Raw genomic sequence first — 114512 nt, 5'->3', positions numbered from 1 at the left:
TATAGGTAAGAGCCTTGATACAACATGTCCGATCGGTCCGTATCTTGTCACGAAGGATGAAGTCGTCGACCCTCAGAATCTATCAATCACGACGAGGGTAAATGATGAAACCCGTCAGTCTTCGAACACAAGTGATATGATATTCAACATTCCCACCATCATTTCTACGTTATCAAAGGGGATGACTCTTGAGCCTGGTGATATTATTGCTACCGGGACACCTGCTGGAGTTGGAAAGGGCTTCAAGCCTCCGCTTTTCCTGAAGAAGGGTGACAGAGTGGAAATCGAAATTGAATCTCTGGGAATTTTGACAAATCAGTTACAGGCCTAGATAAAATTTCTGTTGAAGTAAAGACTATGGTAATATTATGAACGTAAACTATCTACCTGTAGGAGGTTCATTATGTTTGATAATACACATGCTCATATTACAACTTGGGTGATTGCGATTATTCTTTTCTTTGTAGCAGTTGGCTTACATAATGCAGGAAAGAAAAAAGGCATGAAAGTTGTACATATGATCTTACGGTTATTCTACCTGCTCATTATTTTAACGGGTGCCCTATTATTCTGGAAGCATCAAGGAATTGATCCTGCCCTTTATGGAATTAAAGGATTGGTTGGGATTTGGGTCATCGGGATGTTCGAGATGGTCTTGGTTCGCACGAATAAAGGCAAGAGTACGAAGGTGTTCTGGATTCAATTGATCATCGCTTTAATCATTGTTCTTTATTTGGGATTACGTTTGCCTCTGGGCTTGAATTTCCTTGGATAGAGAATAATAGAAAAAAAAGCAAATGTATGTCGGATACCGGCAGGCATTTGCTTTTTTTCTATTTGGGTTTATGAATGGATTAAATATTGAAACTTTCAATCACAATTCGTCTCCCCGTACTTAAAGTGAATTCAAAGCGGTCCCGCTTCTTTTTGTAATAGGTGAAGTGATGCTGGACAGCACATACTTCTACACCGTTATCGAAGGTGATGAAGTTAACTCCTTCTTTGATCTTTTGATTACCAAGGAAAACCAGGTGGTTATGGCAAAAGATACTATCATAAATAGAATAACCCAGATTGTTTAAGGCAGTTGTAAACTGATGAAAAGCATCATCAGAAATCTCTTCCAATAAATTCTCCAACGAATACAATATATTCTTCTTTATTTGAATTCGTTCGCCATTCTCGATTCTTAATCGTTCATACGGGGTAACAATAATTCCATCTTCCAACAAAACACCTGCAAGCCAGTCTCCATCTCTATATACTTTCAATTCATGATTGAGGTAAAATTCGAGCTCAGACTCTTCCTCGGCATCAATTTCGAAAAAGTACCACGTATCATCTTCGAAAAGAGCAGTGCCTTCGGAATAGGACCTTTTTTGGGATTTTAAAATGTTTGATCGAAATGTGTTGCTCAAGTGAATATCCCTCCTTAACTACATTTCTTGTCATAATTATCATATTTCATTCATGTGAAAATTGATTGAGACAATTAACCATTTCCTGAGCGGAACATAGAATAATTTATGTGTCCGTGAGGCCAGTTTGTTTGATTAGAAAGTGAGGATGATCACCATGTGCGGAATTACAGGTTGGATCCATTATAAACGAGATTTGTCTGATCAAAAAGAAGTAGTGGGAAAAATGACAGAAACCCTTTCTAAAAGAGGGCCAGATGAAACGAATGTATGGATTGATCAACATGTTGTGTTTGGTCATAAGCGATTGATTGTAGTAGATCCTGCAGGTGGAAGGCAGCCCATGAGCATTCAGCATAACGGGCACCTTTTCACCATCTGCTACAATGGAGAACTTTACAATACAGAAGATTTGAGAAAAGTACTTATTTCTAAGGGTTATACCTTCAGAGGACATTCTGATACGGAGGTCCTGTTAACGTCTTATATAGAGTGGCGTGAGGATTGTGTCCATCATTTAAATGGAATTTTTGCCTTTGCTGTGTGGGACAGTGAAAAGGAACATGTATTTATAGGCAGAGATCGAATGGGCGTAAAGCCTTTATTTTATTTTGAAAAGGAAGAAGGAATCCTCTTTGGTTCCGAACTCAAAGCGTTACTGGCCCATCCAGATGTTTTGCCCCAGGTGGATCATCAGGGATTGGCGGAAGTATTGGGACTGGGGCCATCCCGTACGCCTGGTAATGGTGTATTTAAAGGAGTGAAGGAGCTCCGTCCTGCTCATGCTTTGCTATTCTCAAGAGATGGCTTAAAAATATGGAGATACTGGAATGTGAAGAGTGAGGAGCATAAAGACTCATTTATTGAAACAGTGTCAAAGGTGCGCTTCCTTTTGACTGATGCCATCGAGAGGCAGCTCGTTTCCGATGTGCCACTCTGTACGTTCTTATCAGGCGGACTCGATTCAAGTGCGATTACAGCAGTGGCAGCGAACAGCTATAAAAAAGAAGGCAAAGGGAAACTTCACACCTATTCTATTGATTATGAAGAAAACGAACAATACTTTAAAGCGAACGATTTTCAGCCTAATTCTGATGCACCATGGATAGAAAAAATGACTTCGGAATTCGAGACTGAGCACCATTGCTGTGTCATCCGCCAGCAGCAATTGAAGGACTATCTGACTGAAGCGGTTCATGTAAGAGACTTACCGGGAATGGCAGACGTTGATTCATCTCTATTATGGTTCTGTCGGGAAATTAAACAGGATTTCACGGTTGGATTATCAGGGGAATGTGCGGATGAAATATTCGGTGGTTACCCTTGGTTTCACCGTCCTGAAGATTTCGACCGCAGAGGATTTCCGTGGATGCGCTCCACGGCTGAGCGTCAAGGTCTTCTAAAAGAAGAATGGAGCAAGAAATTAAATCTGGAAGAATATGTGCTCGAGCAATATGATCGCACAGTAGCAGAAACCCCATTATTAGAAGGGGAAAGTGAAGTTGAAACCAAAAGAAGACAATTATTCTACCTGAATTTAATTTGGTTCATGACGACATTGTTAGATCGTAAAGATCGGATGAGTATGGGTGCAAGTTTAGAGGTCCGTGTGCCATTTGCTGATCATAGACTCGTAGAGTACGTCTGGAACATTCCATGGGAGATGAAAATGCACGAGGGAAGAGAAAAAGGAATTCTGCGAAAGGCTCTTGAAGGAGTATTGCCTCACGAAGTCCTTTATCGTAAGAAAAGTCCGTACCCAAAAACCCATCACCCTGAGTACACGAAGCTGGTCAGTGAGTGGTTGAATGAAATACTCGAAGACAAATCAAGTGTTCTCTATGAATTATTCGATGAAGAAAAACTGAAAGAAATCGTTGCAACAGGCGGATCTGCCTTCCAGGTGCCGTGGTACGGCCAACTCATGACCGGCCCACAGCTACTTGCCCACCTGGCACAGATTCATGTTTGGTTTAAGGATTATAATGTAGAGATTGTGGAATAGTAGTCGTACAAAAAAGGTGAGCTCCTTATATGAAAGAAGCTCACCTTTTTCTCTTTGTAAAATCGTCAACCCCCTAATCAAAAGATATAAAAGAAAAAATCATTTCAACGATTTCGTAAATAAGCCCGTATGGAGCTTTAGTTGCAAGGTATCCATATGAGCTTATTTTTGTTGGAGACCGAAAAAAAGAGCCGCTCTGGGCAGCTCCAAATCTGATTATATTGTGTTTCGTTGATTCATGGTTTCACTCACTTTACCTGTTCCGATCGAATTTAATCGTTCAACTAAATCAGATCCAAAAGGAGAAGAGGAAGAAACGTTTGATTCTAATACAGTATCCTTTAATTCATAGGCATTCGACCCATGCTCTGTAAAGTCCAGTCCTGAAAGCTCTTCTTCACGTGAAACGCGAATACTTGATACTCTAGTTACGATGAACAGGAACCCTCCGACAGTGACGGAGGTCCAAGCAATAACTGCTAAGACACCGAGGGCTTGAGTGGCTACTAAAGAAACACCACCGCCATATAATAAGCCGTTTGAAACATCAAACAACCCAACTGCTATTGTACCCCAGATCCCGCAAATTCCATGTACGGCAATGGCACCTACAGGATCATCGACTTTAAGTCTAGAATCGATTACGGTGACGGCTTCAACAAGGATCACTCCTGCAATAAGCCCGATTATGAGAGAGCCGACGAGTGATACATTGGCACAGCCAGCGGTGATACCGACAAGTCCTCCCAGTGCTCCATTTAAAGTGAGGGATGGGTCGATTCGTTTAAATCTCACTAACGTGTAGAAAGCGGATGAAAGAATGGCAGCAGATGCTGAGAATAAAGTTGTTGTAATGACGTGGGGTACAAGCGTCGGATCAGCGGCCAAGCTGCTGCCACCATTAAATCCAAACCAGCCGAACCAAAGGATGAATACCCCAAGGGCACCGATCGGGATATTATGACCAGGAATAACATTTACTTTACCTTTATTGTATTTGCCAATACGTGCTCCAAGGAAAAGCACCGTAATGAAGGCTCCAACAGCACCTGTTAAATGAACGACAGTAGATCCGGCGAAATCAACGAATCCAAGCTCTGAAAGCCATCCGCCACCCCAAATCCAATGTCCGACAATCGGATAAATGATTCCGGTCATGACAATGGTTAATAGAATATAACTTTTAAGCTTCATTCGTTCAGCTACAGCACCTGAAATGATCGTTGCACATGTAGCGGCAAACACGGATTGGAATAAGAAGAAGCCGATGTCTTCACGTCCTGAAAGGAAAAAGCTGTCAGTCCCAATGATGCCTCCGGATGTTCCTCCAAACATAAACCCAAATCCTACAATGAAAAACAGAACAGAAGCAATGGCTACAGTTAAGAAGTTTTTCATCAGGATATTAAGAGAGTTCTTGGCTCGGGTAAATCCGGTCTCGACCATGGCGAATCCAGCGTGCATGAAGAACACAAGGACTGCAGCAATCATGACCCATAGGGAGTCAACGGATGCTTGAACAGATTCTGCGGTAGGGGCCGCAGCGAAAGCAGTAGTGTTCACAAACAGTGACAGAAGCAACAGAACAGAAATCTTTTTAATCAATGGTATCCCTCCAAAATTGGTTTGGCCAGAGGCTTAGTGATTGAGTTAAAAATGAAGTGATCTATAAAACGGCTTTTTTTCCTCGTTCACCTGTACGGATGCGAATGACATCCTCAACTGGATATATGAAAATCTTCCCGTCTCCTACGGTGTCAGTACTGCAATGTTCTACAATGAGATCAATGATGTCTTCAACCTGACCATCGTCGACGATCATTTCCACCTTTACACGGGGGACTAACTGCAGTTCGAATTTATTCCCTCTGAAAATCCCTTGCTTTCCTTTTTGTTTTCCACAGCCAGCTGCTTCAGATACGGTTAGTCCGCTGAATCCACGAAGGCATAACGCTTCTCGCAGGGACAAGAATGCTTCTGCGCGAATAATCGCTTCTACTTTTTTCATTGGGGTTTCCTCCTTTAGTTTTTTTCCTTCACTTTTAGATAAATGGATTCTTTGATGTTAGGTTTTATGACATGAATAAGTTATATTATTTATCATATTCAGAAAATAACAAAAGTTCAAGTGTTAATTTGTAATGTAAGCGTTTTTATGTAAAAAAACTTAACATGAGTTAAATGGATGCGTTTCCATATAGGGTGAAAAAGAGTCAGCTCGATTGGAGAGCTGACTCTTTTTCAAAGGAGAGAGGTGTAATAAGGTAGCGGCGGTCATATGGACTTGCGCCAAATGGTTAACAGCCACCTACAGGAAGGTCCGTCCCTCTACACTGTAATTTTATTATTTTGAACAAATCGTTTATGGATCCATACTTTGGATCGCCAGCGTTTGAGCATGATGATGCCTCGGAGCCATTCATCGGCAATGAAGGAGATCCAGATCCCGATAAGTCCGAGCCCGAACCAGATTCCGAGTATATAGGAGAGCGTAACGCTTACTCCCCACATGGATAAGATCCCCATATAGACTGGGAAGCGTACATCACCTGTTGCTCTTAGTGCGTTAATGACAACTAAATTGAAGCTTCTGCCCGGTTCGAGAATGATGGTCAGGTAGATTAATGTTTTACCAAGAGAAATGATTTCTTCGTTGTTTGTAAATATTCGTAGCAGCGGCTCTGCTGCGATAGAGAAAATTCCGGCCATAATGAGAGAGATGAAGATAGCAATCTTTAAACTTTTCAAACAACGTTCATAGGCACTGTCAAATTGTTTCGCTCCGATCATATGACCAATGATAATTTGGGTTCCCTGACTGATTGCTACGCTGAATAAAAAGATAAACATCATCAGGTTTTGTGCATATACCTTGGTGGTCAAGGCGTTCGTCCCGATGCTTGCAATGAAATACGTAATGACCATTTGTGAACCATTATAAGATAAATGTTCTCCTGCAGAAGGAATTCCGATGCGAAGTAAATTTTGTACATGAGAAATGGGTAAACGAAAAAGTCTCTTGATTGGAAGAGCGTCAGGGATTCGTTTGGTAATCACGATGATGCTCACAATAAATCCGATAAGTCTCGAAGAAATCGTGGAAATCGCTACCCCTTCTACTCCTAAAACAGGGACACCAAATGGACCAAAGATAAATAAATAGTTCCCGATCACATTGATGATATTCATTCCGATCGTAATGTACATGGCGTCTTTCGTGTAGCCATAGCTCCTCATGATGGAACCGGCTGTCATGATCAAGGCCTGGATGAAGGCGAATCCTCCAACAATTTTTAAATAAGAAGAGGCTTCATTCATCAGGGAACCGGGAAGATCCATTGAAAGCAGAATCGGTTCACTGAAAAACACAAGGGCGATACTCAGGAAGAGACCGAATCCTAGGTTAACGGCAATGGAAACGATGGATACTTCTCCAGCCAATCGGTCCTCCCGAGCTCCCAGATGCTGAGCAACCAGAATGGCAGTACCTGTAGCGACAAATCCAAACATGACAATAATGAGAGAAAGGATTTGATTGGAAACCCCTACGGCTGCAACAGAGTCATCAGAGTACTGACTGAGCATTAACGTATCGGCATTTCCCATCAGCATATGAAGGAAAATTTCAATGAAGATCGGCCAAGTCAAGGCGAAGAGGGTCATGTTTTTTTGATTCTTGCTCATAGATTTTCTCCTTTAGCTGACCAGGGATATGCATCCGGTCATTCTTTATGATTTAAATTGATAAAGGGACTAACCGTTAAGGTGTAGTCCCGATTATCACGAACTAAGCTTTATTAAAATTTCAGGATGGCAAATCCATACCCTTCGAGTGCGACTTCGATGGACTCTGCTTCAGCTGCAAAATCTTCCCCGCTCCACAGATTCATGATTTTCTTTCCTTTTAATTCAAAAGGAAGAGAGAAGGTGGTCGACTCCTCACTGCAGTTTAATAGGACGAATATTGTTTCCTCTCCGTTTGATTTGGTGAAGGAAAGGCAATTTTCATGAAGGTTCACGGGTAAAAACGTCAGATTTCCTTCGTTGCTTAACAGTGGATACTGCTTTCGAAGGGCAATATGTTTCTGTATATGCCCAAAGAGCTCTTCATTATGTTGTTCTTTCTCCCAAGGGAAGCACTTTCGGCACCCTGGATCCTGTTCACCAGTCAGGCCGATTTCATCACCATAATAAATACAAGGTGTGCCTGTGAAAGTGAGCATGAACGTGTAGATTTGTTTTGCACGGCGGATATCTTCACCACACTCAGTCAATACACGAGGTGTATCGTGACTTCCGACAAGGTTGAAATTCACTGCGTTTACATTCTTAGGGTACATATGCACGACTGAAGTCATATTTTCTGTAAATTGAGAAGCAGAAATCGTTTGGTGAGCAAATAGATTCAATAGATTTGTCGTGAAAGGATAGTTCATGACAGCATCGAATTGATCTCCCCGTAACCAGGGCATTGAATCGTGCCAAATTTCTCCTAAGATATATAGATCCGGTTTTATAGCCTTCACTTCTTTGCGGAAATCACGCCAGAAGTGGTGATCGACTTCATTGGCAACATCCAGACGCCATCCATCGATATCAAATTCCTTTATCCAGTATCGGCCAACCTCTAATAGATAATTGCGGACCTCTTCATTTTCAGTATTTAACTTCGGCATCGAAGGTTCGAATGCAAAAGTATCATAATTAGGCGGCTTACTCTCGATATCCAAAGGAAATTCGTTTACATGAAACCACTCTTTATAAGGAGAATCCTCACCGTTTTCAAGTACATCCTGGAACTGGTCAAAATAGAAGCCGCTATGATTAAAGACGGCATCCAGCATGACTTTCATTTCATTCTCATGACAGACCTTTATTAATTCCTTCAAAGTTTCTTTCGTCCCAAACTGTGGGTCGATTTCGAAATAATCAATCGTGTCGTACTTATGATTGGAATGCGCTTTAAATATGGGAGTAAAGTAGATCCCGGAGATCCCAAGCTCTTTTAGATAAGGAATGTTCTGGATCACACCTTCTAAATCCCCTCCGAAGAAATTGGATGGAGTGGGGTCTGTGCTATTCCAAGCCAGTGTCCCTTCAGGATCATTCTCCGTTTTCCCATTTGCGAATCGCTCAGGGAAGATTTGATACCATACTGTATCCTTCACCCAAGCCGGTGCTTGAAATACATCGATGGTATTCAAGAACGGGAAGCAGAAGTAATCCCCGATATCAGTAGAAGGAGCCCCATTAAATCCTTTTTCTCCATAAAAGACTTCCTCCATTTCGTCATGTAGAAGGAAACCATAACGAAGGCGTCTGAAAGGAGGGGAGATGGGAGCAAACCAATAATCAAACAGGTGATCAGTTCCGGTTAAAACCATCTCCTTACGATCATATATCCATTTTCCGTCTTCCCATTGATAAGGATCTCCGTGCAGGAGTGTGACGTTTTCTACATCATTTTTCTTCGTACGAATCCGTATGTGTAATTCATTTTTTGTGCAAGCGTATGCATAGTTATCTTTCGGTCTATGGTATATGGCTTCCAGTAGCATCGTATATCCTCCTCTTATTCATTCCATTTAAAGAGTATTCTAAACCAACAATGTTGTCAATAAAACGTATATAAACTAGTAAAGCATTCTTCTTTCTCTCATAAACGTAGATAATTTTCAAAAAAGTATTGTCAAAGAAGATTTAGTTTGTATAATAAGAAGTAGGTTGTGCAATCGTTTTCACAAAGAATGTAAGCGATATCTTTCGGAATTAAGTCATACTATGTGCAAGCGTTTGTTCAGTCTAACGGAAAGCTCATTTTTTACCATACTTAGGAGGGGTCGAGATGAAGAAAGCGTTATCATTATTGATGGTAATCATGCTTGTACTAGGTGCGTTGGCTGCTTGTGGTCCTAATCGTGAAGAAGGATCAGGAAACAATGACAGCGGAGAGAAAAAAGCTGACGATGCAAACAAACCTGAAAAACTGGTTGTCTGGGAAGATCAAGAGAAAACTGGATGGCTGGATGAAGTAGGTGCTAAGTTCGAAGAAGAAACTGGCATCAAAGTTGAAGTGAAAGAAGTCGAAATGGCTACTAAGATGAAAGAACAATTACGTTTAGACGGTCCTGCCGGAACTGGTCCAGACGTTTTAACATTACCACATGACCAAATCGGTGAGCTTGCTCTTGCCGGTCATATCGCTGCTTTAGAAGTTGAAGGGGATCTTGAAGAGCGTTTCACTGAATCTTCGATGACAGCGGAGAGCTATGATGGAAAACTATATGGTCTTCCAAAGTCTTCTGAAACGCCGGTATTCGTTTATAACAAAGCGTTAATGGAAGAAGCTCCAAAAACAATGGATGAAGTGTACACATTCTCTAAAGACTTCACTAAAGATGGAAACTACGGTTTCTTAGCTCTTTGGGATAACTTCTACTTCGCTCATGCACCAATCGGTGGATTCGGCGGATATGTATTTGCTGAAAATGATGGAGCGTTAGATGCGAACGATCTTGGGTTAAACAATGAAGGTGCTGTAGAAGGTACGGAGTATATTCAAAAATGGTACACAGAAGGTTTATTCCCTAAAGGTATCGTTGGAGAAAATGGAGGATCTGCAATGGACGGTCTGTTTGGAGAAGGGAAAGTTGCTTCTGTCATGAATGGACCATGGTCCTTCCAAGGATATAAAGATGCTGGAATTGAAATCGGTATTTCAGCTATGCCTAAACTTCCAAACGGAGAGCCAATGAAAACGTTCATGGGTGTTAAAGGCTGGCACGTCTCAGGATATTCTGAAAATAAAGAGTGGGCTCAAAAATTCATCGAGTTCATCACTCAAGATGAATATGCTAAATTACGTTTTGAACAAACTCAAGAAGTTCCAACAAACCAAGGGTTGATCGACGATCCTGCGATCGCAGAAAACCCTGGAGCTAAAGCAGTTGCTGAGCAATCTCAATATGCGGTTCCAATGCCGAACATTCCTGAAATGGGAGAAGTTTGGGGACCAATGGCTGACTCACTTCAAACCGTGGTGACAGGCAAACAAGAACCGAAAGCGGCTCTTGATGCAGCTGTAAAGCAAATTCAAGAGAATATTGATGCAAATCACTCAAACTAATGAATAAACATAGCGGTACCTTCTCATCCTGAGAGGTACTGCTATCCTTTTAAAGACCTATTCAAGGGCTTTTTAAGGAAATAAACACTTTTTTTCTTAAAAAGCTCTTGAAGCTTATCAAAATTGTGAACGTAGAAAGGGGAATATAGGATGGAGCAACAATCCTATCAAAAAAAACATAGAAAAACAGCACTGGCCCTTTCCCTAATCCCTGGATTAGGTCAGATGTATCATAGACAGTTTCTAAAAGGCGGATTCTTCCTGATCATGACAGCCGCTTTTATCCTTGTCTTTAGAGATTTAATCGGCTACGGATTATGGGGGATTACAACGCTTGGGACAGACGTTTCATACGGAGACCATTCCATTTTCTTGATGGTATACGGAATTCTGGCAATCATCGTATCAATCTTCGGAATCGGATTCTACTTGTTTAATCTCCGCGATGCTTATAAAAACGGAGAAAAGAGAGACAGAGGAGAGAAACTGAGTACGATTCGTGAGCAGTACAAAAATCTAGTAGACAATGGCTTCCCGTATTTGATCATGTCGCCGGGATTTTTACTACTCGTATTCGTAGTCATCTTCCCGATTATCTTTGTTATCTTACTGGCGTTTACAAACTATGATTTGTATCACTCACCTCCTGCTAAATTAGTCGATTGGGTAGGGATTCAAAACTTTGTTGATATTTTCAAGATTGATATTTGGAGAGAAACATTTATTACCGTGTTAGCCTGGACACTTGTTTGGACGTTTGGTGCAACAACGCTTCAAGTTGCCCTGGGTGTATTCCTGGCAATCCTGGTCAATCAAAAGGATTTAAAGGGAAAAGCAATCATTCGTACCGTATTCATCTTACCTTGGGCCATTCCGGCTTTCGTTTCCATCCTGGTTTTCGCTGGTATGTTCAATGAATCTTTTGGAACGATTAACCGGGATATCTTAGGATTCTTCGGCATTGAAGGTTTACCATGGATGACGGAACCGATGTATACACGAATTGCCCTAATCGGAATTCAAGCCTGGTTAGGCTTCCCATTCATCTTTGCTATGACAACGGGAGTACTTCAATCGATTCCTGATGAGCTTTATGAAGCAGCAACGGTTGATGGAGCATCAGCTTTCCAGAAATTCAAGAATATTACGTTGCCGCTGGTTCTTTTTGCAACGGCACCAATCATCATTACGCAATACACATTTAACTTTAATAACTTTAACGTTATTTACTTATTCAATGGCGGAGGACCTGCCCTGACAGGACAAAATGCAGGTGGAACTGACATTTTGATTTCATGGATCTACAGTCTGACTATGACATCGGCACAGTATTCTAAAGCAGCTGCCATCACATTATTGTTATCCATCATCGTCATTACAGTAGCGATTTGGCAGTTCAAGAGAACGAAATCATTCCAAGAAGAGGATATGATGTAATATGAATATGAAGAGACAGAAACTCATACGTTTAACACTTTCGTACGCAGCCATCGGAATCATGTTTGCCATCATTCTTTACCCGGTTGCATGGATTATCGGATCTTCTTTCAACCCAGGTCAAAGTTTATCCGGTTCATCCATCATTCCCAAGAATGCAACATTGGCACATTATAAAGAACTATTCGATCTGGAACAAAGTAATTATATGCTTTGGTACTGGAACTCGTTAAAAGTCAGTTTATCAACCATGGCACTTACGGTTTTACTCGTCAGTTTAACGGCTTACTCATTCTCACGTTATCGCTTCGCAGGTCGCAAAAATGGATTGATGACATTCCTGATCTTACAAATGATCCCTAACTTTGCTGCCTTAATTGCGATATTCGTATTAGCATTACTAACAAAATTATTAGATACTCATATCGGATTGATCCTCGTATATGTGGGTGGACAAATCCCAATGAATACATGGTTAATGAAAGGGTATCTGGATACGATTCCGAAAGAACTTGATGAATCAGCTAAAATGGATGGAGCGGGACATTTGCGTATTTTCTTCCAGATCGTCATGCCCCTTGCGAAACCGATCATTGCGGTAGTAGCACTGTTTTCATTCATTGCACCATTCGCAGACTTTATCATTGCAAGTATCCTATTGCGTTCAGAAAAAATGTACACATTACCGGTTGCCCTTTATGATATGGTAGCAAAACAATTCGGAGCAGAATTTACAACATTCGCTGCAGGTTCTGTCCTGATTGCCTTACCAATTGCCCTATTATTCTTGTTCTTCCAGAAATACTTCGTTTCAGGATTGACGGCAGGGGGTACAAAAGGATAATCTTATAGGCGTTACTAACAGTTGAGGAGGAGCGGAGATGAAAAGAAGAGTATTATCTCTCATTTTAGTCCCGTTTCTTCTTTTTTACGCCCTTCCGGTAGGTGCAGTTGAAAAAGAAGAACGAAAATGGCAGGATGAGACCATTTATTTTCTGATGGTCGATCGCTTTAATAACGGGGATACGAGCAATGATAAGAATGTGGATACCAAAGACCCTAGAGCCTATCAGGGCGGAGACTTTCAAGGTGTGATTGATAAGCTGGATTATATTAAGGATATGGGATTTACCGCCATCTGGCTGACCCCGGTCTTTGATAATCAACCCCTTGGATATCACGGATATTGGATTACAGATTTCTATAAGACAGAAGAACATTTCGGATCCATCGATACGTTTAAAAAGCTTGTAGATGAGGCACACAAACGTGATATGAAAGTGATGTTGGACTTCGTTGTAAATCATGTCGGACCCGAACACCCTTGGGTGAATGATCCTGAAAAATCGGACTGGTTTCATGAAAATCAGCCGATGAACTTCGATAATGAAGAAAGTCTTCAAAATGCGTGGTTATATGACCTTCCCGATTTAAATACTGAAAATCCCGAAGTGAAAAACTACTTATTTGACGCCGCCAAATGGTGGATCGAAGAAACGGATGTTGACGGCTATCGATTGGATACGGTTCGTCACGTCCCCCAAGAATTTTGGACTGAATTCAGCAATGAGGTTAAATCAGTCAAAGAAGATTTCTATCTTCTTGGTGAAGTGTTCGATCGTGATCCCGGTAAGATCGCGAAGTATAATGATGTAGGAATTGATGGATTCGTTAACTTTCCACAAGCAGAAGAAATGCGTTCTGTATTCCAAAAACCGGATACATCGATGGATCGCCTTTTTAACTTTTGGAAGTACAACGAAACGTATTATGAAGATCCGTATTTAATGGGAACCTTCATTGATAACCATGATATGGAACGTTTCACGAGATTGCTCGTTCAAGAGAAGCTCTTCCCGGGTACCAGATGGAAGCTCGCTCTAACGTATATGTATACAACTCCAGGAATACCAATCGTTTATTATGGATCAGAAATAGCTGTCGATGGTGGGAATGACCCGGATAATCGCCGTTTTATGAACTTTAGGGCAGATGAAGAACTGATTGATTACATCACTCAATTAGGAAAGCTTCGTCAAGATTACCCCGCCCTTACAAAAGGGACGATAGAACCCATCTATGAAAAAGACGGTATGGGTATATTCAAGCGTACGTATGGGGACCAAACGCTCGTGATCGCCATAAACAACACTAGTGAATCTCAAAAGATTGAATTGAGTGAGGAAGAGTTAGCAGAAAATAGTGAGTTAAAAGGGTTATTAACCGCGGACCTTGTACGCAGTGATAAGGATGGAAATTATTCGATCGTAATCGACCGTGAAGAATCAGAGGTTTATTCCCTGAAACAGAAGAGTGGATTGAATTATCCTTACCTACTGGCACTCGGTACTGTGTATGTACTCTTCTTACTCTTTATTTATCTTGTATGGAAGCGTGGAAGAAAGAAAAAACAGTCATGATTTGATCTGGGGCTCTGTCTATGAGCCCTACAATTCCGGAATTTAAGAATGATGAAATGGAAGCGTTTTAATTATTGTATAAAATAGATTGAAGCAGCCCGCTACACCTAAGAGGGTACGCTTTTTAAAAGAGGGGGGTGGAATGAATGGCGGTCACCATCAAGGATGTTGCAAAGCTTGCAAACGTAGCTCCATCTACGGTTTCACGTGTCATTGCAAACAATCCAAGAATCAGCGAGAAAACAAAGCAAAAAGTAAGAGAAGCGATGGAAGAATTAGGATATCATCCTAACTTCATTGCAAGGAGCTTGGCAAATCAATCCACTCAAGTATTGGGGCTTGTATTACCAGGTTCGGCTAGTACTTTTTCACAAAACCCATTCTTTCCAACAGTATTAAGAGGACTAAGTGAAGGGGCACAGGAAAAACAATACGCCCTTCAAATGTCCACAGGCCAATCCGAAGAAGAAATCTATGAAGGCGTCGTCCAAATGGTTCAAGGGGGAAGAGTGGACGGAATCATCCTTCTTTACTCAAAAGTGGAAGATAAGGTGATGAACTACTTAAAAGATCGTGATTTTCCATTTGTCGTCGTAGGGAAGCCTTATAAATATTGTGAAGAGATCACTCATGTGGATAATGACAACTATCGGGCAACGAAGGAAGTAACCGATTATCTCCTGGAGCTTGGTCATGAATGCATTGGTTTTATTGGTGGAGACCTCAACCTCGTTGTAACCGTTGAGCGCCTATTAGGTTATGAGAAGGCTTTGCGTGATGCCGGGATTGATATGAAGGACGAGTACATCATTCATGAAGAATTTCTTCGTGAAGGGGGGCGTGAAGCCATTAATGAGCTGATGCAATTAGACGATCCTCCAACGGCTCTTGTAGTGGCCGATGACTTAATGGCGTTAGGTGTACTGAACACACTGGATGAGATGTGCATCCGTGTTCCTGAAGACATCTCCATTGTAAGCTTCAACAATGTATTGCTGGCTGAAATGTCACGTCCGCCGCTCACGTCTGTGGATATCAACATATTCAACCTGGGAAATGAGGCAGCAAAAAGCCTGATCCAAAAGATTGAGAACCCGAAAGAGCCGATCAAGAGAATCATCGTGCCGCATCAGCTCGTTACGAGATACTCTTGCAGTGTGCGAAAAGTGAAATCATAATAAAAAGCGACTGAAACGTTGGAATCTCCACTTAGTGGAGATTCATATGCTTCAGTCGCTTTCGTTTTATCCGTTAATAACCGTTCCGCCATTAATATGAATCATCTGTCCTGAAACGTAGCTTGAATCTTCGCTTGCCAGGTATACGTATGCAGGTCCTAATTCATACGGCTGACCAGCACGTCCAAGTGGTGTATTCGCTCCAAATTGAGATACCTTTTGAGAGCTGAAGGTGGACGGAATGAGCGGCGTCCAGATCGGACCCGGTGCCACGCCGTTTACCCTGATCCCATCTGATGCAATGTTTTCTGCGAGGGAGCGGGTGAAACTGACAATTGCCCCCTTAGTAGATGAATAATCAATCAAATCTTTATTCCCTTTATAAGCTGTGATTGAAGCCGTATTAATAATGGAAGCCCCCTTTTTAAGATGAGGCAAAGCAGCTCTTGTTAAGTAGAACATAGAGAATACATTCGTTTTAAATGTACGCTCCAACTGCTCGTCACTTATATCCGTCAGGCCTTGTTGGGGATGCTGTTCAGCAGCGTTATTCACCAGGATATCAAGCTTCCCGAATTCCGAAATCGTTTTGTTCACGATGTCTTTACAGAACGTCGAGCTTCCTATATCACCTGACAGAAGGATACATCTTACACCTTCTGCTTCCACTAATTCCTTCGTTTTATTCGCATCTTCATGTTCATCTAAATAAGAAATCGCAACATGGGCCCCTTCCCTTGCAAAATACCATGCGACCGATCGTCCGATACCGCTGTCTCCTCCGGTAACAAGGGCGATCTTTCCATCCAGCTTTCCACTGCCTTTATAATTTTGATCCGTATGAATCGGCTGTGGATTCATCTCATCCACTGTGCCGGGCTGATGATCCTGGTGCTGCGGGGGAAACGTTTGCTTCTGATTTTGTTGTTGTGACAATGAAAACACTCCTTTAATGATTTAGGTTATCTTAGGATAGTGTTTACCCGGAAAATATATTTATTAACATGTTTCTCTTGGGGGATTTATCATAATAATCGGTCAATTGATTGGAAATCCAGTTAATTTGAGGGGGAATTCAACCGATTTTGAGGAAAATCCTGCCGAAACAGGAAAGAATCCAGTCGTTTAATAGATTTATCCATTTCGAAAGCGTCATACTAAAAACAGGCCCCTCCCATGAGAAGCCTGCATGCAATTATTCTTTTTCCATCAACCCGGCACCCTTATACCCGATCATATTCAACAACCCTTTCGGAGAAGAGAATGGAGGGGCATAGCAGGTTTCGATTTCCTGGAGTTCGGTAATGGACAGGCCTCCGTATATGGCTGTGGCAAGAACGTCGATTTGTTTGTCTACCCCTTCGCCGCCCACTACATTTCCTCCAAAGATCTTTCCGGTGTCAGGACAAAAATGGACTCTCACATACACATCATGAGCACCGGGATAGTAGCCGGCATGTGACTTTCCTTCATGCACGGATGTTTTATACGTATAGCCCTTTTCATTTAATTCTTTCTCGCCTAATCCGGTAGATGCAATGGAAAGGTCGAATACCTTCGCAATTGCAGTACCAAGCATCCCCTTGAAAGGTATAGGGTTTCCTGATAGGTGTCTTGCGATAATATAAGCTTGTCGATGGGCAGGCCATGCGAGAGGAACCTGCTTGGGGGTCCCGTCAATAAGATCCATGGACTCTACCACATCTCCTACTGCATAAATGGAGGGGTCGTCTGATTGCATAAACTCATTACTGACGACACCACCTGACTCTCCTGTAGATAACCCGGCTTCTTTAGCAAGAAAGTTATTAGGCTTTACACCTGCCGAAAGGAGAATGAAGTCAGACTGAAACGTCTTTCCGCTATCGAGTTTCAGGGTATTTTCTAATAGCACCTCTTTCAGTCCGTCATTCGTGTACAACTTTACACCTTGCTCGGTTATATGCTCTTGCAGTTTGATGGCGGTCTCTTCATCGATTACACTGATCACATGTTCCGATCTTTCAACCAGGTTGACTTTCATTCCTAAATGAGTGAAGTTCTCAGACATTTCGACTCCTATGAAGCCCCCGCCGATAATGGTACAGTCTTTTGGCTTTGAGGTTTCAACGAATTGCTTGATCCTGTCCATGTCTTCAACAGTTCTGAGATGGAAAGAAGGAATTTGATCAAGTCCCGGGATGTCAGGAATGAAAGGGGAAGCTCCCGTTGCGATTACAAGGTAATCATATGCTTCTTCGTAATCTCGGTTTTTGACATGATCTCTCACACGTAAAGATTTTTTATCACGGTCAATTTTCAACGCCTCATGATGCATGCGGACTTCGATGTTTTTTTTCGTATGTAATTTTTCAGGGGTGGCTGCAAATAGACTTTCACGGTCTTTAATGACATCACCTAAGTAATAAGGCATTCCGCAAGCCCCGTATGAAAGATAGGATGTCTTTTCAAGAAGAATGATCTCTATTTCACTATCCAGTTTTCTAATTTGTGATGCAGTGGTGGCACCGCCGCCCACCGCCCCAATAATGATGACTTTTTTCTTCATGTTTTTCCTCCTAAATGAAAGAAGTCTAATGAATATATTGTACCCATTAGACTTGTTTGAAAAACCGAATTAACGGAAGTTTACGTACTGCACATCGATAGAAAGATCTGCTTCACGGATTGCAGCGATGATTTTTTGAAGATCATCTTTACTTTTTCCAGTGACCCGTACTTGATCATCCTGCACCTGACTCTTCACTTTTACGGCGGAGTTTTTGATGATGGTATTGATTTTTTTCGCATTTTCTTTATCGATACCTTGAATGAGCTTCGCACGCTGACGAACGGTTCCGCCAGATGCCCCTTCAAGCTTGCTGTAGTCAAGGTTCTTAACAGGAACATTACGCTTGATGAGTTTACTTAGAAGAACGTCCTTTAACTGATTCATTTTAAATTCATCATCAGAAACGAGAACGATTTCCTCTCCATCTAATTTAATGTCACTCTTACTTCCTTTAAAGTCATAGCGTGTTTGAACTTCCTTCAACGCAATTTGAATCGCATTACTCACTTCAGACATATCCACTTTCGACACAATATCAAATGAACTCTCTTTTGCCATATGTAACCCCTCCATAGTATTATCTCTTTTCATTATAGACAAGCTTTGAAGGTGCATACAACTTCTATGAATGCAATGGGGAAGATTTTTGAAAATAGGGAATAATGGTGGATAGAAAAAAGATCAATATGGGGATTCAATTATAGAAGTGAGGAGTCGATAATATATTCGGAAAGTCGATAATATATCAGAAAAGTCGATAATAAATGCCTCCAACATGAGCCCAGTCCTAATTTTTCTCTGAAAAAATCCAATTTGAAAATAAAATCGTAAAATTGAAAATAAAAGTATGAAAGTTGAAAACAAATCACTGGAAGTTGAAAACAAATCATGATCCATGACTAACAAGGAGTAGATTTCATCCATAAAACACCTAGTGAAGACCATTTTTCCCTCTTATATACGAATTTCACGTGCGATTTTCAGCCTACTCCACACAAAAAAGCACTAGCTCAATAAAGAACTAGCACTTTCTCTTATCCAAGAGCTGGAGACTGTCCACGACAATCCCTTACAAATGATCCGTCTTCTTAGAATACTGATTCTTCCCGGCTTTACGATTCACTTCTTTGATCTTATTCTTTTCCTGGTGCAGGGCATTGTTGTCTCTGGCCTTTTTTTCGTTATCAGATGTATGTGGCATAGTGATCCTCCCTTCGAGTATAATCTTCTCTCCTAGTATGAGGAAGAGGAGGGGAGTTTATGAGTGTTCGTTTAAGAAAAATATGGCTAAGGTGCCTGTGCCTGTATGAGAACCTATGGCACATCCAATAATACTGATATATACATCTTTTGGTGAAAATTTTTCTTGAATGAGCTTTTTCATTTCAAGGGCAAGTTCTTCGTCGTCTCCGTGGCTGATGGCGATCACTTGATTGGAGAGGTCTTCACCCCGTTCTTCCATCAAGTCGAGAATTCGTTTGAGAAGCTTCTTTTTCCCACGCAATTTTTCAATCGGGACAAGCTTTCCATCTTCTACATGAAGGAGAGGCTTGATGTTTAGCAGTCCGCCAAGAAAAGCTGATGCTTTTGATACTCTTCCGCCTTTTGCCAGGTATTCAAGGTCTTCTACGGTGAATAGGTGTTCCATATGCTCTGAGTGGTAACGGGAGGCTTCGATAATTTCTTCTTTATTCGCGCCGTTCTGAAGCAGTTCAGCAGCCTTCATTACAACTAATCCGTAGCCCAGTGAAGCGCAATTTGAATCGATAATGGTCAAATCAAGAGCAGGGTGTTCCTCTTTCACTTGATCGCGAATCATCACAGCAGTTTGATACGTACCTGACAATTGTGAGGAAAAGGCAATGTAGATACCGGGTTGATTCGATTCTGCAAGCTCTGTGAACTTCTTCAGGAAAAAGTCCGGTGATACTTGAGACGTTTTTGGCATATGCCCTTCCCTTATTTTGTTGAATACGGTTTTCGGCTCGATGGTGACCAGGTCCTCGTAGTCCTGACCATCAATATGTACTTTCAGTGGCAGCAGTTCTATGTTGTGTTGGTTGAAATATGCAGCAGGAAGGTCGCTCGCACTATCAGCAAATAATTTTACTGTCATCCTAATCATCCTTTGACTATTCTATATAGATTTAGTCTAGCTATTTTTCATGAAAATGACAATCTATAGATCATGATTTCAAGGTAAAAAGTATCATTGTTTTCTTAAAGGGTGAATATCACGGGGAGTTTAGTTAAGATGAATTGTGGAACATAGAAAATATCAACTAGATGTGGGAGGTCTGTCAATGTCGAGAGATCATGTTCAGTTAGAAGCGAAGAAATTTTTCGTAGTGTTGGTAGGGGCAGTGCTGGGTGCCATTGCGATGAATTTTTTCCTGATACCGGCAAATGTTTATGCAAGTGGTTTTACAGGGTTGGCTCAGTTATTGTCCAGTGTGTTAAAAGAATTTGCACCATTCAATATTTCAACAGGTATTTTATTATTTATCTTAAATATTCCTGTGACGATACTGGGGTGGCTTAAAGTTGGTCGTTCCTTTACAGTGTATAGCTTCATTTCTGTATTTCTGACGTCCTTATTCCTTGAAGTGATTCCTGTAATTAAATTATCGCCTGATATCCTTCTAAACGCCGTGTTTGGCGGGGTCATTGCCGCTGTGGGAGTTGGAATCACGTTAAAATGGGGTGCATCTACGGGAGGCATGGACATTATTGCCATGATTCTTTCCAGAATGAAAGATAAGCCTGTCGGGTCCTATTTCTTCCTGATGAATGCGGTCATCATTACTTCTGCAGGATTTCTTTATGGGTGGGAAAAAGCATTGTATACGTTGGTAACGTTGTATGCTTCAACTCGTGTCATTGATTCCATTCATACACGCCATGAAAAACTCACAGCGATGATTGTGACAAAGAAATCTAATGAATTAAGAGAAGCCATCCATTCAAAGCTTGTCAGGGGAATCACGACTCTACCTGCAAAAGGGGCTTTTTCCGGTGAAGATAAGGAAATGTTGATCATTGTCATTTCGCGCTATGAACTTTACGAGCTTGAACATACCATAAAAGATGTAGATCCCAACGCATTTACCAATATAGTGCAAACGACAGGTATATTCGGATTTTTTAGAAAAGATTAGATTCTTGAAATTAACAAATACTATAGGTGAACTTGAATAGAAAGGGGTATCACCTTGAAGGCATTTGTTTATATACTTATTAGTTCTTTCATGCTCTTTAGTGTACCTTCTCCGATAAAAGCAGAGAAGGCACCTCTGATCTTTTCTGTAAAATCTTTTCCGGGAGAAGAAGAATCTCAGATCAAGCTCGTTCTTTATAATAATAGTGAAGGGGATAAAAAGATCACCTTCCATACGAGTCAGATGTTTGACTTTACAATCAAAAACAAAGCGGGCCAAGTGGTCTATCGGTACAGTCAGGGGAAATCATTTCTCCAGGCGTTTCAAACCCTTACGTTGAAAAAGGGTGAAACGAAGATTTGGAAAGAAACATGGGATTACAAGCAGGAAGGAAAGCGTGTTCCAAAAGGGCACTATACGATTGAAGCACAGCTGATGGGAGAGGATATGAGTGGATTTGATCATCCTTTGCGAGCTGCGCATTCATTCTCAGTTCCGGAAGAAAACCCGTCCTTTAGAGGAGTAACGGTACGTGAGGTGAAAGGACGTGTTTCCATCAAAGGGCAAGCCCGTGTATCAGATGGCGGCTTTTATTATTCTGTGGAGGACGGACATAGAGTGCTTCTAAAAGAATCCTTATTCAAGGTTAATAAAGAAGCGCCTAACTGGACTGATTTTTCCATCATACTTCCGGAGCTATCAGGGAGTGCGGAGAAGGTCTTTATAAGCCTTTATGAGCGGGATAAAGGGGATGGGAAGATCCTTCACCGATATGTCATTTCCATTCCGTAAAAAAACAGGGTTGTCCATTTTGGACAACCCTGTTTTTCTTTATGACAGGCGGTTTAACTCATCTTGAAGAGCATGAAGCTGCTTTTGTTCTTCGACAGTTGAGTTAGCGTAAGCAGAGGACAACGCGTTTTTCGCTTTATCAATGGACATTTGAGCGTTTTCTCCCGTACTGCATGCTTGTTGGGCAGTATGAACCGCGTTACGGGCCTGTTGGAATAATGGATTACTCATTACTCCATTCCCCCTAGCCCTTCGCCATGTGAAGCAAGCTTTTTAGCCTCTGCTTCAGCATACGTCAGATGGTACGGAATACGTTCATCATGTTTTGTTACAGCGATTTTACCTTGTTGTACAAATCGTTTAGATTTACTTCTACCCATCACTACCACCCCTTTTGCAAGTTGGAACGCATGATGCGCTCCTTTTTAGTATGGCTCATGTGGTGGTGGAATACAGTAAGAAGATATACCCACAGCTTCCAAAAACGATCTGGTTTAGAGATCAAAACGTTTTTGTAGGAAGCGGCCGATCCCGTCGTCTTCATTCGAAAATGTCACTTCATTGGCAATATCTTTAAGGGGATCAATGGCATTCCCCATTGCAACACCAGTGCCTGCATATTCAAGCATTTCAAGATCGTTATCTTCATCTCCGAATGCAATAATCCGTTCTTGCGGAATTTTTAAAGATGAAGCAACTCGTTCAATTCCGACAGCTTTATTCAATCCTGATTTAACAATTTCGATGATGTGCCACGGTGTAGCCCAGCGGCGATGGTCAATCAATTCTGCATGAACATCATCCAAGTGAGCCCGAATCTCTGGAACATCTTCTTCTTCAGCGTGAATGAGCATGGATGTAGGATGATCAGAAAGTACATTTCGGATGTCTCCTGTTGAAATCGCAGGATTGCCCATCATGAAAACATCTATGATCTTTTCATCATGGTAGTGCAGATACACATCATCCATCACTTCGGCAACAATGTTGCGGAAGTTAAAACCGTCACATGCATCAATGATTTGTTTCGCCACCTTTAAATCCATCGGCTCGTGATACAATCCCCATGAATCATCAATAGGGTGATGCACGAATGCACCGTTAAAATTTACTATCGGAGTGGTTAGTTTTAATTGTTGATAATACAATTCACTCGCACGATAAGGTCTGCCTGTGGCAATCATCACTTCATGCCCTTTCATGCGTGCTTTTTTTAATATATCGTGAGTTTTTGATGAGATCTTCTTCTCATCCGTTAATAGTGTTCCGTCTAAATCCAGAACAATCAGATGTTTTTCTTGTGTGTTCATGAATACTAATCCCCAATCTTATTGGTATTAAGGCAATTCTAGCGCTACACATTGAAAGTTGTCTACCGCAGCTTCATATCATTTAAAAAATGTTTACAAACGCTTACGATTTAAATATTATACATACTACCAAATCTAGGATATCATAGTAAAGTGAAATGCATTCAGGAGGGAGAGCCCACACATGATCTTAGTTGATAAATCAACCATTCAAACCATTCCGTTTCTGCACCTTGTAAAGGAAGAGAATGTAGATAAGCAAGTTCCGATATGTTTTTTTATCCACGGGTTTACAAGTGCGAAGGAGCATAATTTACATTACGCCTATTATCTTGCGGAAAAAGGATTTAGAGTGATTCTTCCCGATTGTTTAGAGCATGGAGAACGATCGACAGGCAAATCAGAGCATCAATTAGGACAAGTATTCTGGAAAATCGTCTTAAATACGATTCATGAATTATCGATTATTAAAGGTCATTTTGATGAAAAAGGATTGCTCGTTCATAATGGTGTCGGAGTTGCAGGGACCTCAATGGGTGGTATCGTCACACTTGGAGCGTTGACTCAATATGATTGGATCTCTTCTGCTGTCTCGCTGATGGGGAATCCTACATATGTGAAGTTTGCTCAAGCTCAGTTAGCCCAAGTCGAATCATTAGGACATGAACTTCCATTCAGCGAAGAAGAAATAGAAAACATGTTAAGTGAACTGGCTCATTATGACTTAAGTCTTCAGCCTGAAAAACTTAGCGGCAGACCATTGATGTTCTGGCACGGAAAACGGGACAAAGTTGTTCCATTCAACCTGACACACGAATTCTACCAAAGCATCCTGCCATACTATGAATCCCAGGAAGATCATCTGTTATTTATAGAAGATGATAATGCCGATCACAAAGTAACGAGAGAAGGCGTGTTAAAGCTTGTTGAGTGGTTCGAGAAACATCTATCGGCCTAATGTTTTGTTTTATAAACGTTCTTTTGTTAAGATGAGTAGTGAAAATAGATATGGAACAAGTATAGAGAGCAAAGGAGTGTTAACATGGATCAAGATCTTAAAGATAATTTGATGGGTGCACTGGAACAGGTGGTTGACCCTGAATTAGGAATAGACATTGTCAATTTAGGTCTGGTATATGACGTGGATCTGGATGAAGAAGGTAAAGCAACGGTCACTATGACACTTACATCAATGGGATGTCCGTTGGCTGGAACCATTGTCGATCAAGTGAAAACAGCCTTAAGTGACATCCCTGAAGTGAAGGAAACAGAAGTAGACATCGTCTGGAATCCGCCATGGAGCAAAGACAACATGTCCCGCTATGCGAAGATTGCATTGGGGATTAGGTAACACGAAAAGCGAAGGCGGCTTGGTCAGAGGCGACAAGCATAAGGCGAACCTACCGAAAAGGCGGGTTATTGCCTTTTTGGAAGGTTTGACTTATGACCTCGAGCCTCTAGCCGCCGTAGCTGGACAAATAGAAAAGCGAAGGCGGCTTGGTCAGAGGCGACAAGCATAAGGCGAACCTGCCGAAAAGGCGGGTTATTGCCTTTTTGGAAGGTTTGACTTATGACCTCGAGCCTCTAAGCCCCGTAGCTGGACAAGAAGAAAAGCGAAGGCGGCTTGATCAGACCCGACAAGCATAACATGGAATTCCCAAAAGGAGCTTTTTGCCTTATGGGATTTTTTTGTGAGAGAAGGGATTTCCAGTCGTATATGAAATTAGAAATCGATCACAAAATTTGTCGATTTTTGGAGAGCGGTCGATATATTGAAAATACGGTTGATAAATCCTAATAACGGTCGATAAATCAAACCCTTGTCCCCCGCCACAACCCAAACTCCAATCCACCCACCCACATAACCCCTCTCAAACCAAAAAAAGCCGAAAACACAGTATCCAGTACTGCATTTCCAGCTTTTCATTAATCAATCCGACAAATAGAAACCGAACAGTTCTCACAATCGATATCATCTTTGAGAAAATTCAAGTCAAGTATTGTGATATATCCTTTTTCCCACATCAGGACATTGTCTTTCTTCAATTCACTCAACAACCGATTCACGACTTCCCTTGAGGAACCACAGAAATTGGCCAGCTCCTGATTGGTTAAAGGAAAATCAATCAGTATGCCATTTTCAACGGCTTTTCCATAGCTGTTGGACATACGGATCAGTGTTGAGTACAGGGCACCTTTTTTTCCATGAAGAACAAGATCCCTAAATTTCGTTTGATTTTGTTGATTTTGAATTTGAATCCATTTTAGCCATTGGATGGTCAAGCCGTTATTAACGGATAGCTTTTCTTCAAAGACTTCTTTGGGTAGTACATAAGTCTCCGTATCCTCAAGGATTTTTGTACTGAGCATAAAGTAAGCTTCTTCCGTAAATAACGTTAACTCCCCGATCACATCATCACTTGAACAGTGGCGTAAAGACAACTCCCGGCCATCAGGAATCACTTTGCTGATCTGAACTCGTCCGCTTTTGATTAAGTATAACTCGTGAGCAGGTTTCCCCTCTTGAAACAGAAAAGTTCCTTTTTTAACGGTTTTCAACGTTTTTTTCTCGAAAAATAATTGTTTAATCCCGGAAGGAACTTCAGTTATTTCACTCATGAGATCACATCATTTCCATCGTAATGTCTTATTCATAAAGCTTACCAAAGGAAACAGACAGATAGAAGGGATTTAAGCGAAAATTAATACAGCAGCTCCGACAACGGCACAGTAAATGGCAAAATATTTCAAGTTTCCTTTAGCCATAATATTCATGAACCACTTTAATGAGAAGTATGAAGCAATAAGTGACGCAATAAATGCGACTAAGTAAGGAATGGCCATTGAAGCAAGATTTGGATCCTTGATTAAATCACTTATTCCAAATACCATAACCCCGACACTTACCGGGATATAGAGCAGGAAAGAGAAACGTAATGCCGTTTCGGCTTTCATCCCGCTTGCCATTGCCGCAACAATGGTTGCACCTGAACGACTGATTCCAGGTATAAGGGCTACTGCCTGTGCAAGGCCGATAATGATAGCGTCTTTCACATTTAAGTCGCCATCATTTTTTCTTCCTCGAAGGTTACGGATTAACCATAAAGCGATACCGGTAATAATTAAAGTAACCCCGACAGTCCATACATAAGTTAAATTATCTTCAATCACGTCACCGAATAATACACCAATCACCCCGGCAGGGATCGTCCCAATCAATAAGTAAACAATGAAATGAAAATCACGTTTCGTTTCAGGTGTTTTATGTTTGAAATAGCCTAAGCCATTCACGATCAGGCGCATGATATCTTCACGGTAAATAATGAGTACAGCCACTAATGAAGCCGTATTAACCAGGATTTCAAATGTTAGGGTAGCATCCTTGATTCCAAGGAAATGCTGGGCTAATAGTAAGTGTCCACTGGATGAAATCGGGATTGGTTCAGTAAACCCTTGAAAAATCCCTAAAAATAAGTATTTCATAATCAGATAAAAATCCATTGTGTATCCTCCAAGCTTTTTTTCTCCACAGTTTTTAATTTAACACCATAAAGGGAAAGACTGTAAAGCCTTTTTCCAAATGTTAACCGAACCGTAACTTGTTTATCATATAAAGCATTCTGATATCCTTCATCTGGCATGCATGAATGCTCGTCCTTGTAGAAAAATAGTAAAGAAGCATCGCTTCGAAAAGGAGGGGTAAGAATGGGCCAGTCACGACAGTTCAGAGCTGGAGAAAAAGCACCTAATAATGGAGAATATATCGAAATTGGTGAAACTGGAAGTATGGTGAAAAATCCGCAGAAACTACGATTAAATGCGGGGGACCGATTTCCTGAAAACTCCAACCATAATCGTCTATGGACGTATATGAGAAAACCTTAACCCCATAAGGGAACAAGGATGCCGTGTCGACAACTCTCCTTAACAAGGATGGTGACATCTATCGGAGGCACTCCTTGTTCCTTTTCTTTTCCTTTTTCCACCGAAAGATATATAATAGATGAAAAGGTCAATAAAGGTCAAAATGCGAGGTGTAGCACGATGAATTTTGATAATATGACTCACAGCATTCAAGAAGGATTGGTTTTGGCGGGAGAGACCGCAAAAGAAAGACTACATACAGATATCACCCTTCTTCATTTGTGGAAATCACTCCTCAGTTCAGAAGACAGTTTTCTCCGAACGATCTATGAACGTGCGGGAGTAGATGCAGAAGACTTGAAGAATTGGATTGATGCCAAATTAAACGGTATTCCTTCTGTAGAGGGAGATGGTCTGCAGTATGGCCGATTTTTTGCAAGAGATGTCCATCAGCTCATGCAAGATAGTGATTCATTAAAGAATAAATGGGAAGATGACTATATCTCGATTGAACATCTTGCCCTTAGGTTATTCAACCAAAAGAACCACCCAATTACAACTTACTTAACAAAACATAATGTAACAGAAAAGGAATTAAAGGAGATTATTGAAACGATGAGAGGGGGGAGCAAGGTGACCACACAGAATCCTGAAGTAAAATATGAAGCGTTGAAAAGGTATGGAAGGGATCTTGTTGCGGAGGTAAAGTCGGGAAGATTAGATCCAGTCATAGGCAGGGACAGTGAAATCCGCCACGTGATTCGAATCCTTTCCCGTAAAACGAAAAATAATCCTGTCCTTATAGGAGAGCCTGGCGTCGGGAAGACAGCCATCGTTGAAGGACTTGCACAGAGGATTGTCAGAAAAGATGTCCCGGAAGGATTGAAGGATAAAACCATCTTCGAATTGGATATGAGCGCTTTAGTTGCAGGTGCCAAGTTCAGGGGTGAGTTTGAGGAACGCTTAAAGGCTGTATTGCAGGAAGTGAAAAAGAGTGAGGGACGCATTCTTCTATTCATTGATGAGCTCCATACGATTGTGGGAGCAGGGAAAACAGAAGGAGCGATGGATGCGGGGAATATCTTAAAGCCGATGCTTGCGAGGGGAGAACTTCATTGTATAGGTGCTACCACTCTCAATGAATACCGTAAGTACATTGAAAAGGATCCCGCTTTGGAAAGACGTTTTCAACAGGTGCTCGTTCAGGAACCCAATGTGGAAGATACGATATCTATTCTAAGAGGCTTAAAGGAACGATTTGAAATTCATCATGGAGTAAATATCCATGACCGGGCCATTGTGGCAGCCTCAAAACTTTCCGATCGCTATATATCCGACCGTTTCTTGCCGGACAAAGCAATAGACTTAATCGACGAGGCATGTGCGATGATCCGAACGGAAATTGACTCAATGCCATCAGAATTGGATGAAGTGACACGTAAAGTGATGCAGCTCGAAATTGAAGAAGCAGCTTTAAATAAGGAAAAGGATCCTGCCAGTCTTGAACGCCTGGATCGAATCCGTGAAGATTTAAGTAATCTGAAGGAAAAAGCGAATACGATGAAGTTAAAATGGCAGCAGGAGAAAGAAAGCATCGGGATCGTACAGGAGAAGCGGGAAGAACTGGAGAAGCTGCGTCGCTTACTAGAAGAAGCAGAAAGTGATTATGATCTGAATAAAGCTGCTGAGCTTCGTCACGGCAGGATTCCCGCTATGGAAAAAGAGCTTGTTGCTGTTGAGCAGGAGATGATGAAAGAGCAGGAAGGGCGCTTGCTGCGTGAAGAAGTGACGGAGGAAGAAGTGGCAAATATTGTAGCAAGATGGACAGGGATACCGGTCACTAAGCTAGTAGAAGGTGAACGAGAGAAGCTTTTAAAACTTGATCGCATTCTGCATGAAAGGGTGATCGGGCAGGATGAGGCAGTTCAATTAGTGAGTGACGCTGTTATTCGTGCGAGAGCCGGTATTAAAGATCCGAACCGTCCAATTGGTTCATTCATTTTCTTAGGTCCAACGGGAGTAGGGAAGACAGAACTTGCGAAGACACTTGCTCACACGTTATTTGATAGTGAGGAACAGATCATTCGGATTGATATGTCTGAATATATGGAGAAGCATGCGGTTTCACGCTTGATTGGTGCACCTCCAGGTTATGTTGGTTATGAAGAAGGCGGTCAGCTGACAGAAGCGATCAGACGGAAACCGTATTCGGTCATTCTACTGGATGAAATTGAGAAGGCTCATCCAGAAGTATTCAATATTCTCCTGCAAATGCTCGATGATGGGAGGATAACCGATTCTCAGGGAAGAACCGTTGATTGTAAGAACACGGTGATCATTATGACCTCTAACATTGGGTCCTCTTATCTTCTTGAACGAAATAAGGGAGAAGAGGAAATGGATATAGAAACGAAGAACCTGGTCATGAGTCAGCTTCGTTCCTCTTTCAGACCGGAGTTCCTTAACCGGGTCGACGACATTATTCTCTTTAAACCACTGAGCATTGAGAATATAAAAGGGATTATCGATAAGCTAATAGAAGACTTGCAAAATCGAGTCGAAGAACAGCATATCTCATTGTCATTAACGGACAGTGCAAAAGAATTTATAGCACAGTCAGCCTATGATCCGGTTTATGGTGCACGCCCTTTAAAAAGGTACTTGCAGAGAGAAATCGAAACCAAACTGGCAAGAGAACTGATAGCAGGAAATATCAGGTCAAACGAAACCATCACCATAGACGCTGGGGAGAATGGTTTATCGATCATTTAGGATAAATAAAAAAGCAGCCGGATTTGGCTGCTTTTTTTAGTGCTTTTCGACTGGCTCGTTTGGTATAACAAGCGTGATAAGGAATACTAATATCGTTACACAAACCGATATAATTAATCCTGTTTCAAAGTGAAAAGCAGTTCCATTCATTGAACTTACAACGTAAGTTAACATTTCAGTCAGAGCAAATGCCCAGAAAAACATCCAGAAAAATCTCACGTCAAGTCACCTCATTCCTATGTAATAAACTAATACATTATTAGAGCATTCTAACCAATTTCAATCTTTTTTATCTTACCACAGCTTCATGAATTAATAAATGACTAATCTGTGAAATGTAACCCTTATCATATCCCTGTTAAAACCATTTTGGGATAATCTGTATCTTGACTAAAATTGCAAATATCAGGGGTTCTTTGGGCTATCTCCCTTACAAATGTTGTCTTCTTACATAAACTATAATGACTTACTATGTAAAAGGAGAAATTCTAATGTATCAGCGATTGTTTCAATTAGAGCAAGAGTGGTGCATGATTCATTATCCTGAACGCCCAAATGGATTCGCTGTAATGGTAATAGGGGATTCCCATCACTATGTAGACGATAAGAGCAGCTTTTGGGTTCAACATGAGGCACGCTACAAGTGGATTCAAGAACTGACCGCCAAAGGATACATTGTGTATTATAGTAATCTTTACGGAGCGAATTGGGGTAGCAATCAAGCCGTGCAGTTAGCGAAACGACTTTATCAGCATGTAAAACGAAATGAAATCATTAATGGAAAGATTCATATATTGGCCGAAGGAATGGGGGCTTTGGTATTGAAAAACCTCTATCCGAAAATGGAGCAGGACATTAGAAGTGCTGTTATGCTTGCGCCTTGTGTGTCTTTATATGATCATCTGGAACAAGAGAAGGAACAGAAATTCTTTTATAAAAAGGTAATAAAAGAACTCGCACACACATTTCGATTGAAAGAGGTGGAGTGCGAATCCTTCATCTCTCAACAATCGAAGGACTACGAAGTATTTAAAAACATCTCGATTCCCCTTTACATTGTTCAATCAACGACTCTTAATCGTTATAAAAATCAATTCACTCTCATAAAAGATATATATACGGAGCGTTTAGAAAAAGGCACATCAACGGATTTATTCTTTGTACTCCCTGAAAAACGTGCTTCTCTGGGAAGGAAGTTTGCTTCATACTTTTCTTTACATGAGAAAGAGTTATAACAAACATATTGGAGTGATTGACTTGAATCATGCATTCGTTTTTGCTGCTCAACAGTTTTTGGGATTTGAGCTTTGTGATTCCCTTCTTGAGAATGGATGGACTGTAACGGCAGTGGATGAAAACAAAGAAACAGAGGAGAAGTGGTTAGGAATTGGAAGGAACTCAAACATTCAATATGTTCCTTATGAAGACTGGGATAAGGAAATACAATCAGGATGCAGCGTGTTCCTTCCATACTATGATCAGGTAAGAGAGAATAAAGTGAGTTACTTGTCAGAAGTAGAAGGGCTGCTGTCAAAAGTTGAACAACCCCTCTCGATCATTCGAATCTATTCCAATTTTGACAGAGATCAAAAATGCCAAAAAGGAACCGTATTCTACCTTCCTACTCTGTACGGAATTCACCAGCCTACAGACTTTCTGTTCGCTCAACTATTAAATGGAGAGGATGGTGACTCTCCTTACATTGATGATCCGAGTGGAGCGATCTATGTAAAGGACGCTGCCCGATCTATAATAAAGCATTCATCCAATACAGAAGAAATATATAAGGTGAAAGCTCTCTCAAAACAAAGCTGGAATGAAGCATTATCGTACGTAACGAAGAAGTCTTTTTCTCCCGTCAGAATGGATGCTGAACCAAATGGAAAAGCGCTTATTGTCAAGCCGTCCAAGTCTCATGAATCGGTCATCAAAGAACAATTAAGAGGCATTCATTTGCATGAAATTCAGGAATAAGAAAACTTTTTCTTTCTTTGTGGATAGGGATGAGGGTAAAATAAATCTGATGTAATAATTTTCTATGATTCTTTTTTTAGATGCTGCACGGGCTTTAAAGGAGTTGCTGCACATGAGTAAGAAATTTTACACTATTTTCTTGATTTTTTTACTTTTTGGAATAAGTGGTTGTTCAGCAGGAGACAGCGCTGAAATTGAAAAAGTTGGTTTACTGGTTCCGGAAACCGTAAGCGATGGGGTATGGGGAACAAAAGGATACAAAGGATTATTAAAAATTCAATCCGATTATAATGCAGACGTCTTCTATAAAGAGAGTATACAGAATGATACATCAATTAAACAAGCGGTAAAAGAGTATAATGCTGATGAAGTTACTTTAGTGTTTGGCCACGGAAGTGAATATTCAGGGATATTTAACACCCTTTCCGGTGACTATCCCAATATGCATTTTGTAAGCTTTAATGGAAATGCCACAAAGGAGAATACAACCAGTCTACAATTCAAAGGCTATGCAATGGGCTTCTTCGGAGGCATGACAGCAGCCTATCAATCTAAAACGAATAAAGTCGGAGTGATTGCTGCTTTTGAATGGCAGCCCGAAGTTCAAGGGTTTATAGATGGAGCGAAATTCCAAAAAAGTGAATCTGAGCTTATTATCGAGTATACCAATCACTGGGACGATCAAGATATGGCTTTTGAAAAGCTGGAGGAGTTATTGAATCAACGAGTTGATGTTGTATATCCTGCAGGTGACGGCTATAATGTAGCTGTAATCGAAAAGCTGAAGGAAAAGGGTCTCTATGCCATTGGCTATGTCTCGGATCAATCTGATTTAGGGGAATCCACGGTATTAACGAGTACTGTGCAGCATGCAGATAAGCTGTATAGTATCGTTGCGGAAAGATTCGCTAATGACGAACTCAATTCTGGAAACCTCGAATTTGATTTTGAAGACGGAGTCATTTCCATGGGTAAATTTAGTCCCGTCATTCCTGCTGATTTTCAAGCTGAGATGAAGCAACATGTTCAGCACTACATCGAAACCGGCAAATTGCCGAACGGAAAGGAATCGAAGCAATGAATCAAGACAAAACGATGGAATTCATGCAAATTGCCATGAAGTACTTCCCACAAGCAAAAGAGCAACTGGATCAAGCGGGTGTTGAGTTCACTCCCGAAATGTTGCAACCATTCATGACGCTATTTACACAAGTCATGAGTGAAGCCTATGAATTAGGCAAACAGGATGCCTTACATAAAGAGTGAGTGTACAGTAAAACGGTTCATTGAATTTTTCAATGAACCGTTTTTTTTTATTTTATTTTCCATTGCTTTAAAAATGGACTGATTTTCTTATAAAGTAGTTTCAATTCATCGATGGAATTCATCAAGGAATGAACGCCATCGAGTAATGATCCTCCTTCATTGCTGTCTTTACGCATTTCCTGAGAAGGAGAAGCTTCTCTTTTAAGGGGCCTTCCTCCGTACATCATCTGATCAAATGGATGTAGCTTCTTTTCTTCAGACACATTCTCACCTCCTCTACCTACTATATAACCTATGAGGAGATGGGTTGTACGAGTATAGTCAAGCGCGTAGAAGAAAGAGAGAAGAAAAAATAATTGCAGAAAGTAGAAATCTTCGGTAAAATTAGTACCAAGTCATAATAATTGATAATAAACTTAGGTATAAGAAAAAAACATAAAAAAAAAAGAAAGTAGGGAATGCCGGTATGAATACAGGAATTATTGGAATTGGGCGTTACCTTCCTGAGAAAATCGTAACCAATGCAGATCTTGAGAAAATGATGGATACATCTGACGAATGGATTCGTACGAGAACGGGCATTGAAGAGCGAAGAATAGCAGATAATGAAACAGATACATCAGACATGGCGTACGAAGCAGCAAAAACGGCCATTGCGGATGCAGATATTTCGGCAGAAGAAATTGATCTGATCCTTGTGGCTACGGTGACACCTGACCAGCCATTTCCAGCTGTAGCTTGCTTACTTCAAGAAAGATTAGGAGCAAAAAAAGCAGCGGCGATGGATATAAGTGCGGCATGTGCAGGATTTATGTATGGTATGATTACGGCAAAGCAATTCATAGATAATGGTGCATATAAAAATGTACTGGTTGTGGGAGTAGAAAAATTATCAAAAATCACAGATTGGGAAGACCGAAATACTGCCGTTCTATTTGGAGACGCAGCAGGAGCAGCGGTTCTGGGACCAGTTCCAGACGGTAAGGGGATCCTTGCCTTTGAACTGGGGGCAGATGGATCTGGGGCAAAGCATTTATATCAAGACGAAAAACTGATTATGAATGGCCGTGAGGTATTTAAGTTTGCAGTACGTCAAATGGGTGAATCCAGTATAAATGTAATCGAAAAAGCGGGATTAAACAAAGAGGACGTAGATTTCTTAATTCCTCATCAAGCAAATATCCGAATAATGGAAGCCTCAAGACAACGATTGGAACTGCCGGTAGAAAAAATGTCTAAAACCGTAAATAAATACGGCAATACTTCAGCAGCTTCCATCCCGGTTTCACTAGTAGAAGATTTAGAAGCAGGAAGAGTAAAAGAAAACGATGTAGTCGTCATGGTAGGATTCGGCGGCGGTTTAACCTGGGGCGCTATTATCATGCGCTGGGGCAAATAAATAGGACTCTCTTCTATAACTTGCAGACAAAGGAGATGGAATAAATGAACAAGAAACGTGTAGTTGTAACAGGATTGGGAAGTGTTACCCCGTTAGGGAATGATGTTGAATCAACGTGGGCAAATATTTTAGCAGGGGAAACGGGTGTAGGTCCGTTAACGCGCTTAAATGCAGACGATTATCCTGCCAAAGTGGCAGCAGAATTGAAAGGTTTCAATATCGAGGATTTCGGTGTCGAGAGAAAAGAAGCGAGAAAAATGGATCGCTTCACTCATTATGCGATCGCAGCATCCTTAATGGCTGTCAAAGATTCCAAGCTTGACATTACAGACGAAAACGCTCACCGTGTCGGCGTGTGGATCGGTTCGGGAATTGGTGGAATGGAAACGTTCGAACAGCAATATGAAACCTTCCAAAAACGTGGATATCGCAGAGTAAGTCCATTCTTCGTTCCGATGATCATTCCTGATATGGCTGCTGGACAAGTTTCCATCATGCTAGGAGCAAAGGGCTTTAACTCTTGTACAGTCACTGCATGTGCGACAGGGACAAATTCGATAGGAGATGCATTTAAAGTCATCCAGCGGGGAGACGCGGATGTCATGGTTTCAGGTGGGGCAGAAGCACCGATTACAAAGATGTCAGTAGCGGGCTTCTGTGCAAACACTGCTCTATCGACGAATACAGATCCTGAAAAAGCTTCAAGACCATTCGATGCAAACCGTGACGGATTTGTCATGGGAGAAGGAGCCGGTGTCGTGGTTCTGGAAGAACTTGAGCACGCACTGAAACGCGGAGCACCGATCTATGCTGAAATCGTTGGATATGGCTGTACGGGAGATGCCTATCATATCACGGCACCTGCACCGGCTGGAGAAGGTGGAGCCAGAGCAATGAAAATGGCATTGGAAGACGGTGGAGTCCTTCCAGAGCAAATGGATTACATCAATGCTCATGGAACGAGCACTCCTTACAATGACAAATACGAAACAATGGCAGTAAAAGAAGTATTTGGAGAACATGCATATAAATTAGCCATGAGCTCAACGAAATCCATGACAGGTCACCTTCTAGGAGCAGCAGGAGGAGTTGAAGCGATTTTCACTGTATTGGCGATGAAAGACAGCGTGTTGCCTCCAACAATCAATATAGAAACACCAGATCCGGATTGTGATCTTGATTATGTAGCGAACGAAGCTAGAAAACAGGATGTGAATGTGGCGATGAGTAACTCATTAGGTTTCGGTGGCCATAATGCTACGATCGTCTTTAAAAAATATACCAACTAAGATGAGAACGAGTCTGCTAACACGTTAGCAGGCTCGTTTTTTGTTGTGAACCCTCTTTCTTTTACATATACATGATAAAAAGCCAGGAAAGAGGGATGAAGGTGACCGTTGCTCCTACTGATGAATGGCTGGTGGACTCCATTCATAAGCCTTTAGAGCTTTTAAAGAAAACAATTAACGGAAAAGACGATCAAAAATCGTTTTATCAATACCTTATGAGGCATGGAATGTACAAATCATCACATCATGCCGAAGATATTTACGAAAAGATGAAAGAACATAACATATGGGAACGGTTTTCAAATTATGAAAAAAAGTATCAACGAAAATGGAATGGTCCCAATGTTCCGATTTACTTATTCCCCGTGCAGGAAAAGAGAGGTATGTTTCAATCGTCAATGAAAAAATCAGGTGTATGCTTTAAAGACGAAATTTTCTTTTTTATAACAGATCAAGAAGATACGAAAGAGTACGAAGCTCTCTTTGTTCATGAATACCATCACTGTGTCAGAATGAAATTACTAAACAAAAAAGACACACAATATACCTTATTGGACTCAATCATTTTTGAAGGACTGGCAGAACATGCCGTTAAAGAGTACTGTGGAGAAAAATATTCAGCTTCCTGGACAAAGGCTTATGAAGAGAAAGAAATGTCACGTTATTACGAGAAATGGATTCAGCCTAATTTGGATGTGAAAAGAAGCATTCCCATTCACGATCACTTACTTCTTGGTAAGAAATCGTATCCTAACATGCTGGGTTATGCTGCTGGTTATTACCTAGTAGAAAATTATTTGAAGAAGAAGGATGCAGCTACCATAGCCCTAATAGGAAAAGCATCATCAACCTTCTTACCATAGGAGAATGGGGGATTCAGATCAGTCAGGTATTTTCTGATTCCCAGTAGGTGATGAAAATTGGATCCTAATTTCGTCATATCTTCCATTTACCCTCATAAACTATAGTAAGAATGGACGAGCTAAATCTCTAAATGCGAGGATAGAGGCGGAAGGTATGGTGTTTCGAATGTTTGTATTGTTTATCGGGTTTGGACTGGCTGTTTCAGGAGGAGTGAGTTTAATTATATATTTAAATCTTCTCACCACCGGAATGACTTTTTCAGACTATATTCTTTTCGTATCCACCCGAGTCGAATGCTATTTATTTCTCTTAGGGATTCTTATCATCACGCTTTCGATCTATATCCCCCGAAGGAAAAATAATCATTATCTATAAAACCCTTGTTGAACAGGAATAAATTTACACCGATTTGCCTATACTGATTGACAAATAAGATTGTAGCAAAGCGAGGGGTCAATCATGTTATATCTTCATGATGTATGGGTAAATTGGTTCGAAGGCGAAGAAAATGGCTACAATGTCTGTCATTTTCACGAATGGAGAAAAGAGGACGTTATTGAGTTATTGGATCAAGTTCCTCTCATTAAAGTGGACACTGTTCTATTTCATTACATCGAGAATGATTTATCAGAGTTACCTCAACAACTGCTTAATAATGTCTATCAAAAAGCTTACTTACGAAAAAACCATGAAAGAATTCAACTGGATTATTGCTTCATTGTCACAGATGGGACAGGGATACTCGCAGTGGATACGATTGGGTATACCGTTCCAATTAGAAAAAGCAGGCTGATCCCAAGACAAGAACAGCTCGTCTATGAAATGGTAGAAAGTCATGAAACGATGCATTATGCCATTCAGCCTGAGGAAAAGAGTGAGGATTCCTATCATATTCTCTCACCAAGTCCTTATATGATGAGTGGACTGACAAGAAAAGAAAGGCAGTTGAAGCAATTATTATTTATGGCGCTTGATCAGCTTCACAGCTCGAACAACACGGCCGAAATCCGCTACTGGTATACCGAATGGTCTCCACAGCGATACCGGACCATCCAGGAATTGGACTTTGAAGAAATTTGGCAAATGTTATACGAAGAAACGCAGTTTGGCTGGTCGGACAAGCACTTGACCCTCTGCGAGAACTTAATTAAGGGACAACCCTTCTTTGAAAAACTGTGGGAAGTGGAGAATCGTCCTAAGGTGAATTGATAGGTGGATGAAAACCTCAAGTCTGTGATGGGCTTGGGGTTTTTTGTTTAGGGTTTGAGGGAGTAGGAGATGATGATCGGTCCCAATAAAAAAAGCCCAGAGCCTCATACTGCAAGCTCTGAGCAACAATGCTATTTTCTCTTTCTCTCTTTACGCCCTAATCCCATGGCCTTTTCCATCTTTTTCAGCATTTTGTTTGCTGCAAAATGAGCTTTTTCTGCCCCGCGATCGAGGATATCATCCAGCTCTTCAGAATCAATCAATTCGTAGTAGCGGTCCTGCACGGGCTTAATGGCATTGACGACCACTTGAGCTAAGTCGCCTTTAAAGTCTCCATAGCCCTTACCTTCATACTTTTGTTCAAGTTCTTCTATTGAACTGCCTTCAAGAATCGAATAGATGGAAAGAAGATTTGATACTCCCGGTTTGTTTTCTTTATCATATTTAACGACTCCTTCTGAATCCGTCACAGCACTTTTGATTTTCTTTTCAATCTGTTTCGGATCGTCGAGGAGTGTAATAAATGATTTCTGGTTATGATCGGACTTACTCATTTTCTTCAAAGGATCCTGAAGGGACATAACACGGGCGCCCACTTTAGGAATCCGGACATCAGGAACTGTAAAGATGTTGTTGTATTTATTATTAAAGCGCTCTGCAAGATTTCTCGTTAATTCTAAATGCTGTTTCTGATCTTCTCCCACAGGGACTAAATCTGTTCCATATAGAAGAATATCGGCTGCCATTAATGGTGGGTAAGTTAACAAACCTGCAGAAACAGCTTCTTTCCCATGTGATTTATCTTTGAATTGCGTCATTCTTTCGAGTTCACCGATATACGTCACACATTGCAGAATCCATCCTGCCTGTGCATGAGCCGGAACCTCTGATTGAATGAATAATGTTGATTTCTCAGGGTCGATACCACACGCAATGTAGAGGGCAGCAAGACTGCGAATGTTTTTGCGAAGCTCCATTTTATCCTGGGCTACCGTGATTGCATGCTGATCCACTACACAGAAATAACAATTGTATTCTTCCTGCAGCTCAGTGAATTGCTTCATGGCCCCGATGTAATTCCCAAGCGTAATCGTACCGCTCGGTTGAATGCCACTAAATATTGTTTTCATCTTATTTCCTCCTGTTTTACACAAAATAAAAACCCACCCGTCCTATTGAAGATAGGGACGAATGGGATGATTTCCGCGGTGCCACCCTAAGTACTCAGATGAGTCAGCTTAGTCCATGACGAGCATGGAACCCCTTTAACGTGAGGTTAATCCGTTATATGCTACTCCATTTCACAAATAAAGCTCAGAAGTCCATTCCCTTTCCAATGATTACTTGTTTTCACCAGCCACAAGCTCTCTATAAATCATATAGAAAAGTACTACTCTTCATCAACGCTTATTACTCTCATTAATATATTTTTATTATATGAAAAATAATATGGTAATTCAAGTGTACAACAGATAGGACAAAGCGATAGATAGAAATAGGGTAATGGATCCGATTATCAGAACTGACCTGGTAATGGAAAAAGATCGCTTGACTCCGTATTCCTCATGGGCATCCTTAGTATCGTCCAGATCGTCAAACTGGGAAATGTACTTTCCTTGTTTCGTGCTGTTCCGGAATCTCTTAAGGGCATACACGACCCCATTGAAAAATCCTTTTTGGAATATATATAGGAGGGAACCTGCAGCAACATACGTTATTCCGATGATAAACAAGCTATCTATAATAGAGAGAAGCATGTTTTTTCCCTGAAATATAGCAGTGACGAAGGCGATGATGAAAAACAGCAGGGTAAGTAAGTAGAAAAAATTTAATCGTTTCATAGTTCTCCTTAAAATGATTTTTATCAAAAGTATACATGAAGCCCTAAGAAGATTTCAATCATTCATATATATTCAAGCCATCATGCATTGTATGGTGAGGGAGAACATAAATCCGCATAAGGAGTACACACTTGAAACTTCAGCAAAATCATAAAAATATGAATAGAATAAAGTATGTATTCTATTTTTTATATTTAGTCTTGTATATTTATAATTATAATAGAAACGGAGCTCTTAATTTTTACCTGACAGCCAAAATAAGACTAGGTTATATGCTGGGTAATTTACATTTGTAACAATTGTAATGGGACAAACTCTCTAAAACATTCACCTAAAATCCTTTTATACCAACGTTTTGGCATCAATATACCTACTAATCTGATAATTTAGGAAAAAAACTGTTAAATTCATATTGCAATAATTTCTCTATCATGTATAATAAGTAACAAATCTTCTGAAAATTAGAAGATAAATAAATATGAGATTTTCGAGGAGGTCAATTTCAAGATGAAGAAAAAGTTTTCATTCTTGCTAGTTCTTCTTCTGGCTCTAAGTACTTTCTTAGCTGCTTGTGGCGGCGACAAGAAAACTGAGGGCAATGAAGGAGCATCTGGCGAAGGCGGCGAGTCCGCTGAAAAAAGAGAACAGGTACTTAACTTGCTTGAGAGTTCTGAGATCCCATCAATGGACTCTACTCTAGCAACTGACGCTGTTTCATTCAAAGTAATGAACAACGTATTTGAAGGTCTTTACCGTTTAGGTGAAAATGATGAAGCTGTACTTGGTATGGCTGCAGAAGAACCACAAATCAGTGAAGATGGTAAAACATACACGTTCAAAATCCGTGATGCTAAATGGTCAAACGGTGATGCAGTTACTGCAAACGACTTCGTTTACGGTTGGCAAAAAGCTTTAAACCCTGACACTGGTGCAGAGTATGCGTACATCATGTACGATATCAAAAACGCTGCAAAAGTAAATGCTGGTGAAGTTCCAGTTGAAGAATTAGGTGTTAAAGCGGTTGATGAAAAAACATTAGAAGTTCAGCTTGAAACAGCTGTTCCATATTTCAAAGCTTTACTTTCTTTCGCAACTTTCTATCCTCAAAACCAAAAGTTTGTTGAAGAAAAAGGCGATAAATTCGGTCTTGAAGCTGACACTGCAATTTACAATGGTCCATTCACACTTTCTGAGTGGAAGCATGAGCAAAGCTTCAAATTAACTAAAAACGACGGTTACTGGGATGCAGAAACGGTTAAGTTAAAAGAAGTAAACTTTAACATTGTTAAAGATACTGCTACTGGAGTTAACTTATACGAAACAGAAAAAGCGGATGTCGCTGGTCTTTCTGCTGAATTTGTTGACAAATATAAATCAGATGAAAACTTCAAAACAAAGGCTGATACTGCGGTATTCTTCCTTCGTTTAAATCAAAAGAATGAAGTTATGGCTAATGTAAATGCTCGTAAAGCATTTGATGCAGCTTATGACAAGCAAGGAATGGTTGACGTTCTTCTTAACAATGGTTCTATTCCTGCGTACTTCTTAGTACCAAAAGATTTCGTTTCAGGTCCGGACAATACGGAGTATCGTGAAGCTGTAGGTGATTTCGGTGGTTTCGATCCTGAAAAAGCTGCAGAACATTGGGCAAAAGCGAAAGAAGAGTTAGGTAAAGATTCTATTGAATTAGAACTATTAAACTATGACTCTGACAGCTCTAAGAAAATCGGTGAATTCTTAAAAGAACAATTAGAGCAAAACTTAGAAGGATTAACTGTTTCAATTAAAGCACAACCATTCAAGCAAAAGCTTGAGTTAGAATCTAAAGGTGATTATGATGTTTCATTCGCCGGATGGGGTCCTGACTATCCAGATCCGATGACATTTGTTGACATGTTCGTTACTGATGGTGCACATAACCAAATGGCTTACTCTAACCCAGAGTATGACAAGTTAATCGAACAAGCTAAAGGTGAACTTCTTGATGATCCGGAAGCTCGTTGGCAAGCAATGGTTGACGCAGAAAAGATTCTTTTCGAGGATCAAGCGATCAGCCCGATGTACCAACGTGGAACTGCTTTCCTAGAGCGTCCATATGTTAAAGGTCTGTTACGTCACTCATTTGGTGCAGATGCATCATACAAATGGGCTCACATTGAGTAATCGTTAGCTCAATTAACAAACCTTCAGAGGAGAGTGTATGCGTGAGCATACGCTCTCCTTTTCCAGTGAGTGTCGAAAATTATCAAAAAAGTAGAAATATATTGAATATTTGTCGAAAATCGATATAATTAAAATGTAGAAAAAAAAAGATAAAAAAGGGGGGCTAAAGAATGGTCAGATATACAATTCAACGTATCGTCTATATGATCATCACTTTGCTTATCATTGCAACCGCCACTTTCTTTCTGATGAAGCTCCTACCTGGATCTCCACTACAAAACACAGAAAGGCTGACTCCGGAACAACAACAAATCATCCTGGATAAATACGGTCTGAATGACCCGATGCCAGAACAATATGTGAAATATATGGTTGGGTTGGCAAAAGGTGATTTAGGATTGTCCTTCCAATATGACAATCGTCCAGTAACACAAATTCTTGGAGATCGTATTGGTCCTTCCGCACTTCTTGGATTCCAAGCTATGATATTAGGTACATTCTTAGGGCTACTTATTGGAATTATTGCAGCAATTAAACACAACACATGGTTAGATTATGGTTCAACATTCCTTGCTGTACTGGGTATATCGATTCCTTCCTTCGTATTCGCAGGACTCCTGCAGTATTATGTTGGGGTTAAACTTGAATGGCTGCCGGTAGCATTATGGGGAGAATACAAACATACTATTCTTCCAACTTTAGCATTGACGGTGTTTGTAGTAGCGACCATTGCTCGTTTCATGCGTACTGAAATGCTGGAAATATTAAACTCCGATTATATTTTACTTGCAAAGGCAAAGGGGATTTCCCAAACTTCTACAGTTGTAAAGCATGCTGTTAGAAATGCTTTAATCCCGATTGTTACGATTCTTGGACCAATGACTGTTGGTGTAATGACAGGATCTCTTGTTGTTGAACGTATTTTTGCTGTCCCTGGTCTAGGGGAACAATTCGTTTTATCTATTAACACCAATGATTACACAGTTATTATGGGTATTACCCTCTTCTTTAGTGCTTTATTCATTGGTGTAATCTTCTTGGTAGATATTCTTTATGGAATTATTGATCCGCGTATTCGCTTAGCTGGAGGGAAGAAATAATGGAAGCAAACAAAAAGAATTTAGATCAACTTAGTCCAGAACTCTTCCAACCTCAAAAGGCTAGGGAAGACGAGTCAGAGAAAATTTCGCGTCCGAGCTTAAATTTCTGGCAAGACTCATGGATTCGTTTACGTAAGAACAAAGGAGCAATTGCTGGGATTATTATCACGGCAATCATTTTCTTCTTTGCCGCTTTTGGTCCAATGATGAACGAGTACAAATTTAGCGATCAAAATATCAGGCATGCAAAGCTGCCTCCAAAAATTGAAGCGCTTTCAGGGATCAGCTGGCTCCCTTTTGACGGAAAAGATGCAGATGGTTTTGATGTATATGAAGCAAGACAAGTTAAAGAAAACTATTGGTTTGGTACAGATGACTTAGGACGTGACTTATGGACACGTACATGGAACGGTACCCGTATTTCACTTTATATTGGTATTCTTGCAGCGATCATCGATTTTATCATTGGAATTTCATATGGTGGAATTTCTGCTTATTATGGTGGAAAAGTCGACGATGTCATGCAGCGTATTATTGAAATCCTTGTCGGGATTCCAAACTTAATTGTTGTTATTCTCTTTATCTTGATATTCGAACCTGGGATATTCTCGATAACCATGGCCATGGTAATAACAGGTTGGACCGGCATGGCCCGTATCGTCCGTGGACAGGTACTTCAATTAAAGAACCAGGAATTTGTTCTTGCTTCCCGTACTTTAGGAGCAACCAGCAACCGTTTGATCTTTAAACACCTACTTCCAAACGTAATGGGACCTGTTATCATTACCACGATGTTCACAGTACCTGCTGCGATTTACACAGAAGCATTCTTAAGCTTTATCGGATTAGGGATTGCTCCTCCAAGAGCATCACTGGGATCATTGGTTAATGATGGGTACAAATCAATTCAGTCATTTCCGCATATGATGCTTGTTCCATCAGCTGTCATCTCATTAGTTATCTTGAGCTTCAACTTAATGGCCGATGGTCTGCGTGATGCACTAGATCCGAAAATGCGTAAGTAATGGAAGGGAGATTATGAATATGTCAAAAATTTTAGAAGTGAAAGATCTACACGTCTCCTTCAATACGCATGGAGGAGAAGTTCAGGCTGTCCGAGGTGTAGATTTCCATTTAGATAAAGGTGAAACACTAGCGATCGTTGGTGAATCTGGTTCCGGTAAATCAGTTACTACCAAAGCGATCATGAGATTGATTCCAAACCCGCCAGGCTTCATCAAGGGTGGAGAAATGTTATTTGAAGGTAAAGACTTAGCGAAATTACCAGAAAAGGATATGCAAAAAATCCGTGGGAAAGATATCTCTATGATTTTCCAAGATCCGATGACGTCTCTAAACCCTACAATGACGATTGGTAAACAGATCATGGAACCGCTGGTGAAGCACCAGAATATGAGTAAAAATGATGCGAAAAAACGTGCCATTGAGTTACTTAAACTTGTTGGTCTGCCTAGCCCTGAAACACGCTTTAAGCAATATCCTCACCAATTCTCAGGTGGTCAGCGTCAGCGTGTCGTCATCGCAATCGCCCTTGCTTGTAATCCGAAAATTTTGATTGCCGATGAGCCGACGACGGCATTGGATGTTACCATCCAGGCTCAGATCCTTGAATTAATGAAAGATTTACAAACAAAGATAGAAACTTCCATTATTTTCATCACTCACGATCTTGGAGTTGTTGCGAACGTAGCTGATCGTGTAGCCGTTATGTATGGAGGACAAATTGTTGAAACAGGAACAGTGGATGAAATTTTCTACGATCCACGCCACCCATATACGTGGGGATTGATCGGTTCCATGCCGACAACAGAAACAGAAGGTGAGCAGGAGCTGGTTGCCATTCCTGGGACTCCACCGGATTTATTAAATCCACCTAAAGGGGATGCATTCGCTCTTCGCAGTGAGTATGCATTGAGAGTAGATTTTGAACAAGAGCCGCCATATTATAAGGTTTCAGATACTCATTATGTGAAGTCCTGGTTACTGCACCCGAGTGCTCCAAAAGTAGAGCCGCCTGAAATCGTGAAATTAAGACATAGACAAATGCCTTCTAATTATAAAGAGCCGGTACTTGTTGAGGGGGTTCGTTCATAATGGCAGAAAAATTATTAGAAATTAAGAATTTAAAACAGTACTTTAACCCGGGGAAACCGAATATGGTGAAAGCTGTCGATGATATCAGCTTTGATATTTATAAAGGGGAAACCCTTGGCCTGGTTGGTGAATCAGGCTGCGGTAAATCAACGACTGGTCGTACGATTATTCGTTTGTATAATGCCACGGACGGCCAGGTTCTCTTTAATGGTGAGGACGTTCATGGTAAAAAATCACGTTCACAATTAAAGAAATTCAACCGTAAGATGCAAATGATCTTTCAGGATCCATACGCAAGTTTGAATCCTCGTATGAAGGTCGCGGATATCATTGCTGAAGGTATCGACATTCATGGACTGGCTTCTTCCAAAGAAGAACGCTTAAAGAGAGTTCATGACCTGCTTGAAACAGTTGGTTTGAATAAAGAGCATGCCGGTCGTTATCCACATGAATTCTCCGGTGGTCAAAGACAGCGTATCGGGATTGCACGTGCCCTTGCAGTAGATCCGGACTTCATTATTGCCGATGAGCCAATTTCGGCTCTTGACGTTTCGATTCAGGCACAGGTAGTTAATCTTATGCAAGAGCTTCAGAAAGAGAAAGGCTTAACGTACTTATTTATCGCCCATGACCTTTCCATGGTAAAATACATCAGTGATCGCATCGGGGTTATGTATTTTGGTAAATTAGTCGAGTTGGCTCCAAGCGATGCCCTTTACAAGAACCCGTTACATCCTTATACACAATCTCTATTATCAGCGATTCCGTTACCGGATCCAGAGTATGAGCGCACACGCAGAAGAAAAGAATATAATCCTTCAGTTCACAACTATACAGAGGATGATAATCTTGAAATGCGTGAAGTGGCGCCTGGACACTTCGTGTATTGCTCAGACAAAGAGTTTGCGCAGTATAAAGCTCAGTACAAAAGTTAATAAGTGTAGAAAAGCTCCCTTTAATGAGGGGAGCTTTTTTCATTGAAGAGCTAGCTTTATTCTTTTTTCACATGAAATTCATACAATATATAGAAGATTATTAATTTCCTCGGAAATTTCGACAGATTAAGTATAATATCCCTTTTCTTTCAAGTTATTTCCTTGTTAGAATAGATATGGTGTTACATATTTTACTAGATAGCTTATTTAATAGAGGAGAGGTTAATTTTGAAATGGAGTAAGGTAGCGACATCCTTATGTTTAGTCACATTGTGCGTATTGCCGTTCCAAACAGCGAGTGCAGAAGGAGACGGGGCGGTAGCCCATGAGAAGAGAAGTCTTTCTTTAAGTAAGAAGGAAATTGGAAGTCCGGCTCCAAGATTTGCATATGATTCCGGCTTTAAGTTTGAATATCCTGATGCGGTAAGAGGGGTTTATGTTACAGGTCACTCTGCAGGTGGAGCGAGATTTGACAGCTTAACGAAACTAATGGATGATACGGATCTAAATGCCATGGTTATTGATATTAAAGATGATCACGGATATGTTACATACGAACCCGATGAATCTTCTCCATACGCTAAAGTAGGTCAGCCTTATATCAAAGATCCTAAAGCGATTTTAAAGACACTTGAAGAAAAACAGATTTATCCGATCGCAAGAATTGTGGTATTTAAAGATACGGTTTTGGCGAATGAGAAACCCGAGCTTTCCTTTAAAGATGGAGGTCAGGTATGGAAAAATGGCAGAGGAGAATCCTTTGTGAACCCATTCCTGAAAGAAGTGTGGGATTATAATGTGGGAATTGCAATCGAAGCAGCCAAAATGGGATTCCAGGAAATCCAGTTTGATTATGTCCGTTTCCCAGAAGGCTTTGAAAAACGTGATGATGAACTACAATATAACGGTGGCGAATATGCTAGTCAAGACTCAGATAATGTACAAAAGCGTGTGCAGGCCGTAACAGACTTTGTAGAGTACGCGCATGAAAAACTTGAGCCATATGGAGTTAAGGTTTCTGTGGACATTTTCGGGTATACAGCAACGCTTCCAGAGGCACCTGGGATTGGACAGAACTTCTCAAAGATATCTGAAAACGTCGATGTGATTTCATCCATGATCTATCCAAGTCACTGGACACCGTACTTTGGAATCGCAAAGCCCGATTTACAGCCTTATGAATTGGTTTCTGAGTATGCTAAGCTTGAAAATTCTAAGTTAGCAGAATTAGATAACCCGCCTATTTCAAGGCCATGGCTGCAGGATTTCACTGCTTCCTGGTTAGGAAGTGGAAACTATAAAGCCTACGGAAAAGCAGAAGTTGAAGCGCAGATTAAAGCATTGAATGATCAAGGCATTAAAGAATTCCTTTTATGGGATGCCGGTAATACGTATACAGAAGGTGTAGATTATACACCATGATCGAAAAGACCGACCTGGGAAGTTTCAGGCCGGTCTTTTCTTAATGAGGCTTTTCGATTTGAAAAAATACTCAATCATTGTTATCATTAAAGTATTGGTAAGATTAACCGCTTTCAACCACATTACCCTCTTCATAGGTATTTCAAGCCTATGATTCCGTATTTCTTATCCCACGGATGAGACTAACATCTAACATAAACATTTTTTTTCTGAGAAAGATAATTGTATCCCGTTATTCAATGTCACCCAAAATTCTTTAAAAGGAGTAGATCCATGCATTGGTATGAAAAGTTAAATCAGTATTTCCCGGTAGAGGAAATGAAATCAAAAGAACACCTTGAGTCATTACTCAAAGAAAGAAGCGACATCTATCATAAAGATGAGGGACAATACCACGTACTTATGTATGTCGAACTTGATGATTTTATCTTTATCGATTATCTTTTTGTCTCAAAGGATGCACGCGGCCAAGGCTTAGGTCATAAGTTGCTCGGGAAGTTAAAAGAAAAGAATAAAGCAATTATTTTAGAAGTAGAGCCAGTAGATTATGAAGATACTGACACGGAAAAACGTTTAAAGTTCTACAAGCGTGAAGGATTCGAACATGCTGTCAGCATCGGATATGCACGTCGATCTCTCGCTACTAATGAAATCAATGAAATGGAAATCCTTTATTGGGCTCCAAATAACGAATCAGAAGATCTGATCTTCAATTCTATGAAGAAAACATATGAATTAATCCACACTTATAATGATAAGAAGTTTTATGGTGCGTCTTACCAGCCGGTTGAAGAAGTCTTGAAGAAAGACAAAGACCGTGATGGAGATGTACTGAAAAACCTCTAAACAAAAGGCTCTTTTTGTAAAGATAGTTGCTAGTTTAGAGAAGAAAGTAGTAGTTGATTTCCGCTCTTTCCGCGGGGCGGGCGGTGAGCCTTCTCGGCTACGCCTGTGGGGTCTCACCTGTCCCGCTTCTCCCGCAGGAGTCGAGCACCTTCCGCTCCAATCAACTTTCTTTAGCATGAGTTTTTTTCAAATGGAACCAATATAAAAATTTTAGAACACAATCTCTTTTAAAGAGAGCAGTGGTGCATTTCCTTTTGAGGACGAGAAATTCTGGTTTCTATTAGAATGTTTTTGTCACATTTTTTGTCACGAAAAGTCTCTTATAGATGGCGAGGGGAACTGCGTAGACTCCTGCGGAAGAACGGACGTGCCGAGACCCCGTTCGGCTAAGCTGAGGAGGCTCGGCCGTACGCTAGCTGCAAGCGGAGCGGTTCCCCTCACCAACCCAGCACACACCGATTGACAGAGCCCCTGGCCGATCTTATTTTATAAAACAACAAGCTTTGTGAAAAGAGCCAAACAAAAAACCTCATTGTCCATTCGCAATAAGGTTTTCTAAATGAAAAAATGAAAATGTTCTATATCATGTTTAGGCTCTTTTTGAATCGGGTAAAGCCATTGTAGAAAGAGATTATATAGTGTATGTTAAACCTATGTATAGGAAATTTGACAAATTGGTTAAAACTATGTTCAAGGGACAGTAATTCATGTATAATACATAATAGAGATTTCTTATTTAAACTTATTTTAATTTACAGTCGATGTTTAAATGAAATACTCTATATAATAAAAAATCCTTAAGGGAGTGTGAATGATTCGTGGTTACATTATTCACTTCACCTAGTTGTACATCTTGTCGTAAGGCAAAAGCTTGGTTAGAAGAGCATGAGATTCCATATACAGAGCGTAACGTATTTTCTGAGCCATTAAGCATTGATGAAATTAAGGAAATCCTGCGTATGACTGAGGACGGAACGGATGAAATCATTTCAACTCGTTCTAAGACATTCCAAAAGCTTAATGTAGACTTAGAAACTTTACCACTTCAAGAACTGTTCGAGCTTATCCAGAAAAATCCTGGCCTTTTAAGACGTCCAATCATCTTGGATGAGAAACGTCTTCAGGTAGGATACAATGAAGATGAAATCAGACGATTCCTTCCGAGAAAGGTTCGCACATTCCAACTTCTAGAAGCTCAAAGAATGGTAAACTAAAGTATTCTTGCATTCTCATCATATTATCAATGTTTGAGAATATATAAGGAAAAAGGGGCTGACCCTTTAAGGAACGTTGCGTATCCTTTCGGGTCAACCCCTTTTATATTAGTATAAGTATTAACACTTGAATTTTCTGCAAATATTCGCTAAAATGTCAAAAACACGTTAAATAGTGGGATTTGTGAAGAAAAAAATGGGTGTTATTTTTATTCCATTTTCAGTGTTTATATCATAAAATAGAAGTACAAGGTACAAACTAACCTAAATGTATCTTCTATCTTCACCAGCAACCGAGCAAAATTGCTCAGAGGGTGTAGTCCCTTCACCAACATCATGCAAGAAGGGAGAGGTGTTAATTGGAAATCGAACGCATTAATGAAAATACGGTCAAGTTCTATATATCATATGGAGATATAGAAGATCGCGGCTTTGACCGCGAGGAGATCTGGTATAATCGTGAAAGAAGTGAAGAACTCTTCTGGGAAATGATGGATGAAGTTCATCAAGAAGAAGATTTCGGAATTGAAGGACCGCTATGGATTCAAGTTCAAGCGTTAGATAAAGGGCTTGAAGTACTGGTTACAAGAGCTCAGGTTTCAAAGGATGGTCAACGATTCGAGTTGCCTATTCCAGAGGATAAACTCAAGGAACTTCCTGTAGATGAACGCATAGAGGAACTTCTGGATCAGCATTTCCAAATCAAGCAGGATCAAGATGGAGAAGCAGAAGTGGCACTGGATTTCACATTGAAGTTCAATGATTTCGAAGATGCGGTTTCTTTATCCCATCGAATGAAAGACATGCCTTTAGATCATTTAGAAACAAAGCTGCTTGCATTCGAAGATAAATATTTTATTTACGTTAAATTTTCAGAAGAGCACTTCTCTGAAGAAGATATCGACAATATGTTAAGTATACTACTTGAATATGCGGATGAGTCACGAATGACCGTTCATCGCCTAGAAGAGTATGGAAAAGTAGTCATTAATGAACATGTGTTTGGGACATTAAGTGGACACTTTTCGTAAGGATCATACCGGTTTCATTTAGAAATCGGTATTTTTTTATTTATTTAGTATCATTAAGCCAGTGGAAGGTGTTAGAAGTATGAAAAATACAGTGAGAGTCCTCATATTTATTGCTGTTCTCGTGTTAAGTTATTTTTTTTATTTTGATCAATACCTTTCAGGTATGGTCAAATATATTAGTCTGGTTTTTACTTTCTCTGTAATTGTGATAGGATTTCTTATCTTCTTTGAGAATCGTCATCCCACTCAAACATTAACATGGTTAGTTGTTTTAGGTGCTTTTCCATTCCTTGGTTTTATCTTCTATTTATTGTTTGGCCGAAACTACCGGAAAGAGAAAATGTATAAGAAGAAGTACATATTGGACAAGGAAACCTACAATAAATTTGAGCCTGGCCCTAAGGAAATGAACGCTGAAATGTTTGGTTTGTTTCAGGAAAAGCACTTTCAGCTTGCTCAGCGAATAGGAAACAGTGCCATTTCTTTTTCCAGTGAAACGAAGCTTTTAACCAATGGTAACGAGACATTCGGAGAAATCCTGAGGTGGTTAAAAACTGCCAAGCATCACATTCATATGGAATATTATATTGTCCGTCATGATGATATTGGAAATCAGATTAAAGATATCCTTATTGAACGAGCCAATGATGGGGTGAAAATTCGCTTTCTTTATGACGCGGTTGGGGCTTGGCAATTATCAAAGGATTATATTGCTGAATTAAAAGATGCAGGGATTGAAGTGGTTCCGTTTGGTCCCGTCAAAATTCCTGTTCTTAATAATAAGTTTAATTTTCGAAATCATCGCAAGATCATCGTCATTGATGGAAGTATAGGATTTGTTGGGGGACTTAATATTGGCGATGAGTACTTAGGTAAGAATCCACATTTTGGTTTTTGGCGGGATACCCACCTATTTGTAAGGGGTGAAGCGGTTCGCACGTTGCAGCTCATCTTTCTTCAAGATTGGTATTATATGACGAATGACGATTTCTTGACTCCAGGGTATTTAAGTCCTGATCCATTGGAAAATGCAAACGATGGTGGAGTTCAAATGATTGCAGGAGGACCTGATAATGAGTTGAGCGTTTTGAAGAATATCTTCTTCTCTATGATCACTTCTGCAAGAAAAAGCGTATGGGTTGCATCACCTTATTTCATACCGGATGATGATATTTTCTCAGCACTTAAAATTGCTGCTTTGAGTGGTGTGGATGTAAGGTTATTGGTTCCCCATAAGCCTGATAAACGAATTGTGTTTCACGCTTCACGATCTTATTTCCCGGATCTTCTCGAAGCAGGAGCACGAATCTTCGAATATCAAAAAGGCTTTATGCATAGTAAGATTGTTATCGTTGATGAAGAAATGGCATCAATCGGGACATCAAATATGGATATGAGAAGTTTTCATTTAAACTTTGAAGTCAACGCATTTCTATATAAAACAGAAAGTACTGACTCTCTTGTGAAGGAGTATTTACATGACTTAGAGGATGCAGAAGAACTGCAGCTGGAAGAGTTTCAAAAGAGACATCTTGGCTACAGGTTATTGGAATCCACTTCACGCTTAATGTCACCTCTATTATAAGATGAAGCCTTCAAGTGATTTTTTTCTTGAAGGTTTTTTTTGAAGGATTTTCACGACTTTTGACGAATAATTATTGAAGGAGGTGTTCTATGTTAACAGCTTTATTTCAAGAGAAAGTGTTTTCAACCATCCTTTACTCAAGAGAGGAATTAAAGAGTCTGCGAAGTAAGCGTCATATATTTCTCTGTCCTCATTGTTCATCCGAAATGAATCTTCGCATCGGAAACCAAAACGTTCCACATTTTGCTCATCTTTCACACTCCCATTGTGAGATCGGCAAGCAGCATGAGTCACCGCGACATCTGCTTAGTAAGCAACTGCTATATGAAAGGTTAAGAGAGCATTATTCGGAGGTGAAGGTTGAATATTATGTAAAAGAAGTTCAGCAAATCGCTGATGTTTATGTAAAAACGGAATCGAAAAAAATTGCCATTGAGATTCAATGTTCTTCCATTCCCATTCCCGACATCCTTTCTAGAACTCAAGGATATCACAGTCAAAACATCACTCCGTTTTGGATGCTTACTCAACCGGTGACAGTAAAGCAAAAGGGATTATTGCATTTACCGTCATTTCAGCAAGCATTTATCCGGTATTCACCCCATTTAAACCATTTCCTTCTCCATTTTTCTCCTGAAGATAGAAGCTTTAAATTATTTACTCATCTCATACCTGTTTCAGTCTCAGCTTTTATTAGTGCAGCACCTGTCAGGATCCCTATCGAGCAATTTACTCTTCCTTTGTCCATTCCACATTCTACAGTTCATCATCCATATCTATTAAAAAACTGGAATCAATTCCGAATGAAGTGGATCTATAATAAACTTCATTACAGTAAAGCGAAAAGCGATATATTTTTACGGGAAGTGTATAGAGAAGGTGATACGTTTCTATATTTACCTTTGTTTGTTGGTATGCCAGTATCCCCTCATGGAATCCATTTTAAGAATCATGCGATCGAGTGGCAATACTATATATGGAAGGATTGTATGAAGAAGGATCGGTTTATTTCAGAGGAAAAAGTAGTTGAGGTGATAAAAAGAAGAATGGATAGAGGTTATTTAGAATTCCGTTCGCTTCCTTTTGTATGGGGGGACCAACTACTAAAGGAAATAGTAAAGAGTTATTTGGCTCTCTTGAAGGATATGCAGGTGGTCAGAAGGATGGAGGATGGGCAATATCAGCTCTCTGGGCCGTGGAATTGTCCAGACAACTTTTCAGGTTTCGAAAAGCATCAGCATGATTTTTTTTCTAAATGGAAGCATATATTAAAAAAGGTCTAACAAAGATTGTTTTGTTGCAGGAAAATCTTAGATAAGAGAGAATGTAACTATAAGGAATTTTCTGTAGATTTCAGAATGGAGGATGTATATGTCAAAAGATACAGCTACGAAAAGTCTGCCTGGCAGGAAAGAGGTAGATGAGAAGTTAACGTGGAGATTGGAAGATATATTTGAAAGTGATGAAGCGTGGGAAAAAGAATACAAAGCAATTAAAGAGTTAACGGGTAAAGCAGACGAGTTTAAAGGAACTTTAGGTGAGAGTGCAGATCAGCTTTATAAAGCATTTGCCTTCCAAGATGAAATTATGGAACGTATGGGTAGGGTGTATACATATTCTCATATGCGCTATGATCAGGACACAACTAATTCATACTATCAAGGACTCGATGACCGTGCCAAAAGTCTTTATACACAGTTAGGGAGTAAATTTGCCTACTTAGTACCTGAAGTGCTTTTGATTGAGGAAAGTAAGCTTCAAGGATTTCTTAACGAAAAGGAAGAGCTGAAGCAATACAATCATGCTTTAGAAGAAATTAATCTCCAGCGTCCACATGTTCTTTCAGCGGATGAAGAAGCATTACTTGCTCAAGCTTCCGAAGTGTTCAGTGCGGCGAGTAACACGTTTGGTATGCTGAACAATGCAGACATGGAGTTTCCGAGCATTAAAGATGAAAACGGGGAAGAAGTTGATATCACACATGGCCGTTTCATTCGTTTCCTTGAGAGCAGCGATCGACGCGTACGGGAAGAAGCGTTTAAAAAGGTGTATGAAACATACGGCAAATTCGAAAATACGTTTGCCTCTACATTAAGTGGAGCAGTGAAGAAAGATAATTTCGTCGCAAACGTAAGACATTACGATTCAGCAAGACATGCGGCATTATCAAATAACAATATTCCTGAACAGGTGTATGATAACCTGGTTGATACGGTCAATAAGAACCTTCATTTGTTGCAGCGCTATGTAAAGCTTCGTAAGAAAGTATTAAGCTTGGATGAAGTTCATATGTATGACCTATATACACCGTTAGTGAAGGAAGTCAAGATGGACATCAGCTATGATGAAGCACAGAACATGATCCTGGATGGCTTAAAGCCTTTAGGAGAAGAATATGCCAATGTCCTGAAAGAAGGCTTTGATAACCGTTGGGTGGATGTTGTCGAGAACAAAGGAAAAAGAAGTGGTGCATACTCTTCAGGAGCATACGGCACCAACCCTTATATCCTCATGAACTGGCAGGATAATGTAAACAATCTATTTACATTGGCTCATGAATTCGGACATAGTGTTCACAGCTATTATACGCGCAGTGCTCAGCCGTACACGTATGGGCATTACTCCATCTTTGTTGCCGAGGTGGCTTCTACGTGTAATGAAGCTTTATTGAATGATTATCTATTAAATACAATTGATGACGAGAAAAAACGTCTGTACCTATTAAATCATTACCTGGAAGGATTCAGAGGCACCGTTTTCCGACAAACCATGTTTGCTGAGTTTGAACACCTCATTCATAAAAAAGCCCAAGAAGGAGAAGCTCTTACTTCTGAATTTCTAACAAAAGAATATTATGAATTAAATAAGAAATATTTTGGAGAAGACATCTCGATTGATGAAGAGATTGGATTGGAATGGGCTCGAATTCCTCACTTCTACTACAATTACTATGTTTATCAATATGCAACCGGCTTCTCGGCTGCGACCGCTCTCAGTCAGCAAATCCTTGAAGAAGGAGAGCCTGCCGTAGAACGCTACATCGATTTCCTGAAAGCGGGCAGCTCTGATTATCCTATTGAAGTACTGAAAAAAGCAGGAGTGGATATGACAACCTCCAAGCCGGTTGAAGACGCATGCAAAGTCTTTGAAGAAAAGTTGAATGAAATGGAAGAACTGCTTAAAAAATTACAGTAAATAGAGATCAGGTGCCTATTGGTTTAAACATAAACTCCCCTTAGAAAGGAATTCCTTTCTAAGGGGAGTTTTATTTTTGGGGAATTTTTCGAAAGAAAGGTCCGTCCCTCATTTCATTGATTTGAATCCTTTGAAGCGGTTGCGGTTTCCGAGAGAGTGGAAGAAGAGTAGGAGTGAGAGAAAGAGGATCGGGGATGTTATATAGATTGGAACCAGGCGCATGAGTCCGAGGACGTTTATGAAGAAGCTGATCAGGATTAACAGCAGGAGGATTCCATATTTTATTTTTAGTGCCATAGCATTTCCCTCCGGTGATAAGTTGTCTTATACACATATATATGAAGGAGGGGAGGGGAACATGAATGGTTTTTGACAATATTGTGAAATACCATACAAACAGCTTGCCAATACAAGTGTATGCGTGATATATTATCAGTGTGAAGTTGATCACAAGCAAACATATACCCCTTAGTTTGACCGTGAAAAATTTCTCCCATCCCCTTTGTTCGTATTGAAAAACCGATGTTGGAAACAACATCGGCTTTTCTTGTTTATACGGTTATTTTAATATATTGAAATAATTAACCGCTTATATATTTCCAGAAAGTTCCGTGCTTTGCAGGGAGCCTCTTTACTTTTTGCTGAAGTGTCCATTTCTTCATTTGCTTTTCTACTTCTTCTATAGATAAATCATAGACCACGGCTATTTCCTTCGATGCCACTACACGATAATATTTCATGAATACTTCCAGTGGAGGCAATGGTTGCTTATCAGGCTTCTCCCCAAGCATTTCTTCAATAATATGAACATATACCTCGTAGGAATACAATCCCGTGATCTTTAAGCCTTCATCTTCAATATTTTCATTAAAGAAGACCAATGTAGGAATTTCTTCTACTTCCATCTCAGATGTGATCTTTACATCACACTGAAAGGCTTTGGACGCAGATGATGAATTGATATCGTTCATAAATTCACTCAAATCAAGCTTGGCGGCTTGAGCACACTCCTTGAGTACCTCGATATTTGAAATGTCCTGTTTCTGTAAGAATAATCTTTCCTGTAAAAACCTTAGAAACCTGATACCCGAATGCTTTCCTTGAAGCTCGGCAGCTTTAATGGCGAAAGAAGCAAGATAAGGTGAATCAATTGGATTATCTATCCATAAGCTTCCGTCGCATGACATTCCCGAACGGCTGGCTGTTTTATCCCATTTCTGGGCTAAATCTTCCTGCTTACGTTTGGTTGCAAGGTTTAAAGAAGCAAGCTGTCCACTCAAAATGTAACGAATACGAAAGTATTGTCCGTATTCAATGTGCAATTTTTTTAAGATTGGTTCCAGTGCCCAGCATTCCGGGCAAAGAGGGTCAACAAACATATATATTTCCAGAGGTTTCTTATCATATCCACACCCTTTTAGGTGATGCCAGCTATTTGTTCTAGTCAAGGCTAGTACCCTTTGGTGTTTCTGTATTCACCATATGATGGGCGGTTAATACGAGTCTGTGAAAAAAGTCATCTCTCACTGGACCCTCTAGATTGACTTCATCCATTGCCTCGTGCATACAGCTTAACCAAGCCTTTGCCCGTTCTTCTGTGATGGGAAATGGCAGATGCCTTGCGCGTAGCATGGGGTGACCATGCTCCTCTGTGAAAAGCGAAGGACCACCTAAATATTGAGTGAGAAATTGTTTTTGTTTGCGAGCTGTCTCGGTTAAATCATCTGGGAATATTGGTGCTAACTCGGGATGATTCGCTACTTTACTATAAAAAGCTTCAACGAGCATGGAGAGTTTCTTTTCGCCGATAAGATTATAAGGCATTTGTGGTTTCTCGACCATAAGAATGACTCCTTTTTACTTAGATTGTATGTTTATTCTAGCAAGCATTTATTTATATCTCAAACAAATCGCCTTACATCAACTTATTATTCCTAAATTAGTGTAGCCTTCTTTCTGATGTCTATCCCGATTCCGGGAAGTTTGTGGGGGATGGTGCAGGTGGATTTAAGAGGAGATAGGGCTATCAGACTTTAGTTTTATGTCTTAAATCTTAATAGGAAAATACATAAGAAAAGGCTGACCAGGAAGTAGAGGTCAGCCTGCTCTGAGAGGTCATGCAAAATAGCGATCGGTCACTTTCTTTACATAAGCAGTGGTTTCTTTAAACGGTGGGATGCCGTTGTATTTATCAACATTTCCGGGACCTGCATTATAGGCAGCTAGAGCCAGTTTAACGTCCCCATTGTACTTATCGAGCATCTGCTTTAAGTATTTCGTTCCGGCGAATACGTTTTCTTCCGGGTCAAAGATATTGTTTACGCCAAGCCCCCTTGCTGTACTGGGCATGAGCTGCATTAATCCGGATGCCCCTGCATGACTAACGGCATTAGGGTTGAAGTTGGACTCCTGTTTAATGACCGCTTGAATCAGTTTTATGGGGATACCATAGTGATCGGCCGCTCGGGAGATGATTTCATCAATCTCCTGAGGAGCATTCCGGTTCGGTTTGTTTAAAGCGGAAAGTCCAGGAGGAGGAGGTGAAATCGAGAAGGCTGTTCTGGTTCCCAGTGCCTCTTTAACGGCCCCTAATGTTTGGTTTATATTTAAATGGTTCTGGTTAGTGTGAAGTGCCTGATTTAAGAGTTGTTGAAATAGATCACTGGATTGGCCAGTGTTTTGCTGAACAGAAGATACTGAACCCAAGCTGTTTAGAGCTTGCAACTCCATCATCGTTCTCAACTGCTGAACATTCATGAGTATAACTCCTCTTCTGGAAGACTTTTATTTATATACTATATCGGTAATCCTCACTACTTTTTTAATTTTTCCAAATAAAAACGTTTGATTTTATTATCCGTTTTACGAAGTGGAATGTTTAGTTCCTTCAGTAAGTTCAGGAATATAGTTTCACCTGAAATACGCTCTTTCACTTCATATTCCAGCTCATAGTCTTCCTTTTGTAAATATGAGCTCTTATCGAAGACCAGGAGCCCGGCTTTGTAGTCGATTTCAGCCCGGCTTGTCGTCAGCGTTCCGAAATGGTGAAGGGATTGAGTGGGGATTTGAAGGGAAATCAGAACATCTTTGACTTCTCCTTCAGGGAATGCCCCTTGATGTAAAAGAGATTCAGACTCTTCTATTGTTAACCTTTGGTTCGTTTCTAGTAGATCCTCTTCTAAAGGGGTTTTTAAGGTCAGCGTGTAAGTCCCGTTCTTCTCCCGAATTCTTAAGGCAGATTGATTACCCTTTAATTGATAGTCTGGCGTATCAAAATAGTGATTGTCTTGAGATAAGAAATCTTCCTCTTTTATTTGAAAATGAGAGGTTAATCGCGTAAATTCATCTTGTGTTACTAGATTCTTGAATTCTATTTCAATTTCCTGTGCCATGAAAAGCATCCTTTCCTTGCATACTTCTTCTATTATCTCTTTAATAAAAGAGAACTTCAATGTTTAGATGAAATGGTTGTCTTATGTTAAAATGATACTGATTGTTTAATGGAAGGATGAAGAAAAGCATGAGGAAAATAGTTCAATTTAAACACACAACTTATGAAAACGGTACACTATACTTACATACCGACCAAGCAGATCTCCTGCAAGGGACAACTGCAGCTGGTCAAATTATTGCAGACTCCGATCGCTATGCTTTCGTATACTTAGCAGAAAATGAAGAGGAATATGTTTACTTATACCTTGAAGAGTCGATTTGGGATGAATTGAAAAAAGCACTTCAAGAAAAGAGTGCCGTTATTGCAAAAAGCAATGATTATTCTTTGGAGTTGGATCAATTCACTGCAGAGCTCGACTATCTTGTGGCCAATATAGAAGGAAATGGGAACTACGGTGACGAAATGGTTAAAAAGGTAGAGAGCGTATTTCTTGATAAGTAGTCACGTGACGTAAAGAGGTGAGGAGAATGAATCACTGGGAACAATTTTTAGCTCCCTACAAGCAAGCGGTTGACGAATTGAAGATTAAGCTTAAAGGGATGAGGGGAGAATATGAACTTCATAACACACATTCTCCCATTGAATTTGTGACTGGAAGAGTAAAGCCAATCGCGAGTATTCTTGATAAAGCAAATCAAAAAGGGATCAAGCTATCGAATATTGAAACAGAAATGCAAGATATCGCCGGACTCAGGATGATGTGTCAATTCGTGGAGGATATTCATGTGGTAGTGGAAAAGCTACGTGGGCGGAATGACTTTACTATTATAGAAGAAAGAGATTACGTGACCCATAAGAAACAAAGTGGATACCGTTCCTATCATATTGTCATTGATTATCCGGTACAAACGATTCACGGAGAAAAAAATATTCTGGTAGAAATCCAAATCCGGACACTTTCGATGAACTTTTGGGCTACGATAGAGCATTCTTTGAATTATAAGTACAGTGGACAGATTCCCGAGCAAGTTCGTCTTCGCATTCAAAGCGCTGCTGAAGCTGTCTTTCGACTGGATGAAGAAATGAGCCTGATTCGTGAAGAAATTCAGGAAGCCCAAGTCATATTTACAAACAAAAAGGAAAAGGATCAACGGGGGAAAAGCTCCAAACCAAATCAGCAGTGACTTGAAGGGGGTACACGAATGAAGTTCGCGATTACATCAAAAGGTGATTCGAAGTCCAATACATTAATGCACAAAATGAGGACCTATCTCCAAGATTTTAATTTAACCTATGATGATGACCAACCGGATATCGTCATATCGGTTGGAGGAGATGGGACGCTGCTTTATGCATTTCATCGCTACAGATCCCGGTTAGATAAGACAGCATTTGTTGGTGTACATACAGGACATCTCGGCTTTTACGCCGATTGGGTGCCGGAAGAGATCGAGAAGCTCGTGATCGCCATAGCGAAGACACCTTATCAAATTATCGAATACCCATTATTAGAAACGATCATCCGCTATCAGCATGGAGGGAAAGAAACCCGTTACTTAGCGCTAAATGAATCGACGGTCAAAAGTGTCGAAGGAACCCTGGTCATGGACGTGGAGATCAGGGGCCAGCATTTTGAACGATTTAGAGGAGATGGACTCTGCTTATCGACTCCATCTGGTAGTACGGCTTACAATAAAGCACTTGGCGGGGCAATCATTCACCCGTCTCTTCCAGCTATTCAATTTGCGGAGATGGCTTCCATCAATAATCGTGTATTTCGTACCATCGGATCACCTTTGATTTTACCAGCACATCATACATGCATGCTCAAGCCTGTGAATGGACCAGATTTCCTGGTCACCATCGACCATCTATCTCTTCTTCATAAAGATGTGAAGAGCATTCAATATCGTGTCGCTGATGAGAAAATCCGTTTTGCCCGCTTCCGTCCATTCCCGTTTTGGAAAAGGGTGCATGATTCATTTGTGGCTGATGAATAACTCGGGTTTAGGAATTGTACGGTGAAATTCTATACATTGAAATGGGTTATCCCTTCTTCCTATGACGGGAAACTGATGAGAGAGTTTCTAATCGATCAGCAGATTTCAAAGCGTACACTGACTGCTGTGAAGTTTGATGGAGGGACGATAACCGTTAATGGAAAAGAAGAAAATGTCCGATATGACCTTATAGAAGGGGATATTCTTGAGATGAGGTTCCCTGAAGAAAAAGGGAGTGAGTCCTTAGTTGCCGAAGAGATTCCATTGTCAATCATATATGAGGATGGGGATGTTCTCGTAGTAGATAAGCCATGGGGGATGAAATCATTCCGACTAAGAATGAGTCGACAGGAAGTCTCGCCAATGCCATAGCCGGTTATTATGAGAGGGTCGGTATTTGTTCAACTGTTCATATCGTTACTCGATTAGATAAGGATACATCAGGGCTTGTTCTAATAGCAAAACACCGCCACGTTCATCATTTATTCAGCCTTCAGCAGAAGGGGCGGGAAATTAAGAGAACGTATGAAGCTTTAGCAGAAGGTTGGTTGGACTCGGACATTGGTACGATCGAAGAGCCTATCGGCCGGAAACTGGATAGTATCATTGAAAGAGAAGTGCGGCAGGATGGACAGTATGCCCTGACACACTATAGAGTGAAAAAGCAGTTCAAGGGTTTCGCTCATATTGAATTGAGATTGGAAACGGGGAGAACTCACCAAATCAGGGTTCACATGTCATTTATCGGACATCCACTGGCAGGGGATGATTTGTATGGAGGTAGTGTGGAGCTGATGGGAAGGCAGGCTCTGCATTGTAAGAAGCTGTCTTTTTTTCATCCTGTCAAGAAAGAATGGGTGCATTTGGAGGCTGTGATGCCTCGGGATATGCGGATTTTGCTTGAAAGACAATGAAAAAAGAGATTCTTTTTCAGTTGAACTGAAAAGAATCTCTTTTTTTGGTGTGTGGAGTGGGAACAAACACTACCACCAGCACTACCATACCACCTTATTCAAATCTCCGAAACTTCTCCTCCACAAAAGGCATGCTCGACCCCACACTCACCACTTCGATCTCGGGGTATCTCAAAGCAGTCAACTTCCCTCCAAACACAGCCCCTGTATCAATATTCGCAGTCTTATTAAGGATCCGGGCCTCTTTTACCGGGGTGTGGCCATATACGATCCACGCTTCACCTTTATAATCCGAAGCCCAATCTTTTCTGACCGGCGTCCCGTCTTCATGCTTCTCACCTGTGATGTCACCGTACAGAACAAATGTTTTCACCCGATTATTCTGCTTTCCGATCAGCTCTTCTTTTATACCGGCATGGGCGATGATCAGCTTTCCGTCATCCAACACGTGATATAAAGGGGACTGTTCATACAAGGAGAGAAACATATCCCGATAACGGTCTCTTTCACTCCGGGGAAGGGCACTCAGTTCCGCTACTGTCGTTTCTAGCCCGTGCAGGATCTTCACATTATTCCCGAGGAAGTAGCGATAGAGTTTATTACAATGGTTTCCAGGGACATAGTAAAGAGATCCTTTTTCAAACAGGTTAAAGACCGTTGAAATGGTCTGAAGCGAGTGATGACCCCGGTCAGTTAAATCCCCTACAAAGCCGAGCAGCCTTCCTTGGGGATGAACGGGGAGACCGGATGTCCAATCGTAGCCTAACTTTTTTGTTAATTCTTTAAACTCTTTATAACATCCATGAATGTCTCCGATTATATCTATTTTCATAGGATACCTACTTTCCTGTGGCATTTTTCTTTTCTTTTCGCTTATTTTATGCCATATTAATGATTCAGTCTTTCATATCGAGCGGATGTTTATTCATATTTCTCTTATAAGTTCCGTACCTAACCCGTACCATATACAAGGATGGTTATCATTTCATAAGAGACATTCGTCTGAAGATTTGCTAGTATTATTACGACTATATACAATTCAAGATAAGAAGGAGGGTGTATATGATGTCTGAAGTAACTCAAGATCAATCAAAAGAAAGAGATAAACAAGAAAAAGAAATGTATGATGAAGACCTTCTCATTAGAGCCCTTCAAGAAGAAGATCTGGATTTATTTCGCTCAGAATTCGTCCATTTACACTCTTATGACCAAGCAAAGTTCTTTTCGAAAATAGATGAAGGTTTACGAAGCCACCTGTATCATTATCTGTCTCCGGAAGAGATGGCGGAGCTTTTTGAAAGTCTGGATATAGATGAAGAGGACTATCAGGATATATTAGCCGAGATGAATCCTACATATGCTGCTGAAATGCTATCGAATATGTATGCCGATGACGCGGTGGATGTCTTAAATGAACTGGATAAGGACCAGGTAGTTAGTTATTTAACGATCATGGATGATGAATCAGCTAAAGAAATTAAAGAATTATTGCATTATGAAGAATACACAGCCGGTAGTATCATGACTACTGAGTTTGTCTCCATATCCAAGAATCAGACCGTCCGATCGGCCATGTATATATTGAAAAACGAAGCCCCTAATGCTGAAACGATTTACTACATTTATGTAGTGGATGATGATAAAAAGCTCGTCGGGGTTATCTCCCTAAGGGATCTCATCATCAGCCATGATGATGTGATGATAGGCGAAATCATGAGTGATCGTGTCATGTCTGTAGGCGTCAGCGAAGATCAGGAGGCAGTCGCGAGACAAATGAAAGATTATGACTTCCTTGCTTTGCCTGTTGTTGATTTCCAACATCACTTACTGGGGATCATTACCGTAGATGACATTATGGACGTTATGGAAGAAGAAGCATCTGATGACTATTCAAAGTTAGCTGGTATCGCCGATTTGGATTCCATCGACCGAAGTCCATTTAATGCAGCGAAGAAGCGTCTTCCATGGCTGATTGCATTACTATTTTTAGGAATGTTCACCGCAAGCCTTATCGGGAGATTTGAAGACACGTTAGATAAAGTAGCGATTCTTGCCGTATTTATCCCCTTGATCGCCGGAATGGCAGGTAATACGGGAACCCAGGCCCTTGCCGTTGCCGTTAGAGGGATTGCGACCGGTGACCTGGAAAAGGAAAACAAGATGTCCCTTGTCATCCGTGAAGCGGGAACCGGACTTATAACTGGTACTACATGCGGGATAGTCGTCAGCATCGTGGTCTATGTATGGAAAGGGGAATTCTTCCTGGGGGTTCTCGTTGGGATCTCCGTGTTGGTCTCATTATTTGTTGCAACGCTCGCTGGTACATTAGTACCGTTACTTATGCACAAACTAAAAGTGGACCCAGCTGTCGCTTCTGGTCCTTTTATTACGACGATAAATGATATTATCAGTATTTTAATTTATTTTGGCTTAGCGACATTGTTTATGAATCACTTAATATAGAGAGAAGAGAGAGGGGGAGGTATAGATGGAACAGCATGCGTCCGTTGCATCATTAGTTATTGTCATTCTTGTAGCTTTTTTAACTCCCATATTGCTGCATAAATTCAAATTGAATTTTATCCCTGTAGTCATCGCTGAAATCATTATGGGATTAATAATAGGTAAGAGCGGATTTAATATCGTTCACCAGGACATGTGGTTGGAAACACTGTCTACACTTGGATTTATTTTCCTAATGTTCTTAAGTGGACTGGAAATTGATTTCACTGCTTTTTCAGGAGGAAAGAAGAAAAAAGAACGGTTACCGAATGGAAAAGAAGAACCGAACCGTCTGAAGGTAGCGACTATTATATTTATCGGGATATTCTTTGTTTCACTTGGCCTGTCTTATTTGTTCGTCTTATTCGGGCTGATTGATAATGCATTCTTAATGACCCTTATTATCTCCACCATTTCACTTGGTGTTGTGGTTCCTACACTTAAGGAAGCACATATCATGAAAAGCGCCATCGGGCAGATCATCCTGCTTGTGGCGGTTATTGCAGACCTTGTGACTATGATATTACTGGCTGTATTCGTGTCACTATACGGTGAAGGTCATGGAAACATGTGGCTTCTCCTCATCCTGTTCGGTGTTGGAGTACTCTTATATTTCCTGGCAAAGAGGTTGAAGAACAATTCCTTCATCAAGAGCTTGTCGACAGGTACCGTTCAAATCGGCACACGAGCTGTCTTTACATTGATCATTCTACTTGTAGCTGTATCTGAAACCGTTGGGGCTGAAAACATTCTAGGTGCATTCCTTGCAGGTGTACTGGTTTCATTATTGGCACCTAATCAAGAAATGGTTCATAAGCTTGATTCCTTTGGTTATGGATTCTTAATCCCGATCTTCTTCGTGATGGTAGGGGTTGAATTGGATCTTGGCTCACTGCTCAGTGATAAAAAGATGCTGCTGTTGATTCCATTACTTCTGCTTGCGTTCCTAGTTTCGAAAATCATCCCGGTTTACTTATTAAAGTATTGGTATGATACGAAAACTACGATTGCATCAGCATTTTTACTTACATCAACATTATCTCTGGTCATTGCGGCTGCGAAAATCGCAGAGAGAATGGAAATTATCACAGCACAAATGAGTGGTACCCTTATATTAGTAGCCGTGATTACGTGTATTATTACACCAATATTCTTCAAAAAGCTCTTCCCAAGGGAAAGTGCAAAAGAGAAAAAGCTCAAGATTACGTTCCTGGGAGCGAATCAACTTACGATGCCGGTTTCAAGGGAGCTTCATTCATCCCTTTATGAACCAGTCTTGTATCATACAAAACAAGATAAGTCTGATCGCAATATTGCTGATTCTCTGTTTACCATCAATGAAATTGATAATTACGAGTTAGGTACGCTCGAAGAGAACAACATCTTTGAATCAGACATTATTGTGATCTCAACGGGTGATGAAGAAATCAATGCAACACTTGCCGTTACCGCTAAAGAATATGGCGTGAATCGTGTCATTGTAAGGGTTGAGAGTCCTGACTTACATGAGACTCTGCGAGAACAGGATATTGAAGTTTATTCCGTGTTCCTGTCAACGAAAGCCTTACTGCGTGCACTTATTGAGTCACCGTCTGTCATGAATATCCTTACGAACCAAGAGACATCGCTATATGAGATTCGCATGCTGAACAGTCAATTTGAAGGCATGACCCTTCGGAAATTTCCGTTTACAGGAGATGTTATCTTTGTTCGGATCTTTAGAGGGAAAGATTCCATTGTTCCTCACGGAGATACAGAACTCCACATGAACGACCGCTTGATCGTCACCGGTTCAAAAGAATATGTAGATGAACTTAAACGCGAGCTTGAATTCTGTGAGTACTGCTAAGAAATAATCAACTTCCCAAGAAATTTTTCTTGGGAAGTTTTATTTATTAAAGGAGTTTAAGTTCTAATCTCTAATAACTAAAAAAAGGTGTTTTTAACAAAAGTCTGCTTGGTCTCTATCCATTAGTGTGTGCTGGATGGTGAGGGGAACTGCTCCGCTTGCAGCTAGCGTTCGGCCGAGCCTCCTCAGCTTAGCCGAACGGGGTCTCGGCACGTCCAAAATCCGCAGGTGTCTACGCAGTTCCCCTCACCATCTTCACGCGAATTTTCGTGACAGAGCTACAAGGTGTCCAAAACAACTTAACTAGAAAACAGAATTCTTCTTCCTCAAAAGGAAATCATCTTAGAAAGCGGTTGTTTGCTAATAGATTTTGTTTTTATTTATTTCTTTTAAAAAATGACTGAAAACTGATTTTTGAGCTATCATAATGTTTTGTGTTTGTTTATCTATACTTATAGGCAGTAAGAATGTAATAGCACAGAGTGGATTGTAGCGGAAGGCACTTGACTCCTGCGGGAAATAGAGGAAAGGTCGAGATCCCACAAAAAGCAACGGTCCCTGTTTTCACATACCACTCAAAATAAATTCATTTCTTTGGAAGTTATTCACCGCCCGCCCTGCAGAAAGCGAGCATCCTGTAGCGGAAGTCAACTACTACTTTCTTCTGTAAAATAGCCACAATGTTTACGAAAAGAGACTTTTTTAAAAAGGAGTTTTCATTCTTACCGCTAATAACTAATAAAAGAGAAGATTGATTGGGAGGCTAAAAGCATGTGGGAAACTAGAGTAATGGAAATCAGAGATAAGGTGAAAGAAAGCTTTGGAGATTTGTCTGTTGTGAAGTTGAATGAGAAGCCTTCACCTGAGGAATGGAGCATAGCGCAAATAGTACTCCATTTGGCCGGGGCTGAAAAAAGGTTTCTAACATTGGCTCTCGATTCAGCGGAGAACCAAAACGGCACATATGAAAAGCCGGTCGATTTATCCGTATTTGACGATTCAACCAAGAAATTAAAGGCACCAATCGAACCGCCTTCCGAACCTAAAAATAAAGAGGATTTAGTTCAAGCCTTAGATGAATCCCGTTCTCTCACTAAACACTTTCTAAAACTTTATACTAAAGAGAGCCTGAAAAACCAATCCATGAACCATCACCGCTTTGGGGATATGCCGATATGGCAAGTACTGGAGCTTCTCGGTAAACATGAACAGAGGCATATCGTTCAAATTGAAGAGGTCAAAAGGAGAATCCTGTAGGAATTCTTCTTTCCTTTTGCATTGGATTACTGTAGAATTAGTAGCAGGTACTAATAACATGTATAAATAGGAGGATTACAATGACTCTTTCATTAAAAGGTAAAACATATGTCGTTATGGGAGTTGCGAATAAACGCAGTATAGCATGGGGAATTGCCCGTTCCTTACATCAATCAGGTGCACGTTTGATTTTTACATATGCAGGCGAGCGTTTTGAAAAAGGGGTTAGAGATCTTGCCGGGACATTAGAAGGTGGAGAAGATTCATTAGTGCTGCCTTGTGATGTAACAAGTGATGAAGACATCGAAAAATGCTTTGCAACGATTAAGGAAGAAGTCGGAGTGATTCACGGACTTGCCCACTGTATCGCTTTTGCCAATAAAGAAGAGTTGGCTGGTGATTACATGAACACAACAAGAGACGGGTTCCTTCTGGCCCACAATATCAGCTCATACTCCTTGACAGCAGTTGCTAAAGTAGCGAAGGATCTTATGACTGAAGGTGGAAGTATCGTTTCCATGACATACCTTGGTGGTGAGAGAGTGATGCAAAACTACAACGTAATGGGTGTAGCAAAAGCATCTCTTGAAGCGAGTGTGAAATATCTTGCCAGCGATCTTGGAAAGCACGGCATTCGTGTGAACGCGATTTCTGCAGGACCGATCCGCACCCTGTCTGCTAAAGGTGTAGGTGACTTCAACAGCATACTGAAAGAAATCGAAGAGCGTGCTCCGCTCCGCCGCAATACAACACAAGAAGAAGTCGGTGATACGGCTGTATTCCTTTTTAGTGATTATTCAAGAGGGATTACAGGTGAGAACCTGCATGTAGACTCCGGTTATCATGTATTAGGTTAAAATATAGACATACGGAACCCTGGTTGCAGAAATTTTACTGTAGCCGGGGTTCTTTTGTTATGTAGAGATAGTATTTATCTATAGCTAATAAGAAACTCATAAGCGGTTCCTGCATACATATAAATGTAGAATGTAAGGAGGGATAGGATTGAATAGACAGAAAAAGCCACTATTATATATACATCAACCCAGATTGAATGATGTGAAAAGCAGTATGCAGGAAGTCTATAGAGGATCGTCAAGTATCGTTCAACCAAAAAAAGAAGAAAGAAACACCCAGCCGATAGAAATGAAAAGGAAAAGCGTTGAGTTATTTGAAGCTGCTCCATTAGGGAGGTTAAAGCAGCCTGAGTATCACACGATTGTAAAAAGAGAAACTCAAGAGGTTCGGCCCATTATAAAAGAGACTCCTAATAGTGAAGAACCAAATCAAGGTGAATTAGGACTGGAACACGCACATGACGGTTACTTTAAACCACTTACTCCATTTAAAGACCTGGATCTGGATGGGAAAATTGAGTATATGCAGCAGAGTATAATGGGGAGAGCCCCATTTCCATGTGCGTTTCAAACAGAAGAAGGGGTGTATCGTGGTGTACTAACCAGTGCAGATGGCGCATCAATTGATATTAAAACGTTTCAAGGTGAAGAAATCACTTTAAAACGAAATTCAATAAAGGCGATCAAAATCATTGGATTGAAATAAAAGAAGCCAGCCGGAATTTCCGACTGGCTTTTTATTCTCGTTGCTGATTAGTCACAAACTCCTTCTACTCTTACATCATCGATACATTGGATAGCGCAGAAGCAATCTAGATCAACTGTGATACAATCTCCAGTCAATTCGTAAATGAAGTTATTGTTTAACCCCATTAATTCGTCTTCTGATTCTACGTCTTCACCTGTAACATGAACTTTCTTCAATACTTGAAGTGTAGCACAGCAGTCGTCAAATACATTCTTCACACGGAAGTAAGGTGTTTTCCAGCAATAATGTTTAGGGTGAACCTTGAATAGGTCTCCTTTTTTATTATAAAGTTTGAAAACACGAGTATTTGGTGCATTTCCAACTGGACTTACCAAAGATCCTAATGGCTCAAGAAAACAATCATTTTTACAATCAAAACAGTCTTGATCTGCTGCATCTTGAACATCTTTAATAGCGCGAACAGCAAGGCATACACAACCGCGGTCTCTTGCACCTGCAATGTCATCTTTTCTGTAATTACCGCAACCCATAAGAATTTTCCTCCTTAAATAATTTTCACTACACTAATAACATATTGTAGAAGAGGAAATTGGGTAACGGACAAATGCCCCTTTTGACTAAATTGGGCGGGATATAGTTTATAAAAGGAGTGGGAATATGGAGATATTTGACATAATTATATTGGGTATTGCCGTGTTTAGAATGACTCACCTCATCGTATTTGATAAAATAACGGAATTCTTAAGGTCTCCTTTTTTTGATGAAGTATCTGAAATGTCAGTAGATGGGGAGGAAGAAATCTTCCTTTTACCCAAAAAAGGTGGAATAAAAGGGTTTATAGGGGAACTATTATCGTGTTATTGGTGTACAGGTATGTGGGTTGCTATATTCCTATATGGAGGAAATATTTTTTTTCCTCAATTTTTCATCCCGATTATCACAGTATTGGCAGTTGCTGGAGTTGCTTCCATATTAGAGGCGGCTGTCCAAAGTTGGATAAGAGAGTAACTCATTAGGTAATTAGTGGAAACAAGCTTACACTATCGCACATATAATGGTCGTAAAGGCAATGGTAAAAGGAGGCGATCATTATGAAGAATACTTCTACAAATACCAAGAAATCAACGAATTCTCCCATTAAGAAAAAAGGTTGCGGTTGTGGATCAAAAGTGAAGAAAAGATAGACTGCTCAAAATGGGCAGTTTTTTTTTTCATAAAATCTGACTTTATGAAAAAAATAAAACATGAGTACAAATAAAAGAGGGATATGTCATGAACAAAAAACGAATCATCGTTCCACTTACGATACTTGTCTTAATTGGCTGCGCCAATAAGCAAGATGGAAACGACAGCAAAATTGCGCTGATGAAGAAAACCGATCCGCCACCCATTGAGTTAGTGGACAATCCTGAAACAGACAGCTATGGACATGCCATTAAGAGGGAAATTTCAAAAATGAAAGAGCTTTATGACGTAGCGGTCATTCAAGGAAAAGAAGAAACGCTTGTGGTATATAAAGTGAAGCACCTGCAAAGATTTCATATGAAGAAGATCGAAAAAAAGATGGACCGTTATTTAGAAGATAAATATCCGGATGAAGACTTTATATTGTCCAGTGATTACAAGATATTTCTTGAAACCATCCGTTTAAAGGAAGAACTTAAGAGGGGTTCGATTTCTAAGAAAGATGCGGAAAAGAAGTTCCAGGATATTGTGGAGCTTCAAAAGGAAAAGACGTAGGAGGAATGTTTTGTGGGGAAATCACCAAAAACGCCCGAACAGAAAAAATACGAACAGTTGGAAAAACAATATGAAACAAAGAGGCCACTACTTAAAAATGTACTAAAGGCTTTCTTTGTGGGGGGATTCTTCTGCTTAATCGGTCAGGTTTTTACGTATATATTTATTTATTTCTTTGATTTCACTGAGCAGACGGCAGGAAATCCAACCGTTGCGACTATGGTTTTTATATCAATGCTTCTTACGGGCTTTGGCGTTTATGATCATATCGGTCAGTTTGCAGGTGCAGGTAGTGCAGTCCCTGTAACAGGATTTGGTAACTCTGTTATTGCAGCTGCCATTGAGCATAAAACGGAAGGGTATGTCTTAGGGGTTGGCGGTAATATGTTCAAGCTTGCAGGTTCGGTTATTGTATTCGGAGTGTTTTCAGCCTTTGTCGTTGCATTAATCAAGACAATCTTAATTCAATTGGGGGTGATTTAATGCTTAATGGTTCAAGGTCATGGGTATTTCCTACACATCCGGCCATCCTGTCTACCGGTGTCGTTGGCGGTCCATTTGAAAAAAAAGGGAACTTAGCTTCCGACTTTGATCAGTTTTATGATGACCTGTGGATGGGACAGGACACATATGAAAAAGCCAATCGAACTCTCATTGAAGATGCTGTTCAGATTGCGTTGGAAAAACAGTCTCTCCAAAAAAGCGATGTACAGTTTTTCCTAACGGGGGATCTTATTAATCAAATTACCCCATCAAGCTTTGCTGCCAGAACCAATGGAATCCCATACTTCGGTTTATTCGGAGCATGCTCAACGTCGATGGAGGGTTTGGCGTTATCTGCATTTTTGGTTAATTATCATGGGGCTCAGCATGTGGTGACAGGGGCATCCAGCCATAATGCAGCAACTGAGAAACAATTCCGGTACCCGACTGAATATGGCGGTCAGAAGCCTCCAACAGCTCAGTGGACTGTAACAGGTGCAGGTTATGCAGTAATAGGAGAAGGGAAGTCTGTTACAGCCCCTACACCGAGAGTTACCTCTGCAACCATCGGCAAGGTGGTGGATATGGGATTGAAGGATCCTTTTAACATGGGAGGAGCCATGGCACCGGCTGCTGCTGATACGATTGCAGGTCATTTTCAAGATTTGGGGAGAGATCCTTCTTACTACGATTTGATCATCACAGGTGATCTGGCTAAGATCGGCAGGCAGACAGCTGTTGAAATGCTGAAAGAAAAAGGATACAACTTCTCGGATCATCAGTTTAAAGATTGTGGATTACTGATTTATGGAGACAATCAGCCGGTTCAATCCGGAGCCAGTGGTCCCGGCTGTTCAGCTACAGTCCTTTACGGTCACCTATTAAATGAAATGAAAAAAGGAACATATAAACGCATCTTAGTTGTAGCGACGGGAGCCTTGTTATCACCATTGACTTTTCAGCAAGGGGAAACAATACCCTGTATTGCTCATGCGGTTTCCATTGAATATATGTAAAGGAAAGGAGGAAACGAAGTGTTAGCGATGTTTTTTTGGGCTTTTACAATAGGCGGGATTATTTGTGTGATTGGTCAATTACTGTTTGATGTTGCTAAATTAACTCCAGCCCATACCCTAAGCTTACTAGTAGTGGCAGGAGCGGTTTTTTCGGGATTTGGATTGTATGAACCTCTCATTGATTTTGCCGGTGCAGGAGCGACCATTCCCATCACAAGTTTCGGTAACGCCCTGGTCAATGGTGCCATGCAGGAATCACAGGAGCATGGGGTAGTGGGAGTCCTTACCGGGATGTTTGAAGTGACTAGCTCAGGGATATCCTCCGCGATCATATTCGGTTTCATTGGGGCACTCCTTTTCAAACCAAAAGGATGAGAGGTGAAAATCGATGCCTGAATACTTAGAGGTGGCGTTACGCAGTATATTTATCTTACTTTCCTTATTTGCAATAACCAAGTTACTGGGGAAAAAACAGCTATCTAAATTGTCTTTTTTTGAGTACATTACAGGAATCACAGTTGGAAGCATTGCAGGGACACTTTCGATGGATCTGGGTCTTCCTTTAAGTGAAGGACTGATGAGCATCTTTTTATGGTTTACCTTTCCACTCCTTTTCTCCTATCTTTCTCTTAAGAGCGTTCGATTTAGACGATTTGCTGAGGGAAAACCGACTGTTTTTATAAAGGATGGAAATATTGATGAGAAGGCTTTAAAGAAAGAACAGTATTCCGTTGATGAACTGCTGGAACAATTGAGAAAGAAAGACGTTTTCAGAGCTGCAGATGTGGAGTTCGCGTCACTGGACACCAACGGAGATCTAAGTGTTTTGCTCAAAAGAGAAAAAAGGCCGCTTGTTCGAGAAGATATATATAAAATCTCACAAAAGTCCACCCCTCCACAGGCAGTCATTTCAGATGGGGAAATAGATGAAGTAGCTCTGCAAGAAGTAGGATTTCCCCTACCCTGGTTACAAAAAGAGCTAGCCAAGAGACAATTGCAAGTTGAATCCATTTTCCTTGCCCAACTCGACTGCGAAGGAAACCTGACCTTCGATCTGTACAATTGGACAAACACACAATAAATTCCTCGAAAGCCCATACGTATTGTTCTCTCTATACATATGTTATAAGAGACTAAAGGTAAAAGAGAGGTGATACTAAAATGCCTTATGGATATGGTTACGGCGGCTGTGGTTATGGCGGAGGCGGTTATGGATCAACTTTTGTATTAATCGTTGTGCTTTTCATTCTTTTAATTATCGTTGGAGCTAGCTTCTGTTAGAAAGGGGTACAAAAGGCAGAATCCTCATTTGAGAGATTTTGTCTTTTTGTTTTGCTCTTTTCGCAAAGTTTCTGGCTATCTTAAGAAGAAAGTAGTAGTAGATTTCGGCTACAGGATGCTCGCTTTCCGCGGGGCGGGCGGTGAGCCTCCTAGTAGCTGCGCTCCTGCGGGGTCTCACCTGTCCCGCCTCTCCCGCAGGAGTCGAGCTCATTCCGTTCAATCAACTTTTTAAGCATGAATTTTTATTATAGAATCAAAATAAACCAACAATATTTAAAAAATATCCTCTTCTAAAGAGAGATATGTTCGATTTCCTTAAAAATAATTTCTTTAAGATGGTTTTTGTCCCCTTTTAAGCTCTGTCACGCTAAATTCTTATAGATGGTGAGGGGAACTGCGTAGACTCCGGCGGATTTTGGTCGTGCCGAGACCCCGTTCGGCTAAGCTGAGGAGGCTTGGCCGAACGCTAGCTGCAAGCGAAGCAGTTACTCTCACCATCCAGCACACACTAATGGACAGAGCCCAAGCAGACCTTTTGTTACAAAACAACAATCTTTGCGAAAAGAAGCCTTTTGTTTTATTTGGGAAGTTGGCAACTTTGAGGGTACTACAGCGGGGAATGTGTTAAGGCAATGGGTTAGGTTCAACGAATAAATCACTCCAAGCTTCAAATTTAGTAATTCATAATCACGCTCCTGTTTTTTTTACATATGATGCTTATAGTTAAAAGGAGGCGTGAAGGAAATGAATAATAACTTTTTTAAGAATTTAGAGAAGAAGACAGGCGTAAACATGAACGAAGTGTTAGAGCTTGCGAACTCATTACAAAATGCAAACTTCAAAGATGAAGCAACCGTTAGAAGCGTCATTAAACGCGTATCTAAAATTGCCAATAAACCCGTAAACAAGGAAATGGAAAATAAGATTGTGCAGTCGATTGTGAATGATGGAAAGCAATTAGACTTTGGAACCATCTCCAATATGTTAAACAAGGGGAAGAAATAAAAGTTAGAAATAAAATGAAGGAGAATGGACATAAAGGTGCGTGCCAACACGTATTTTATGTTAATTCTCCTATTTATATTTTGACTGCGGTGTAGGAGTGGTCAGATTACTCATCCAGGCATGATACATATTTCCACAAAGTCTGAACAGACCATAGGATCGATAAAGCCTAAATAAAGTTTAATGTTCAACCCTATATGGGTAACTAATACCAAGGAGGTAATGAAAATGGGATACATTGCTCCAATACCCCACCATCAGTATAAACAGTATCAGGAACGAGAATTAAAAGTTGAAAAACATCCGTTTGCCTTTCTACCCGTCCAACCTGTAAAGCCCATGAAAAATAAAACTCAAGCACATACTGAAGAAGCAGAAACATCTTATCATGTAATTCAATCCAATCAACGAAAAACTTCATACCAAGCTCTCTCTAAACCATCCATCCCAACAACCTTATTAGCCCAATTAACAGGAAAAGGAAAGCACTTTAACGAATATGTATAAAGAAGTTTGAGGGGCTTTTTTTTAGGCAGTTTGAAAAAACCCAAAAGGAGCATTCCTTATGGGTTTTTTTAATTAACTGCTGATATATGGCCCCGGACATATTTGGAGGTAATCACTTGAAACTACAAAACCTTGCCGAGCATTGCTATGCATTTACAGGCAGCGTAACCATTGGCTACTGCATCAAAGAAGGAAAGGGTCTTCTTATTGACAGTGGTTTGGACGATTCTGCCATGAAGAAAGTGATCAAAATCTTATCCAATGAAGGACGGCCCTTGGATTATTGTGTCATCACCCACGCCCACGCCGATCATTTTGGAGGAGCTCACTTCCTGAAGAAAAAACAAGGGACTCCATTGTTTGCACCAAAACTAGAAAAAGCGATCATGGAGAATTCGATCCTGGAACCGATTTATCTATTCAATGGAGCTAACCCCATAAATGATTTGAGAAATAAGTTTCTTGAAGGACAATCAGTGGTCATTGATGATGAGTTGAAGATTGGTGAAAATAGCATTGGTCCTTTCACTTTTGAAGCAATTGATTTACCGGGTCATTCGTATGGTCAGGTAGGTTTGCTGGTTGATGATGTTTTATATGCAGCGGACAGTTATTTTGGCAGGGATACGTTGGAAAAGCATATCATTCCGTTTATCATTGACGCGGATCAAACACTGGATTCATTAGAAAAACTCCTTCACATACCATGCAAAGGAGCGATTCCGGGACACGGGGACTATGAAGAAAACTTTGTTAAAACAGTTCAGGAGAATATCGATCTTCATAAAGAACGTATGAATTCTCTTCTAACACTAGTAAATGATAGTAAAGAAGGCTTTTCTTTTGAAAAGTTCATAAAAGAGTATTTGAATTTACACAAAATAACTGTATCAAATGTGGGGCAATGGCTTTTGTTCAGAACATCGGTAACAGCTTATCTTACCAGTCTTGAACGAAAGAAACTCTTATCGTTCACGATTAGAAATAATGAACTCATCATTAAGCCCCATTAATAACCTTGTACTAAAAGGCTTTCTCCTTCTTCCCATTCAGCATACAAAACGTCCTTGGAGGAGAGGAAGCCTTGTTTTTTTATTTCGCTTAAAAGCCAATCCTCTCTTTGTTCGGCCAGCTTTAAATTATCGTAAACGATTTCTCCATCCACAATTAAAGAAAGCGGGAGAGAAGCATTTTTTGCCGGTATATTAAGGTCTTGACGCTGTACGATTTCATAAAGCGGTTTTCTAATGACACTCAGCGTACCGTCAGACTCCAAAAGGGCAAATTCACATTCCCTTACTGAGAAAATATCTTTGGCACGAAGTAGATGCTGCAGTTGATTCAGATCTAAGTGATTTCTCTTAAGCTCATCGAAGTTGATCTTCCCTTTATTAATGACTAAGGCAGGCGTACCTTCCAGCAAATGGCGAAACCGTCGGGATTTCTGGGTGAAAAACTCTGTGAAAAAGATCAAACTCCCCCAGATAAAAATGGCAAAAAGGATTGGAAGCACAGTGATCTTTCCATCATAAAGGGAGTTACCTACAAGTTCACCAAGAATTAATGCTGAAATGAAATCAAAGGCAGATATTTGAGTGATTTGAGTTTTACCAAGTATTTTTGTAAGAATCAATAAGGCAAAATATCCTACGATTAACTCGATGGCAATCGATGTGATTCCCATAAGGATCCCCCTTCCCATACATTTTCCCATTATCGACGAGTTGATATGGTAATATACTTCTTAATATGATTTGCCAGAAGCAAAAAAAGGAAGAAGTAATTAAGCAGTTATGCTTAATTACTTCTTCCTTTTAAATATCCTTCTTCATGGTTTTATGAGGGATTCCTGCGTCCAGAAATTCATCCGATGTAACTTTGTAACCTAAGCCTTCATAAAAAGGGATGGCATAGGTTTGGGCATTTAATTTCAATTGGGATAAGTGCTCCTGCTTCGCATATTTTTCAATGGCAAGCATGATTTCACGCCCTGCTCCTTTTCCCCTGACGGATTCTAAAACGCATATTCTTTCAACTTTCCCCATTCCATCAAGAATACGGAAACGGCCTGCACCTACAACGTGTGTTTGGTCGTAAAGGACAAAATGAGTGGAATCGTTTTCGAATTCATCGATTTCTTCTTCAAGTGGAACCTTTTGTTCTTCCACAAACACTGTCTTTCTTATGTTGAATACCTCTTGGATCTGATCTTCTGTTTTTGCAACTTCGACCTTCAACTTTACTCTTCCTTTCCTAAACGGAAGGTTTCGTAAACTGTCCAAGAGCCGTTTTCTAATTGATACAACAAGTGGAATCGGTCAATGGTTTCTTCATGATCGATTCCCAGCATACGAAGAGATCCAAAAATATCCGAGTGCTCATCATTTGAAAGCTTTTGAGCAACAGTAATGTGAGGAACGAAAGCGAATTCCGGCTCGTCACCCATGAAGTTTTGACTATGCATGTCATCGTGTAACCCTTGCAGTTCAGGAGTGGAGTTCACCTTGAAATAGATTACATTGTTCACAGGCTGAAAAGAACTTACTTTGTACACTTTTAGATTGAAGGGATCGTATTTCTTTGAAATAGCAGCTAATTTATTAGCTATATCTTTGATTTGATCATCATCTGCACTAAAGACATTCTTTAATGTCAAATGTGGTGGAACCAATGCATAATGAGGATCATAACGTTTCCTATAAGAGTTTGCGATATCTTGCAGCTTTTTCGATGGGAAAATGACTATACCATAATTCATTTTCTTCAATCCTCCTCTATTTAACTATCTTTGTATTATGTATAGTATAGCAAATTTTTCAAAAATTTAATATAGGGCGAACGGATAGGATCTCCTTTTATCAAGTGATGCCGACAGGTCCCTGTATTCATTTAGAGAGAGGCAAGGGTGGTCCCTTGCCAAGTAGGGGTTTAGTTAAACATCATCTTCAAAGCACGTCTCAAATCCGGTTGCCAATGTTTCCACGTATGATCTCCGTCGAACTCATCATAAAAGGAAGAGAATCCTTTTTGATCGAATATTTCGTGAAGCTTACGGTTTGGCTTTAAGAAGTCTTTTACTTTGCCGTCCGTTGTTTTCACCTCTGTTTCCTGTTTACCAATGATATGGTAAATGCTTAACAGGTGAGGTTGTGAGAAGTTTTCTACGGCTTCCAACACTTTCTCGTTGACCAAAGGTGACTGCAGGAGAACCTTGCCAAATGTATTTGGATATTTTAATGCAGTCATCAATGAAACTGTCGCTCCTAATGAATCACCAACCAGGGCACGTCCCATTCCCATATGATAAGTTGGGTAATGCTCGTCCAGATACGGGACCAATTCATGTGCTAAAAAGCGAATGTAAGCATCATTTTCTTCACCATGTGGATGGTATTTTCTTCTCCGGTCCTCAACATTTTTATATGGGACTCCCACGATAATCATGTTTTCTATTTCTCTATTTTCGAGAAGTTCATCAGCCAGGCGAGGTATTCTTCCTAGCTGGAAATAATCCTTACCATCTTGGGTGATCAGTAGTGAATATTTATAGAGGGGAGAAAAAGTAGCTGGCAGGTATACGAGCATCTTAATCTCTTCATTCAGTTCTTTACTAAAGAGGTTTAATTCGGTTACAGCTCCTCTTGCGGTTGTCATGACGATAGCCTCCTATAATCAGTGTTAACGTTTACAGAAAGATTGTATCATATTCTCCTCGATAATTCCCTAAAGCGGATTGCAATACGAAAATTCAAAAGAATGGTATAATTCAAGTAAGTTTATGGACTGTCCAGAAAGGGGTATCTCAATGAATAAACCTGTACATTCAAGGGATGTAACAAAAGCTGCATTACAGAGGCTGAAAGATAGAGGAGTATCAATAGAAGATATTGCTGAAATCGTCTATGAAATGCAGTATCCATATAATCATGAGTTAAATATGGAAGATTGTATCGACAGTGTGAAGAAAGTATTATTAAAAAGAGAGATTCAGCATGCGATACTAGTAGGGGTAGAACTGGATCAGCTTGCTGAAGAGAAGAAGCTTTCCGAACCACTTCAATCGATTGTAGAATCAGATGAAGGGTTGTTTGGAGTAGATGAGACCATTGCTTTAGGTGCAGCATTAGGATATGGGAGTATCGCTGTTACTACCTTTGGTCATCTTGATAAAAATAAGATCGGTATCATCCGTGACCTGGATACGAAGAACGGGAAGGGTGTTCATACCTTTTTAGATGATATCGTGGCAAGTATTGCGGCCAATGCTTCTTCGAGAATTGCACATAGCTTACGGGACCGTGAAGAGAATATTTCAGAAGAAGATAAGATGAAATTTGAGGATGAGGAATTAATAGGCTAGATCATTTCCTGATATATAACAGATGGACTGGAGAGGAGTAATTCCTCTTCAGTCTTTTTATAGTGGACAAACATGCGTCGGGGAAGAAAATGGAACGGGGAAATGTAACCGCTTTATACATTCTGTATACATTTGTAAAATAATTGACATGACATGAACAAGCCACACAACAGATTTCAATCAAAGTGTATTGGATGTAGAAAGGGTTTTTTATAAAAATTGTTAAAATTTTATGTATTTGATTTGACAAGATTGTTACAGACTGTGTTACAATTATTTCGGTAAAGTAGAAATTTAATAGGGGGAATTAGAATATGAAAAAACGCAGTTTTTATCTAAGCACTGCACTACTTCTAGTTCTATCTGTCATTCTTGCTGCATGTGGCGGCGGATCAGGCGGAGGATCATCTGAGGGTGAAGGTAACAAAGAGGTTGACTTCATTGGAATTGCTACAGGTGGAACAGGGGGTACATATTACCCGTTAGGCGGAACATTTGCTAAAATCATTCAAGATGAAACAGGAATTAAAGCATCTGCTTCAACATCTGGTGCATCTGCGGAAAATATGGCATCTATTAAAGATGGAAAAACTGAAATCGCTTTTACACAAACAGATATCGCTTCTTATGCATCTGAAGGAACAGAAATGTTCAGCGATAACAAGGTAGAAAATGCACGTGGAATTGCTACTCTTTATCCTGAAACGATTCAAATCGTTACAACAAAGGATTCAGGTATCAAGTCCGTTGAAGATCTGAAAGGTAAAGTTGTTTCTGTCGGTGAAGCAGGATCTGGAACATTATTGAACGCGAAACAAATCCTTGAGGTACACGGCATTGCGTTAGAAGATTTAGAAGCTCGTAATTTATCATTTGATGATTCAACCACTGGTATCCAGGATGGTACAATCGATGCGGCGTTCATTACTTCAGGTACTCCAACCGGAGCAGTTGAAGGATTGGCCGCAACGGAAGATATCACTATCGTACCGGTTGAATCCGGTAAAATCAGTGAGCTGATCGAGAAATATCCATATTACTCTGAGGATGAAATTCCTTCAGGGACTTACAGTAAAGTCGATGAGGCAGTTACAACCGTTGCGGTTCGTGCAATGTTAGTAACAAATGCTGATATTTCCGAAGATGTAATCTATGATGTTACAAAAGCCATTTTTGAAAATACAGATTCAATCACTCATGCCAAAGGTGAGTTAATCAAAGCTGAAGATGGACTAAAGGGTATGGGGATTGAATTACATCCTGGTGCGAAGAAATACTTTGATGAAAAAGGCGTTTCAATGGAATAGATCCACACCAGCAGATGGACGAAGGGATAGGCCGCGTAAAACGGTCTATTCTTTTGTTTTGGTATAGGCTATAAAAATGTTAAGTAAAGCAGTAATAAATGGAATGGTGGGGAATTTGTTATGAAGAAAATTTCATTCATAGGAACAATTCTCATTATTCTTGTTCTTTTATTCATCAACTTTATTCCCTTTCAAACATATCTGGTAATCGAACCGAGGAGTACTGAGGGAGATCCTGTCCTTTTCAGACTACCTGAAGATCATACATTTTCGGTTCGCTACACTCATTCTATTCATCTCTCAGAAGTAGAAGAGTTTTATCGTCAATCTACAAACCAAATTCAACAGACAAAGATGCTTTATGAGGATACTGCAATTGGTATGCCTGCGAATGCAGAAGGAAATGAAACCTTCGAGATGACAGAAGAAGGAAAATACTTCATTTCAAATATGAATAAAGTATTTCCATACATTGATATTCGCATCGGACAAGTGGTAGCCAATCATCGACTCGTATTGGATGGGAAAGTCTATCCTTTAGCTGACTATTTCGATAAAGGGTCTGTCGTTCGAATGCAATTAAAGAAACAAACACTATATGATCAGTGGAAAGGAGTGACCGTTGTTGGAAAAAGATAAAGAATTCGAATCATTAACCTCCGAACAACAACAAGAATTATTAGAAAAATATGATCCTGAATCATCTACGAGAAAGCTACACCATGGACTTTTTAAATGGGTGATTTTCTATGGTCTCTTAGCATTTTCATTATTTCAATTAGTCGCATCGATCTTTCAATTTATCCCTAGACAATTACTATTATCTATTCATTTAGGATTTGCTTTGTCACTTGTCTTTCTTCTGTTTCCTGCTAGAAAAAAGAATCTACGAAAAGATAAAGTCGCATGGTATGACGTCGTTCTATCTGTCATATCTGTAGGAATTGGTGCATACTGGCCGATTATGCAAGATGACATCGTTAGCAGAGTCGGTATAATGACATCACTTGATTTTTATGTTGGTTTTGCTGCGATGATCTTAGTATTGGAGGCAACCCGTCGTGCAGTCGGTTTACCCATCACGATTATCGCCTCTACTTTCATTCTCTATATGTATTATGGTCGATTGATGCCTGGATTCCTTGCGCACAGGGGATATGACTGGGACGATATCGTTAAGACGATGTTCTTTACAAGTGAAGGGATTCTTGGAACGCCACTCTATGTTTCAGCAACCTTCATCTTCCTATTCCTATTATTCGGGGCCTTCCTCGTTAAAACAGGCGTAGGGCAATATTTCAATGATTTAGCTGTGGCCATTGCCGGTAAACGCACTGGTGGTCCTGCTAAGGTTGCAATCTTCTCGAGTGCCCTGCAAGGAACGATCAGCGGAAGTTCCGTTGCAAACGTTGTAACATCTGGTTCCTTTACGATTCCAATGATGAAAAAGCTTGGCTATCGTAAAGAGTTTGCAGGTGGAGTAGAGGCAGCAGCTTCAACGGGTGGTCAGTTAATGCCGCCAATCATGGGAGCTGCAGCATTCTTAATGGTTGAATTCATCGGTGGAATCTCTTACTGGGATATCGCAAAGGCTGCCACCATTCCAGCTCTTTTGTATTTTACAGGAATTTGGATTATGACTCATTTTGAAGCGAAGCGAATCGGACTTCGCGGTCTTTCAGACGATGAAATGCCGAATCGTAAAGAAGTTTTAAAGAAAATTTACTTATTAATGCCGATTCTTACAGTCATTATTTTATTAGTCAGCGGTATGAGTGTTATGCGAGCAGCACTTTGGTCAATTGTTGCTACGATTGTGATTAGCGCGATTCGAAAAGAGACAAGGATTGGCTTTAAAGATGCAGTCGACGCACTCGTAGACGGTGCACGTACTGCACTTTCCGTAGCTGTAGCAACTGCGGCTGCAGGGATGATTGTCGGTGTAGTGACAAAAACGGGATTAGGGCTGACACTTGCGAATGGTTTAGTTGACCTTGCTGCTGATCTAACAAATTCATCAGAAGGTAAATTAATCCTGACCCTGGTGTTTACGATGATTGCATCTATTGTATTAGGTATGGGATCACCGACAACGGCCAACTACGTAATCACGTCCACAATCGCGGCACCTGCGATTATCCTGTTAGGTGCACCTGAGTTAGCAGCTCACTTATTTGTCTTTTACTTTGGTATCATTGCAGATATCACACCACCAGTGGCTCTTGCAGCATTTGCCGCCGCCGGGGTGTCAGGGGGGGAGCCGATACGGACCGGGGTCAATTCTGCTAAATTAGCGATTGCTGCCTTTATTATTCCGTATATGTTCGTCCTGTCTCCTGAGTTGCTGATGATTGATACAACAATCCCGAGATTATTATGGGTTGTCTTTACGGCAATAACCGGAATGATGGCCATAGGGGCTGGGATGATTGGGTATTGGTACAGAAGAGTATATGTGATTGAACGTTTCCTTTGTGTAGCAGCCGGTTTAATGCTGATCTATCCAGAGGGGAGCACAGACATCATTGGTTTAGTGTTATTTGGTGTCATGCTTGCGTTACAATTCTTCATTAAAAGAGAAGACAAAACACCAAAAAAAGCAACAGCATAAACAAACAAATGTGAGGCTGACCCTTTATTAGGGTCAGCCTCACGTCTTTTAGTTTCCAACTAGGATATAGTTCGTTTCTTATAAGGAATAAGAGGATAAGCGGCCAAAATATCATGCAGTCTGAATCTGCGGAATTCTTGTCGTAAAAAGCAATAGGCCAGAATAATATCCCCATCTAATTTTTTTACTATGATTTTTCTTTTCGTACAAATGGACTCAGGAGTCATATAGATGATTTCAATGGGGCTTTGGTCCATGAATGAGCGCTGTAATACCGTATTCATTTGTGAGCTCCTCTCCTGGAAGTGTACTCATAGTATATGCGAACGAATGTTCTTTCATACTGAATACCCAGAAGAAAAATGTATAGAACAAAAAATGATTGACATTTTTCTCATCATGACTATAATTTAATATATACCTTCCATAGCGACTTGTTAGCTCAGTGGGAGAGCACTTCCTTGACAGGGAAGGGGTCGTGGGTTCGAATCCCTCACAGGTCATACATAAAGAAAGCCTGCATCTTATTTTAAAGATGCAGGCTTTCTTCTTTTATATGTAAATCAACCTTTATAAAGGATCAGTGTTAAACGACCAGCGCTGTATGCCATTAAAAGTAAAAAGGACTCTGTTGGAATTCACGTAAGAGTCCTTGCCAAATCATATTAAGATATGATCACTTCTTTTTAGTTGACTTCTAATTCTTCCTCAAAATAAAACGTGCCAGGATGTTCTTTTACAATATATGAGAATCGCTTCATATTTTTAACGTATTGCCATTTCAATATTGTCACTGTTTCGCCAGTTTCCTTTATCGTAACCATTGCGCCATTACTAAACCGATTTTTTGTGGATTTCATTGGGCACTCCCTTTCATATTCTCTCATTATACCACAGTTTACCCTTCATTTTAGAGTCCCATTAGTGATAAATTTGGATAAATATAATGGTAGCGCTTTAACGGGCATGAAGGTAGTAATCATTACTCATATCAAGAGACTATTTGATGGGGAGAAAGGTTGTGTCAGAGGTCTGACTTTCAAAACTTCTCCTTGAAGAACTTGCTTATTTATTTCATTACTGTTATTCTATAGAAGAATTATTTTTGTCCGGTATACGAGGGAAGAACAAGATTTGGTTTTCACCTGATATCGCAAGAATAGTAATACTTTGTGTGTAACGCACTTTAGGAGGCAACAAACATGGAAAATGGTAAAGTAAAATGGTTTAACGCAGAAAAAGGTTTCGGATTCATCGAAGTAGAAGGTGGAGACGACGTATTCGTACACTTCTCAGCGATCCAAGGTGAAGGTTTCAAATCTCTTGACGAAGGTCAAGAAGTATCTTTCGACGTTGAACAAGGTGCTCGTGGACCACAAGCAGCTAACGTACGTAAAGCATAATCAAACTTTACAACTCCAAAAACAGACTCATTCGTGAGTCTGTTTTTTTATGGGGATATTTAAGTAACCCGGGACAAATTAAAATTAAAAAATCTATGCACGACATTCCAGTATGCCCGAATTAAACCGGTCGCTTATATTATTCATTTTCCTAAATCTTTCTTCGTCACTTCACTGCGAATATTGAGTTCTTTCGAGAATTCAGTATCGCTTTTTTTGTTGTTTGGGTATTTATTTTTTCGTTCACGATTATCATTTTTATTAGTCATCATTGTTTCCTCCTGTTTGTAAATGGTTATTACATTCTTATTCTAGACAAGTGATGCTTCGTTATCCTTGGTAAGTAAGGGAAGGGTGTTGTGAGTAGACAGAATTTTAAAAACATTATATCTTTTTTCTCCATACAACGCTAAAATTAAAATATATGCTTTACATGAGTGGAGGGATTTATCGTGGAAATGAAAGAAATAGTCGCCTTAGTGACAGGTGGTGCATCCGGGCTGGGTGAAGCTACAGTAAGAAGGATTATTGAGGAAGGTGGTAAGGCATATATACTGGATCTCAATGAAGAGAGAGCAGCAGCCTTGATAGAGGAGTATGGAGAATCCATTGGCTTTTATAAAACAGACGTGACAAAGGAAGATCAGGTGTTAGAAGCCTTGGAGGGGTCGATACAGGCTTTTGGCGGTTTTAATACAGTAGTGAACTGTGCAGGGATTGCTCCACCAGGGAAAGTGATAGGAAGAAACGGAATTCACTCTCTTGATCGATTTTCCAAGGTAATTGAGATTAACTTAATTGGTACGTTCAATGTGATACGCTTGGCTGCAGAAAAGATGATGGGTAATACAACAAATGACCACGGAGAAAGAGGGGTCATCGTCAATACAGCTTCTGTTGCTGCATTTGATGGGCAGATCGGTCAGGCTGCTTATAGTGCATCTAAAGGTGGAGTGGTCGGGATGACTCTTCCGGTTGCCAGGGAGCTTGCAAGGGATGGTATAAGAGTCATGACCATTGCTCCGGGGTTATTTCATACCCCGATGTTTGACACACTTCCTGATGAAGCAAGAAATTCGCTTGGAAAAATGGTGCCATTTCCACCAAGGCTCGGTCACCCATCTGAATATGCTCAATTAGTGAAAAGTATACTCGAAAATCCAATGCTGAACGGTGAAACGATCCGATTAGACGGTGCGATTAGAATGCAGCCTAAGTAAGTGGTTGAAACTGATGGAAATGTTTGCTTATTAAATGAGTGCGTGTTCATTCATTATCCCAAAAATGAAAGCGCTTTATAGAATGCATCACTTTGAAATGAGGGCGAGTACGTATGAAACATCATTATTTAACGGAGGATCATAGCATATTCAGGCAGGCACTTCGGAAATTTTTACAAAAAGAGGCTTATCCTTTTTATGATGAATGGGAGAAAAACAGGATGGTTCCAAGGGCCTTTTGGACGAAGATGGGGGAGCAGGGATTTCTTTGTCCAGACATTGACGAAGTGTACGGTGGAAGCGGGGTGGATTGGGGATATTCCGTGATTATCAATGAAGAATTAGAACGGGTAGGCTCTGGTCTGATCGGGATAGGATTGCACAATGACATTGTAGTCCCTTATATATCTGAATATGGAAGTGAGGAACAAAAAAAGAAGTGGCTCCCCGCATGCACGAGTGGAAAAATGATTACGGCCATTGCTATGACGGAACCTGGTGCAGGATCAGATTTAGCCGGGATTAAAACGACGGCTAAGCTTGAGGGGGACCACTATATTGTGAATGGTCAAAAGACCTTCATCACAAATGGGATTCAAGGTGATTTAGTGATTGTTGCCTGTAAAACAGATACGACCATCAGTCCGCCTCACATGGGGATCAGTTTGTTGGCCATCGAAAGGGATGCACCCGGATTCTCCAGGGGAAGGAAGCTTGACAAAGTTGGTTTACACTGTCAGGATACAGCCGAGCTGATCTTTGAAGATTGCAAGGTGCCGAAAGATAATTTGATTGGGGAAGAGGGCAAAGGATTTCAATATCTGATGAAAAAGCTCCAGCAAGAACGTCTTATCGTGGCGATAGCTGCTCAGACTGCTTCAGAAGAAATGTTTTCTCTCACGATGGATTATGTGAAGAGCCGTGAAGCATTTGGAAGGGCGATTGGTAAATTCCAGAATACACAATTTAAGATAGCGGAAATGGCGACGGATATTGAGATGGGCAGGGTATTCCTCGATGGTTTGATCGCCGAACATATGGATGGGAAAGATGTCGTGACGAAGGTTTCCATGGCCAAGTATAAATTGACTGAAATGGCAAGGCAAATCGCCACTGAATGCATGCAGCTGCATGGTGGATACGGCTACATGGAAGAGTATCAAATTGCGAGAAGATACAGGGATATTCCTGTTGCAAGTATATATGCAGGGACAAATGAGATCATGAAAGTGATCATAGCGAAGAATCTTGGATTATAGAAAGGAAGAGCAGGATGAGAGAGGTTGTTATCATTGAAGGAATACGATCTGCGGTTGGGAGACGGAAGGGTTCTTTGAAAGATATGAGGCCCGATGATTTAGCAGGGGAAGTGCTGAAAGGGTTAGTAGAAAGAGCAGGGATTGACCCTGGGCTTATCGATGATGTCATATTAGGCTGTGTTACTCAATCAGGTGAGCAGGCAGGTGATATTGCCAGGGTGGCTGCATTGATTGCCGGTTTTCCAATCGAAGTACCTGGTACGACAATCGACCGACAATGCGGCTCGAGCCAGCAGGCTGTCCACTTTGCATCACAAGCGATTCTTTCCGGCGACATGGATATCGTAATCGCTGGCGGGGTCGAGAATATGTCAAGAACTCCAATCGGTTCAAACTATCAAGGGGCTCCCTTTAGTGAAAAGCTTAGAGGCCAACACGAGATCATCCACCAGGGTTTATCTGCAGAACGGATTGCTGAAAAGTACGGATTCAGTCGTGAAGATCTTGATCAGTTCGCATATTCCAGTCATCAAAAGGCGTTAAAGGCTCAAGAGGCTGGTTATTTCGACCGGGAAATTTATGAGGTGAAGGTTAACGTCCCGAACGGTACTGTATTTCCGTTTTCTAAAGACGAAGGACCAAGAAAGGAAACGTCACTGGATGTGCTTTCAAATTTAAAACCTGCATTTAAAGAAGATGGTATCATTCATGCAGGGAATGCAAGCCAAATTAGCGATGGGGCTGCCGCACTTCTGTTAATGACGCGGGAGAAGGCTGAAGAATTAGGGTTGAAGGCAAGATTTAAGGTTCATACCCGCGTGGTGGTCGGATCTGATCCTACCCTCATGTTAACCGGACCTATACCGGCAACGAAGAAAGTCCTGGAGAAAGCAGGATTATCATTGTCAGATATTGATGTTTTCGAAGTGAATGAAGCATTCGCACCTGTTGCCCTTGCCTGGTTAAAAGAAATAGGAGCCGACCATTCCAAACTGAATCCAAACGGGGGGGCAATTGCCCTGGGGCATCCATTAGGCGCCAGTGGGGCACGCATCATGGTAAGCATGATGCATGAGCTGGAGCGTTCTGGAGGAAGATACGGCCTTCAAACGATGTGCGAAGGCCATGGGATGGCAAATGCAACAATCATTGAAAGACTGGAAGCTTAAGTGGAATAAAGTTGGTCATTCCTGTCACAATCCTTTTGCCACCCGTGTTATAGTAAAGAAGTGGTAAATGATCATAGGAAAATGGGAGAGAAAAGATGAAACAACTGTATGAAAAAGTTATTGAATTCAGGGATGAACGAAATTGGGATGCCAATCATAATGAAAAGGATCTCGCCATTTCCATTTCATTAGAGGCAAATGAACTCCTGGAAAATTTCCAATGGAAAACAAGCAGGGAAGCAGTGGGAACGACAAGTCAAAATATTAAAGAAGAAATGGCTGATGTCCTGATTTATTTAGTCCAGCTGGCTGATAAAATGGATATCGACTTAGAAGAAGAAGTGTATAAGAAGTTGGAAAAGAATACATTGAAGTATCCGAAGTAATGATTAGGGACGGACCTTTGAAAAGGTCCGTCCCTTTACTTGCTGATAATCATCAGGAAATCCTGAATATAAATGCCTGACGTCCTTTACCCTACAAATAATGACTAAATTTTCTTAATGGAAATCGCGTCACGCATTTTTTGCAGGGAAGCCTTGGATAGATCTTTTCTCTTCATCATGGTGTTGACATAGAGGGCATCCACAATACTTAGCTGACTGATTCTTGAAGCAAGTGCTTCAGACCGATATTCGGTTTCTTGAGATACCGTAAAAAGAGGAATGTCGACCCCGTTGCTTAGAGGGGATTTGGCAAAGTGAGTAATGGCAATGGTCTTTACCCGATTTTTCTTCGCAACGTCTAACACTTCCAATAGATCTTTGTTCGATCCTGAATGAGAGATAAAGACGATCACATCTGCATCGGTCAATTGGGAAGCGGAGATCAGCTGCATATGGGGATCGTTGTACGCCGTAGTGGTAATGCCGGTTCTGAGGAACTTATGATGAGCATCCATGGCAACAAACCCCGATCCACCCGTACCGTAAAATTCTATTCTTCTGGCACTTATCATCCCTTGAATAGCTTTCGTAAACATTTCTTCGTTTAGCATACTTAAAGAATCCTCTAATGTTCTGATATTGGACCTGAACACTTTTTGGGCGATAACGCCCTCAGAGTCCCCTCCATTGATTGTTTCATGAATATCTTCGATAGGGGTCACCAGGTTGGATGCAAGAGAAATCTTCATGGCCTGATAGCCTTTAAAGCCCAATCGTTTACAGAATCGGAAGACTGTAGCATCTGCAACGTTCAGTTCTTCTGCTACACCACTGATGGTGGAGTGGATAATTTTTTCAGGATTAGCAATAATAAAATCTGCAATCATCTTTTCTTTTTCACTGAATTGAGAGTAATGGGAACGGATACGAGGTAAACAATGCTGTATCTTTTCTTCTTTCATGCAGGGTAAACCTCCTCTAAGCGAAATCTTCATGAAAATAATTTTAACCTACTTCACGAAATAAAAAAATATTATTTCATAAAAATCCACCACGGAAAAATATTTCGTATTATAATATATACGGTGAAAATATAATTACTCGAAGTGAAAGGAATGATCAATATATGAAAAAACAACAAATAGGAGTTGCTGGTGTCGGAGTGATGGGGAAGAGTCTGGCCTTAAATTTCGAAAGCAGAGGCTATTCCGTTTCCATCTATGATGTGTCTGATGAAAAAGTAAGAGAAGTTCTTGAAGAACATCCAGAGAAGAAAATGATCGGTACTCACGATGTAATAGAGTTCGTGCGGTCATTAGAAACACCACGAAAAATATTGATTATGGTTCCAGCCGGTAATATTACCGATAAAGCGATTGAATCATTGCTTCCTCATTTAGATCAGGGAGATATTCTGATTGATGGAGGAAACACATACTTTGAAGATACAATTCGCCGCAATAAGGAACTTGGTGAAAAAGGAATCAACTTCATCGGTGCGGGTGTTTCAGGCGGAGAAGAAGGCGCTTTATACGGTCCTGCTATCATGCCGAGCGGTCAGAAGGAAGCATACGAGTTAGTCGAGCCTTTCCTGACAGCGATTGCGGCCAAGGTAAAAGGCGATGCGTGCAGTACATATATCGGTCCGGATGGATCAGGCCATTATGTGAAAATGGTACACAATGGAATTGAGTACAGTGATATGCAGCTTATCTGTGAAGCGTATTATCTTATGAAAAATGTATTGGGTTTAAGCGCTACAGAGCTGCATGAAATATTCAAAGAATGGAACGCGGGGGAGCTCGACAGCTACCTGATTGAAATCACGGCGGATATTTTCACAAAGGTGGATGAAGAAACAGGAAAACCCCTTGTTGACGTGATTCTGGATACCGCAGGGCAGAAAGGAACAGGGAAATGGACGAGTATTTCTGCACTGGAATTAGGTGTACCCTTATCGATCATTACTGAATCTGTGTTTGCCCGTTTCATCTCTGCCATGAAGGAAGAAAGAGTAAAGGCAAGTAAGATCTTAAGAGGACCACGAAATAAGGAGTTCTCCGGTAACAAAGAAGAGTTTATCGAAATGATTCGTAAAGCGTTGTACTTAAGCAAAATTTGTTCATATGCACAGGGTTTCGCCCAGCTTCAATCTGCTTCGGATGAGTATAATTGGAGCCTGAAGCCCGGCGAAATTTCCATGATCTTCAGAGGTGGATGCATCATTCGTGCAGGCTTCCTCGAAGAAATCAAGAAAGCGTATGATCGTGAACCGGGATTAACGAATTTACTACTTGATCCATATTTCAAGGAAATCGTTGAAAACTATCAGGAGGAAGCGAGAGAAGTGGTGGCTACAGCGATTAAATTAGGTATCCCTGTGCCGGGTCTTGCGAGTGCTATAGCATATTATGACAGCTATCGCTCTGAGTCACTGCCTGCCAACCTTCTGCAAGCCCAACGTGATTATTTTGGAGCCCATACGTATCAGCGTGTGGATAAGGAAGGGACATTCCATACGGATTGGTTATCTAAATAAGAATAGTGCCCTGTGGGAATCCCACAGGGCTTTTGATTAATGTATTATTCTTTGCTTGATGAGTCATCTTTCGTATGATGCTTATTTTTCTCGTCCTGCTGCTCTTTTTTTAAGTCATCGAGGGGAATTGGATCCACATTTTGCTCACTTTCATGCTGATCGAGAATGCCGTCATGATCTTTATTGATTTGTTCTGGATTGTCATTTTTCCTCTTCGTCATTATCTTTCATCCTCCCTTAATGAGTCGTTGTTGTACCATACCCTTCGTGAGCAGAGAAAAACATCGGGGGATAGAACATAAGAAAGCCACCTATCGATATAGGTGGCTTTCTTTGATAAAAGTTTAGATTTTCACATCAACTTTAGCATTTTTCTTTAAATCTTCTACATGCTGAACAAGTTTTTCTTGTTTTTTCTGTTGCTCTAACTGAGTCTTAATTTGAGGTTTCACTTCTTCAAACTTTGGTGCATCCTTTGATTCACCCTGACCTTGCTGGCTCGCATACTGATCGTAAAATTTCTTCATTTCATCTTCAGAGACTTCTTCTACTTTGATTTCTTTCTCAACGTAGTTTGTGTATTTGATGTTTTCAGCGATTTGGGTTTTTAACTCGTCCATCGTAAATCCGGCTTTTTTCATGGCATCTTCAAATTTCTTTTCATCACCATACTGCTTTTTAACTTCTTCCAGTTGTTTATTGATTTCATCTTCTGACGCTTTGTAGCCTTTTTCATCGGCCTGCTGCATAAGGAGTGTTTGTCCAACCAGGCTATCAATTGTTTGTTCCTTGATTTTCTTTGCTGCATCTTTACTTGTTGGGTCTTGCCCCATCTGTTGATATTGCATTTGTGATTGAGTCAATACGTTATTGAAATCTTCCCCATTAATTTTTTCGTCGTTTACAATGGCAACGATCTTATCTCTTTCAACCTTTTGTTCATCCATTTTCTTCTGCATTTCTTCCATTTGCTTTGCTTGTTCTTCCTGAGCCTGTCCATCGCTTTTTTCTTCTGTTTTGGCTTTATCGTCAGCTTGTTTTTGGCTCTCCTCGTTCGAACCGCAAGCGGCTAGTCCAATCGTTAGTAATGCTAATAGTAAAGTCGTAAATAATTTTTTCATAATAGACTCCTTTCAGAACTAAGGTGTGATTTCGAAAAAAATCACTTAATGCGCATTTTAAATGAAAAACCCGTAAAAAGAAAGTATTTAAGCTGAAAAGTATTGATTGTAATAAGGTTGAAATACAGTAAATTACTTATATGTTCCCTCTTTCACTATAATGTATGCGATTACATTTGACTGACAACTGCCGGCTAGAAATGAAAATGTAAGAAGACTTTCACCTATGCGTTCAATCTAAGTAGGTAAAAAAAGAGACTGTTTAAATCGAGGTCTTCCTCCATTTAAACAGCCTATAAAAAATATTGGGGACCAAAGAATACTGTCAAACAACCTTCTATTTGAATTATAAAGAGTGGCTACTTTTTCTTCAACTAACATTTAGGAAGGTGTCGGCTGACTAGTGTCCTTATGAAGGTAGTATTCAATCTTCTCCTATTCTTTTCATGCAAAATAATAATTATAAGCATATTTTAATGGAAGGGTTTTCCTTCCTTTTGTTGAACTAGTAAACAGAATAAATGAAAAGGAGAGAGACGATGAGGCAATTAGTAAGAATCGGGACTATTTATATTCCAGTAAGGGATGTACAAAGAGCATGCATATGGTATAAAGAAAAATTAAACGCGAATGTGAATTATAAGGATGAGGACAAGGCAATCCTAGACCTTGCAAATCAAAGTTTCTTCCTGGTGGGTGCTTTGGATGAAGAAAGCAGTAATTTTTTTGATAAGTACGAAAACAAGAAATTTTCCATCACTTTTGAAGTAGATGGTTTAGTAGCATTAAAAGAGTTGAGAGAAGATTTAGTTCAAAAAGGAGTCGAAGCCGGGGAGATTGAAAACAGGGGGCATAATGGACGAAATTTTGTATTTTCCGATGGGGATGGCAATCTTTTCGATGTTTGGAGCGAACTGAGTCCGCAGTTTAAAGAAGCATTTAATCTCTAAATAGGATTATCACACATAAAATAGGGATTTGATTGTGAATGCAATGACCATTTTACAACTCTTGACTTTAAGAGGGTAATAGAGTGATACTATTAAAAGATTTCAACTTCTAAACGAAATAAATAGTTTCACTTGTAAATTCATTTTTAATCGTTTATGATGGTACAGAACACAACATTTTGTGTTCTGTTTAATTATTTTAACTATATATTGATTATAACCTGTGAATTGGGTGTCTGAATGGACTTAAAAGGGAATCCGGTGTGAATCCGGAACTGTCCCCGCAACTGTAAGTGCTGACGAAATAAGGAACTGCCACTGTCATATAGGATGGGAAGGCCTTAGAGTAGGGTGAAGCACGAGTCAGGAGACCTGCCTTGTTTATCACGTGTTATCTTCTTCGGGAATTGGGAGGATAAAGCGAGGATTGGAATAGTCCCTTTAGTCTATTCATATATCTTTCGTACATAAAAGCCTATCCTTCAGAAGGATGGGCTTTTTTTGAATCCTTCCCACACTGTATAAATTGGGAGGAATGATGATGTCAATCGTATCACAGTATCAGCGGACAACAATGGAAGCAAAAGCGATTCTTACAAATCTCCACAGTCGCTTTCCGCAACTTCATTTTAAAGAATTTGATGAAAAGACTTTTAAGTATGCAGACGCTCAATCTGAAATGAGTAAAGAAAAGCTTTATCATTTCATGATCCTCACGGCAGTTGAACGGATCTCTGCCCATGAACCTGATTGGACGTATGTAGCTGCAGAATTATATTTAATGAAACTTTATCGTACAATCGCTCATTCAAGGAGAGTTGAAGAAAGCATGTTGTACAATTCCTTTTATGAATTAATTCAAGACTTGACTGATAGGAAATTATATACTCCCGCACTATTGGATTCATATTGCAAAGAAGAAATTGAAACTTTGGGGAGGATCATGGATTCATCTAAAGACCATCTGTTTACTTACATAGGGATCGTCACATTATCAGAGCGGTATTTAACTAAGTCCCATGATGGTAAAATCCTTGAATTACCTCAGGAGCGATTGCTGATCATCGCCATGACACTCTTTATGAACGAACCCCGTGATAAGCGTCTGGTGCTTATTGAAGAAGCTTACTGGGCACTGTCTAATTTGTATATGACGGTTGCGACCCCTACGTTTGCCAACGCCGGCAAAAGCCATGGTCAGTTATCAAGCTGTTTTATTGATACGGTAGCCGATGATTTAAGAAGTATTTATGACAGCAATACAGATGTTTCCACACTAAGTAAAAACGGTGGGGGTCTCGGTATCTATCTGGGGAAGGTCCGGAGCAGAGGAAGTAATATCAAAGGCTTCAAGGGAGTAAGTTCAGGTGTTATTCCATGGATGAAGCAATTAAATAACACAGCAGTATCCGTTGATCAATTAGGGCAACGTCAAGGAGCGATCGCTGTTTATTTGGATGTATGGCATAAGGATATTTTTCCTTTTCTTGATACACGCTTAAATAATGGAGATGAAAGGCAGCGTACTCATGATCTTTTCACTGGAGTAAGCTTACCGGATTTATTTATGGAACAAGTGGAGAATAGAGGGGATTGGTACTTATTTGATCCTCATGAAGTGAGGGTGGTCATGGGGTATTCCCTGGAAGATTACTATGATGAGAGTGAGGGAGAAGGTTCGTTCAGGGATAAGTATTGGGAGTGCGTAGAATGTCCTGATCTTTCCAGGGAAGTCGTTCCAGCAATTGAAATTTTCAAGCGGATCATGATTTCCCAGCTCGAAACGGGAACGCCCTATATGTTTTACCGTGATACAGTCAATCGGCTAAATGCCAATCAGCATAAGGGAATGATTTACTGTAGTAATTTGTGTACCGAAATCGCCCAGAATATGAGTGCGACCGTCATGGAAGAAGAGGTCATAAAGGACGGGAAAATCATTACCTATAAATCTCCCGGAGATTATGTCGTCTGTAATCTGGCATCTGTTTCTTTAGCCAAAACAATCATGGATGATGAGTTGGAGAGAGTCGTGTCCATAGGAGTGAGATTACTTGATAATGTCATAGATATTAATAGACTTCCAGTCCTGCAAGCCCAACTGACAAATCAACGCTATAGAGGGATTGGATTAGGAACCTTTGGCTGGCATCACCTCCTTGCATTAAAAGGTTTGAAATGGGAGAGCGATGAAGCAGTTGATTATTGTGACTCACTATACGAGGATGTTGCTTATTACACGATAAAAGCCAGTCATGAATTAGCGAAAGAAAAAGGCTCCTATCCATATTACAATGGTTCCGACTGGTCGACTGGAGAGTATTTTTCAAAGAAAGGGTATTCTGGACCGAGGTGGGATACACTCAGGGATGATGTTTCTTCACAAGGAATCCGAAACGGATATTTAATGGCGGTTGCGCCCAATTCGTCCACTTCGATTATAGCTGGCTCTACAGCAAGTATAGATCCCTTATTCAGATTGGAGTACTCGGAAGAAAAGAAAGATTATAAGATTCCTGTTACAGCACCTGATTTATCACCTAAGACGACCTGGTATTACAAAACGGCTTATAACGTAGATCAGCACTGGAGTATTAAACAGAATGAGAAGAGACAGCGACATATAGATCAAGGAATATCGTTTAACTTGTATGTGCGGAATGATATCAAGGCGATAGAGTTACTATCTCTTCATTTAGATGCATGGAGGTCAGGATTGAAAACGACCTACTATGTGAGATCAACATCCGTTTCAAATTTTGAAGAATGTGAAAGCTGCCATAGCTAACTGGGAGGAAGATGATAACGTGAATGGATTAAAGCAGCGAATCTTAATAGATTCTGAGGCACCAAATAAATCTACTGGAATTGTAAATGGACAAAGCTCGAATATATTAAACTGGGATGATGTCAGGTTCTCATGGGCCTATCCAAAGTATAAGAGAATGCTGGGGAATTTCTGGACGCCTTTTGAGATCAATATGGCAAAGGATATCAAACAGTTCCCTACTCTTTCATCAAAGGAGCAGGAGTCCTTTTTGAAAATCATCGGCTTACTGGCTCTCCTTGATAGTGTGCAGACAGATTACGCGGGTAAAGTGGCAGACTATCTCACGGATTCCAGCCTGAATGCATTGATGATCATTTTGGCACAGCAAGAGGTCGTCCATAACCACTCGTACAGTTACGTGTTATCCAGTATCGTGTCCAAAAAGAAGCAGGATGAAGTGTTTGATTTCTGGAAGAACGATCCAATCTTGAAGAAGCGGAACGAATTTATAACGAATGGATATAAAGGATTTGTAGAATCCCCCACCATTGAGAATCTATTAAAGTCGATCATCTATGATGTAATTCTGGAAGGGTTGTTCTTTTACTCCGGTTTTGCCTTCTTCTACAATCTGGCCAGAAATCAAAAGATGGTGGCGACATCGACGATGATTAATTATATCAATCGGGATGAACAGCTGCATGTCGGATTATTTGAAAAAATATTTAAAGAGGTACTGAACGAGAATCCCTCTTATCAAACGGAAGAGCTGCGTGACTTTGGAAAGGAAGCTTTCAAACAGGCAGCTCTCCTGGAAATAGAGTGGGGAAGGGACATCATCGGATCTCATGTTGAAGGGCTGTTAATGAGCGACCTTGAAGATTATATTAAATTCATGGCGAATAAAAGAGCCAAACAGCTAGGGTTTGAAGAACCATTCCAAGGATATAAGACCAACCCATTAAAATGGATCATTGCCTATCAGGAAGTGGATAGAGGGAAAACCGATTTCTTTGAACAGAAATCAAGGCAATATACGAAGACATCGGATGCTAATGGGTTTGATGAACTGTAAAAATTAGAGCTGTGGTACTTTTGGTCAGAGGTTAGATATTCGTGAGCATCCAGTTCGCCGTTATATTTGAAATTCCGCCGATAAAAGTACTGATTTTGCCGATAAAATCAGAATATCGCCGTTATCCAGTCAACGTCTTAAAAGAATCAACTAATAATTGGTGAAACTTTGGTATCTGGTTACTGAATTGGTTGAACTTCCTTACAAAATGCATTTTTTAGAACTAAATGTGTTATTTCTTTCGTGAAATAACAGTTTTTATTACAGAAGGTGAGTAGTTTGTATCTTGTGTGACTCGTGGCGATAAATGGCTAAGAAAGTCAACTGTACACAACCATATCAGATTCTCATGGAAGCTTTACAACATCGTTACAATCACCCCATCAAAAAGCGAGTCATCACGACTCGCTTTTTGATTTGTTTTTTTCAATAAAAGGTCATTTCAGTTCTTGTAATCGTTCTTCACGTCTGCCACAAGCATCACGGTGATTTCTTTAGAAGCTAATTCCTTTGCGGTCGCTTGTCCGATCCCACTGATTGCTCCTGTAATGATAGCTACTTTTTTTATATTAATCATTTTCCTTCTCGTGCTTCGTAATCTTTATCCACTCTATTGTTTTCACGGTACCATTATCATTTAAACATAGTTGAGAGAGTTGGAAATTCCATTACCATTAATATGAAAATAAATGTTTAACTCTCCCGGTGGTGGGAATATACATACTAGATTGAATGAGAGGAGAGGTTTTACATGGCAAATCATTCTACAGAAGAAAAAATGGAGTCGAAAGTAGACAGTACATTAGACAATTTGCCTCAGGACAAAAAAGAAGATATTCTTTCAAACTTTGATCATTTCAAACAATATTTAGGTAATAAAGTTTCCTTAGCGGATAAGTTAGGGATGAATGAAGAGCAGCAGGCTAAGGCAGCCCAAAAAGTTGGGGATTATCTTGCGGCTCATGAGGAACCGAAGAATAGAGAAGAGAAGTTATTATATGAATTATGGAAAGCGGGTAACGAGGAAGAGCAGCATATGCTTGCCCATATGTTAGTGAAGCTTGTTCACGCTGAATCATAATAAAAAAGGGCATCTGAATGGATGCCCTTTGCTTATGCTTTTTTTACATTTGTATCTCAGGGTCTACCCTTACCGTCACATTCCCTTTGATGGCACGGGTGATCATGCAAGACTGCTCCGCTTTCATCAACAACTTCTTAGTAAGGGTTATGTCTTTTTCAGAAGTGGAGGGACCTAATGTCAGCACAGGTCGGTGAATGATTTCTTTGTATGTAATGATCCCTTTTTGAACTTCCACAATTCCTTCAGATATCATCGATAAGTCCGTTTTCTCAATATGACTTCGTTCAAGCATCGCGGCCAGAGTGATGATGTAACAGGTAGCTGCTGCTCCAAGAAGCATTTCATCAGGGTTTGTCCCTATTCCAGGCCCGTCCATTTCAGTTGGAATTGATATTTTTGTATGAAAATTTTCCGAGCTCAAGGTACCTGTATCATTTCTCAGCCCCGGCCAATCAGTAGATATATGAAAAGAGTGTCTAGCCATACAATAAACCTCCTAATAAGCATGGTAAGGTTATTGTATACACTATTTAATGTGATGGCAAAGAAAAAAGACCCTACAGAGTAGAGTCTTTCGAATTTGCATGAATTATGCTTTAGTAACGTTAGCAGCTTGGTCGCCACGGTTTCCTTGAACGATTTCGAAAGAAACTTTTTGACCTTCTTCTAAAGTTTTGAATCCTTCGCCTTGAATAGCTGAGAAGTGTACGAACACGTCGTCTCCACCTTCGCGCTCGATGAATCCGAAACCTTTTTCTGCGTTAAACCATTTAACTGTACCTTCTAACATAATGTTACCTCCTCGTGTGTTCTCCACACAATTGTATTACTATTCTTGCTCACGTAACTTCAAGGCGAAAAGCTTTAAAAACTTTGTCTATCCTTCCATTCCGAACAAAAATAATTCTCTTACATAATATCAGGTAACCATTTAAAAGGCAACCCTTATAAATGAAGGAATTAAAAATAGGCAGAAAAATGTGTGAATTTCACATTCATTATATGAGCCTTTCAAAAAGTACATGATGTAAAGGATTTAGAGGTTCGTTCGGACATTCCACAGCTCAGGGAAGAAACGATGATCCAGAACCTTTTTTAGATAGCCTACGCCGCTTGAGCCGCCCGTCCCCATTTTATGACCAATGATCCGTTCCACGGTTTTCATATGTCTGAAGCGCCATTGCTGAAGCCAATCCTCAATATCGATCAATTTTTCAGCTAATTCGTATAAATCCCAATACCTATCCGGATGCTTATATACTTCTGTCCATGCATCCAATACAGTCTGATCTTCCGTGTAAGGCTTCTTATAATCCCGAAGAAGTACATCTTCATGAATGGGTAACCCTGCTTTCGATAAGGCAAGGATAGAAACATCATATAGGGAAGGGGCCTCGTATGCCTCTTTAAGCTGGGCTAATAACTCAGGATCCTTCTTATAAATCTCCAATACATGTTTCGTTTTGTAGCCAAGGGCAAATTCGATCATTCGATATTGGTAGGATTGAAATCCTGATGCTTGCCCAAGGCTGTCCCTGAATTGAACATATTCTGATGGTGTAAGTGTGGATAGCACATCCCAGGCATGAATGATTTGTGATTGAATCTTTGAAACACGTGCCAACATTTTAAATGCAGGAGAGAGTTCATCTTGTTGAATGGAAGTGATACTGGCTTTAAGTTCATGCAGGATCAATTTCATCCATAACTCACTTACTTGATGAATGATAATGAATAACATTTCATCATGGTGACCGGATAAACGTTTCTGACTATCAAGTAGTGTATCCAGGCCAAGATATTCTCCATAGGTCATTTTATTAATAAAGTCTGTGTATACATCTTCATTCCCCATTGTTTCCTTGTTGTTTACCATTTCGATTCTCCCTTTCCTTTCGTCTGCTTCATGCAGTGATGCAATAAATTTTCTTTCTATTATTGATTTCTTGAATGAGAGGGAGAAATCCTTTATTAGTTACGGGTATTTTCATGAATTTTGATGGTTGTTTTTAAATTACCTTGTATTTATTTGTTCAATAGCAGCATTCATTCACACAAACGTACTAATTTTCATCTCGAAAAATTCATTCCTAATATCGAAAGTTATGTTAATATTAGAACAATTTATAATGCATGTGGGGTGAATGGTGTGGGGAAGATTTACATTTCTTCTCATTTATATATACGCAGGTTAAAGAAAGAAGATTGGAAGGACGTTCATCTATATGCGTCTCAAGAAAATGTGTCTCAGTATCAGCCATGGGGTCCGAATTCAGAGAGGGAAACATTAGCGTATGTGGAAGAAGTGCTGAGAGCTGAAAAGATGGTTCCACAAACAAGGCATGTTCAAGCCCTAGTAGATGAGAAAACCGATCAAGTGATTGGTGCAGGTGAAATCATCATCAAGAGTTTTGTTCACCAATCAGGGCAGATCGGTTATATTCTACATCCTGATTATTGGGGGAAGGGAATCGGAACTCTCCTTGGAAATGCATTAGTAGAGAGAGGGTTTTCTGAGTTGAATTTGCATAAAATCTCAGCTACATGTGACCCTCAAAACATTTCCTCTCAGAAAGTGTTAACAAAAATCGGTATGACGTTAGAAGGAAGAATGCGTCATGACTTGAAAATGAAAAATGGGTGGAGAGACTCTCTGCTTTTTGGTTTATTAGAGGGTGAGTGGAGAAAAGGGGGTGCAGAATGAGGCAAGGATAGGGGACTACTCCATATACTCTTAGTATTTCTTCACGCTTATCTTATTTTGACATGTAAAAGAAAGTAAATGATAATACAAAGCAGTTCAAAAATGATTGAATTGTGCATGTAAGGGAAAAATAAGAGTATCTTTTCCTATTTAGGAGTCTGAAACCATGAATATCTTACATCATTCTAAGAAGGTGACCGTTCGGTTTTTCAAGGAGCGTTTCTTTGATCATTCTGCACAATTGGCTTATTATTTATTGTTATCGATCTTTCCGTTTTTAATTTTTGTCTTTTCATTGATTAGTTATCTGCCCATTTCGGAAACCAATGTATTGCTCCTGATTAAACCTTTTGCACCTGATAAATCATACGCCATCATTCAAAATAATATAGATCGTATTTTGTATGACCAACGGGGAGATGTGTTGTCCATTTCCATCTTCTTTACCTTTTGGCTTTCCTCTATGGCTGTCCAATCCATGGTGAGATCATTGAATAAAGCGTATAAAATCGAGAGGAAGAAACCCTTTTTGGTTGCGTTATTGTATGATCTATTATTGACAGTCGGATTTATGTTCCTTATTTCATTTTCACTCATTGTACCGGTGGTTGAGGAATATATCCGTCATGCAAGGTTTGCAGAAGGGAAGATTAACGGAGAATGGAGTCAAGCTTGGGTTATAGGGAAATGGGGATTAAGTTCCATCTTTATGTTCATACTTTTTCTGTTTCTTTATATGGTTGTTCCAAGTAAACGAATTTCGTTCCTTCATGTCATTCCCGGTGCACTAGTCGCTACCTTTGGATGGCAAGGGGTTTCATGGTTATACGGAACCTATGTTAAATTGAATGACTATTCCCAGTTTTATGGGCAGCTGGGCAGCGTCATTACCCTTGTGGTATGGTTTTACATTTCCTCCACGATTTTATTGATTGGTGGATTATTGAACGGGAGTGTAGCTGAGAAGAAGGTAAAATAGGAAAACCGCTTGGCTTAATTGCCAGCGGTTTTCCTGTTTTTTTAGGTATGATTTTCTTCCCTCATCATTAGGACAAGTTTTTTAGAAATGGCAAGTAAGACGAAGCCAAGAATAATGGCGGTTGCACCGATGACAGTGAAGATTTCTAAATAACCCAGAGTGGCTGTCAGGGAAGCCAATTGTCCGGCAAGAAGACTCGCCACACCTATTGCAGCCATCCAAACACCCATTAGCAAGGATGCGAACTTAACAGGAGCTACTTTACTTCACGATCGATGAAGTTTTTCGTGTACAAAGTGAAAGAGCTTCCTGCCTGTTCAAAGCCAGCCCAGAAGAAAACGACAAAGCAGGCGAGGATAAGAATGGCTGTTGTCCGCTGCTTTTCTTTCTTTGTCAAAGGAACATTCTGGTTTTGGTTCGCTTCTTCAGCTAATGCTTTGTTGGGCTTTAGTCCAACGTTTCCTAGATACTTATTATTTAATGTACTAAAGATGATTTGTCCAGTTATCATGCCGATGGAGGATGCAAGGAAAGCCCATTTAAATCCATAGTGCATCGTACCATCCGCTAGCATTGTGAGGAATAAATCCTCTGCAAGAAACCCTGCAATAAGCGGTGCGAATAATGCTCCCAGGTTAATTCCCATATAAAAAATCGTAAAGGCTGCATCCTTTCGTTTATCATGTCGTGGATAGAGCTCACCAACCAGGGTTGAGATATTCGGTTTGAAGAATCCATTTCCGATCACTAGTAGGGCTAATCCTGCATAGAGGCCTGTTTGGGAGTGGGTAAGGAAGATTAGAAAATCTCCGCATGCCATTGTGATGCCCCCAATAGTGATGGCCTTTCTTAACCCAATATAGCGGTCCGTAAGCCACCCTCCGAATATTGGAGTGAAATATACACTTCCTGTATAAATTCCATAGATGGATAAAGCCTTGGCAGGGTCCACACCCAATCCCCCACTAACAAATGCAGTTGTTAAATAGAGGACGAGAAGAGCCCTCATTCCATAGTAACTATACCGTTCCCATAATTCCGTGAAGAATAAGAGATATAATCCTTTCGGATGTTTCTTCCCTTGAGGTAAACTGTCCAGTGTAGATGAGTTCACTATATCACTCCTGTTTCTTTGATGTTTTTTAATGTGTAATGATTAGGGGAACAGTAACCCTTCTACAAATCCATTCATAGTATCCCCGTTCCTTTCATAGGCATGTACAAAAAGGGACGGTGGAAAATATGGGGTTTAACGGATGTTTATATTGTGGTCACCCAAGTATAACGGAAAGCGAAATATTCTTGAGAGAAGGATATGGTGATGGGCTTACGATTTTGCCCCATGGACAAAAGGTTGGAGGGAACATTGGCTTTTACTGTTGTGAGAACTGTGGCTATCTTCATCCGTTTCAAAAAGAGAAAAGAAAAAACTTTGAAAGAGAAGCGATTAAAAGATCTAAGCGTATTAGATGGAATATTCGGTAAACAACATTTGTAGTAAGCTTCCAATTGACGGTATAATACGATTAGGGAGGGAGTCAATTGAATACATATCCAGATACGAAGAAAACACTTCAATTAATTAAGGAGCTTGTCGAAATTCCAAGCCCTTCAGGAAACACGAATAAAATTATGAGTTTTGTTGAGGAATATCTTTCAGACCTGCATGTAGAGATGTCAAGAAACAGAAAAGGAGCTTTGATTGTTACATTACCAGGAGAAGACATGAAGAGACATCGTATGTTAACGGCCCATGTGGATGCACTTGGCGCCATGGTCAAGGAAATCAAAAGCGATGGACGTTTGCGTTTATCCATGATAGGTGGATTCAGATGGAATGCAGTCGAAGGGGAGTATTGTCAGATTGAAACCTCTTCAGGCAGAACCTACAGTGGAACCATCCTTATGCATCAAACATCCGTCCATGTATATAAAAATGCAGGTGAAGCGAAAAGGGATGAAACAAATATAGAAGTTCGTATTGATGAAAAAGTCCGAAATGCAAAGGAAGTAAGGGATCTTGGCATTGAAGTCGGTGACTTTGTTTCTTTTGATCCCCGTGCTGAAATTACAGAAAGCGGGTTTGTTAAATCCCGTCATTTAGATGATAAGGCAAGTGTAGGTATGCTTCTTTGCTTGATTCGCCAAATCAAATCAGAAGGAATCACTCTTCCTTATACGACCCACTTCTTAATATCCAATAATGAAGAAATCGGATACGGGGGGAATTCTAATATTCCTGACGAAACCATTGAATACCTGGCGGTGGATATGGGAGCAATCGGTGATGGACAATCAACGGATGAATACACCGTTTCTATTTGTGCAAAGGATTCAAGTGGACCTTATCATTACGAATTACGTAAACAATTAGTCTCATTAGCGGAAGAAAACGGGATCGAATATAAAGTCGATATTTATCCGTATTATGGATCTGATGCATCAGCTGCAATCCGGGCAGGATTTGATATCGTTCACGGATTGATAGGAGCAGGAATCGATGCTTCTCATGCATATGAGCGAACGCATGAATCGTCCATTCTCAATACGGAAAAATTACTTTGGCACTATGTACAATCAAAGATGGTTCTAGAGTAAATGTGAAGTCTTTGATCACCCTTACTATGGGGGTGTTCAAAGACTATTTTTGTTTTAGTTGTTGTGAACATGGGTAGGGTGACATTTGTGTGAGAAAAGATTGTTTTGATTTTAGGAGGTATTTCTCTTATCAAAGCGAAGATGATAAGATAAAATAGATATAATATTAATACAAAAGAGGTAAGCAAATGATTACATATAATCTATTAGACAGCATTAAATTAAAAACCATTTACGGTGAATTACCTTCAGAAATAAACGAAATTCATGTCGATTCCAGAAAAGTGACAGAAGGCAGTATTTTTGTATGTACAAGAGGCTACACAGTGGATGGGCATGATTATGCACAGATGGCCGTAGAAAAAGGAGCCACCCTGATTGTTGGAGAAAAACAATTAGACATTGATTTAAATAAAGCCGCATTAGTCGTAGTCAAAGACTCATTCAAAGCCTTGGCTCAATTATCAAATAAGTATTATGATTACCCTTCCCGGAAGTTAACGGTTTTCGGCGTAACGGGAACAAATGGAAAGACTACAGTGAGTAACCTGATTCACTCCATCCTGAAAAAAGACAGCCGCAGCTCTGCTTTATCCGGTACAATCGGCTTTAATTTAGATGGAGAGTTACTCCCAAGTGAAAACACAACCTGCGACAACTTAACGAACCAGCAGATGCTTCAAAGTGCAATAGACCGCAATATTCAGAATTTCACCCTTGAAGTATCTTCACACGGACTCGCGTTGGGTAGGCTTTGGGGCATCGACTTTGATGTGGTGGCTTTCACCAACTTAAGTCATGATCATTTGGATTATCACGGTACGATGGAGCACTATGGATATGCAAAAGGGTTATTGTTTTCTCAATTAGGTCAGGACCTTCAAGATCCAAAGTACGCTGTTCTTAATGCAGATGACGAATGGTATGAGCGCTACAGCTATATGACTCCTCATGAAGTGATCAGCTATGGACTTGAAGGGAACGCAGACTTTAAAGCAGAAAATGTAAAATATTTTAATAATTTTACGAATTTTACGCTTTTATCTCCTCAAGGAAGCTTTGAGGTAGAAATGAAGTTATTGGGGAAGTTCAATGTTTACAATGTACTGACAGCTATGGCATGTTTGTATGCGAAGGGGATGGAAGTATCCAGACTAGTGGAAATTGTTCGCGATCTCCCACCTGTGAGCGGAAGAATGGAGAAGGTTGAAATGGAAGCACCTCTATCCGTTTACATTGATTATGCACATACGCCGGATGCAATCGAAAATGCTATTCAATCCGTCCTGCCGTTTAAAGAAAACAAAATCATTTTCCTCATTGGTACAGGAGGAAATCGTGATAAGACAAAACGTCCTACCATGGCAGAAAAAGCATCATTAGCAGACTATGTCATCTTAACAACAGACGACCCGCGATATGAAGAATACGATAGCATTCTAAATGATCTTGTGAAAGGAATGCAGCATGAACAGTATGCTTTGATTGGTGATCGAGCCGAAGCGGTTAAGCATGCAGTGGAAGTAAGTGAACCTGGAGATATTATCATCTTTGCCGGTAAAGGTCATGAGGATTATCAGATCATCGAAAATACGAAATATCCTCATAGTGACAAAAATATTGCAATAGAAGAGAGTAAGTTGAAATACGGTGTAACTGAATAATTTTCTTCTGAGCAGCAGACCAATATGACAATGTTGGTCTGTTTTTTTATATGGTTATAGACGGATTTCGCAATCTTTGGCAAATTTAAACTATAAATTAAACGATGAGAGAATGAAGCTGATGAGATTTTCATTGTATTTAAATGATTACGAAACAGAGAAGTTGTTTTCTACTTTGAGGTGGCTGTTCATGCATGCAACCATTTATTGGAGAACCAAAGGGCCCCTCATTTCTCTTGCAATATTTAGCCTGGCATATCTTTTGATGGGGAGCGTAACCGTCAAGTAAACTGAATTTCAACATTAGTTCACTCTTTTATTAAATTTGTTTTTTTCCTCTGGATCATTGGTCTTTTCGGGGCTTTGATACTCTCACGGATACCTATAAGGGACAGGCATTTCGATATGGAGGAGAAGAGTTTGTCATCTTATTGCCTCATATGGATGACCATGTTATCCATCAGTTTTTAAAGGGATTATATAACCGGTTGGAAACCTTAAAGCCTCTGCCGATTTCCATGAGTTTCGGGCAGGCTGAAACAACGGAAGCCAATGACCCGGAAAAACTAATCGCACTTTCCGATCGAAGATTTTATGTAGCAAAGAAATCCGGGAAGAGAAGAACCTGTCTTACAAATGATGAACTTTTCATTCCATCAGCAGGCTAGAATGAAAAGAAGCTGTTCTCAATGAGAACAGCTTCTTTATTGATTGTAAATATTATACGAACATACCAGCAATTGCAGCACTTAATAATGAAGCAAGTGCGCCGGCAATCACGGCTTTTAATCCTAAGCGGGCGATATCACCTCTGCGGTCAGGAGCTAAGTTACCAAGTCCACCAAGTAAAATACCCAGTGAAGAGAGGTTCGCAAATCCACAAAGAGCGAAGGAGATGATAGCTACCGCTTTATCAGATAAGTTCCCGATTTCAGGTGCAAAAGCAGAATAAGCAACGAATTCGTTGATCACCAGCTTTTGTCCAATGAAGTTTCCGGCGATAACTGCCTCACTCCAAGGAACACCAATAGCAAAAGCAAGTGGAGCAAAAGCGTATCCAAGTAAGAGTTCAAGTGAAAGGCTGTCAAAACCGAACCAACCACCTACAAACCCGAGTAAACCATTAATAAGGGCAACGAGTGCAATAAATGCCAGTAGCATTGCACCGATATTTAAAGCTAATTGAAGCCCGACGCTGGCACCTTTAGCCGCTGCATCGATCACATTAGCCGAATCAGAATCCGCTTCCATATCAAGCTCTTTTGGTTCAGGAGTATTATCTGTCTCAGGTACAAATAACTTTGCCAACACGAGTCCTGCAGGAGCTGCCATGAAGCTTGCTGCCAGTAAATATTCCAAAGGAACACCTAATAAGGAATATCCGACTAATACCGAACCGGCAACGGAAGCCAGTCCACCTGTCATGACTGCGAAAAGTTCCGATTCAGTCATTTTAGAAAGATAAGGTCTTACTACTAACGGAGCCTCTGTTTGTCCGACGAAAATATTCGCTGCTGCAGAAAGTGACTCCGCCTTTCTTGTTCCTAAGAGCTTTGCCAGTCCGCCACCTAAAATTTTGATGAAAAATTGCATGATTTTAAGATAGTAAAGGACTGAAATTAACGCTGAAAAGAAAATAACGACAGGAAGGACATTAAACGCAAAAATAAACGCTATATTGGATTCTTCCGTATAAAGACCACCGAAAAGGAAGGTGATCCCTTCGTTTGAATAATTGATAATAGCGTTTACACCTTGAGTCAACCATTTAAGAGAATTCTGACCCCAAGTAGTTTCCAACACGACAAAAGCGAAGAATAACTGTATAGCTAGTCCTCCAAGGACGGTTCTGAAATTAATACTCTTTTTGTTCGTAGAAAATGCAAAAGCAATTCCCAGAACGACAATGATACCCATGATACCCCATAAATATTGCACTTCTTTCACCTCTTCGAAATTTAAGTTTGTAACTTGATGCTTTCGGTTTTTTATTTTACAATTCTTTCAGACGTCTGACAACCTACAATTACACGATTTTATTAAAGTTGTACGGACAACATCGTCATTAGTGCGCGCCAATAAAGCGTTTTCATGAAAGGGGATACACGTTATGAAGATCAGAAAAAATTTTTTGGAAGGCTTGGAACAAAAAGTATATATCTATGAAAACAAGAAAGATGAGTTCATATTAATTGCAGTTCCGGATATTCGATGGTCTTATTCTTTTACCTATGATGAAGATAATATACAAACAAAATTACAGGAGTCATTACTGGTAAGGGTTTCAAAAGAAACAGCAGAAACATTAAGTTCCCGAATTGTTCAATGGACAAGTGAAATGTAAGAGTGCTTAAAGCCATTTTGGTGAATCAGGGCATGATAGTGTGAAATGCAAATTCATACTTATAGGAAATGATGTATGAAACATGTCTGATTTACCAAGGTGTTGATTCTTTGTTGCATTGTCACTTTAGAACGAATATGATGAGAAAGTGAGAATGACGAGAAAGGGTTTTTATGAATGAAAATAGACTTTATACAGGAAGTTCAGTCGAGACGGACTTTCGCTATTATTTCCCACCCGGATGCCGGGAAAACAACATTAACAGAGCAACTTCTTCTCTTTGGAGGAGCGATTCGGGCAGCTGGAACTGTAAAAGGTAAGAAATCAGGAAAGTTCGCTACATCTGATTGGATGGAAATTGAGAAGCAGAGAGGGATCTCGGTCACTTCTTCTGTGATGGCTTTCGACTATGAAGATTATCGGGTGAATATCCTGGATACACCTGGCCACCAGGACTTTTCTGAAGATACGTATAGAACATTGATGGCTGTTGATAGTGCGGTTATGATCATCGATTCAGCCAAAGGGATTGAAGCACAAACCTTAAAGCTTTTCAAAGTTTGCCGAATGAGAGGCATACCGATTTTCACATTCATTAATAAGCTGGACCGTCAAGGACGTGAGCCATTGGAATTATTGGAAGAGCTTGAAGAAGTACTTGGAATTCAATCTTATCCGATGAATTGGCCAATAGGAATGGGGAAAGAATTCTTAGGTATCTATGATCGCTTCCATAATCGAATTGAGCAATTCCGCGTGGAGGATGAAGATCGTTTTATTCCTTTAAACGATGAAGGGGAAATTGAGGGCGAACACCCCCTTAAGGAAAGCAATCTATATGATCAAACCCTTGAAGATGTTTTGCTTTTGAACGAAGCAGGAAACCAGTTCTCACGTGAGCGAATAGCGAATGGAGAGCTTTCCCCCGTTTTCTTCGGAAGTGCATTAACGAATTTTGGTGTTCAAACGTTTCTTGAAACGTATTTACAATTTGCACCATCTCCTCAGCCAAGGAATTCTGACACTGGTGAAATTGAGCCGACGGCAGAGGAGTTTTCTGGTTTCGTGTTCAAGATTCAAGCCAATATGAATCCCGCTCACCGTGACCGGATTGCATTTGTCCGCATCTGTTCAGGACAATTTGAGAGAGGGATGACGGTTAATCTTTCCCGCACAGGTAAATCCATTAAGCTTGCTCAGTCTACACAATTCCTTGCAGACGATCGAAGCACTGTAAATGAAGCTGTGAGTGGGGATATTATCGGGGTTTATGACACGGGTACGTATCAAATCGGTGATACGCTTGTTCAAGGAAAGCAAGGCTTCCAATATGAAAAGCTCCCTCAATTTACACCTGAACTTTTTGTTCGGGTTACAGCTAAGAACGTAATGAAACAGAAGCACTTTCAAAAAGGAATTCTTCAACTGGTTCAAGAAGGGGCCATCCAATACTATAAGACCCGCACGGAAGATATCATCCTTGGTGCAGTCGGGCAGCTTCAGTTTGAAGTATTCGAACACAGAATGAAAAATGAGTACAACGTTGATGTGAAAATGGAACCGATTGGATCAAAAATAGCAAGATGGATTGAAAACGAAGAAGATGTTAAGGAAACAATGTCAAGCTCTCGAAGCATGCTGGTGAAAGACCGTCATGACAACCTGGTCTTCTTGTTTGAAAATGATTTTGCCATGAGATGGTTCAACGATAAAAATCCGGATATTCGATTATATAGTTTGATGTAAAGATAGTGAACACCCCCCGGGAATTGGACCTGGAGGGGGTTTTTTTGGTAGTAACGGAATGGACGGTGTCATCCGGATTCAATTCAACTTCTTACCATTATCAAGTGAATTTATCCCGGAATAAATGTATATTAGTAGCATTATTTAGGTGGAAAGTCTTATTAGCAGAAGGGATTGAGAGGTAAGAAGAACTGCTATTTTGTAAAAACATCGGTGTTCATTATGCACAAGGCTATTTCATCGGAAAACCTGTTCGTGAAGCAAAAGAACCATTTGCACAATCTCTATTTGTATAGCTAAAATGACCTATCTTCTTACAAAGGAGGTCATTTTTTTAATGAATATCATTGACATATTTCGATAAGATGATAAAATACTACTATAATTACTTTAGTGCATAAAAGCTTAAAAGCGTTTAAGAGTAAAAGAGGTTAATGTCCTTTCGAACTCTCAACGGTTCAAACACATATCTTTGTCTTGAGCAACGCAGTAGGAAATAGGTAGACAGCAATCAGAGACTAGGCGGCAGGTGAAAGCCTAGGTCCATTATTTCTGAATTACATTGCTTATAAATCCTCTAAGTAGATGAGGATTTATCCAGGGACAAACCTTTATGAAGTGGGAATAAACCTATTGTCAATTATTCATGAATAGTAGTGAATAAGTAGTGGGAATGTATGACAATAGGTTTATTCCAATTAGGGTGGTAACGCGGAGAACTCTTCGTCCCTATTCGGGATGGAGGGTTCTTTTTGTTGTTCTTTCTATTCCAATTCATCGATTTCAACTTAGAGAAGGAAGTGTTACTATGTTAAACATTCAAAGCGTAAACAAACCAAAAGTTATAGAAGCATCAGCGATATTGCTCGCTGTACTGGGGATTATTAGTGGCAGTATTATTGGGCTCGAATCAGTCCCCCATATTCCCATTATCCTATCACTCTTCTTTTTGATGGTGTATGGTCTTTGTCGCAAAGTGAAATTTAAAGAGATTGAACAGGGAATGATCGTTGGGGCACAAGGTGGCTTAGGAGCTATTTTACTCTTTTTCTTTATTGGTATTCTTGTGAGCAGTTGGTTACTCAGTGGAACCATTCCCACTTTGATGTTTTATGGATTTGAATTTGTATCACCCCATTACTTTTATGCGATTGCCTTTTTGCTTACTTCCTTGAGCGGTATCGTGATTGGAAGTTCATTGACGACGGCGGCAACCATTGGTGTGGCACTTATCGGAATTGGTGAGGCGATGGGACTGTCCATGAGTATCACAGCAGGAGCGATAGTTTCAGGAGCTTTTTTTGGAGATAAAATGTCGCCATTATCAGACACAACGAACCTTGCTTCTTCTATTGTGAAGGTAGATTTATTTACTCATATTCGTAACATGGCCTGGACAACTGTTCCTGCATTCATGATTACACTCATCGTTTTTGGGTTTTTATCACCGGAAACAAGTGATGTCAACTTAACACAGCTGAAATCGTTACAGGATGGCTTGGATCAAACAGGTCTGATTCATTGGTACAGTCTCATTCCTGTATTATTCCTAATTGTTCTCATCGTATTTAAGATCCCTGCATTACTAACACTTGCAATCAATATAGTTGTCTCAATTGGCCTTTCGTTCTTACATGGATCTATGAAGCTAAGTGAACTGTTTCAGGTGTTATTTTCAGGATTTGAATCCAATACAGGGGTGGAATCCATCGACTCACTTTTAACTAGAGGAGGAGTGAACAGCATGATGTTTACGATTTCCCTTGTCATTCTCTCTTTAAGCCTCGGTGGATTATTATTTAAGCTTGGTATTATTCCTGTGTTGCTTAATAAAGTTTCAACGATCCTTCAATCAGGAAGAAGAACGATTCTTTCAACGGCTCTATCGGCCATTGGTATAAATCTGGTAGTAGGGGAGCAGTACCTGTCCATCCTGCTAACGGGAGAAGCCTTTCAATCTCAATATAAGAAGCTTGGGTTACATCCTAAAAACTTATCACGTACGTTAGAAGATGCTGGAACGGTCATTAACCCGTTAGTGCCATGGAGTGTATGTGGTATCTTCTTAACTGATGTATTAGGTGTCGCCACGCTAGAGTATTTACCGTTTGCAATCTTTTGTCTCATTTCTCCTGTCATAACCATTCTTTATGGATTTACCGGCTGGACCATTGAAAAAGAACAAACTGAAACGAATCCAATTGCATCAAACTAACATTTTATAAGAAGCCTCTTTTCGCAAAGGTTGTTGTTTGTTAACATAAGGTCTGCTTGGGCTCTGTCAATTAGTGTGAGTTGGATGTGAGGGAAACTGCCCCGCTTTCCGCGGACTTTCGGCCGAGCCGCCTCAGCTGAGCCGAACGGGGTCTCGGCACGCCAAAATCCGCCGGAGTCTACGCAGTTCCCCTCACCATCTTTAAGAGATTTTTAGTGACAGAGCTAAAAGGTGTCAAAAAACAAGTTAAATCCTTGGTGGGTAATAACGATAAACATTGACTAATAACTGATTTTTGAGCTATCATAATGAGGTTAATTTTGTGCTCCTTTGTAGATAGTTTGTTTTGGGAACAAACGCTAACATATCTACAATAGGAGCTTTTTTTGTATTTGTCTATCCGTTATTAGGAAGTCAAAATGTAGAAGCACAGAGTGGATTGTAGCGGAAGGCACTTGACTCCTGCGGGAGATAGAGGAAAGTCGAGACCCCACAGACGGAACGTCGAGGAGGCTCGACTTCCTCCCCGAGGAATCTTGTGCCTGGAGCGGAAAGGAACGGTCCATGATTCTTCCTACACTCATCTAAAATACAAATTTTACTAAAAGAGCCTATAAGAAAATAAAAAAGGACTGTCCTGGTCATTCATCGGATCTCTTTCTAAAAGATGAATTATCCAGAGGGCAGTCCTTTTCGTTTGATTTCAACATAATTTGGTAAATAATGATTGTAATAATATCCGCCTATTGCAATCACAGAAAAATGAAAAAGTGGAAGAACCATCAGCATGATTGGGCCCTTTAATAGCAACACACCTTCTTGGATCATGAATATTTCTATGGTTAACAAGAAAAGGATGGTCAATAGTGCATATTGCTTATCCTTATTTCTAAAGAAGATGACCAGTGTATAAAAGTAGGTGGTAAACCAAATGTACATCGCATTTCCAGCAATCAAGTCCCGTGTATGATTAGAGAAATGATTCAATGGGATGATATATAGTTCCAAAAGGGATGAAAGAATCCAGGTGAATGAAAGAGAGACGGTCGACAGAGCAAAAAACAAGGTAATGAATAGTACATAGTGATTAGGATCATCTTCAAGCAGTTTCCACCACGCTTTAGACAGAAGGACAGAAATGATTAAGAAAAATGATGTGTAATACGATTGCCACCAATGGTGATCGTACAAACTTGAATAGGTGAAGCATGTTTCAATGAGAAAGAATAAGCCAATGATCAAGGCAATCCGGGTTGCTCTTAACTGATATACAACAATATACGTGAGCGCGATTGGCACTGAAAAGGCCTGAGAACTAATCGATCCTAACACACTGTCATTGTAATCATTTGATAAAATATGGGGATGATACGTATAGCTGTTAAATAAAACAAAGATGATATATTCGAATACATAAGCTAAACCGGAAATGAAAAGCCAAAATAATAAAATCCGAGCAGACATATGACGGTTCTTAACGACAATTATGACTAACAGGAAAATGCTGATAAGACTAAGGGATACAAATGGAACCCAATTCGCCATGCTAATGCTCCTAACGTTCAGTATAAAAATAGTGTTTACTGATTAGGTGTATTTATTTATCAAGATGAATAATTTGTGAACATTTTCTCTTGTAGAAGCTTTAATATTGAAGGATTTTCCTGAAGAGACTATAGTTAACATTAACTGCTTCCGACGTAGTGTACGATATAGATATAGAAAGGGGAGCGTCCGTTTGAAAATTAGTGATTTTTCCATACGCCGTCCTGTATTCACCATTGTCACAATGCTGCTCATTCTTATTCTTGGAGGAGTTTCCCTCCTGAGAATCCCATTAAAGCTCATTCCTGATCTAAATCCTCCAGTTGGGGTCGTCGTGACCAATTATCCGGGCGCCAGTCCTGAAGAAGTGGTGGAAAAGTTGACTAAGCCACTGGAAGAAAGCTTGTCCACTTTACCAGGAATGAAAAACATCCAATCTACTTCCACGGAAGGCTCAAACTTCATTCTCC

General features: G+C 40.3%; 121 protein-coding genes, 1 tRNA gene, 2 pseudogenes, 1 riboswitch and 1 other annotated feature (2 of these 126 only partly in view). Of the genes and pseudogenes, 81 read left to right on the top strand and 43 right to left on the bottom strand.

The features are described 5' to 3' along the window. On the top strand, window positions 1–331 hold the 3' end of the coding sequence (locus AC6CIB_RS16530) for a fumarylacetoacetate hydrolase family protein (RefSeq protein WP_498282490.1). The gene continues 539 nt to the left of window position 1, outside the view; the window shows 331 of its 870 coding nt (coding positions 540–870); its start codon lies beyond the left edge, outside the window; the stop codon is at window positions 329–331. Between the two features lie 72 nt (window positions 332–403). Beyond that, window positions 404–775 (top strand): YisL family protein, encoded by a 372-nt coding sequence (locus AC6CIB_RS16525; RefSeq protein WP_498282488.1) that lies wholly within the window; start codon window positions 404–406, stop codon window positions 773–775. Window positions 776–854: 79 nt separating this feature from the next. Here AC6CIB_RS16525 and AC6CIB_RS16520 read toward each other — a convergent pair whose 3' ends face one another. Next, window positions 855–1418, bottom strand: coding sequence for a DUF2777 family protein (locus AC6CIB_RS16520; RefSeq protein WP_498282486.1), 564 nt, complete (start codon window positions 1416–1418; stop codon window positions 855–857). A 148-nt stretch (window positions 1419–1566) separates the two neighbouring features. On the opposite strand from AC6CIB_RS16520, the gene asnB reads away from it, so the two are divergent. Continuing rightward, on the top strand, window positions 1567–3423 hold the full coding sequence (asnB, locus tag AC6CIB_RS16515) for an asparagine synthase (glutamine-hydrolyzing) (protein ID WP_498282484.1): 1857 nt from the start codon (window positions 1567–1569) through the stop codon (window positions 3421–3423). A 216-nt stretch (window positions 3424–3639) separates the two neighbouring features. On the opposite strand, the gene AC6CIB_RS16510 is transcribed toward asnB, so the two are convergent. The 4 genes from AC6CIB_RS16510 to AC6CIB_RS16495 form a co-directional block, all read right to left on the bottom strand. Then, window positions 3640–5028 (bottom strand): ammonium transporter, encoded by a 1389-nt coding sequence (locus AC6CIB_RS16510; RefSeq protein WP_498282482.1) that lies wholly within the window; start codon window positions 5026–5028, stop codon window positions 3640–3642. 61 nt (window positions 5029–5089) lie between these two features. After that, entirely contained in the window at window positions 5090–5431 is a 342-nt protein-coding gene (locus AC6CIB_RS16505) for a P-II family nitrogen regulator (RefSeq protein WP_060670328.1), read from the bottom strand. Window positions 5432–5751: 320 nt separating this feature from the next. Further along, window positions 5752–7107 carry an MATE family efflux transporter gene (locus tag AC6CIB_RS16500; protein WP_498282480.1) on the bottom strand — a complete coding sequence of 452 codons (1356 nt, stop codon included), beginning with the start codon at window positions 7105–7107 and terminating at the stop codon, window positions 5752–5754. A 113-nt stretch (window positions 7108–7220) separates the two neighbouring features. After that, window positions 7221–8981 (bottom strand): alpha-glycosidase, encoded by a 1761-nt coding sequence (locus AC6CIB_RS16495; protein WP_498282478.1) that lies wholly within the window; start codon window positions 8979–8981, stop codon window positions 7221–7223. Between the two features lie 287 nt (window positions 8982–9268). Here AC6CIB_RS16495 and AC6CIB_RS16490 point away from each other — a divergent pair, with 287 nt between their 5' ends. The 5 genes from AC6CIB_RS16490 to AC6CIB_RS16470 all read left to right on the top strand — a co-directional run bounded on the left by AC6CIB_RS16490 (window position 9269) and on the right by AC6CIB_RS16470 (window position 15584). Next, on the top strand, window positions 9269–10549 hold the full coding sequence (locus AC6CIB_RS16490) for an extracellular solute-binding protein (RefSeq protein WP_498282476.1): 1281 nt from the start codon (window positions 9269–9271) through the stop codon (window positions 10547–10549). Between the two features lie 150 nt (window positions 10550–10699). Further along, window positions 10700–11986: a carbohydrate ABC transporter permease gene (locus tag AC6CIB_RS16485; RefSeq protein ID WP_498282474.1), complete on the top strand. Its 1287-nt coding sequence runs from the start codon at window positions 10700–10702 to the stop codon at window positions 11984–11986. A gap of 1 nt (window position 11987) precedes the next feature. After that, window positions 11988–12830 (top strand): sugar ABC transporter permease, encoded by an 843-nt coding sequence (locus tag AC6CIB_RS16480; RefSeq protein WP_498282472.1) that lies wholly within the window; start codon window positions 11988–11990, stop codon window positions 12828–12830. Window positions 12831–12867: 37 nt separating this feature from the next. Then, a complete protein-coding gene (locus AC6CIB_RS16475; RefSeq protein WP_498282470.1) occupies window positions 12868–14406 on the top strand; it encodes an alpha-amylase family glycosyl hydrolase in 1539 nt (512 codons plus the stop codon). Between the two features lie 146 nt (window positions 14407–14552). Then, window positions 14553–15584, top strand: a complete 1032-nt coding sequence (locus AC6CIB_RS16470) for a LacI family DNA-binding transcriptional regulator (RefSeq protein WP_498282468.1) — start codon at window positions 14553–14555, stop codon at window positions 15582–15584. A gap of 66 nt (window positions 15585–15650) precedes the next feature. Here AC6CIB_RS16470 and AC6CIB_RS16465 read toward each other — a convergent pair whose 3' ends face one another. From AC6CIB_RS16465 to AC6CIB_RS16445, 5 genes are all read right to left on the bottom strand, one after another. Next, window positions 15651–16520, bottom strand: a complete 870-nt coding sequence (locus AC6CIB_RS16465; protein ID WP_498282466.1) for an SDR family oxidoreductase — start codon at window positions 16518–16520, stop codon at window positions 15651–15653. A 259-nt stretch (window positions 16521–16779) separates the two neighbouring features. Then, on the bottom strand, window positions 16780–18132 hold the full coding sequence (locus AC6CIB_RS16460) for a CoA-disulfide reductase (protein WP_498282464.1): 1353 nt from the start codon (window positions 18130–18132) through the stop codon (window positions 16780–16782). 69 nt (window positions 18133–18201) lie between these two features. Beyond that, a complete protein-coding gene (locus tag AC6CIB_RS16455) occupies window positions 18202–18693 on the bottom strand; it encodes a YajQ family cyclic di-GMP-binding protein (RefSeq protein ID WP_498282462.1) in 492 nt (163 codons plus the stop codon). A 511-nt stretch (window positions 18694–19204) separates the two neighbouring features. Next, window positions 19205–19336, bottom strand: a complete 132-nt coding sequence (locus AC6CIB_RS16450; RefSeq protein ID WP_149155174.1) for a DUF3941 domain-containing protein — start codon at window positions 19334–19336, stop codon at window positions 19205–19207. Between the two features lie 57 nt (window positions 19337–19393). Further along, the gene (locus AC6CIB_RS16445; protein WP_498282460.1) at window positions 19394–20251 is read right to left on the bottom strand and encodes a DegV family protein; all 858 of its coding nucleotides are present in this window, start codon (window positions 20249–20251) and stop codon (window positions 19394–19396) included. Window positions 20252–20438: 187 nt separating this feature from the next. Here AC6CIB_RS16445 and AC6CIB_RS16440 point away from each other — a divergent pair, with 187 nt between their 5' ends. Both AC6CIB_RS16440 and AC6CIB_RS16435 read left to right on the top strand, forming a co-directional pair. After that, entirely contained in the window at window positions 20439–21293 is an 855-nt protein-coding gene (locus tag AC6CIB_RS16440; RefSeq protein ID WP_149155176.1) for a YitT family protein, read from the top strand. Window positions 21294–21347: 54 nt separating this feature from the next. Further along, entirely contained in the window at window positions 21348–22085 is a 738-nt protein-coding gene (locus AC6CIB_RS16435) for a BsuPI-related putative proteinase inhibitor (RefSeq protein ID WP_498282458.1), read from the top strand. A 39-nt stretch (window positions 22086–22124) separates the two neighbouring features. Here the strand turns inward: AC6CIB_RS16435 and AC6CIB_RS16430 are convergent, their stop codons facing one another. The 3 genes from AC6CIB_RS16430 to AC6CIB_RS16420 all read right to left on the bottom strand — a co-directional run bounded on the left by AC6CIB_RS16430 (window position 22125) and on the right by AC6CIB_RS16420 (window position 23395). Further along, window positions 22125–22316 carry a DUF3813 domain-containing protein gene (locus AC6CIB_RS16430; protein WP_498282456.1) on the bottom strand — a complete coding sequence of 64 codons (192 nt, stop codon included), beginning with the start codon at window positions 22314–22316 and terminating at the stop codon, window positions 22125–22127. Then, the gene (locus AC6CIB_RS16425) at window positions 22316–22465 is read right to left on the bottom strand and encodes a hypothetical protein (RefSeq protein WP_498282454.1); all 150 of its coding nucleotides are present in this window, start codon (window positions 22463–22465) and stop codon (window positions 22316–22318) included. The genes AC6CIB_RS16430 and AC6CIB_RS16425 overlap by 1 nt, the downstream gene beginning before the upstream one ends. Before the next feature lie 114 nt (window positions 22466–22579). After that, on the bottom strand, window positions 22580–23395 hold the full coding sequence (locus AC6CIB_RS16420) for a Cof-type HAD-IIB family hydrolase (protein ID WP_498282452.1): 816 nt from the start codon (window positions 23393–23395) through the stop codon (window positions 22580–22582). 184 nt (window positions 23396–23579) lie between these two features. On the opposite strand from AC6CIB_RS16420, the gene AC6CIB_RS16415 reads away from it, so the two are divergent. Further along, window positions 23580–24353 carry a prolyl oligopeptidase family serine peptidase gene (locus tag AC6CIB_RS16415; protein WP_498282450.1) on the top strand — a complete coding sequence of 258 codons (774 nt, stop codon included), beginning with the start codon at window positions 23580–23582 and terminating at the stop codon, window positions 24351–24353. An 84-nt stretch (window positions 24354–24437) separates the two neighbouring features. Further along, window positions 24438–24746 carry a metal-sulfur cluster assembly factor gene (locus AC6CIB_RS16410; RefSeq protein WP_044337705.1) on the top strand — a complete coding sequence of 103 codons (309 nt, stop codon included), beginning with the start codon at window positions 24438–24440 and terminating at the stop codon, window positions 24744–24746. A 575-nt stretch (window positions 24747–25321) separates the two neighbouring features. Here the strand turns inward: AC6CIB_RS16410 and AC6CIB_RS16405 are convergent. Both AC6CIB_RS16405 and AC6CIB_RS16400 read right to left on the bottom strand, forming a co-directional pair. Then, the gene (locus AC6CIB_RS16405; protein WP_498282448.1) at window positions 25322–26014 is read right to left on the bottom strand and encodes a Crp/Fnr family transcriptional regulator; all 693 of its coding nucleotides are present in this window, start codon (window positions 26012–26014) and stop codon (window positions 25322–25324) included. A 72-nt stretch (window positions 26015–26086) separates the two neighbouring features. After that, window positions 26087–26896, bottom strand: a complete 810-nt coding sequence (locus AC6CIB_RS16400) for an undecaprenyl-diphosphate phosphatase (protein ID WP_498282446.1) — start codon at window positions 26894–26896, stop codon at window positions 26087–26089. 204 nt (window positions 26897–27100) lie between these two features. Here AC6CIB_RS16400 and AC6CIB_RS16395 point away from each other — a divergent pair, with 204 nt between their 5' ends. Beyond that, window positions 27101–27280: a YjzC family protein gene (locus tag AC6CIB_RS16395; RefSeq protein ID WP_498282444.1), complete on the top strand. Its 180-nt coding sequence runs from the start codon at window positions 27101–27103 to the stop codon at window positions 27278–27280. A 159-nt stretch (window positions 27281–27439) separates the two neighbouring features. Next, window positions 27440–30031 carry an ATP-dependent chaperone ClpB gene (clpB, locus tag AC6CIB_RS16390; RefSeq protein WP_498282442.1) on the top strand — a complete coding sequence of 864 codons (2592 nt, stop codon included), beginning with the start codon at window positions 27440–27442 and terminating at the stop codon, window positions 30029–30031. Between the two features lie 36 nt (window positions 30032–30067). On the opposite strand, the gene AC6CIB_RS16385 is transcribed toward clpB, so the two are convergent. After that, complete coding sequence (locus tag AC6CIB_RS16385; RefSeq protein ID WP_309472475.1) at window positions 30068–30235, bottom strand: YjzD family protein; 168 nt, start codon at window positions 30233–30235, stop codon at window positions 30068–30070. Between the two features lie 287 nt (window positions 30236–30522). Between AC6CIB_RS16385 and AC6CIB_RS16380 the strand changes: the two genes are divergently transcribed. The 4 genes from AC6CIB_RS16380 to AC6CIB_RS16365 all read left to right on the top strand — a co-directional run bounded on the left by AC6CIB_RS16380 (window position 30523) and on the right by AC6CIB_RS16365 (window position 33271). After that, the gene (locus AC6CIB_RS16380; RefSeq protein ID WP_498282440.1) at window positions 30523–31266 is read left to right on the top strand and encodes a hydrolase; all 744 of its coding nucleotides are present in this window, start codon (window positions 30523–30525) and stop codon (window positions 31264–31266) included. A 22-nt stretch (window positions 31267–31288) separates the two neighbouring features. Continuing rightward, window positions 31289–32005 carry a hypothetical protein gene (locus tag AC6CIB_RS16375; RefSeq protein WP_498282438.1) on the top strand — a complete coding sequence of 239 codons (717 nt, stop codon included), beginning with the start codon at window positions 31289–31291 and terminating at the stop codon, window positions 32003–32005. A 112-nt stretch (window positions 32006–32117) separates the two neighbouring features. After that, complete coding sequence (locus tag AC6CIB_RS16370; RefSeq protein ID WP_498282436.1) at window positions 32118–33086, top strand: BMP family ABC transporter substrate-binding protein; 969 nt, start codon at window positions 32118–32120, stop codon at window positions 33084–33086. Continuing rightward, window positions 33083–33271: a ComZ family protein gene (locus tag AC6CIB_RS16365; RefSeq protein ID WP_148968454.1), complete on the top strand. Its 189-nt coding sequence runs from the start codon at window positions 33083–33085 to the stop codon at window positions 33269–33271. The genes AC6CIB_RS16370 and AC6CIB_RS16365 overlap by 4 nt, the downstream gene beginning before the upstream one ends. Before the next feature lie 47 nt (window positions 33272–33318). On the opposite strand, the gene AC6CIB_RS16360 is transcribed toward AC6CIB_RS16365, so the two are convergent. Further along, window positions 33319–33534: a hypothetical protein gene (locus tag AC6CIB_RS16360; protein ID WP_498282434.1), complete on the bottom strand. Its 216-nt coding sequence runs from the start codon at window positions 33532–33534 to the stop codon at window positions 33319–33321. 203 nt (window positions 33535–33737) lie between these two features. On the opposite strand from AC6CIB_RS16360, the gene AC6CIB_RS16355 reads away from it, so the two are divergent. From AC6CIB_RS16355 to AC6CIB_RS16335, 5 genes are all read left to right on the top strand, one after another. Beyond that, window positions 33738–34670: a beta-ketoacyl-ACP synthase III gene (locus AC6CIB_RS16355; RefSeq protein ID WP_498282432.1), complete on the top strand. Its 933-nt coding sequence runs from the start codon at window positions 33738–33740 to the stop codon at window positions 34668–34670. A 44-nt stretch (window positions 34671–34714) separates the two neighbouring features. Further along, a complete protein-coding gene (gene fabF, locus AC6CIB_RS16350; RefSeq protein ID WP_498282430.1) occupies window positions 34715–35959 on the top strand; it encodes a beta-ketoacyl-ACP synthase II in 1245 nt (414 codons plus the stop codon). A 95-nt stretch (window positions 35960–36054) separates the two neighbouring features. Next, on the top strand, window positions 36055–36822 hold the full coding sequence (locus AC6CIB_RS16345) for a DUF2268 domain-containing putative Zn-dependent protease (RefSeq protein WP_498282428.1): 768 nt from the start codon (window positions 36055–36057) through the stop codon (window positions 36820–36822). Between the two features lie 154 nt (window positions 36823–36976). Beyond that, window positions 36977–37198, top strand: a complete 222-nt coding sequence (locus AC6CIB_RS16340) for a YuzI family membrane protein (protein ID WP_148968459.1) — start codon at window positions 36977–36979, stop codon at window positions 37196–37198. Window positions 37199–37282: 84 nt separating this feature from the next. Next, window positions 37283–38032 carry a YjbA family protein gene (locus tag AC6CIB_RS16335; RefSeq protein WP_498282426.1) on the top strand — a complete coding sequence of 250 codons (750 nt, stop codon included), beginning with the start codon at window positions 37283–37285 and terminating at the stop codon, window positions 38030–38032. Window positions 38033–38163: 131 nt separating this feature from the next. Here the strand turns inward: AC6CIB_RS16335 and trpS are convergent, their stop codons facing one another. Together trpS and AC6CIB_RS16325 are read right to left on the bottom strand one after the other, a co-directional pair. Further along, window positions 38164–39162 carry a tryptophan--tRNA ligase gene (trpS, locus tag AC6CIB_RS16330; protein ID WP_498282424.1) on the bottom strand — a complete coding sequence of 333 codons (999 nt, stop codon included), beginning with the start codon at window positions 39160–39162 and terminating at the stop codon, window positions 38164–38166. A gap of 50 nt (window positions 39163–39212) precedes the next feature. Beyond that, window positions 39213–39445, bottom strand: a binding site (T-box leader). A gap of 44 nt (window positions 39446–39489) precedes the next feature. Further along, a complete protein-coding gene (locus AC6CIB_RS16325; RefSeq protein ID WP_498282422.1) occupies window positions 39490–39873 on the bottom strand; it encodes a DUF3899 domain-containing protein in 384 nt (127 codons plus the stop codon). 507 nt (window positions 39874–40380) lie between these two features. Between AC6CIB_RS16325 and AC6CIB_RS16320 the strand changes: the two genes are divergently transcribed. From AC6CIB_RS16320 to pepF, 12 genes are all read left to right on the top strand, one after another. Next, window positions 40381–42036, top strand: a complete 1656-nt coding sequence (locus AC6CIB_RS16320; RefSeq protein WP_498282420.1) for a peptide ABC transporter substrate-binding protein — start codon at window positions 40381–40383, stop codon at window positions 42034–42036. Window positions 42037–42206: 170 nt separating this feature from the next. Continuing rightward, window positions 42207–43136 carry an oligopeptide ABC transporter permease gene (opp3b, locus tag AC6CIB_RS16315; protein WP_498282418.1) on the top strand — a complete coding sequence of 310 codons (930 nt, stop codon included), beginning with the start codon at window positions 42207–42209 and terminating at the stop codon, window positions 43134–43136. Further along, window positions 43136–44161 carry an oligopeptide ABC transporter permease gene (gene opp3C, locus AC6CIB_RS16310; RefSeq protein WP_498282416.1) on the top strand — a complete coding sequence of 342 codons (1026 nt, stop codon included), beginning with the start codon at window positions 43136–43138 and terminating at the stop codon, window positions 44159–44161. The genes opp3b and opp3C overlap by 1 nt, the downstream gene beginning before the upstream one ends. 19 nt (window positions 44162–44180) lie before the next feature. Then, complete coding sequence (locus tag AC6CIB_RS16305; RefSeq protein WP_498282414.1) at window positions 44181–45251, top strand: ABC transporter ATP-binding protein; 1071 nt, start codon at window positions 44181–44183, stop codon at window positions 45249–45251. Beyond that, complete coding sequence (locus AC6CIB_RS16300) at window positions 45251–46186, top strand: ABC transporter ATP-binding protein (RefSeq protein WP_498282412.1); 936 nt, start codon at window positions 45251–45253, stop codon at window positions 46184–46186. Before AC6CIB_RS16305 ends, AC6CIB_RS16300 begins: the two co-directional genes overlap by 1 nt. Window positions 46187–46414: 228 nt before the next feature. Then, entirely contained in the window at window positions 46415–47608 is a 1194-nt protein-coding gene (locus AC6CIB_RS16295) for a putative glycoside hydrolase (RefSeq protein WP_498282410.1), read from the top strand. Window positions 47609–47881: 273 nt separating this feature from the next. Continuing rightward, entirely contained in the window at window positions 47882–48454 is a 573-nt protein-coding gene (locus AC6CIB_RS16290; protein ID WP_498282408.1) for a GNAT family N-acetyltransferase, read from the top strand. An 818-nt stretch (window positions 48455–49272) separates the two neighbouring features. Continuing rightward, complete coding sequence (gene spxA, locus AC6CIB_RS16285) at window positions 49273–49668, top strand: transcriptional regulator SpxA (protein ID WP_032089161.1); 396 nt, start codon at window positions 49273–49275, stop codon at window positions 49666–49668. A 359-nt stretch (window positions 49669–50027) separates the two neighbouring features. Beyond that, on the top strand, window positions 50028–50699 hold the full coding sequence (gene mecA, locus AC6CIB_RS16280) for an adaptor protein MecA (protein ID WP_498282406.1): 672 nt from the start codon (window positions 50028–50030) through the stop codon (window positions 50697–50699). Window positions 50700–50778: 79 nt separating this feature from the next. Then, the gene (cls, locus tag AC6CIB_RS16275; RefSeq protein WP_498282404.1) at window positions 50779–52284 is read left to right on the top strand and encodes a cardiolipin synthase; all 1506 of its coding nucleotides are present in this window, start codon (window positions 50779–50781) and stop codon (window positions 52282–52284) included. Window positions 52285–52373: 89 nt separating this feature from the next. Next, complete coding sequence (locus tag AC6CIB_RS16270) at window positions 52374–53567, top strand: competence protein CoiA (protein ID WP_498282402.1); 1194 nt, start codon at window positions 52374–52376, stop codon at window positions 53565–53567. Window positions 53568–53655: 88 nt separating this feature from the next. Next, complete coding sequence (pepF, locus tag AC6CIB_RS16265) at window positions 53656–55479, top strand: oligoendopeptidase F (RefSeq protein WP_498282400.1); 1824 nt, start codon at window positions 53656–53658, stop codon at window positions 55477–55479. A gap of 108 nt (window positions 55480–55587) precedes the next feature. Here pepF and AC6CIB_RS16260 read toward each other — a convergent pair whose 3' ends face one another. From AC6CIB_RS16260 to AC6CIB_RS16240, 5 genes are all read right to left on the bottom strand, one after another. Continuing rightward, a complete protein-coding gene (locus AC6CIB_RS16260; RefSeq protein ID WP_498282398.1) occupies window positions 55588–55776 on the bottom strand; it encodes a hypothetical protein in 189 nt (62 codons plus the stop codon). 284 nt (window positions 55777–56060) lie between these two features. Next, complete coding sequence (locus tag AC6CIB_RS16255) at window positions 56061–56927, bottom strand: ClpXP adapter SpxH family protein (protein ID WP_498282396.1); 867 nt, start codon at window positions 56925–56927, stop codon at window positions 56061–56063. Next, window positions 56920–57321, bottom strand: a complete 402-nt coding sequence (locus AC6CIB_RS16250; RefSeq protein ID WP_498282394.1) for a globin domain-containing protein — start codon at window positions 57319–57321, stop codon at window positions 56920–56922. Before AC6CIB_RS16250 ends, AC6CIB_RS16255 begins: the two co-directional genes overlap by 8 nt. A gap of 273 nt (window positions 57322–57594) precedes the next feature. Next, a complete protein-coding gene (locus AC6CIB_RS16245; protein WP_498282392.1) occupies window positions 57595–58236 on the bottom strand; it encodes a lytic transglycosylase domain-containing protein in 642 nt (213 codons plus the stop codon). A 56-nt stretch (window positions 58237–58292) separates the two neighbouring features. Next, window positions 58293–58871 (bottom strand): CYTH domain-containing protein, encoded by a 579-nt coding sequence (locus AC6CIB_RS16240; protein ID WP_498282390.1) that lies wholly within the window; start codon window positions 58869–58871, stop codon window positions 58293–58295. 128 nt (window positions 58872–58999) lie between these two features. Between AC6CIB_RS16240 and AC6CIB_RS16235 the strand changes: the two genes are divergently transcribed. Genes AC6CIB_RS16235 through AC6CIB_RS16215 form a run of 5 tightly spaced genes read left to right on the top strand, consistent with a single transcriptional unit; the run spans window position 59000 to window position 61787 of the window. Further along, on the top strand, window positions 59000–59374 hold the full coding sequence (locus AC6CIB_RS16235; protein WP_498282388.1) for a UPF0738 family protein: 375 nt from the start codon (window positions 59000–59002) through the stop codon (window positions 59372–59374). 26 nt (window positions 59375–59400) lie between these two features. Beyond that, complete coding sequence (yjbM, locus tag AC6CIB_RS16230) at window positions 59401–60057, top strand: GTP diphosphokinase (protein WP_498282386.1); 657 nt, start codon at window positions 59401–59403, stop codon at window positions 60055–60057. An 18-nt stretch (window positions 60058–60075) separates the two neighbouring features. Beyond that, window positions 60076–60873 carry an NAD kinase gene (locus tag AC6CIB_RS16225; protein ID WP_034763479.1) on the top strand — a complete coding sequence of 266 codons (798 nt, stop codon included), beginning with the start codon at window positions 60076–60078 and terminating at the stop codon, window positions 60871–60873. A gap of 21 nt (window positions 60874–60894) precedes the next feature. Further along, window positions 60895–61245: a hypothetical protein gene (locus AC6CIB_RS16220; RefSeq protein ID WP_498282384.1), complete on the top strand. Its 351-nt coding sequence runs from the start codon at window positions 60895–60897 to the stop codon at window positions 61243–61245. Then, a complete protein-coding gene (locus AC6CIB_RS16215) occupies window positions 61185–61787 on the top strand; it encodes an RluA family pseudouridine synthase (RefSeq protein WP_498282382.1) in 603 nt (200 codons plus the stop codon). The genes AC6CIB_RS16220 and AC6CIB_RS16215 overlap by 61 nt, the downstream gene beginning before the upstream one ends. A 94-nt stretch (window positions 61788–61881) precedes the next feature. On the opposite strand, the gene prpE is transcribed toward AC6CIB_RS16215, so the two are convergent. Then, complete coding sequence (gene prpE, locus AC6CIB_RS16210; RefSeq protein WP_498282380.1) at window positions 61882–62619, bottom strand: bis(5'-nucleosyl)-tetraphosphatase PrpE; 738 nt, start codon at window positions 62617–62619, stop codon at window positions 61882–61884. 287 nt (window positions 62620–62906) lie between these two features. Here prpE and mgtE point away from each other — a divergent pair, with 287 nt between their 5' ends. The 5 genes from mgtE to AC6CIB_RS16185 all read left to right on the top strand — a co-directional run bounded on the left by mgtE (window position 62907) and on the right by AC6CIB_RS16185 (window position 68958). Beyond that, window positions 62907–64250, top strand: coding sequence for a magnesium transporter (gene mgtE / locus AC6CIB_RS16205; RefSeq protein ID WP_498282873.1), 1344 nt, complete (start codon window positions 62907–62909; stop codon window positions 64248–64250). 25 nt (window positions 64251–64275) lie between these two features. Beyond that, window positions 64276–66138 (top strand): monovalent cation:proton antiporter family protein, encoded by a 1863-nt coding sequence (locus AC6CIB_RS16200; protein ID WP_498282378.1) that lies wholly within the window; start codon window positions 64276–64278, stop codon window positions 66136–66138. A gap of 771 nt (window positions 66139–66909) precedes the next feature. After that, on the top strand, window positions 66910–67395 hold the full coding sequence (locus AC6CIB_RS16195; RefSeq protein ID WP_498282376.1) for a DinB family protein: 486 nt from the start codon (window positions 66910–66912) through the stop codon (window positions 67393–67395). Window positions 67396–67475: 80 nt separating this feature from the next. Beyond that, window positions 67476–68252, top strand: coding sequence for an enoyl-ACP reductase FabI (fabI, locus tag AC6CIB_RS16190; RefSeq protein ID WP_113969974.1), 777 nt, complete (start codon window positions 67476–67478; stop codon window positions 68250–68252). A 148-nt stretch (window positions 68253–68400) separates the two neighbouring features. Next, a complete protein-coding gene (locus AC6CIB_RS16185; RefSeq protein WP_498282374.1) occupies window positions 68401–68958 on the top strand; it encodes a CotO family spore coat protein in 558 nt (185 codons plus the stop codon). A gap of 47 nt (window positions 68959–69005) precedes the next feature. On the opposite strand, the gene AC6CIB_RS16180 is transcribed toward AC6CIB_RS16185, so the two are convergent. Then, entirely contained in the window at window positions 69006–69491 is a 486-nt protein-coding gene (locus AC6CIB_RS16180) for a CotY/CotZ family spore coat protein (protein WP_148968484.1), read from the bottom strand. A 127-nt stretch (window positions 69492–69618) separates the two neighbouring features. Here AC6CIB_RS16180 and AC6CIB_RS16175 point away from each other — a divergent pair, with 127 nt between their 5' ends. From AC6CIB_RS16175 to AC6CIB_RS16130, 10 genes are all read left to right on the top strand, one after another. Continuing rightward, complete coding sequence (locus tag AC6CIB_RS16175) at window positions 69619–69969, top strand: DUF1360 domain-containing protein (RefSeq protein ID WP_498282372.1); 351 nt, start codon at window positions 69619–69621, stop codon at window positions 69967–69969. A gap of 264 nt (window positions 69970–70233) precedes the next feature. Then, complete coding sequence (locus AC6CIB_RS16170; RefSeq protein WP_498282370.1) at window positions 70234–70701, top strand: sporulation protein; 468 nt, start codon at window positions 70234–70236, stop codon at window positions 70699–70701. Between the two features lie 12 nt (window positions 70702–70713). Next, the gene (gene spoVAC, locus AC6CIB_RS16165) at window positions 70714–71184 is read left to right on the top strand and encodes a stage V sporulation protein AC (protein WP_498282368.1); all 471 of its coding nucleotides are present in this window, start codon (window positions 70714–70716) and stop codon (window positions 71182–71184) included. Continuing rightward, a complete protein-coding gene (gene spoVAD / locus AC6CIB_RS16160) occupies window positions 71184–72200 on the top strand; it encodes a stage V sporulation protein AD (RefSeq protein WP_498282366.1) in 1017 nt (338 codons plus the stop codon). Before spoVAC ends, spoVAD begins: the two co-directional genes overlap by 1 nt. 18 nt (window positions 72201–72218) lie before the next feature. Beyond that, window positions 72219–72575 carry a stage V sporulation protein AE gene (spoVAE, locus tag AC6CIB_RS16155; RefSeq protein WP_498282364.1) on the top strand — a complete coding sequence of 119 codons (357 nt, stop codon included), beginning with the start codon at window positions 72219–72221 and terminating at the stop codon, window positions 72573–72575. Window positions 72576–72588: 13 nt separating this feature from the next. Further along, entirely contained in the window at window positions 72589–73281 is a 693-nt protein-coding gene (locus tag AC6CIB_RS16150; protein WP_498282362.1) for a DUF421 domain-containing protein, read from the top strand. 80 nt (window positions 73282–73361) lie between these two features. Further along, window positions 73362–73481, top strand: coding sequence for a YjcZ family sporulation protein (locus tag AC6CIB_RS16145; RefSeq protein ID WP_498282360.1), 120 nt, complete (start codon window positions 73362–73364; stop codon window positions 73479–73481). A gap of 744 nt (window positions 73482–74225) precedes the next feature. Continuing rightward, window positions 74226–74486 (top strand): sporulation-specific transcription regulator SpoVIF, encoded by a 261-nt coding sequence (spoVIF, locus tag AC6CIB_RS16140; protein WP_113970022.1) that lies wholly within the window; start codon window positions 74226–74228, stop codon window positions 74484–74486. A 228-nt stretch (window positions 74487–74714) separates the two neighbouring features. Further along, a complete protein-coding gene (locus AC6CIB_RS16135) occupies window positions 74715–74993 on the top strand; it encodes a hypothetical protein (protein ID WP_498282358.1) in 279 nt (92 codons plus the stop codon). A 116-nt stretch (window positions 74994–75109) separates the two neighbouring features. Beyond that, on the top strand, window positions 75110–76006 hold the full coding sequence (locus AC6CIB_RS16130; protein WP_498282356.1) for an MBL fold metallo-hydrolase: 897 nt from the start codon (window positions 75110–75112) through the stop codon (window positions 76004–76006). Here the strand turns inward: AC6CIB_RS16130 and AC6CIB_RS16125 are convergent. The 4 genes from AC6CIB_RS16125 to AC6CIB_RS16110 all read right to left on the bottom strand — a co-directional run bounded on the left by AC6CIB_RS16125 (window position 76003) and on the right by AC6CIB_RS16110 (window position 78647). After that, window positions 76003–76677: a DUF421 domain-containing protein gene (locus AC6CIB_RS16125; protein ID WP_498282354.1), complete on the bottom strand. Its 675-nt coding sequence runs from the start codon at window positions 76675–76677 to the stop codon at window positions 76003–76005. The two genes, AC6CIB_RS16130 and AC6CIB_RS16125, sit on opposite strands and share 4 nt — an antisense overlap. A 130-nt stretch (window positions 76678–76807) precedes the next feature. Beyond that, the gene (locus AC6CIB_RS16120; protein WP_498282352.1) at window positions 76808–77230 is read right to left on the bottom strand and encodes a GNAT family N-acetyltransferase; all 423 of its coding nucleotides are present in this window, start codon (window positions 77228–77230) and stop codon (window positions 76808–76810) included. A gap of 2 nt (window positions 77231–77232) precedes the next feature. Further along, window positions 77233–77751, bottom strand: coding sequence for a YjcG family protein (locus AC6CIB_RS16115; protein ID WP_299740333.1), 519 nt, complete (start codon window positions 77749–77751; stop codon window positions 77233–77235). A gap of 170 nt (window positions 77752–77921) precedes the next feature. Continuing rightward, window positions 77922–78647 carry an alpha/beta hydrolase gene (locus AC6CIB_RS16110; RefSeq protein ID WP_498282350.1) on the bottom strand — a complete coding sequence of 242 codons (726 nt, stop codon included), beginning with the start codon at window positions 78645–78647 and terminating at the stop codon, window positions 77922–77924. A 151-nt stretch (window positions 78648–78798) separates the two neighbouring features. On the opposite strand from AC6CIB_RS16110, the gene AC6CIB_RS16105 reads away from it, so the two are divergent. The 4 genes from AC6CIB_RS16105 (at window position 78799) to AC6CIB_RS16090 (ending at window position 83271) form a co-directional block, all read left to right on the top strand. Continuing rightward, window positions 78799–79353 carry a phosphatidylglycerophosphatase A family protein gene (locus AC6CIB_RS16105; RefSeq protein WP_113969989.1) on the top strand — a complete coding sequence of 185 codons (555 nt, stop codon included), beginning with the start codon at window positions 78799–78801 and terminating at the stop codon, window positions 79351–79353. A 314-nt stretch (window positions 79354–79667) separates the two neighbouring features. After that, the gene (locus AC6CIB_RS16100; protein WP_498282348.1) at window positions 79668–80660 is read left to right on the top strand and encodes a TAXI family TRAP transporter solute-binding subunit; all 993 of its coding nucleotides are present in this window, start codon (window positions 79668–79670) and stop codon (window positions 80658–80660) included. 120 nt (window positions 80661–80780) lie between these two features. Next, complete coding sequence (locus AC6CIB_RS16095; protein WP_498282346.1) at window positions 80781–81299, top strand: DUF1850 domain-containing protein; 519 nt, start codon at window positions 80781–80783, stop codon at window positions 81297–81299. Further along, entirely contained in the window at window positions 81286–83271 is a 1986-nt protein-coding gene (locus tag AC6CIB_RS16090) for a TRAP transporter permease (protein WP_498282344.1), read from the top strand. The genes AC6CIB_RS16095 and AC6CIB_RS16090 overlap by 14 nt, the downstream gene beginning before the upstream one ends. Window positions 83272–83330: 59 nt before the next feature. On the opposite strand, the gene AC6CIB_RS16085 is transcribed toward AC6CIB_RS16090, so the two are convergent. Then, a complete protein-coding gene (locus tag AC6CIB_RS16085; protein WP_498282342.1) occupies window positions 83331–83555 on the bottom strand; it encodes a WYL domain-containing protein in 225 nt (74 codons plus the stop codon). 147 nt (window positions 83556–83702) lie between these two features. Here AC6CIB_RS16085 and AC6CIB_RS16080 point away from each other — a divergent pair. Then, a tRNA-Val gene (locus tag AC6CIB_RS16080) sits at window positions 83703–83774 on the top strand. 183 nt (window positions 83775–83957) lie between these two features. Here the strand turns inward: AC6CIB_RS16080 and AC6CIB_RS16075 are convergent. Further along, window positions 83958–84131, bottom strand: coding sequence for a hypothetical protein (locus tag AC6CIB_RS16075; protein ID WP_324747862.1), 174 nt, complete (start codon window positions 84129–84131; stop codon window positions 83958–83960). Between the two features lie 342 nt (window positions 84132–84473). Between AC6CIB_RS16075 and AC6CIB_RS16070 the strand changes: the two genes are divergently transcribed. Then, a complete protein-coding gene (locus AC6CIB_RS16070; RefSeq protein ID WP_034763533.1) occupies window positions 84474–84674 on the top strand; it encodes a cold-shock protein in 201 nt (66 codons plus the stop codon). Between the two features lie 143 nt (window positions 84675–84817). Here the strand turns inward: AC6CIB_RS16070 and AC6CIB_RS16065 are convergent, their stop codons facing one another. Then, window positions 84818–84943, bottom strand: coding sequence for a hypothetical protein (locus AC6CIB_RS16065; protein WP_258549658.1), 126 nt, complete (start codon window positions 84941–84943; stop codon window positions 84818–84820). 183 nt (window positions 84944–85126) lie between these two features. On the opposite strand from AC6CIB_RS16065, the gene AC6CIB_RS16060 reads away from it, so the two are divergent. From AC6CIB_RS16060 to AC6CIB_RS16045, 4 genes are all read left to right on the top strand, one after another. Beyond that, window positions 85127–85894: a 3-hydroxyacyl-CoA dehydrogenase gene (locus AC6CIB_RS16060; protein WP_498282340.1), complete on the top strand. Its 768-nt coding sequence runs from the start codon at window positions 85127–85129 to the stop codon at window positions 85892–85894. A 113-nt stretch (window positions 85895–86007) separates the two neighbouring features. After that, window positions 86008–87153 (top strand): acyl-CoA dehydrogenase family protein, encoded by a 1146-nt coding sequence (locus AC6CIB_RS16055; RefSeq protein ID WP_498282338.1) that lies wholly within the window; start codon window positions 86008–86010, stop codon window positions 87151–87153. Between the two features lie 14 nt (window positions 87154–87167). After that, entirely contained in the window at window positions 87168–88322 is a 1155-nt protein-coding gene (locus AC6CIB_RS16050; RefSeq protein WP_498282336.1) for a thiolase family protein, read from the top strand. Between the two features lie 95 nt (window positions 88323–88417). After that, window positions 88418–88708 carry a nucleotide pyrophosphohydrolase gene (locus tag AC6CIB_RS16045; protein ID WP_498282334.1) on the top strand — a complete coding sequence of 97 codons (291 nt, stop codon included), beginning with the start codon at window positions 88418–88420 and terminating at the stop codon, window positions 88706–88708. Window positions 88709–88812: 104 nt separating this feature from the next. On the opposite strand, the gene AC6CIB_RS16040 is transcribed toward AC6CIB_RS16045, so the two are convergent. Next, entirely contained in the window at window positions 88813–89670 is an 858-nt protein-coding gene (locus AC6CIB_RS16040; protein ID WP_498282332.1) for a MurR/RpiR family transcriptional regulator, read from the bottom strand. Between the two features lie 164 nt (window positions 89671–89834). Here AC6CIB_RS16040 and gnd point away from each other — a divergent pair, with 164 nt between their 5' ends. Next, the gene (gene gnd / locus AC6CIB_RS16035; protein WP_498282330.1) at window positions 89835–91247 is read left to right on the top strand and encodes an NADP-dependent phosphogluconate dehydrogenase; all 1413 of its coding nucleotides are present in this window, start codon (window positions 89835–89837) and stop codon (window positions 91245–91247) included. 44 nt (window positions 91248–91291) lie between these two features. Here gnd and AC6CIB_RS16030 read toward each other — a convergent pair whose 3' ends face one another. Beyond that, on the bottom strand, window positions 91292–91468 hold the full coding sequence (locus AC6CIB_RS16030) for a YczO family protein (RefSeq protein ID WP_498282328.1): 177 nt from the start codon (window positions 91466–91468) through the stop codon (window positions 91292–91294). A gap of 123 nt (window positions 91469–91591) precedes the next feature. Next, on the bottom strand, window positions 91592–92368 hold the full coding sequence (locus AC6CIB_RS16025; protein ID WP_498282326.1) for a SurA N-terminal domain-containing protein: 777 nt from the start codon (window positions 92366–92368) through the stop codon (window positions 91592–91594). A gap of 539 nt (window positions 92369–92907) precedes the next feature. Here AC6CIB_RS16025 and AC6CIB_RS16020 point away from each other — a divergent pair. The 3 genes from AC6CIB_RS16020 to AC6CIB_RS16010 all read left to right on the top strand — a co-directional run bounded on the left by AC6CIB_RS16020 (window position 92908) and on the right by AC6CIB_RS16010 (window position 97163). Further along, window positions 92908–93318 carry a VOC family protein gene (locus tag AC6CIB_RS16020; protein WP_498282324.1) on the top strand — a complete coding sequence of 137 codons (411 nt, stop codon included), beginning with the start codon at window positions 92908–92910 and terminating at the stop codon, window positions 93316–93318. Window positions 93319–93531: 213 nt separating this feature from the next. After that, a riboswitch (cobalamin riboswitch) is annotated at window positions 93532–93712 on the top strand. A 147-nt stretch (window positions 93713–93859) separates the two neighbouring features. Next, entirely contained in the window at window positions 93860–96106 is a 2247-nt protein-coding gene (locus tag AC6CIB_RS16015) for a ribonucleoside-diphosphate reductase subunit alpha (protein ID WP_498282322.1), read from the top strand. Between the two features lie 19 nt (window positions 96107–96125). Next, entirely contained in the window at window positions 96126–97163 is a 1038-nt protein-coding gene (locus AC6CIB_RS16010) for a ribonucleotide-diphosphate reductase subunit beta (protein ID WP_498282320.1), read from the top strand. Window positions 97164–97605: 442 nt separating this feature from the next. Here the strand turns inward: AC6CIB_RS16010 and AC6CIB_RS16005 are convergent, their stop codons facing one another. Then, window positions 97606–97740, bottom strand: a complete 135-nt coding sequence (locus AC6CIB_RS16005) for an SDR family NAD(P)-dependent oxidoreductase (RefSeq protein ID WP_498282318.1) — start codon at window positions 97738–97740, stop codon at window positions 97606–97608. A gap of 201 nt (window positions 97741–97941) precedes the next feature. Here AC6CIB_RS16005 and AC6CIB_RS16000 point away from each other — a divergent pair, with 201 nt between their 5' ends. Beyond that, complete coding sequence (locus tag AC6CIB_RS16000; RefSeq protein ID WP_498282871.1) at window positions 97942–98244, top strand: DUF3243 domain-containing protein; 303 nt, start codon at window positions 97942–97944, stop codon at window positions 98242–98244. Between the two features lie 43 nt (window positions 98245–98287). Here AC6CIB_RS16000 and AC6CIB_RS15995 read toward each other — a convergent pair whose 3' ends face one another. The 3 genes from AC6CIB_RS15995 to kynA all read right to left on the bottom strand — a co-directional run bounded on the left by AC6CIB_RS15995 (window position 98288) and on the right by kynA (window position 100123). Further along, window positions 98288–98731 carry an SACOL1771 family peroxiredoxin gene (locus AC6CIB_RS15995; RefSeq protein ID WP_498282316.1) on the bottom strand — a complete coding sequence of 148 codons (444 nt, stop codon included), beginning with the start codon at window positions 98729–98731 and terminating at the stop codon, window positions 98288–98290. A gap of 105 nt (window positions 98732–98836) precedes the next feature. Beyond that, window positions 98837–99037, bottom strand: a complete 201-nt coding sequence (locus tag AC6CIB_RS15990; RefSeq protein WP_034763568.1) for a cold-shock protein — start codon at window positions 99035–99037, stop codon at window positions 98837–98839. Between the two features lie 246 nt (window positions 99038–99283). Further along, window positions 99284–100123 carry a tryptophan 2,3-dioxygenase gene (gene kynA / locus AC6CIB_RS15985; protein WP_498282314.1) on the bottom strand — a complete coding sequence of 280 codons (840 nt, stop codon included), beginning with the start codon at window positions 100121–100123 and terminating at the stop codon, window positions 99284–99286. Window positions 100124–100396: 273 nt separating this feature from the next. Here kynA and AC6CIB_RS15980 point away from each other — a divergent pair, with 273 nt between their 5' ends. After that, the gene (locus AC6CIB_RS15980) at window positions 100397–100951 is read left to right on the top strand and encodes a GNAT family N-acetyltransferase (protein WP_498282312.1); all 555 of its coding nucleotides are present in this window, start codon (window positions 100397–100399) and stop codon (window positions 100949–100951) included. Between the two features lie 166 nt (window positions 100952–101117). Next, the gene (locus AC6CIB_RS15975) at window positions 101118–101930 is read left to right on the top strand and encodes a YihY/virulence factor BrkB family protein (protein WP_498282310.1); all 813 of its coding nucleotides are present in this window, start codon (window positions 101118–101120) and stop codon (window positions 101928–101930) included. A gap of 41 nt (window positions 101931–101971) precedes the next feature. On the opposite strand, the pseudogene AC6CIB_RS15970 reads toward AC6CIB_RS15975, so the two are convergent. After that, window positions 101972–103047: pseudogene (locus AC6CIB_RS15970) on the bottom strand (peptide MFS transporter). A gap of 425 nt (window positions 103048–103472) precedes the next feature. On the opposite strand from AC6CIB_RS15970, the gene AC6CIB_RS15965 reads away from it, so the two are divergent. From AC6CIB_RS15965 to AC6CIB_RS15955, 3 genes are all read left to right on the top strand, one after another. Further along, complete coding sequence (locus AC6CIB_RS15965) at window positions 103473–104528, top strand: M42 family metallopeptidase (protein WP_498282308.1); 1056 nt, start codon at window positions 103473–103475, stop codon at window positions 104526–104528. 188 nt (window positions 104529–104716) lie between these two features. Beyond that, entirely contained in the window at window positions 104717–106192 is a 1476-nt protein-coding gene (locus AC6CIB_RS15960; protein WP_498282306.1) for a UDP-N-acetylmuramoyl-L-alanyl-D-glutamate--2,6-diaminopimelate ligase, read from the top strand. A 323-nt stretch (window positions 106193–106515) separates the two neighbouring features. Further along, window positions 106516–106860 carry a diguanylate cyclase domain-containing protein gene (locus AC6CIB_RS15955; RefSeq protein WP_498282869.1) on the top strand — a complete coding sequence of 115 codons (345 nt, stop codon included), beginning with the start codon at window positions 106516–106518 and terminating at the stop codon, window positions 106858–106860. A 52-nt stretch (window positions 106861–106912) separates the two neighbouring features. Here the strand turns inward: AC6CIB_RS15955 and AC6CIB_RS15950 are convergent, their stop codons facing one another. Then, complete coding sequence (locus AC6CIB_RS15950; RefSeq protein ID WP_498282304.1) at window positions 106913–108130, bottom strand: NupC/NupG family nucleoside CNT transporter; 1218 nt, start codon at window positions 108128–108130, stop codon at window positions 106913–106915. Between the two features lie 172 nt (window positions 108131–108302). Between AC6CIB_RS15950 and AC6CIB_RS15945 the strand changes: the two genes are divergently transcribed. The 5 genes and pseudogenes from AC6CIB_RS15945 (at window position 108303) to nhaC (ending at window position 112497) form a co-directional block, all read left to right on the top strand. Continuing rightward, complete coding sequence (locus tag AC6CIB_RS15945; protein ID WP_498282302.1) at window positions 108303–108536, top strand: YueH family protein; 234 nt, start codon at window positions 108303–108305, stop codon at window positions 108534–108536. Between the two features lie 177 nt (window positions 108537–108713). After that, window positions 108714–110282 (top strand): peptide chain release factor 3, encoded by a 1569-nt coding sequence (locus AC6CIB_RS15940; protein WP_498282300.1) that lies wholly within the window; start codon window positions 108714–108716, stop codon window positions 110280–110282. Window positions 110283–110326: 44 nt separating this feature from the next. Continuing rightward, window positions 110327–110467, top strand: a complete 141-nt coding sequence (locus AC6CIB_RS15935; RefSeq protein ID WP_498282903.1) for a hypothetical protein — start codon at window positions 110327–110329, stop codon at window positions 110465–110467. Beyond that, a pseudogene (locus AC6CIB_RS15930) lies at window positions 110441–110578 on the top strand (EAL domain-containing protein); the annotation flags it as partial. The gene AC6CIB_RS15935 and the pseudogene AC6CIB_RS15930, both read left to right, overlap by 27 nt. Window positions 110579–111090: 512 nt before the next feature. Then, the gene (gene nhaC / locus AC6CIB_RS15925; protein ID WP_498282298.1) at window positions 111091–112497 is read left to right on the top strand and encodes a Na+/H+ antiporter NhaC; all 1407 of its coding nucleotides are present in this window, start codon (window positions 111091–111093) and stop codon (window positions 112495–112497) included. 672 nt (window positions 112498–113169) lie between these two features. Here the strand turns inward: nhaC and AC6CIB_RS15920 are convergent. After that, complete coding sequence (locus tag AC6CIB_RS15920) at window positions 113170–114042, bottom strand: hypothetical protein (RefSeq protein ID WP_498282296.1); 873 nt, start codon at window positions 114040–114042, stop codon at window positions 113170–113172. A gap of 193 nt (window positions 114043–114235) precedes the next feature. On the opposite strand from AC6CIB_RS15920, the gene AC6CIB_RS15915 reads away from it, so the two are divergent. Continuing rightward, window positions 114236–114512 carry the 5' portion of an efflux RND transporter permease subunit gene (locus AC6CIB_RS15915; RefSeq protein ID WP_498282294.1) on the top strand. It continues 2813 nt past the right edge of the window, so 277 of the gene's 3090 nt are visible here — the first part of the coding sequence; it begins with the start codon at window positions 114236–114238; the stop codon falls past the right edge of the window.

It is taken from the genome of Rossellomorea sp. GQ25 (assembly GCF_059758515.1).
The sequence above is the reverse complement of the archived record's forward strand: the minus strand, read 5'-3'. Positions and strand labels throughout refer to the sequence as shown.

Excerpts from the sequence above, each read along its gene's own strand:
- AC6CIB_RS15960 (WP_498282306.1), top strand. The coding sequence starts at position 104,717 with ATGATTACATATAATCTATTAGACAGCATTAAATTAAAAACCATTTAC.
- AC6CIB_RS16015 (WP_498282322.1), top strand. The coding sequence starts at position 93,860 with ATGTCAATCGTATCACAGTATCAGCGGACAACAATGGAAGCAAAAGCG.
- AC6CIB_RS16370 (WP_498282436.1), top strand. The coding sequence starts at position 32,118 with ATGAGTAAGAAATTTTACACTATTTTCTTGATTTTTTTACTTTTTGGA.
- spoVAD (WP_498282366.1), top strand. The coding sequence starts at position 71,184 with ATGCTTAATGGTTCAAGGTCATGGGTATTTCCTACACATCCGGCCATC.
- AC6CIB_RS16525 (WP_498282488.1), top strand. The coding sequence starts at position 404 with ATGTTTGATAATACACATGCTCATATTACAACTTGGGTGATTGCGATT.
- asnB (WP_498282484.1), top strand. The coding sequence starts at position 1,567 with ATGATCACCATGTGCGGAATTACAGGTTGGATCCATTATAAACGAGAT.
- prpE (WP_498282380.1), bottom strand. The coding sequence starts at position 62,619 with ATGAAAATAGATATAATCGGAGACATTCATGGATGTTATAAAGAGTTT.
- AC6CIB_RS16335 (WP_498282426.1), top strand. The coding sequence starts at position 37,283 with ATGTTATATCTTCATGATGTATGGGTAAATTGGTTCGAAGGCGAAGAA.
- opp3b (WP_498282418.1), top strand. The coding sequence starts at position 42,207 with ATGGTCAGATATACAATTCAACGTATCGTCTATATGATCATCACTTTG.
- AC6CIB_RS16260 (WP_498282398.1), bottom strand. The coding sequence starts at position 55,776 with ATGGCACTAAAAATAAAATATGGAATCCTCCTGCTGTTAATCCTGATC.
- AC6CIB_RS16440 (WP_149155176.1), top strand. The coding sequence starts at position 20,439 with ATGTCGAGAGATCATGTTCAGTTAGAAGCGAAGAAATTTTTCGTAGTG.
- AC6CIB_RS16150 (WP_498282362.1), top strand. The coding sequence starts at position 72,589 with ATGCCTGAATACTTAGAGGTGGCGTTACGCAGTATATTTATCTTACTT.
- kynA (WP_498282314.1), bottom strand. The coding sequence starts at position 100,123 with ATGGTAAACAACAAGGAAACAATGGGGAATGAAGATGTATACACAGAC.
- AC6CIB_RS16480 (WP_498282472.1), top strand. The coding sequence starts at position 11,988 with ATGAATATGAAGAGACAGAAACTCATACGTTTAACACTTTCGTACGCA.
- AC6CIB_RS16365 (WP_148968454.1), top strand. The coding sequence starts at position 33,083 with ATGAATCAAGACAAAACGATGGAATTCATGCAAATTGCCATGAAGTAC.
- AC6CIB_RS15920 (WP_498282296.1), bottom strand. The coding sequence starts at position 114,042 with ATGGCGAATTGGGTTCCATTTGTATCCCTTAGTCTTATCAGCATTTTC.
- fabF (WP_498282430.1), top strand. The coding sequence starts at position 34,715 with ATGAACAAGAAACGTGTAGTTGTAACAGGATTGGGAAGTGTTACCCCG.
- AC6CIB_RS16125 (WP_498282354.1), bottom strand. The coding sequence starts at position 76,677 with ATGGGAATCACATCGATTGCCATCGAGTTAATCGTAGGATATTTTGCC.
- AC6CIB_RS16115 (WP_299740333.1), bottom strand. The coding sequence starts at position 77,751 with ATGAATTATGGTATAGTCATTTTCCCATCGAAAAAGCTGCAAGATATC.
- fabI (WP_113969974.1), top strand. The coding sequence starts at position 67,476 with ATGACTCTTTCATTAAAAGGTAAAACATATGTCGTTATGGGAGTTGCG.
- AC6CIB_RS16490 (WP_498282476.1), top strand. The coding sequence starts at position 9,269 with ATGAAGAAAGCGTTATCATTATTGATGGTAATCATGCTTGTACTAGGT.
- clpB (WP_498282442.1), top strand. The coding sequence starts at position 27,440 with ATGAATTTTGATAATATGACTCACAGCATTCAAGAAGGATTGGTTTTG.
- AC6CIB_RS16475 (WP_498282470.1), top strand. The coding sequence starts at position 12,868 with ATGAAAAGAAGAGTATTATCTCTCATTTTAGTCCCGTTTCTTCTTTTT.
- AC6CIB_RS16445 (WP_498282460.1), bottom strand. The coding sequence starts at position 20,251 with ATGACAGTAAAATTATTTGCTGATAGTGCGAGCGACCTTCCTGCTGCA.
- AC6CIB_RS16075 (WP_324747862.1), bottom strand. The coding sequence starts at position 84,131 with ATGAAATCCACAAAAAATCGGTTTAGTAATGGCGCAATGGTTACGATA.
- AC6CIB_RS16410 (WP_044337705.1), top strand. The coding sequence starts at position 24,438 with ATGGATCAAGATCTTAAAGATAATTTGATGGGTGCACTGGAACAGGTG.
- AC6CIB_RS16000 (WP_498282871.1), top strand. The coding sequence starts at position 97,942 with ATGGAGTCGAAAGTAGACAGTACATTAGACAATTTGCCTCAGGACAAA.
- AC6CIB_RS15995 (WP_498282316.1), bottom strand. The coding sequence starts at position 98,731 with ATGGCTAGACACTCTTTTCATATATCTACTGATTGGCCGGGGCTGAGA.
- AC6CIB_RS16050 (WP_498282336.1), top strand. The coding sequence starts at position 87,168 with ATGAGAGAGGTTGTTATCATTGAAGGAATACGATCTGCGGTTGGGAGA.
- AC6CIB_RS16400 (WP_498282446.1), bottom strand. The coding sequence starts at position 26,896 with ATGGATTTTTATCTGATTATGAAATACTTATTTTTAGGGATTTTTCAA.
- AC6CIB_RS16095 (WP_498282346.1), top strand. The coding sequence starts at position 80,781 with ATGAAGAAAATTTCATTCATAGGAACAATTCTCATTATTCTTGTTCTT.
- AC6CIB_RS16430 (WP_498282456.1), bottom strand. The coding sequence starts at position 22,316 with ATGAGTAATCCATTATTCCAACAGGCCCGTAACGCGGTTCATACTGCC.
- AC6CIB_RS16045 (WP_498282334.1), top strand. The coding sequence starts at position 88,418 with ATGAAACAACTGTATGAAAAAGTTATTGAATTCAGGGATGAACGAAAT.
- AC6CIB_RS15945 (WP_498282302.1), top strand. The coding sequence starts at position 108,303 with ATGAAGATCAGAAAAAATTTTTTGGAAGGCTTGGAACAAAAAGTATAT.
- AC6CIB_RS16030 (WP_498282328.1), bottom strand. The coding sequence starts at position 91,468 with ATGACGAAGAGGAAAAATGACAATCCAGAACAAATCAATAAAGATCAT.
- AC6CIB_RS16320 (WP_498282420.1), top strand. The coding sequence starts at position 40,381 with ATGAAGAAAAAGTTTTCATTCTTGCTAGTTCTTCTTCTGGCTCTAAGT.
- AC6CIB_RS16170 (WP_498282370.1), top strand. The coding sequence starts at position 70,234 with ATGAACAAAAAACGAATCATCGTTCCACTTACGATACTTGTCTTAATT.
- AC6CIB_RS16070 (WP_034763533.1), top strand. The coding sequence starts at position 84,474 with ATGGAAAATGGTAAAGTAAAATGGTTTAACGCAGAAAAAGGTTTCGGA.
- nhaC (WP_498282298.1), top strand. The coding sequence starts at position 111,091 with ATGTTAAACATTCAAAGCGTAAACAAACCAAAAGTTATAGAAGCATCA.
- AC6CIB_RS16485 (WP_498282474.1), top strand. The coding sequence starts at position 10,700 with ATGGAGCAACAATCCTATCAAAAAAAACATAGAAAAACAGCACTGGCC.
- AC6CIB_RS16455 (WP_498282462.1), bottom strand. The coding sequence starts at position 18,693 with ATGGCAAAAGAGAGTTCATTTGATATTGTGTCGAAAGTGGATATGTCT.
- cls (WP_498282404.1), top strand. The coding sequence starts at position 50,779 with ATGAAAAATACAGTGAGAGTCCTCATATTTATTGCTGTTCTCGTGTTA.
- AC6CIB_RS16380 (WP_498282440.1), top strand. The coding sequence starts at position 30,523 with ATGTATCAGCGATTGTTTCAATTAGAGCAAGAGTGGTGCATGATTCAT.
- AC6CIB_RS16395 (WP_498282444.1), top strand. The coding sequence starts at position 27,101 with ATGGGCCAGTCACGACAGTTCAGAGCTGGAGAAAAAGCACCTAATAAT.
- AC6CIB_RS15975 (WP_498282310.1), top strand. The coding sequence starts at position 101,118 with ATGAATATCTTACATCATTCTAAGAAGGTGACCGTTCGGTTTTTCAAG.
- AC6CIB_RS16215 (WP_498282382.1), top strand. The coding sequence starts at position 61,185 with ATGGGGGATGAAATCATTCCGACTAAGAATGAGTCGACAGGAAGTCTC.
- AC6CIB_RS16405 (WP_498282448.1), bottom strand. The coding sequence starts at position 26,014 with ATGAGTGAAATAACTGAAGTTCCTTCCGGGATTAAACAATTATTTTTC.
- AC6CIB_RS16040 (WP_498282332.1), bottom strand. The coding sequence starts at position 89,670 with ATGAAAGAAGAAAAGATACAGCATTGTTTACCTCGTATCCGTTCCCAT.
- AC6CIB_RS16305 (WP_498282414.1), top strand. The coding sequence starts at position 44,181 with ATGTCAAAAATTTTAGAAGTGAAAGATCTACACGTCTCCTTCAATACG.
- AC6CIB_RS16505 (WP_060670328.1), bottom strand. The coding sequence starts at position 5,431 with ATGAAAAAAGTAGAAGCGATTATTCGCGCAGAAGCATTCTTGTCCCTG.
- AC6CIB_RS16450 (WP_149155174.1), bottom strand. The coding sequence starts at position 19,336 with ATGCCACATACATCTGATAACGAAAAAAAGGCCAGAGACAACAATGCC.
- AC6CIB_RS16250 (WP_498282394.1), bottom strand. The coding sequence starts at position 57,321 with ATGGTCGAGAAACCACAAATGCCTTATAATCTTATCGGCGAAAAGAAA.
- AC6CIB_RS16235 (WP_498282388.1), top strand. The coding sequence starts at position 59,000 with ATGAGGAAAATAGTTCAATTTAAACACACAACTTATGAAAACGGTACA.
- AC6CIB_RS16200 (WP_498282378.1), top strand. The coding sequence starts at position 64,276 with ATGGAACAGCATGCGTCCGTTGCATCATTAGTTATTGTCATTCTTGTA.
- AC6CIB_RS16245 (WP_498282392.1), bottom strand. The coding sequence starts at position 58,236 with ATGAATGTTCAGCAGTTGAGAACGATGATGGAGTTGCAAGCTCTAAAC.
- AC6CIB_RS16325 (WP_498282422.1), bottom strand. The coding sequence starts at position 39,873 with ATGAAACGATTAAATTTTTTCTACTTACTTACCCTGCTGTTTTTCATC.
- AC6CIB_RS16415 (WP_498282450.1), top strand. The coding sequence starts at position 23,580 with ATGATCTTAGTTGATAAATCAACCATTCAAACCATTCCGTTTCTGCAC.
- AC6CIB_RS16145 (WP_498282360.1), top strand. The coding sequence starts at position 73,362 with ATGCCTTATGGATATGGTTACGGCGGCTGTGGTTATGGCGGAGGCGGT.
- AC6CIB_RS16340 (WP_148968459.1), top strand. The coding sequence starts at position 36,977 with ATGGTGTTTCGAATGTTTGTATTGTTTATCGGGTTTGGACTGGCTGTT.
- AC6CIB_RS16425 (WP_498282454.1), bottom strand. The coding sequence starts at position 22,465 with ATGGGTAGAAGTAAATCTAAACGATTTGTACAACAAGGTAAAATCGCT.
- AC6CIB_RS16055 (WP_498282338.1), top strand. The coding sequence starts at position 86,008 with ATGAAACATCATTATTTAACGGAGGATCATAGCATATTCAGGCAGGCA.
- AC6CIB_RS16005 (WP_498282318.1), bottom strand. The coding sequence starts at position 97,740 with ATGATTAATATAAAAAAAGTAGCTATCATTACAGGAGCAATCAGTGGG.
- AC6CIB_RS16495 (WP_498282478.1), bottom strand. The coding sequence starts at position 8,981 with ATGCTACTGGAAGCCATATACCATAGACCGAAAGATAACTATGCATAC.
- AC6CIB_RS16460 (WP_498282464.1), bottom strand. The coding sequence starts at position 18,132 with ATGAAGAAAAAAGTCATCATTATTGGGGCGGTGGGCGGCGGTGCCACC.
- AC6CIB_RS16470 (WP_498282468.1), top strand. The coding sequence starts at position 14,553 with ATGGCGGTCACCATCAAGGATGTTGCAAAGCTTGCAAACGTAGCTCCA.
- AC6CIB_RS16345 (WP_498282428.1), top strand. The coding sequence starts at position 36,055 with ATGAAGGTGACCGTTGCTCCTACTGATGAATGGCTGGTGGACTCCATT.
- AC6CIB_RS16385 (WP_309472475.1), bottom strand. The coding sequence starts at position 30,235 with ATGTTTTTCTGGGCATTTGCTCTGACTGAAATGTTAACTTACGTTGTA.
- AC6CIB_RS16355 (WP_498282432.1), top strand. The coding sequence starts at position 33,738 with ATGAATACAGGAATTATTGGAATTGGGCGTTACCTTCCTGAGAAAATC.
- AC6CIB_RS16065 (WP_258549658.1), bottom strand. The coding sequence starts at position 84,943 with ATGACTAATAAAAATGATAATCGTGAACGAAAAAATAAATACCCAAAC.
- spoVIF (WP_113970022.1), top strand. The coding sequence starts at position 74,226 with ATGAATAATAACTTTTTTAAGAATTTAGAGAAGAAGACAGGCGTAAAC.
- trpS (WP_498282424.1), bottom strand. The coding sequence starts at position 39,162 with ATGAAAACAATATTTAGTGGCATTCAACCGAGCGGTACGATTACGCTT.
- AC6CIB_RS16135 (WP_498282358.1), top strand. The coding sequence starts at position 74,715 with ATGGGATACATTGCTCCAATACCCCACCATCAGTATAAACAGTATCAG.
- AC6CIB_RS16085 (WP_498282342.1), bottom strand. The coding sequence starts at position 83,555 with ATGAATACGGTATTACAGCGCTCATTCATGGACCAAAGCCCCATTGAA.
- AC6CIB_RS16110 (WP_498282350.1), bottom strand. The coding sequence starts at position 78,647 with ATGACAACCGCAAGAGGAGCTGTAACCGAATTAAACCTCTTTAGTAAA.
- AC6CIB_RS15940 (WP_498282300.1), top strand. The coding sequence starts at position 108,714 with ATGAAAATAGACTTTATACAGGAAGTTCAGTCGAGACGGACTTTCGCT.
- AC6CIB_RS16100 (WP_498282348.1), top strand. The coding sequence starts at position 79,668 with ATGAAAAAACGCAGTTTTTATCTAAGCACTGCACTACTTCTAGTTCTA.
- AC6CIB_RS16420 (WP_498282452.1), bottom strand. The coding sequence starts at position 23,395 with ATGAACACACAAGAAAAACATCTGATTGTTCTGGATTTAGACGGAACA.
- AC6CIB_RS16270 (WP_498282402.1), top strand. The coding sequence starts at position 52,374 with ATGTTAACAGCTTTATTTCAAGAGAAAGTGTTTTCAACCATCCTTTAC.
- AC6CIB_RS16300 (WP_498282412.1), top strand. The coding sequence starts at position 45,251 with ATGGCAGAAAAATTATTAGAAATTAAGAATTTAAAACAGTACTTTAAC.
- AC6CIB_RS16105 (WP_113969989.1), top strand. The coding sequence starts at position 78,799 with ATGAATAAACCTGTACATTCAAGGGATGTAACAAAAGCTGCATTACAG.
- AC6CIB_RS16025 (WP_498282326.1), bottom strand. The coding sequence starts at position 92,368 with ATGAAAAAATTATTTACGACTTTACTATTAGCATTACTAACGATTGGA.
- AC6CIB_RS15990 (WP_034763568.1), bottom strand. The coding sequence starts at position 99,037 with ATGTTAGAAGGTACAGTTAAATGGTTTAACGCAGAAAAAGGTTTCGGA.
- AC6CIB_RS16225 (WP_034763479.1), top strand. The coding sequence starts at position 60,076 with ATGAAGTTCGCGATTACATCAAAAGGTGATTCGAAGTCCAATACATTA.
- AC6CIB_RS16180 (WP_148968484.1), bottom strand. The coding sequence starts at position 69,491 with ATGGGTTGCGGTAATTACAGAAAAGATGACATTGCAGGTGCAAGAGAC.
- gnd (WP_498282330.1), top strand. The coding sequence starts at position 89,835 with ATGAAAAAACAACAAATAGGAGTTGCTGGTGTCGGAGTGATGGGGAAG.
- AC6CIB_RS16240 (WP_498282390.1), bottom strand. The coding sequence starts at position 58,871 with ATGGCACAGGAAATTGAAATAGAATTCAAGAATCTAGTAACACAAGAT.
- yjbM (WP_498282386.1), top strand. The coding sequence starts at position 59,401 with ATGAATCACTGGGAACAATTTTTAGCTCCCTACAAGCAAGCGGTTGAC.
- mgtE (WP_498282873.1), top strand. The coding sequence starts at position 62,907 with ATGTATGATGAAGACCTTCTCATTAGAGCCCTTCAAGAAGAAGATCTG.
- AC6CIB_RS16195 (WP_498282376.1), top strand. The coding sequence starts at position 66,910 with ATGTGGGAAACTAGAGTAATGGAAATCAGAGATAAGGTGAAAGAAAGC.
- AC6CIB_RS16175 (WP_498282372.1), top strand. The coding sequence starts at position 69,619 with ATGGAGATATTTGACATAATTATATTGGGTATTGCCGTGTTTAGAATG.
- pepF (WP_498282400.1), top strand. The coding sequence starts at position 53,656 with ATGTCAAAAGATACAGCTACGAAAAGTCTGCCTGGCAGGAAAGAGGTA.
- AC6CIB_RS16500 (WP_498282480.1), bottom strand. The coding sequence starts at position 7,107 with ATGAGCAAGAATCAAAAAAACATGACCCTCTTCGCCTTGACTTGGCCG.
- AC6CIB_RS16290 (WP_498282408.1), top strand. The coding sequence starts at position 47,882 with ATGCATTGGTATGAAAAGTTAAATCAGTATTTCCCGGTAGAGGAAATG.
- opp3C (WP_498282416.1), top strand. The coding sequence starts at position 43,136 with ATGGAAGCAAACAAAAAGAATTTAGATCAACTTAGTCCAGAACTCTTC.
- AC6CIB_RS16020 (WP_498282324.1), top strand. The coding sequence starts at position 92,908 with ATGAGGCAATTAGTAAGAATCGGGACTATTTATATTCCAGTAAGGGAT.